This window comes from Natronosalvus sp. KLKA75 (assembly GCF_059736265.1).
This window is the reverse complement of sequence record NZ_CM185522.1, coordinates 1,647,991-1,760,801: the sequence shown is the minus strand read 5'-3', so window position 1 is coordinate 1,760,801 and position 112,811 is coordinate 1,647,991. Positions and strand designations below refer to the sequence as shown.

Annotated in this window: 108 protein-coding genes, 1 tRNA gene and 4 pseudogenes (1 of these 113 running past the window's edge); 61 read left to right on the top strand and 52 right to left on the bottom strand. The window is 60.6% G+C overall.

Features of this window, described 5'->3' with window-relative positions; genetic code table 11:
- The 5 genes from AC6I65_RS08455 to AC6I65_RS08435 all read right to left on the bottom strand — a co-directional run.
- Positions 1-1,310 carry the 5' portion of a disk-shape morphogenesis protein volactin gene (locus AC6I65_RS08455; RefSeq protein WP_497901481.1) on the bottom strand. Its footprint begins 1,279 nt before the window's first position, so only the first 1,310 of its 2,589 coding nucleotides appear in the window; its start codon is at positions 1,308-1,310; the stop codon falls past the left edge of the window.
- A 105-nt stretch (positions 1,311-1,415) separates the two neighbouring features.
- Complete coding sequence (locus tag AC6I65_RS08450) at positions 1,416-2,384, bottom strand: NAD-dependent epimerase/dehydratase family protein (protein ID WP_497901480.1); 969 nt, start codon at positions 2,382-2,384, stop codon at positions 1,416-1,418.
- Between the two features lie 132 nt (positions 2,385-2,516).
- Positions 2,517-3,317 carry an MOSC domain-containing protein gene (locus AC6I65_RS08445; RefSeq protein WP_497901479.1) on the bottom strand — a complete coding sequence of 267 codons (801 nt, stop codon included), beginning with the start codon at positions 3,315-3,317 and terminating at the stop codon, positions 2,517-2,519.
- 57 nt (positions 3,318-3,374) lie between these two features.
- Positions 3,375-5,120, bottom strand: coding sequence for a thiamine pyrophosphate-binding protein (locus AC6I65_RS08440; protein WP_497901478.1), 1,746 nt, complete (start codon positions 5,118-5,120; stop codon positions 3,375-3,377).
- Between the two features lie 10 nt (positions 5,121-5,130).
- Positions 5,131-5,472, bottom strand: coding sequence for an EthD family reductase (locus AC6I65_RS08435; RefSeq protein WP_497901477.1), 342 nt, complete (start codon positions 5,470-5,472; stop codon positions 5,131-5,133).
- 259 nt (positions 5,473-5,731) lie between these two features.
- Here AC6I65_RS08435 and AC6I65_RS08430 point away from each other — a divergent pair, with 259 nt between their 5' ends.
- Positions 5,732-7,393, top strand: coding sequence for a phosphoenolpyruvate carboxykinase (ATP) (locus AC6I65_RS08430; RefSeq protein WP_497901476.1), 1,662 nt, complete (start codon positions 5,732-5,734; stop codon positions 7,391-7,393).
- 144 nt (positions 7,394-7,537) lie between these two features.
- Positions 7,538-7,708, top strand: a complete 171-nt coding sequence (locus AC6I65_RS08425; protein WP_497901475.1) for an HEWD family protein — start codon at positions 7,538-7,540, stop codon at positions 7,706-7,708.
- A 68-nt stretch (positions 7,709-7,776) separates the two neighbouring features.
- On the opposite strand, the gene AC6I65_RS08420 is transcribed toward AC6I65_RS08425, so the two are convergent.
- Both AC6I65_RS08420 and AC6I65_RS08415 read right to left on the bottom strand, forming a co-directional pair.
- On the bottom strand, positions 7,777-8,973 hold the full coding sequence (locus tag AC6I65_RS08420) for a TIGR04347 family pseudo-SAM/SPASM protein (protein ID WP_497901474.1): 1,197 nt from the start codon (positions 8,971-8,973) through the stop codon (positions 7,777-7,779).
- Positions 8,970-9,311 (bottom strand): Htur_1727 family rSAM-partnered candidate RiPP, encoded by a 342-nt coding sequence (locus AC6I65_RS08415; RefSeq protein ID WP_497901473.1) that lies wholly within the window; start codon positions 9,309-9,311, stop codon positions 8,970-8,972. The genes AC6I65_RS08420 and AC6I65_RS08415 overlap by 4 nt, the downstream gene beginning before the upstream one ends.
- Before the next feature lie 129 nt (positions 9,312-9,440).
- Here AC6I65_RS08415 and AC6I65_RS08410 point away from each other — a divergent pair, with 129 nt between their 5' ends.
- A complete protein-coding gene (locus tag AC6I65_RS08410; protein WP_497901472.1) occupies positions 9,441-10,583 on the top strand; it encodes a TIGR04053 family radical SAM/SPASM domain-containing protein in 1,143 nt (380 codons plus the stop codon).
- Between the two features lie 134 nt (positions 10,584-10,717).
- Complete coding sequence (locus tag AC6I65_RS08405; protein WP_497901471.1) at positions 10,718-11,383, top strand: helix-turn-helix domain-containing protein; 666 nt, start codon at positions 10,718-10,720, stop codon at positions 11,381-11,383.
- Here the strand turns inward: AC6I65_RS08405 and gcvPB are convergent.
- From gcvPB to AC6I65_RS08370, 7 genes are all read right to left on the bottom strand, one after another.
- Entirely contained in the window at positions 11,375-12,892 is a 1,518-nt protein-coding gene (gene gcvPB, locus AC6I65_RS08400; RefSeq protein WP_497901470.1) for an aminomethyl-transferring glycine dehydrogenase subunit GcvPB, read from the bottom strand. The genes AC6I65_RS08405 and gcvPB overlap by 9 nt on opposite strands.
- On the bottom strand, positions 12,889-14,226 hold the full coding sequence (gcvPA, locus tag AC6I65_RS08395; RefSeq protein WP_497901469.1) for an aminomethyl-transferring glycine dehydrogenase subunit GcvPA: 1,338 nt from the start codon (positions 14,224-14,226) through the stop codon (positions 12,889-12,891). Before gcvPA ends, gcvPB begins: the two co-directional genes overlap by 4 nt.
- A gap of 153 nt (positions 14,227-14,379) precedes the next feature.
- On the bottom strand, positions 14,380-15,717 hold the full coding sequence (gene hmgB, locus AC6I65_RS08390) for a hydroxymethylglutaryl-CoA synthase (protein WP_497901468.1): 1,338 nt from the start codon (positions 15,715-15,717) through the stop codon (positions 14,380-14,382).
- 167 nt (positions 15,718-15,884) lie between these two features.
- Entirely contained in the window at positions 15,885-17,954 is a 2,070-nt protein-coding gene (locus tag AC6I65_RS08385; protein WP_497901467.1) for a CARDB domain-containing protein, read from the bottom strand.
- Positions 17,955-18,050: 96 nt separating this feature from the next.
- Positions 18,051-18,629: a DUF2150 family protein gene (locus AC6I65_RS08380; protein WP_312907704.1), complete on the bottom strand. Its 579-nt coding sequence runs from the start codon at positions 18,627-18,629 to the stop codon at positions 18,051-18,053.
- A 78-nt stretch (positions 18,630-18,707) separates the two neighbouring features.
- A complete protein-coding gene (locus tag AC6I65_RS08375; RefSeq protein WP_497901466.1) occupies positions 18,708-19,577 on the bottom strand; it encodes a TatD family hydrolase in 870 nt (289 codons plus the stop codon).
- A gap of 121 nt (positions 19,578-19,698) precedes the next feature.
- Positions 19,699-20,157, bottom strand: a complete 459-nt coding sequence (locus AC6I65_RS08370) for an NYN domain-containing protein (protein ID WP_497901465.1) — start codon at positions 20,155-20,157, stop codon at positions 19,699-19,701.
- Between the two features lie 336 nt (positions 20,158-20,493).
- On the opposite strand from AC6I65_RS08370, the gene AC6I65_RS08365 reads away from it, so the two are divergent.
- From AC6I65_RS08365 to gcvH, 3 genes are all read left to right on the top strand, one after another.
- A complete protein-coding gene (locus tag AC6I65_RS08365) occupies positions 20,494-22,086 on the top strand; it encodes a S8 family serine peptidase (protein ID WP_497901464.1) in 1,593 nt (530 codons plus the stop codon).
- 126 nt (positions 22,087-22,212) lie between these two features.
- Positions 22,213-23,328, top strand: a complete 1,116-nt coding sequence (gene gcvT, locus AC6I65_RS08360) for a glycine cleavage system aminomethyltransferase GcvT (protein ID WP_497901463.1) — start codon at positions 22,213-22,215, stop codon at positions 23,326-23,328.
- Positions 23,328-23,711 (top strand): glycine cleavage system protein GcvH, encoded by a 384-nt coding sequence (gcvH, locus tag AC6I65_RS08355; RefSeq protein WP_497901462.1) that lies wholly within the window; start codon positions 23,328-23,330, stop codon positions 23,709-23,711. Before gcvT ends, gcvH begins: the two co-directional genes overlap by 1 nt.
- A gap of 126 nt (positions 23,712-23,837) precedes the next feature.
- Here the strand turns inward: gcvH and AC6I65_RS08350 are convergent, their stop codons facing one another.
- Positions 23,838-24,566: a helix-turn-helix domain-containing protein gene (locus AC6I65_RS08350; protein WP_497901461.1), complete on the bottom strand. Its 729-nt coding sequence runs from the start codon at positions 24,564-24,566 to the stop codon at positions 23,838-23,840.
- 88 nt (positions 24,567-24,654) lie between these two features.
- Between AC6I65_RS08350 and AC6I65_RS08345 the strand changes: the two genes are divergently transcribed.
- Positions 24,655-25,317 carry a metal-dependent hydrolase gene (locus AC6I65_RS08345; protein WP_497901460.1) on the top strand — a complete coding sequence of 221 codons (663 nt, stop codon included), beginning with the start codon at positions 24,655-24,657 and terminating at the stop codon, positions 25,315-25,317.
- 4 nt (positions 25,318-25,321) lie between these two features.
- Here the strand turns inward: AC6I65_RS08345 and AC6I65_RS08340 are convergent, their stop codons facing one another.
- Entirely contained in the window at positions 25,322-26,086 is a 765-nt protein-coding gene (locus AC6I65_RS08340; protein WP_497901459.1) for a mechanosensitive ion channel family protein, read from the bottom strand.
- Between the two features lies 1 nt (position 26,087).
- Positions 26,088-26,900, bottom strand: a complete 813-nt coding sequence (dacZ, locus tag AC6I65_RS08335; RefSeq protein WP_497901458.1) for a diadenylate cyclase DacZ — start codon at positions 26,898-26,900, stop codon at positions 26,088-26,090.
- Positions 26,901-27,085: 185 nt separating this feature from the next.
- On the opposite strand from dacZ, the gene AC6I65_RS08330 reads away from it, so the two are divergent.
- Positions 27,086-27,712 carry an RAD55 family ATPase gene (locus tag AC6I65_RS08330; RefSeq protein WP_497901457.1) on the top strand — a complete coding sequence of 209 codons (627 nt, stop codon included), beginning with the start codon at positions 27,086-27,088 and terminating at the stop codon, positions 27,710-27,712.
- Positions 27,713-27,718: 6 nt separating this feature from the next.
- The gene (locus AC6I65_RS08325) at positions 27,719-27,859 is read left to right on the top strand and encodes a hypothetical protein (RefSeq protein ID WP_497901456.1); all 141 of its coding nucleotides are present in this window, start codon (positions 27,719-27,721) and stop codon (positions 27,857-27,859) included.
- A 49-nt stretch (positions 27,860-27,908) separates the two neighbouring features.
- Here the strand turns inward: AC6I65_RS08325 and AC6I65_RS08320 are convergent, their stop codons facing one another.
- The gene (locus AC6I65_RS08320; RefSeq protein WP_497901455.1) at positions 27,909-28,868 is read right to left on the bottom strand and encodes a sensor histidine kinase; all 960 of its coding nucleotides are present in this window, start codon (positions 28,866-28,868) and stop codon (positions 27,909-27,911) included.
- A gap of 190 nt (positions 28,869-29,058) precedes the next feature.
- Positions 29,059-30,060: an FKBP-type peptidyl-prolyl cis-trans isomerase gene (locus AC6I65_RS08315; RefSeq protein WP_497901454.1), complete on the bottom strand. Its 1,002-nt coding sequence runs from the start codon at positions 30,058-30,060 to the stop codon at positions 29,059-29,061.
- Between the two features lie 165 nt (positions 30,061-30,225).
- Here AC6I65_RS08315 and cyaB point away from each other — a divergent pair, with 165 nt between their 5' ends.
- Positions 30,226-30,819, top strand: coding sequence for a class IV adenylate cyclase (gene cyaB, locus AC6I65_RS08310; RefSeq protein WP_497901453.1), 594 nt, complete (start codon positions 30,226-30,228; stop codon positions 30,817-30,819).
- Positions 30,820-30,897: 78 nt separating this feature from the next.
- On the opposite strand, the gene AC6I65_RS08305 is transcribed toward cyaB, so the two are convergent.
- Both AC6I65_RS08305 and AC6I65_RS08300 read right to left on the bottom strand, forming a co-directional pair.
- A complete protein-coding gene (locus AC6I65_RS08305; RefSeq protein ID WP_497901452.1) occupies positions 30,898-31,485 on the bottom strand; it encodes a DJ-1/PfpI family protein in 588 nt (195 codons plus the stop codon).
- A 132-nt stretch (positions 31,486-31,617) separates the two neighbouring features.
- The gene (locus AC6I65_RS08300) at positions 31,618-32,163 is read right to left on the bottom strand and encodes a GNAT family N-acetyltransferase (protein WP_497901451.1); all 546 of its coding nucleotides are present in this window, start codon (positions 32,161-32,163) and stop codon (positions 31,618-31,620) included.
- 337 nt (positions 32,164-32,500) lie between these two features.
- On the opposite strand from AC6I65_RS08300, the gene AC6I65_RS08295 reads away from it, so the two are divergent.
- From AC6I65_RS08295 to gvpA, 3 genes and pseudogenes are all read left to right on the top strand, one after another.
- The gene (locus AC6I65_RS08295; protein ID WP_497901450.1) at positions 32,501-32,809 is read left to right on the top strand and encodes a hypothetical protein; all 309 of its coding nucleotides are present in this window, start codon (positions 32,501-32,503) and stop codon (positions 32,807-32,809) included.
- A 264-nt stretch (positions 32,810-33,073) separates the two neighbouring features.
- Complete coding sequence (locus tag AC6I65_RS08290; RefSeq protein WP_497901449.1) at positions 33,074-33,400, top strand: HalOD1 output domain-containing protein; 327 nt, start codon at positions 33,074-33,076, stop codon at positions 33,398-33,400.
- 451 nt (positions 33,401-33,851) lie between these two features.
- Positions 33,852-34,138: pseudogene (gene gvpA, locus AC6I65_RS08285) on the top strand (gas vesicle protein GvpA).
- A 312-nt stretch (positions 34,139-34,450) separates the two neighbouring features.
- Here gvpA and AC6I65_RS08280 read toward each other — a convergent pair.
- A complete protein-coding gene (locus tag AC6I65_RS08280; RefSeq protein WP_497901448.1) occupies positions 34,451-35,212 on the bottom strand; it encodes a proteasome assembly chaperone family protein in 762 nt (253 codons plus the stop codon).
- A gap of 397 nt (positions 35,213-35,609) precedes the next feature.
- On the opposite strand from AC6I65_RS08280, the gene AC6I65_RS08275 reads away from it, so the two are divergent.
- Both AC6I65_RS08275 and AC6I65_RS08270 read left to right on the top strand, forming a co-directional pair.
- Complete coding sequence (locus AC6I65_RS08275) at positions 35,610-35,972, top strand: iron chaperone (protein WP_497901447.1); 363 nt, start codon at positions 35,610-35,612, stop codon at positions 35,970-35,972.
- Between the two features lie 63 nt (positions 35,973-36,035).
- On the top strand, positions 36,036-36,599 hold the full coding sequence (locus AC6I65_RS08270) for a hypothetical protein (protein WP_497901446.1): 564 nt from the start codon (positions 36,036-36,038) through the stop codon (positions 36,597-36,599).
- Here AC6I65_RS08270 and AC6I65_RS08265 read toward each other — a convergent pair.
- Positions 36,590-36,967, bottom strand: a complete 378-nt coding sequence (locus tag AC6I65_RS08265; RefSeq protein WP_497901445.1) for a DUF1428 domain-containing protein — start codon at positions 36,965-36,967, stop codon at positions 36,590-36,592. The genes AC6I65_RS08270 and AC6I65_RS08265 overlap by 10 nt on opposite strands.
- A 317-nt stretch (positions 36,968-37,284) precedes the next feature.
- Between AC6I65_RS08265 and AC6I65_RS08260 the strand changes: the two genes are divergently transcribed.
- The gene (locus AC6I65_RS08260; RefSeq protein WP_497901444.1) at positions 37,285-37,854 is read left to right on the top strand and encodes a GNAT family N-acetyltransferase; all 570 of its coding nucleotides are present in this window, start codon (positions 37,285-37,287) and stop codon (positions 37,852-37,854) included.
- A 72-nt stretch (positions 37,855-37,926) separates the two neighbouring features.
- On the opposite strand, the gene AC6I65_RS08255 is transcribed toward AC6I65_RS08260, so the two are convergent.
- Positions 37,927-38,145, bottom strand: coding sequence for a DUF8066 domain-containing protein (locus AC6I65_RS08255; RefSeq protein WP_497901443.1), 219 nt, complete (start codon positions 38,143-38,145; stop codon positions 37,927-37,929).
- A 275-nt stretch (positions 38,146-38,420) separates the two neighbouring features.
- Between AC6I65_RS08255 and AC6I65_RS08250 the strand changes: the two genes are divergently transcribed.
- Together AC6I65_RS08250 and AC6I65_RS08245 are read left to right on the top strand one after the other, a co-directional pair.
- Positions 38,421-39,626 (top strand): methionine adenosyltransferase, encoded by a 1,206-nt coding sequence (locus tag AC6I65_RS08250; RefSeq protein WP_497901442.1) that lies wholly within the window; start codon positions 38,421-38,423, stop codon positions 39,624-39,626.
- A 144-nt stretch (positions 39,627-39,770) separates the two neighbouring features.
- Positions 39,771-41,078, top strand: a complete 1,308-nt coding sequence (locus tag AC6I65_RS08245; RefSeq protein WP_497901441.1) for an MFS transporter — start codon at positions 39,771-39,773, stop codon at positions 41,076-41,078.
- On the opposite strand, the gene AC6I65_RS08240 is transcribed toward AC6I65_RS08245, so the two are convergent.
- A complete protein-coding gene (locus AC6I65_RS08240) occupies positions 41,071-41,934 on the bottom strand; it encodes a UbiA family prenyltransferase (protein ID WP_497901440.1) in 864 nt (287 codons plus the stop codon). The two genes, AC6I65_RS08245 and AC6I65_RS08240, sit on opposite strands and share 8 nt — an antisense overlap.
- 271 nt (positions 41,935-42,205) lie before the next feature.
- Here AC6I65_RS08240 and AC6I65_RS08235 point away from each other — a divergent pair, with 271 nt between their 5' ends.
- Entirely contained in the window at positions 42,206-43,480 is a 1,275-nt protein-coding gene (locus AC6I65_RS08235) for a S8 family peptidase (RefSeq protein ID WP_497901439.1), read from the top strand.
- A 106-nt stretch (positions 43,481-43,586) separates the two neighbouring features.
- Positions 43,587-43,886, top strand: a complete 300-nt coding sequence (locus AC6I65_RS08230; protein ID WP_497901438.1) for a DUF8152 family protein — start codon at positions 43,587-43,589, stop codon at positions 43,884-43,886.
- A gap of 226 nt (positions 43,887-44,112) precedes the next feature.
- Here AC6I65_RS08230 and AC6I65_RS08225 read toward each other — a convergent pair whose 3' ends face one another.
- Positions 44,113-45,234 carry a pyridoxal phosphate-dependent aminotransferase gene (locus tag AC6I65_RS08225; protein WP_497901437.1) on the bottom strand — a complete coding sequence of 374 codons (1,122 nt, stop codon included), beginning with the start codon at positions 45,232-45,234 and terminating at the stop codon, positions 44,113-44,115.
- 135 nt (positions 45,235-45,369) lie between these two features.
- Here AC6I65_RS08225 and AC6I65_RS08220 point away from each other — a divergent pair, with 135 nt between their 5' ends.
- The gene (locus tag AC6I65_RS08220) at positions 45,370-46,047 is read left to right on the top strand and encodes a DUF6517 family protein (protein ID WP_497901436.1); all 678 of its coding nucleotides are present in this window, start codon (positions 45,370-45,372) and stop codon (positions 46,045-46,047) included.
- Positions 46,048-46,112: 65 nt separating this feature from the next.
- Here AC6I65_RS08220 and AC6I65_RS08215 read toward each other — a convergent pair whose 3' ends face one another.
- The 3 genes from AC6I65_RS08215 to AC6I65_RS08205 all read right to left on the bottom strand — a co-directional run bounded on the left by AC6I65_RS08215 (position 46,113) and on the right by AC6I65_RS08205 (position 50,234).
- Positions 46,113-46,976, bottom strand: coding sequence for a 2-oxoacid:ferredoxin oxidoreductase subunit beta (locus tag AC6I65_RS08215; RefSeq protein ID WP_497901435.1), 864 nt, complete (start codon positions 46,974-46,976; stop codon positions 46,113-46,115).
- The gene (locus AC6I65_RS08210; protein WP_497901434.1) at positions 46,973-48,727 is read right to left on the bottom strand and encodes a 2-oxoacid:acceptor oxidoreductase subunit alpha; all 1,755 of its coding nucleotides are present in this window, start codon (positions 48,725-48,727) and stop codon (positions 46,973-46,975) included. The genes AC6I65_RS08215 and AC6I65_RS08210 overlap by 4 nt, the downstream gene beginning before the upstream one ends.
- Positions 48,728-48,875: 148 nt before the next feature.
- Entirely contained in the window at positions 48,876-50,234 is a 1,359-nt protein-coding gene (locus AC6I65_RS08205) for a nucleotide exchange factor GrpE (RefSeq protein ID WP_497901433.1), read from the bottom strand.
- A gap of 150 nt (positions 50,235-50,384) precedes the next feature.
- Between AC6I65_RS08205 and AC6I65_RS08200 the strand changes: the two genes are divergently transcribed.
- Both AC6I65_RS08200 and AC6I65_RS08195 read left to right on the top strand, forming a co-directional pair.
- Complete coding sequence (locus tag AC6I65_RS08200; protein ID WP_497901432.1) at positions 50,385-51,830, top strand: DEAD/DEAH box helicase; 1,446 nt, start codon at positions 50,385-50,387, stop codon at positions 51,828-51,830.
- Positions 51,831-51,924: 94 nt separating this feature from the next.
- Positions 51,925-52,524 (top strand): VOC family protein, encoded by a 600-nt coding sequence (locus tag AC6I65_RS08195; RefSeq protein WP_497901431.1) that lies wholly within the window; start codon positions 51,925-51,927, stop codon positions 52,522-52,524.
- 59 nt (positions 52,525-52,583) lie between these two features.
- On the opposite strand, the gene tmcA is transcribed toward AC6I65_RS08195, so the two are convergent.
- The gene (gene tmcA, locus AC6I65_RS08190; RefSeq protein ID WP_497901430.1) at positions 52,584-54,914 is read right to left on the bottom strand and encodes a tRNA(Met) cytidine acetyltransferase TmcA; all 2,331 of its coding nucleotides are present in this window, start codon (positions 54,912-54,914) and stop codon (positions 52,584-52,586) included.
- Between the two features lie 337 nt (positions 54,915-55,251).
- Between tmcA and rpl7ae the strand changes: the two genes are divergently transcribed.
- The 7 genes from rpl7ae to AC6I65_RS08155 all read left to right on the top strand — a co-directional run bounded on the left by rpl7ae (position 55,252) and on the right by AC6I65_RS08155 (position 58,510).
- Positions 55,252-55,614, top strand: coding sequence for a 50S ribosomal protein L7Ae (gene rpl7ae / locus AC6I65_RS08185; RefSeq protein WP_497901429.1), 363 nt, complete (start codon positions 55,252-55,254; stop codon positions 55,612-55,614).
- 11 nt (positions 55,615-55,625) lie between these two features.
- Positions 55,626-55,850: a 30S ribosomal protein S28e gene (locus AC6I65_RS08180; RefSeq protein WP_253435051.1), complete on the top strand. Its 225-nt coding sequence runs from the start codon at positions 55,626-55,628 to the stop codon at positions 55,848-55,850.
- Complete coding sequence (locus tag AC6I65_RS08175) at positions 55,850-56,320, top strand: 50S ribosomal protein L24e (RefSeq protein WP_497901428.1); 471 nt, start codon at positions 55,850-55,852, stop codon at positions 56,318-56,320. The genes AC6I65_RS08180 and AC6I65_RS08175 overlap by 1 nt, the downstream gene beginning before the upstream one ends.
- Positions 56,317-56,781 (top strand): nucleoside-diphosphate kinase, encoded by a 465-nt coding sequence (gene ndk / locus AC6I65_RS08170; protein ID WP_497901427.1) that lies wholly within the window; start codon positions 56,317-56,319, stop codon positions 56,779-56,781. Before AC6I65_RS08175 ends, ndk begins: the two co-directional genes overlap by 4 nt.
- A gap of 217 nt (positions 56,782-56,998) precedes the next feature.
- Positions 56,999-57,364 (top strand): winged helix-turn-helix domain-containing protein, encoded by a 366-nt coding sequence (locus AC6I65_RS08165; protein ID WP_497901426.1) that lies wholly within the window; start codon positions 56,999-57,001, stop codon positions 57,362-57,364.
- 129 nt (positions 57,365-57,493) lie between these two features.
- Positions 57,494-58,096: a superoxide dismutase [Mn] gene (gene sod / locus AC6I65_RS08160; RefSeq protein WP_497901425.1), complete on the top strand. Its 603-nt coding sequence runs from the start codon at positions 57,494-57,496 to the stop codon at positions 58,094-58,096.
- Between the two features lie 147 nt (positions 58,097-58,243).
- Positions 58,244-58,510 carry a DUF5827 family protein gene (locus tag AC6I65_RS08155; protein ID WP_497901424.1) on the top strand — a complete coding sequence of 89 codons (267 nt, stop codon included), beginning with the start codon at positions 58,244-58,246 and terminating at the stop codon, positions 58,508-58,510.
- Between the two features lie 43 nt (positions 58,511-58,553).
- Here AC6I65_RS08155 and AC6I65_RS08150 read toward each other — a convergent pair whose 3' ends face one another.
- Positions 58,554-59,132 (bottom strand): MBL fold metallo-hydrolase, encoded by a 579-nt coding sequence (locus tag AC6I65_RS08150; protein WP_497903179.1) that lies wholly within the window; start codon positions 59,130-59,132, stop codon positions 58,554-58,556.
- 126 nt (positions 59,133-59,258) lie between these two features.
- Between AC6I65_RS08150 and AC6I65_RS08145 the strand changes: the two genes are divergently transcribed.
- From AC6I65_RS08145 to AC6I65_RS08135, 3 genes are all read left to right on the top strand, one after another.
- Complete coding sequence (locus AC6I65_RS08145) at positions 59,259-60,455, top strand: DUF4897 domain-containing protein (protein ID WP_497901423.1); 1,197 nt, start codon at positions 59,259-59,261, stop codon at positions 60,453-60,455.
- A gap of 82 nt (positions 60,456-60,537) precedes the next feature.
- Positions 60,538-60,612: transfer RNA gene (locus AC6I65_RS08140), tRNA-Glu, on the top strand.
- Between the two features lie 167 nt (positions 60,613-60,779).
- Positions 60,780-61,856 carry a tyrosine-type recombinase/integrase gene (locus AC6I65_RS08135; protein WP_497901422.1) on the top strand — a complete coding sequence of 359 codons (1,077 nt, stop codon included), beginning with the start codon at positions 60,780-60,782 and terminating at the stop codon, positions 61,854-61,856.
- Positions 61,857-62,058: 202 nt separating this feature from the next.
- Here AC6I65_RS08135 and AC6I65_RS08130 read toward each other — a convergent pair whose 3' ends face one another.
- Complete coding sequence (locus AC6I65_RS08130; protein WP_497901421.1) at positions 62,059-63,138, bottom strand: M42 family metallopeptidase; 1,080 nt, start codon at positions 63,136-63,138, stop codon at positions 62,059-62,061.
- A 274-nt stretch (positions 63,139-63,412) separates the two neighbouring features.
- Here AC6I65_RS08130 and AC6I65_RS08125 point away from each other — a divergent pair, with 274 nt between their 5' ends.
- The 6 genes from AC6I65_RS08125 to dacB are packed head-to-tail and all read left to right on the top strand — an operon-like array spanning position 63,413 to position 70,844.
- Complete coding sequence (locus AC6I65_RS08125; protein ID WP_497901420.1) at positions 63,413-65,026, top strand: ABC transporter substrate-binding protein; 1,614 nt, start codon at positions 63,413-63,415, stop codon at positions 65,024-65,026.
- Between the two features lie 34 nt (positions 65,027-65,060).
- Complete coding sequence (locus tag AC6I65_RS08120) at positions 65,061-66,011, top strand: ABC transporter permease (RefSeq protein ID WP_497901419.1); 951 nt, start codon at positions 65,061-65,063, stop codon at positions 66,009-66,011.
- Positions 66,012-66,071: 60 nt separating this feature from the next.
- Positions 66,072-67,136, top strand: a complete 1,065-nt coding sequence (locus AC6I65_RS08115; protein WP_497901418.1) for an ABC transporter permease — start codon at positions 66,072-66,074, stop codon at positions 67,134-67,136.
- Positions 67,133-68,176 carry an ABC transporter ATP-binding protein gene (locus tag AC6I65_RS08110; protein WP_497901417.1) on the top strand — a complete coding sequence of 348 codons (1,044 nt, stop codon included), beginning with the start codon at positions 67,133-67,135 and terminating at the stop codon, positions 68,174-68,176. The genes AC6I65_RS08115 and AC6I65_RS08110 overlap by 4 nt, the downstream gene beginning before the upstream one ends.
- Positions 68,177-68,194: 18 nt before the next feature.
- Positions 68,195-69,508 (top strand): ABC transporter ATP-binding protein, encoded by a 1,314-nt coding sequence (locus AC6I65_RS08105; RefSeq protein WP_497901416.1) that lies wholly within the window; start codon positions 68,195-68,197, stop codon positions 69,506-69,508.
- Positions 69,498-70,844, top strand: coding sequence for a D-alanyl-D-alanine carboxypeptidase/D-alanyl-D-alanine endopeptidase (gene dacB / locus AC6I65_RS08100; RefSeq protein ID WP_497901415.1), 1,347 nt, complete (start codon positions 69,498-69,500; stop codon positions 70,842-70,844). Before AC6I65_RS08105 ends, dacB begins: the two co-directional genes overlap by 11 nt.
- Positions 70,845-71,018: 174 nt before the next feature.
- Here dacB and AC6I65_RS08095 read toward each other — a convergent pair whose 3' ends face one another.
- Complete coding sequence (locus AC6I65_RS08095) at positions 71,019-71,720, bottom strand: helix-turn-helix domain-containing protein (protein WP_497901414.1); 702 nt, start codon at positions 71,718-71,720, stop codon at positions 71,019-71,021.
- A 193-nt stretch (positions 71,721-71,913) separates the two neighbouring features.
- Between AC6I65_RS08095 and AC6I65_RS08090 the strand changes: the two genes are divergently transcribed.
- The 5 genes from AC6I65_RS08090 to AC6I65_RS08070 all read left to right on the top strand — a co-directional run bounded on the left by AC6I65_RS08090 (position 71,914) and on the right by AC6I65_RS08070 (position 77,834).
- Positions 71,914-73,428, top strand: coding sequence for an amidase family protein (locus tag AC6I65_RS08090; RefSeq protein ID WP_497901413.1), 1,515 nt, complete (start codon positions 71,914-71,916; stop codon positions 73,426-73,428).
- Positions 73,429-73,538: 110 nt separating this feature from the next.
- Positions 73,539-74,804 (top strand): diaminopimelate decarboxylase, encoded by a 1,266-nt coding sequence (lysA, locus tag AC6I65_RS08085; protein ID WP_497901412.1) that lies wholly within the window; start codon positions 73,539-73,541, stop codon positions 74,802-74,804.
- Positions 74,791-75,798: a C40 family peptidase gene (locus tag AC6I65_RS08080; protein ID WP_497901411.1), complete on the top strand. Its 1,008-nt coding sequence runs from the start codon at positions 74,791-74,793 to the stop codon at positions 75,796-75,798. The genes lysA and AC6I65_RS08080 overlap by 14 nt, the downstream gene beginning before the upstream one ends.
- Entirely contained in the window at positions 75,795-76,883 is a 1,089-nt protein-coding gene (locus tag AC6I65_RS08075; RefSeq protein ID WP_497901410.1) for a dipeptide epimerase, read from the top strand. The genes AC6I65_RS08080 and AC6I65_RS08075 overlap by 4 nt, the downstream gene beginning before the upstream one ends.
- Positions 76,884-77,210: 327 nt before the next feature.
- On the top strand, positions 77,211-77,834 hold the full coding sequence (locus AC6I65_RS08070; RefSeq protein ID WP_497901409.1) for an amidohydrolase family protein: 624 nt from the start codon (positions 77,211-77,213) through the stop codon (positions 77,832-77,834).
- A 116-nt stretch (positions 77,835-77,950) separates the two neighbouring features.
- On the opposite strand, the gene AC6I65_RS08065 is transcribed toward AC6I65_RS08070, so the two are convergent.
- Together AC6I65_RS08065 and AC6I65_RS08060 are read right to left on the bottom strand one after the other, a co-directional pair.
- A complete protein-coding gene (locus AC6I65_RS08065) occupies positions 77,951-79,117 on the bottom strand; it encodes a hypothetical protein (protein ID WP_497901408.1) in 1,167 nt (388 codons plus the stop codon).
- A 68-nt stretch (positions 79,118-79,185) separates the two neighbouring features.
- Positions 79,186-79,291, bottom strand: a pseudogene (locus tag AC6I65_RS08060) (integrase core domain-containing protein); the annotation flags it as partial.
- Positions 79,292-79,533: 242 nt separating this feature from the next.
- Between AC6I65_RS08060 and AC6I65_RS08055 the strand changes: the two are divergent.
- The gene (locus tag AC6I65_RS08055) at positions 79,534-80,262 is read left to right on the top strand and encodes an SCP2 sterol-binding domain-containing protein (RefSeq protein ID WP_497901407.1); all 729 of its coding nucleotides are present in this window, start codon (positions 79,534-79,536) and stop codon (positions 80,260-80,262) included.
- 88 nt (positions 80,263-80,350) lie between these two features.
- On the opposite strand, the gene AC6I65_RS08050 is transcribed toward AC6I65_RS08055, so the two are convergent.
- From AC6I65_RS08050 to AC6I65_RS08030, 5 genes are all read right to left on the bottom strand, one after another.
- On the bottom strand, positions 80,351-80,974 hold the full coding sequence (locus tag AC6I65_RS08050) for a hypothetical protein (protein ID WP_497901406.1): 624 nt from the start codon (positions 80,972-80,974) through the stop codon (positions 80,351-80,353).
- A gap of 198 nt (positions 80,975-81,172) precedes the next feature.
- Entirely contained in the window at positions 81,173-82,378 is a 1,206-nt protein-coding gene (locus AC6I65_RS08045; RefSeq protein ID WP_497901405.1) for an acyl-CoA dehydrogenase family protein, read from the bottom strand.
- 4 nt (positions 82,379-82,382) lie between these two features.
- On the bottom strand, positions 82,383-82,952 hold the full coding sequence (locus AC6I65_RS08040) for an SCP2 sterol-binding domain-containing protein (protein WP_497901404.1): 570 nt from the start codon (positions 82,950-82,952) through the stop codon (positions 82,383-82,385).
- 1,231 nt (positions 82,953-84,183) lie between these two features.
- Positions 84,184-84,564: a hypothetical protein gene (locus tag AC6I65_RS08035; RefSeq protein ID WP_497901403.1), complete on the bottom strand. Its 381-nt coding sequence runs from the start codon at positions 84,562-84,564 to the stop codon at positions 84,184-84,186.
- A gap of 338 nt (positions 84,565-84,902) precedes the next feature.
- On the bottom strand, positions 84,903-86,591 hold the full coding sequence (locus tag AC6I65_RS08030) for an AMP-binding protein (protein ID WP_497901402.1): 1,689 nt from the start codon (positions 86,589-86,591) through the stop codon (positions 84,903-84,905).
- Between the two features lie 173 nt (positions 86,592-86,764).
- Between AC6I65_RS08030 and AC6I65_RS08025 the strand changes: the two genes are divergently transcribed.
- Positions 86,765-87,541, top strand: coding sequence for an SDR family NAD(P)-dependent oxidoreductase (locus AC6I65_RS08025; RefSeq protein ID WP_497901401.1), 777 nt, complete (start codon positions 86,765-86,767; stop codon positions 87,539-87,541).
- A gap of 277 nt (positions 87,542-87,818) precedes the next feature.
- Here AC6I65_RS08025 and AC6I65_RS08020 read toward each other — a convergent pair whose 3' ends face one another.
- The gene (locus AC6I65_RS08020; RefSeq protein ID WP_497901400.1) at positions 87,819-88,133 is read right to left on the bottom strand and encodes a DUF7344 domain-containing protein; all 315 of its coding nucleotides are present in this window, start codon (positions 88,131-88,133) and stop codon (positions 87,819-87,821) included.
- A 266-nt stretch (positions 88,134-88,399) separates the two neighbouring features.
- Here AC6I65_RS08020 and AC6I65_RS08015 point away from each other — a divergent pair, with 266 nt between their 5' ends.
- From AC6I65_RS08015 to AC6I65_RS08005, 3 genes and pseudogenes are all read left to right on the top strand, one after another.
- Entirely contained in the window at positions 88,400-88,831 is a 432-nt protein-coding gene (locus tag AC6I65_RS08015; RefSeq protein ID WP_497901399.1) for a response regulator, read from the top strand.
- A gap of 501 nt (positions 88,832-89,332) precedes the next feature.
- Entirely contained in the window at positions 89,333-91,612 is a 2,280-nt protein-coding gene (locus tag AC6I65_RS08010; RefSeq protein ID WP_497901398.1) for a PAS domain-containing sensor histidine kinase, read from the top strand.
- 255 nt (positions 91,613-91,867) lie between these two features.
- Positions 91,868-91,993: pseudogene (locus AC6I65_RS08005) on the top strand (bacterio-opsin activator); the annotation flags it as partial.
- 65 nt (positions 91,994-92,058) lie between these two features.
- Here the strand turns inward: AC6I65_RS08005 and AC6I65_RS08000 are convergent.
- A complete protein-coding gene (locus AC6I65_RS08000; protein ID WP_497901397.1) occupies positions 92,059-92,199 on the bottom strand; it encodes a hypothetical protein in 141 nt (46 codons plus the stop codon).
- A gap of 228 nt (positions 92,200-92,427) precedes the next feature.
- On the opposite strand from AC6I65_RS08000, the gene AC6I65_RS07995 reads away from it, so the two are divergent.
- The 3 genes from AC6I65_RS07995 (at position 92,428) to AC6I65_RS07985 (ending at position 95,652) form a co-directional block, all read left to right on the top strand.
- A complete protein-coding gene (locus AC6I65_RS07995) occupies positions 92,428-92,856 on the top strand; it encodes a HalOD1 output domain-containing protein (protein ID WP_497901396.1) in 429 nt (142 codons plus the stop codon).
- Positions 92,857-93,600: 744 nt separating this feature from the next.
- The gene (locus AC6I65_RS07990) at positions 93,601-94,680 is read left to right on the top strand and encodes a phosphotransferase family protein (protein WP_497901395.1); all 1,080 of its coding nucleotides are present in this window, start codon (positions 93,601-93,603) and stop codon (positions 94,678-94,680) included.
- A 243-nt stretch (positions 94,681-94,923) separates the two neighbouring features.
- A complete protein-coding gene (locus tag AC6I65_RS07985) occupies positions 94,924-95,652 on the top strand; it encodes a hypothetical protein (RefSeq protein ID WP_497901394.1) in 729 nt (242 codons plus the stop codon).
- A gap of 262 nt (positions 95,653-95,914) precedes the next feature.
- Here the strand turns inward: AC6I65_RS07985 and AC6I65_RS07980 are convergent, their stop codons facing one another.
- The 3 genes from AC6I65_RS07980 to AC6I65_RS07970 form a co-directional block, all read right to left on the bottom strand.
- On the bottom strand, positions 95,915-96,850 hold the full coding sequence (locus AC6I65_RS07980) for a diacylglycerol/lipid kinase family protein (protein WP_497901393.1): 936 nt from the start codon (positions 96,848-96,850) through the stop codon (positions 95,915-95,917).
- 93 nt (positions 96,851-96,943) lie between these two features.
- Positions 96,944-97,114 carry a hypothetical protein gene (locus AC6I65_RS07975; protein ID WP_497901392.1) on the bottom strand — a complete coding sequence of 57 codons (171 nt, stop codon included), beginning with the start codon at positions 97,112-97,114 and terminating at the stop codon, positions 96,944-96,946.
- A 54-nt stretch (positions 97,115-97,168) separates the two neighbouring features.
- On the bottom strand, positions 97,169-97,540 hold the full coding sequence (locus tag AC6I65_RS07970) for a formate/nitrite transporter family protein (protein WP_497901391.1): 372 nt from the start codon (positions 97,538-97,540) through the stop codon (positions 97,169-97,171).
- 182 nt (positions 97,541-97,722) lie between these two features.
- On the opposite strand from AC6I65_RS07970, the gene AC6I65_RS07965 reads away from it, so the two are divergent.
- Positions 97,723-99,006 (top strand): cation:proton antiporter domain-containing protein, encoded by a 1,284-nt coding sequence (locus tag AC6I65_RS07965; protein WP_497901390.1) that lies wholly within the window; start codon positions 97,723-97,725, stop codon positions 99,004-99,006.
- A 140-nt stretch (positions 99,007-99,146) separates the two neighbouring features.
- On the opposite strand, the gene AC6I65_RS07960 is transcribed toward AC6I65_RS07965, so the two are convergent.
- Both AC6I65_RS07960 and AC6I65_RS07955 read right to left on the bottom strand, forming a co-directional pair.
- Positions 99,147-99,407 (bottom strand): hypothetical protein, encoded by a 261-nt coding sequence (locus AC6I65_RS07960; protein ID WP_497901389.1) that lies wholly within the window; start codon positions 99,405-99,407, stop codon positions 99,147-99,149.
- Between the two features lie 146 nt (positions 99,408-99,553).
- A complete protein-coding gene (locus AC6I65_RS07955; protein ID WP_497901388.1) occupies positions 99,554-100,198 on the bottom strand; it encodes a DUF2238 domain-containing protein in 645 nt (214 codons plus the stop codon).
- Positions 100,199-100,345: 147 nt separating this feature from the next.
- Between AC6I65_RS07955 and AC6I65_RS07950 the strand changes: the two are divergent.
- A pseudogene (locus AC6I65_RS07950) lies at positions 100,346-101,377 on the top strand (DUF7972 family membrane protein).
- 74 nt (positions 101,378-101,451) lie between these two features.
- Here the strand turns inward: AC6I65_RS07950 and AC6I65_RS07945 are convergent.
- Positions 101,452-101,877 (bottom strand): universal stress protein, encoded by a 426-nt coding sequence (locus AC6I65_RS07945; RefSeq protein WP_497901387.1) that lies wholly within the window; start codon positions 101,875-101,877, stop codon positions 101,452-101,454.
- A 73-nt stretch (positions 101,878-101,950) separates the two neighbouring features.
- Positions 101,951-103,021 carry a hemolysin family protein gene (locus AC6I65_RS07940; RefSeq protein ID WP_497901386.1) on the bottom strand — a complete coding sequence of 357 codons (1,071 nt, stop codon included), beginning with the start codon at positions 103,019-103,021 and terminating at the stop codon, positions 101,951-101,953.
- 892 nt (positions 103,022-103,913) lie between these two features.
- On the opposite strand from AC6I65_RS07940, the gene AC6I65_RS07935 reads away from it, so the two are divergent.
- Together AC6I65_RS07935 and AC6I65_RS07930 are read left to right on the top strand one after the other, a co-directional pair.
- Positions 103,914-104,186, top strand: a complete 273-nt coding sequence (locus AC6I65_RS07935) for a HalOD1 output domain-containing protein (RefSeq protein ID WP_497901385.1) — start codon at positions 103,914-103,916, stop codon at positions 104,184-104,186.
- Between the two features lie 278 nt (positions 104,187-104,464).
- Entirely contained in the window at positions 104,465-105,163 is a 699-nt protein-coding gene (locus AC6I65_RS07930; protein WP_497901384.1) for a hypothetical protein, read from the top strand.
- A 132-nt stretch (positions 105,164-105,295) separates the two neighbouring features.
- Here the strand turns inward: AC6I65_RS07930 and AC6I65_RS07925 are convergent, their stop codons facing one another.
- The 3 genes from AC6I65_RS07925 to AC6I65_RS07915 all read right to left on the bottom strand — a co-directional run bounded on the left by AC6I65_RS07925 (position 105,296) and on the right by AC6I65_RS07915 (position 108,498).
- On the bottom strand, positions 105,296-105,946 hold the full coding sequence (locus AC6I65_RS07925; RefSeq protein ID WP_497901383.1) for a helix-turn-helix domain-containing protein: 651 nt from the start codon (positions 105,944-105,946) through the stop codon (positions 105,296-105,298).
- A gap of 66 nt (positions 105,947-106,012) precedes the next feature.
- A complete protein-coding gene (locus AC6I65_RS07920; RefSeq protein WP_497901382.1) occupies positions 106,013-107,392 on the bottom strand; it encodes an RNA-guided endonuclease InsQ/TnpB family protein in 1,380 nt (459 codons plus the stop codon).
- 257 nt (positions 107,393-107,649) lie between these two features.
- On the bottom strand, positions 107,650-108,498 hold the full coding sequence (locus AC6I65_RS07915) for an SAM-dependent methyltransferase (RefSeq protein ID WP_497901381.1): 849 nt from the start codon (positions 108,496-108,498) through the stop codon (positions 107,650-107,652).
- Positions 108,499-109,193: 695 nt separating this feature from the next.
- Between AC6I65_RS07915 and AC6I65_RS07910 the strand changes: the two genes are divergently transcribed.
- From AC6I65_RS07910 to AC6I65_RS07895, 4 genes are read left to right on the top strand one after another with little or no spacing between them, the layout of a single operon-like run.
- Positions 109,194-109,802 carry a DUF6230 family protein gene (locus tag AC6I65_RS07910; RefSeq protein WP_497901380.1) on the top strand — a complete coding sequence of 203 codons (609 nt, stop codon included), beginning with the start codon at positions 109,194-109,196 and terminating at the stop codon, positions 109,800-109,802.
- A 6-nt stretch (positions 109,803-109,808) separates the two neighbouring features.
- Positions 109,809-110,327, top strand: a complete 519-nt coding sequence (locus AC6I65_RS07905; RefSeq protein WP_497901379.1) for a DUF6114 domain-containing protein — start codon at positions 109,809-109,811, stop codon at positions 110,325-110,327.
- A 40-nt stretch (positions 110,328-110,367) separates the two neighbouring features.
- On the top strand, positions 110,368-111,702 hold the full coding sequence (locus AC6I65_RS07900) for a hypothetical protein (RefSeq protein ID WP_497901378.1): 1,335 nt from the start codon (positions 110,368-110,370) through the stop codon (positions 111,700-111,702).
- A gap of 50 nt (positions 111,703-111,752) precedes the next feature.
- Positions 111,753-112,214: a hypothetical protein gene (locus tag AC6I65_RS07895; RefSeq protein WP_497901377.1), complete on the top strand. Its 462-nt coding sequence runs from the start codon at positions 111,753-111,755 to the stop codon at positions 112,212-112,214.
- Positions 112,215-112,811 lie beyond the last annotated feature (597 nt).

Below are 112,811 nucleotides of genomic sequence, written 5' to 3'. Positions count from 1 at the left end.
ACTGCCTCGACGGTCTCGTCGATCTCGGCGATCGACGAGTCCACCGACGAGACCGTCGACTCGAGGGCCTCGAGATCTCCAATCACTGCATCGATCTCGTTGTCTCTCGAGCCCAGGCGCTCGAACAGTTGTGTGATGGCGTCGTCACTTCGAGCGCGCTCGGTCTGGCTGGCCGCGTCGTCGAACGAGAGCGTAGTATCGGTATCGGCACCGGCACCGGCTCCACCGGACGACGCGCTCGCACCTCCTCCCGCCTCCGCATCAGGCGAGGGCGACGAGGCGGCGTCGACTGCCGCGTTCGACTGTTCGGAGTGGTGACCGTGACCCCAGAGGACTCCTTCGTAAGCGACGACGCCGTCTCTGGCGGCCTCGAGCGCGCCTCGAACCGGGCTCTCGGCGGGATTCTCGGCGAGGCGAACGCCGCGAATCGAGAACGGGAGCGACGCGGCGTCGAACCGGCCGCCGAGGAGGAACTCGATTCCAACGACCGCCTCGTCCCCGGCGACGGCGACGGGGACGCTGAGTCCTCGCTGGAAGTCGGCGTCGCCAGCTCGAGCGCGTATCAGGTCGATCAGGTCGGCCACCAGTTCGTCGTGGGCCCGTGCGAGGGCGTTCTCGACGTCGCCGGTCGCCGCACTCGGATCGAGCGTGAAGCCCTCGAGGATCGAAGCGATCTGGTCGGGGGCGTGATCGGTCTGGGCGACGGCGCGCTCGACGAGCCAGTCGCTCCCCCGTGCGAGCGAGCAGGTGAGCACTGGGACGCCGTAGTACGACAGGCCGACACTCGTCGTCTGGGACTCGATGCAGACGCCCAGCCCCGTGTAGTTGTCCTCGCCGAGTTGATCGTAGACGACGGCGAAGCCCTTGCCGATCGGCGTCGCTTCGTCGACGCACTCGGCGACGGCGGTCGCGACCGTCTCTCGCACCTCGGCCGCGGTTCCGTCGGTCTCGACGAGCGTTCCCGGCGTCGTGTACCAGCACTCCTCCGCGTCCGATCCGTCCAGAACGGCAGCCACGAGCGTCTCGAGGGCGCGGCCACACCACTCGTACTCGAGCGTTCCGTTTGTGAACAACGGGACCGGTTCGGTGCCGTTTGCTCGGGCAACCGAACGGGCCGCCGTCCCAACGAGGTACGTCGTACCGTCGTGTTCGAACGACAGTTCTGATTGTTCTTCATCCAGTGCGTCCGTGCCGTCCACGCCATCCTCGAGCGGGAACACCGCGGCCGGTTGACTCGTGACGACCGTCTCCGAGCCGTCGTTTCTCGCCGACCGGAGGGCCCCCGTTCCGATATCGAGACCGATAGCCATGCGACCGGATGACGGGGTGGCCTCTTTGCCTTTTGGCTCAAAATACCAGAATTGAAAATCAGCGCGTCGCGAAACGCGGATCGGCCGTCGCTCGCTGTCGTCCGATCAGAGGGGTTCGAGCCCGTTTTCGGCCCGCAACACGTCGATGTACTCCCGGAACCCGGTCTCGAGGTCGTACTCGGGGTCGTATCCCAGGTCATCCTTCGCGGCGGTCATGTCGAGCTTCTGGGTCCACGGGAGTTCGCCCTCGTCGGACACCTCGAGGTCGGCACCGGGGACGATGGATTCGACCGTCTCGGCGGCCTCGCGGATGGTCGCAACGGTCCCGCGAACGTTGTAGACGCGACGGGAGAGCCGCTCGTCAGGGGCGAACGTCGCCTTGCGGAACGCCTGGGCGATGTCCCGGACGTACTGCCAGTCGATCACCTGGTCGCCGTACTCGACGGCGAACGGCTCGCCGAGGGCGGGCTTTTCGATGATGTTCGCCAGGAACGCGGAGCCCCCGGTCTCGCGGTAGGGGCCGTAGGCGACCGTCGGGCGGAGCGCGACGTGGGAGACGCCGTGGTCCTCGTAGTAGACCCGCGCCTGGTGTTCGTTGTACTCCTTGGTCGCCCCGTAGAGCGTGTCGGGGTAGACGAGGTCGTCCTCGGTGACCCAGCCGTCGTTTTCCGTGTAGTTCGTCGGCGGCGCGAACACCGCGGCCGAAGATGCCCAGGCGACGCGCTCGACCTGGTCGTCGAGGATTCGAGCGGCTTCGAAGACGTTGTTCGTCCCCTCGATGTTGACGTTCATCGCCGCGCGCGGGTTCTCACGCGCCGTGGTCGTCAGCAGCGCGGCGAGGTGGACGATGTGCGTCGCACCGGTTTCGCGAACGGCGCCGATGACGTCGGTCACCTCGGAGACGTCCCCGCGGCGGATCTCGACGTCGTCAGCGACGTCGAGTTTCTCGAGGATCCGCGGATCGGTCGAGAGGTCGAACGCGACGACGTCGTGACCCGCTTCGACCAGGTCCTCGACGACGTACGAACCGATGAATCCCGTGCCACCCGTGACGAGTACTGTGTCCGCAGACATTATCACGAATCTCCATCGTGGACGGCAAAAGCGTTCTGACATGGCGCCGTGGCTCGAGGCCGTGTTGCGAACACCCGAGAGCTGACGTACCGCCCTGTATTGGACGAAAGAACCCCGAGATCTGGGGGGCGGTTACGAACTGGCGACTCGAGTCGACTCGCCGAGGCGTACGTCGTCGCCGACCGAGAGAGTGGTCTCCCACTGGTCGTCGGGAACCCTCGTGTTGACCATGAGTCGGAAGTAGTGGTCGAACCAGTCCGACCCGGCCCACGTCGGGAGCGTCGCCTCCCGGCGTTCGACGAACGTCTCCCGGAAGCCGGGGGTGTCCTCGCCCGTGTCCGGATCACGCGTCGGCACGACGCAGCGCTGGCAGGGGTTGACTCCCAGAAGCGTCGCGTCGCCGAGTTCGAACGCGACCGCTCGACCCGGCCGGTCGTACAGTCGATCTTCCCAGAACGCCTCGTCGGCGTTGACCTCGAGGTTCGCCCGCAGACGCCGGCGCATCTCGTCGACGTCGATGCCCTCGTACCAGTCGGCGACGGCTTCGAGCGTCCCCGTGCTAATAACCGTCGGCCCGGAGGCGTCGGTGTCGTCCGGGAACCCGCCTTCGTCGTCACAGACGACCTGGACGCGGTAGCCGAAGAAGTCCGTGAGCCACGACTCGAGGGAATCCCGGTCGACGTCGAGGTGGTAGGTTCGCGTCTTTCCACCTCGTTCGCCGATCGTGACCGTCTTCCGCTCGAGGTCGTACTCGGTGTGCAACCGGTGGACTGCCCGCTCGCGTTTTCCGTTGACGTACGCATCGGACTCGTCGACGATCGCGTACCGCCGATCCCACTCGAACGCTCCGCTTTCGCCAACCTGGGCCGCATCCACGGAAACGGGATCGAGTGACTTGATCGGGTAGACAAAGAGCCGCTCGAGGTGTGCCATCACCGAGGAGTAGTGATCATCGGATAAATACATTCGTACAGCTGTCGTTCCGACGAACTATTCGTGGAGGCCGCCGACCTCGTCGTAAAACGACGAGGAGAGCTGGTCGGCCATCTCCTCGTCGGGGTCGATCCGGACGTCGACGACCGTCGGCACCGACGCAGCCTTCGCGTCTGCAATGGCATCCTCGAGGTTCGCAGGGTCGGTAACCCGGACGCCGTCGCCGCCCAGGGCCTTCGCCACGCCGACGAAGTCCGTGTCGTGGAAGTGCGCGCCGGGAATGGCGTCGTCCATCTGGCGAACCATGCCGAGCGAGGTGTCGTTGAGGACGACGAACGTCGGCGCGACGTCGCAGTCCACGGCGGTCTCGAGGGCCGTCATTGTCATGGCGAAGCCGCCGTCCCCGGCGACGCAGATGGCGTCCTTCCCGAGGAGGGAGCCGGTGACGGCAGCGGGCGCCGCCCAGCCCATCGCGCCGACGCCGCCGCTCCCGTAGTAGCTTCCCGTCGTCTCGGTCTGGAGGTAGTTGAGGAGCCAGAAGCGGTTGTTCCCGGAGTCCGCCGTGACGACGGTGTTCTCGTCGACGACCGCCTCGATGGCCTTGCACACTCGCTGGGGTTTGATGGGGGTGCTCTCGGCCTCGCAGGCGGCCACGTGGAAGTCCTCACGCGCCTCGGCCGCTCGCTCGAGCGCCCAGTCGTTTTCGGCGTCGCGGCCCTCGCTCGCCTCGAGCAGCGCGCCGAGCGTTTCGCCGGCGTCGCCGATCAGGCCGACGTCGGCCGGGTAGACCCAACCGGCGTTTCGCGAGTCGACGTCGGCGTGGATGATCGTCTGTTCGTCCGGCCGGATGAACGACTCGGCCTGCCAGTTTGTGTCCATCGGGTTCATCCGACAGCCGACGACGACCAGGACGTCCGCCTCGCTGACGACACGGTTCGCCCCCTCGTGACCGAAGGAACCGATGACGCCCGCCGCGCGCTCGTGGGTTTCGGGGATCGTCGACTTACCTAAATAGGAGGTAGCGACTATAGCGTCGTAGGCGTCGGCCACGGCCTCGAGTCGGTCGTAGGCGTCGGATTCGTCGGCTTTGTCGCCTCCAGCGCTCGCGTGAACGCCGTTACCGGCCAGAATGACGGGACGGTCGGCGTTCTCGAGCGCGTCCGCCGCGGCCGCGACGTCGCGGTCCGTCGGTCTCGAGTCCCAGTTTCTGACCTGCATCTCGTCGTCCCAGAGGCCGGGCGTCACGTCCCCCGGTAGGTCGTCCGTAATCGCCGAGCCGTCGAAGATGACGGCACAGGGACCGTTCCGACCGGCGGTCGCGTGCTTGAACGCGAGCTGGACCGTGCGGACGGTTTCCGGCGGCGTGCGCGGGAACCACCACTCCTTGGTCACGCCGTCGAGAATCTTCGGCAGCGAGAGGCCGCCGTAGTCGCCCCTGGACTGCTGGTAGGGCGCGAGCGTGGAGTAGTCGCCGCGCTCGGAGGCCTCGGTGAGCACGACCATCGGCGAAGAGCCGAGACGGGACTCCATCTGGCCGATAGCACCGAGGCTGCCGATCCAGGGTCCCTGTCCAGCCAGGACGGCAGGAGAGCCAGTCATTCGGCCGTAGGCCTCGGCCATGACGCTCGCCTCGCGCTCGTCACGCGGGCGGACGACCGTCACGTCGGTGTCACGGTGGCCGATCGTCTCGAACACCTCGATGAGGCGCCCGCCGGGGTAGCCGAAGACGTACTCGACGTCGAGCGCCTCGAGCGTGTCGACGACGCGGTCGGCGGTCGTCTGCGTGGAGTGCGTGTCGTCCATGGTGGTCGACTCAGTCGTCCTCCGAGGGGAGCGCCGTCTCGGCGACGTGGACAGTCTCCTCGACGACCATCGTCTCGCTCGCCTCCATGTCGGCGAACGTCGCCGCGTCGGCCTGCACCTCCTGGCCCACCTCGGACTCGAACGCGGCGGCCATCGCCGCGCCGTCGGCGAACGTCAGCCGAACGATACCGTCGTAGGCCGACTTCGAGGGATCGGTCGGCGTCGACGTGACGTACCGCTCGAGGCCGGGGAGGTCAGACGCGAGGTCGGTGTGGTCGCCCAGCCAGCGCTCACAGAACTCCTCGTGACTGAGGTCGTCGTCGCGTACCAGCAAGTTGACGAACGTGATCATGTTCCATGCGTGGCGTCTTCGGGTTCGACCTTTGCTCTGTCGGTCCGGGCCGCTCAGCCGTGGATGATACATTGTTTCGACCTCGAGTAAATTTAGAGAATATATCACATATCGAACAGTGGATTCCGGTAGATTATGGGCCAGATAATCGGGACCAGCGAGCGAAAAATCGGGGTACTGAAACGGGTCGTGGAAATGAGAGGCATACCGGCTGGCAAATCCTCCGGATTTATGTATCAGAGTGATGGTTCTTCCTAGTATGTCCGAAACCGGGACGCAGCCGCGTCACGTCCGCGAGTCCCTGGCCGATCCGAAGCGTGCCCTGAACGTCCAGTACTACGGCCCGGTGGGCTCGACGACGGTCGAGGAGCCGCCCACCCACCGCACCGACGACGACCTGATCGCCGGGCTCCGCGAACTCGCTGCCGCCGACGAGACGACGACCGAGTTCGGCTCCGCGTCCTACGTGAGCGAGTTCCGGTCCAGGAGCGCCGACCGGACGAAAAACGCCGTCGACGACGACTTCGGCGAGGCGGATTACGCCGTCATCGACCGGGCGACCGAGCCCGTCGAGAACCGCGCGATGCTCTGTGTCGACCGACTCGTCGGCACGCACCCGGAAACGACGTTTTGCTGCCGCCTGTACGTCCCGGCCGAGTACGCGCGAATCGCTCACGGATGGGCGATGCTGTTCGACCCGACCGACGGACGGGACCCAGACTTCGTCACGGTACAGGTTCCGGACGCATCGGAGACGGCGATCCGAATCCTCCCTGACGACGGGTTTACCGCCGTCGTCGGCAGCGACTACACCGGCGAAGCGAAGAAATCGTTCCTCCGGCTGTTCATGCATCGAGCGAAACGACTCGGCGGCCTCGGCCTGCACGCCGGCAGCAAGCGCGTTCGCGTGGCTCGAGCGGCTGACGCTCGCGACGAAGCCCAGGCCCGTGACGAACCCGATGCCCACAGCGAACGCGATGACGAAACCGCGGACGGAACCGTCCCTGACCTCGAGACCGTCGGTCAGCTCTTCATGGGGCTCTCCGCGACCGGAAAATCGACGCTCACGGCCCACGGCTGCTGGCTCGAGGCCCCCGAGGAGGCGGTCATGGTCCAGGACGACGTGTGTGCGCTCCTGCCGGACGGCTCGGTCGCCGGCAGCGAGGGCGGCGGCCTCTACGTGAAAACGTACGGCCTGGACGCCGACGAACAACCAGGAATACACGCCGCGGTCACCGACGAATCGGCCTCGTTCGAGAACGTCGTCGTCGACGAAGACGGGACGGTCGACTTCGACGACGACCGATACACGAAGAACGGTCGTGCCGTCATCCGGCGCTCGAAACTGCCCAGCGCCAGCGAGGACATCGACCTCGAGGACGTCGACCAGCTCTTTTTCATCACCCGGAACCCGCTCATGCCGCCGGTCGCCAGACTCGACGACGAGCAGGCGGCGGTCGCGTTCATGCTGGGCGAATCGATCGAGACGAGCGCCGGTGACCCCGACCGGGCTGGCGAGCGCATCCGGGTCGTGGGGACGAATCCGTTCATTATCGGTCCGGAAGGCGAGGAGGGGAACCGGCTGCGAGAGCTGGTCGCCTCGCTCGGCCTCGAGTGCTACGTCGTGAACACGGGCACAGTCGGCTACCCCGATTCGGACGCGAACTCGAAGGACGTCGGCGTCACCGAGTCCGTGACGATCCTGACCGAACTCGCGCGGGGAACCGTCGAGTGGACCCGGGACGAGCAACTCGGCCTCAAAGTTCCCGCGAACGTACCCGGGATGGACATCGAGGCGTTCCGCGTCGCCGAGTATGTCGACGATTACGATGGCGAACTCGAGACCCTGCGCGAGGAACGACGCGAGTACCTCGAGTCGTTCGAGCGACTCGATCAGGAGATCGTCGACGCGGTGTACTGACCGCTCAGTGCCTTCTCAAAGTGGTCTCGAGCGAGAAGGACTGACCTCGACTGCCTGGTGTGAGGACGGAACTCGAGCGAAGGGGGTGGGCAGCACTTGCCGGTCACAGCTACTGTTATATGTACAGCGTTCTCACCGTTGACAATGAGCGTCCAGATGCAGAAACCAACGATGCGGGTATGCGAACGCTGTGGCCGGACGGAACGCTGGGACGACGCCCAGTCCGCCTGGCAACACGCACTCGATAGCGACCGCGGTCACCCCCACTGTATTCACGAGTGGGACATCAACGGGTCGTTCACCCCCTACGAGTAACGCGACTGGTCTGTGCCCGAGGCTCGCCTCGAGGCCCACATGCTCCTGGCGAGCATCTAATATGGCTATCAACGAGCGACCGGCAACTCGCCGTGACGCTCGGTTTCTGTGAGATAACACTGCGGATCGGGTCCGAAGAGGGACTCACTCGAGAGCGCCCGCAACCGAGACCCACCGCGACAGATCGACCGATACTGGCACGTCGAACATCGGCCGGTGAGGTGGTCCTCGCGCACTCGAAGATCGGCGAGCAACGGATTCGTCTCGTCGTCCCAGATGTCGCCGAACGGTCGGTCGCGAACGTTACCCAGGCTGTAGCCCTGCCAGAACTGGGTCAGGTGAACGTTGCCCTCGTAGTCGACGTCCGCGATGCGCTCACCCGTCGGATCGCCTCCGTTTCGATCGAGATGGCGGTAGACGGTTTCGGCTTTTTCGGGGCCAAAGCGGTCGGCGGCGTACTCGACGAGGAAGGGCGCGTCGACGTAGTTGCCGACCAGCAGGGTCTCGATCTCCTCGCCGCGGTCGTGGTACTCGAGCGTCAGATCGCAGAGTCGCCTCACCGCGTCACGGGTCGCTTCGGGGCTGAGGTCGATGTCGGTGATATCGGCGCCGCGCCCACCGTAATCGAGGTGATAGAAGCAGAATCGATCGACCCCCACGTCGGTCAGCAGGTCGACGACTCCCTCGAGGTCGGCGGCGTTTGCCTCGGTGATCGTGTACCGCAGTCCGGTCTTGAGCCCGGCCGACTGGCAGGCCTCGATTCCTCGGACGGCAGCGTCGAAGGCCCCCTCCTTTCCCCGGAACGCGTCGTTGCGCTCTGGGAGTCCGTCGACGGAGATGCCGGCGTACTGTAGCCCGGCCGACTCGAGTCGAGCCGCTTTCTCCGGCGTGATGAGCGTCCCGTTCGTCGAGAGAACGGGCCGGAGTCCGAGGTCTGCGGCGTGCTCGACGAGTTCGGGGAGATCCTGCCTGACGAGTGGTTCCCCGCCGGAGAAGAGGACCACGGGGACACCGTAATCTGCCAGCTGCTCGAGGAAACGTCGGGCTTCAGTTGTGCTAAACTCGCCCGCTGCAGGCTCGGTTTCGGCCGCCGCGTAACAGTGCGCGCAGTGGAGGTTACACCGACGGGTCGTATTCCAGACGACGACCGGGCGGCGCTGCTTTCCGGTCGTGATCTGAGGCTTACTTGAGCTCTCAGCAGCGTCGTAGCGTAGTCCGTCGCCCTCGGCGTCGAGGTCACAGAGGAGCTTGCTGATCGAGATCACGAGTCGTTCACCCGCGGGACTCCGTCACTTTCCTCGGAAACGCGAGGTTCGGGCGAAACCTCCTGGCCCGGCGCCTCGTCCGGCGAGTCGGAGGCAGTGGACAGCGGGCGCGTCGAGTACCGCTCGACCGCCTCGGCCGGGCACACCCAGAGGTCCGCGGCGTACCGACCGAAGAGCCGGGAGGCGTTGTCGACGGCCTCCTCGACGCTCGTCGCCGAAACGCTGCCGACGTGATGAAGGCGCTTGTCTCGGTCCTCCCGAAGGAAGACCTCCCACTGTGGGAGCGGCGTTCCGCGGCGATCCCCCGCCACTCGCTCGCGACGTACAGATTCGACCATCGTGTTCGTTCGCGGTTGGGTTCTCGGAGGTATATCCCTCGTTGCGAACGTCTTCGGGCGGCGTTCCCGGATCCCGAGAACGAGAACCGACCCTTTGTAGGCGGCGTCGCCAACGGCGGGTGAGTATCCATGCCAGCGCCACCCGGTCGCCGATCGATCGACACGTCGAAACGCCCGTTCGTGCTGATCTGGGAGGTAACCCAGGCCTGCGCACTCGCGTGCACCCACTGCCGGGCCGACGCCCAACCGGAGCGCCACCCCGACGAGTTATCGACCGCCGACGGGAAGCGACTGCTCGAGGACGCGAGCGACTTCGGAGACGGTCAGCTCGTGGTGCTATCTGGTGGCGACCCGCTGGTCCGTGACGACGTCCCGGAACTGATCGAGTACGGCACCGACCTCGGCCTGCGGATGACGATCACGCCGAGCGGAACCCGGTCGGTCACGAGAGACCGCATCGACGCGCTCTCCGAGGCGGGGCTCCGACGGATGGCGCTCAGTCTCGACGGCGCGGCCCCCGAGAGCCACGACGCTTTCCGGGGCGAAGCCGGAAGCTTCGAAGAAACGATTCGGGCGATGAAGGACGCCCGCGCGGCCGGCGTTCCCGTCCAGATCAACACCACCGTCTGCCGGCAGACGGTCGACGAACTCCCAGCGATCAGGGACCTGCTCGCCAACCTCGGCGTCGTCATGTGGAGCGTCTTCTTCCTCGTCCCCGTCGGACGCGGGCGAATCCTCGAGCCAATCTCCCCCGAAGAGGCCGACGCAGTCATGTCGTGGCTTGGCGAGGTCAGCGACAGCGAACCGTTCGGGGTCAAGACCACCGAGGCGCCACAGTACCGACGCATCCGTCTGCAAGAGCGACGGGAATCGGACGACAGAACGGTCGACGCTGACGGCCTCCGACGCCGAAGCGGAATCGTCGCCGGCGACGGCTTCGCGTTCGTCAGCCACGTCGGCGAGGTCTTCCCGTCCGGCTTCCTCCCGGCCTCTGCGGGCAACGTCCGCGAGGAACCGATTACTGCCATCTATCGCGACTCGGCGCTGTTTCGATCCCTCCGTGATCGCGGCCGAATTCGCGGAAAGTGCGGGACCTGTGAGTTCCGAACGGTCTGCGGCGGGAGTCGCTCTCGAGCCTACGCCTACACCGGCGATCCACTCGAGAGCGACCCGCTGTGTCCGTACGTTCCCGCGGATTACGACGGCCCGCTGCCGTGGAACGACCCGACGAGTGCACCCTCGCCACCCTCGAGGCCGACTGACGCCGATTGAGCGGGTCCGGCGATCGAACGGGGAGGGAGGAATAAGGAGGGTCCAAGAGACGGGGAGGTAGAGGGACTCGAGGAACGGGAATCACCGAACGTGTTCGTACTGAAGTCCTTCGACCCGCAGTACGACGGGTACCTATGAACACTTTGAACGAGACGATTCGCGTCGAGATCGACGTCCGGACGCCGTCGACCTGTCCGGTCGCTGCGGCCTCCGAGACGACTGGTTCCCCCGTCGAGACCGTGACGCGGGCATCCGGACGAAACATGGGACCGCACGTCGACGAGGAGTTCACCATCGCGAGCGACGCTGCGGTCGACCTCGAGACGTACGATGCAGTCGAAGACGCCGACCGAATATTCGACCTCGATTCGCACGCAGTTTATCGATTCACTCGCTCGGCAGCGTCGCCGTGCGTCTGTGACCGTATCGAGGAACTCGGCTGGCCGGTTTCGGATATCAGTGCGGAGAACGGGTCGCTGCTGGTCACCTGCTACGTCGACGATCAGACTGGGTTCTCGGAACTCATGTCGGACCTCCAGGACCGATTCGGGGACGTCCGCGTTCGACGACTGCTCCGTTCGGGGGGCGACGGTGACGGCGACGGACCGCTCGTCCTGGAAGTCGACTCCCTGACCGCCCGACAACGGGAAGTGCTCGAGACGGCTCACGAGATGGGGTACTTCGAGTATCCGCGGACGTCGAACGCGGGGGACGTCGCCAATGCGCTTGGAATCACGCGCTCGACGTTCGGCGAACACCTCGCGGCGGCCCAGCGAAAAGTTCTGCAGACGTTAGGCTGAGTCCTCGCCCGAATCTGCATTCTCGAGCGCCTGCCAGGAGAGCCGCGGGTTTCTCGCCGCGCTCGTCTGATCGATCCGGCCCACGGCGGTTCGGTTGGGCGCAGCCTCGAGTTCGTCGTCGCTCGAGGCCGACGCCTGCTGGAACGCCTCGGCGAGGGTGTCGAGCGTTTCTTTGCTCTCGACTTCGGTCGGTTCGGTCATCAGCGCCTGCGGGACGATCTCGGGCCACTTCGTCGTCGGCGGGTGGACGCCGAAGTCGAGCATTCGTCTGGCGACGTCGGCCGCGTCCTGGTCGCCCGCGCTGGCGACGAACTCGTGGTGGAACGGGCCGTAGGGAACGTCGTAGTCGATCTGACTGGCGAGGTAGTTCGCGTTGAGGACGGCCTTCGCGCTCGCATCGAGCAGTCCCTCGTCGCCGAGTCGGGCGATGTAGGCGAACGCCTTGACCAGGACGAGCCAGTTGCCCTGAAAGCCGTGGACGTGGCCGATCGAGTGGTCGGGGGCGAACAGTTCGTACTCGGTCTCGCCCTCTTCCTCACCCTCGACGTTACGCTCGCGAACCCGAGGCTCGGGCAGGAACGGCGCCAGCTCGTCGACGACGCCGACCGGCCCGGCACCTGGGCCGCCGCCACCGTGGGGCGTCGCGAACGTCTTGTGGACGTTGTAGTGCATCACGTCGAATCCCATGTCTCCCGGACGGGCTCGACCGAGGAGGGCGTTGAGGTTCGCGCCGTCGTAATACAGCAGACCGCCGACGTCGTGGACCATCTCGGCGATTTCGGTTATGTTGCGCTCGAATAACCCGAGGGTGTTCGGGTTCGTCAGCATGAGCGCCGCCGTCCGCTCGGAGAGGGCGGCCTCGAGGGCCTCGAGGTCGACGCGGCCGCCGTCGTCGCTCGGGAGGGTGACGACGTCGTACCCGCCCAGTGCCGCCGTCGCGAAGTTCGTCCCGTGGGCGCTCTCAGGGACGATCACCTCGTCTCGCTGGTCGTCCCCGTTGTGCTCGTGGTAGGCGCTGGCGACTCGAATGCCGACGAACTCGCCCGCGGCGCCGGCCGGCGGCTGGAGCGTCACGGCGTCCATCCCGCCGATTCGCGCGAGGTAGTCCTGAAGTCGGTAGCACAACTCGAGCGTGCCCTGGATCGACCCCGCAGAACGGTCGGGGTGGACCGCTGCAGTGTCGAGGGCGGCGACGTCCTCCGTGAACTTCGGGTTGTACTTCATCGTACACGACCCCAGCGGGTACGGCCCGCTGTCGATCCCGTAGATCATCTGGGAGAGACGCGTGTAGTGACGCGCGAGTTCCGGTTCGGAGAGTTCGGGCAACTCGAGGGAATCGCGGGTCAGACCGTCTGGCAGCGGCGAGTCGTCGCTGACGTCGACGCGAGTGCTGTCTTTCTCCGAGAGGAGCGGTTCGTAGTGGCCGTTGCTGACGTATCGGGCCTGGTCGTACCGTCGGCTCCGTCTCTCCCCCTGCTCGAGCTCTCGTTTCCGTCCCTGACCGCTCATCGAAGCACCTCCGCGAACGCCTCGACGAACGCCTCGATCTGTTCGTCCGAGACGCCCGCGACGCAGACCTGCAGTTCGTGTTCGTCGACGACGTGAACCGCGAACCCGCGCTCCTCGAGGTCGTCCGCGATCGCTCGAGCAGGCTGGTCCACGTGGACGACGAATTCGCGGAGGTGGTGGCGGTCATGAACGGGCGCTCTGGCCCCGACGAGGTCGTCGATTCGTTCGGCGAGCTCCTCGGCTCGCGTTACGTCGCGTTTTGCGAGGTCGACCAGTCCAGAGGGACCGAGCGAGGCGGCGTGCATCGCGGTCCGGAGCGCGACCCAAGCCTGGTTCGTACAGATGTTGCTCGTCGCTCGCTCACGACGGATGTGCTGCTCGCGGGTCTGGAGGGTGAGCGTGAACGCTCGCCGGTCGGTCGCGTCCTCGCTCACGCCGACCAGGCGACCGGGCACCTGCCGGAGGTAGCTCTCCCGGGTCGCGAACAGTCCCAGGCCCATGCCATAACTCGTCGGCAGCCCGAGGACGCTCGCGTCGCCGACGACGACGTCAGCGCCCACGTCCGCTGGCCGCTGGAGCAGTGAGAGCGCGACGGGATCCGAACCCAGCACGTACAGCGCGTCGTGCTCGTGGGCGAGGTCGCCGATCTCCGCGAGGTGTTCCTCGATCGTGCCGCGAACAGTGGGGTTCTCGACGTAGCACAGGACGACGTCGTCGTCGATGGTATCCGTGAGAGCCTCGACGTCCACGGTGCTGTCGTCGGTCGGGTACGTCTCGACCTCGAGGTCCGTGCCGGCGACGTAGTTCTCGAGGGTGCTCCGGCGTCCCTCGAGCAGGAGGTCCGGAACGAGCACGCGACGGCCCGAGGTGTCTCGAACGCGGTCGGCGAGCGTCGCCGCCTCCCCCAGAGCCGTCGCCGCGTCGTACATCGAACAGTTCGCAATCGTGAGTCCGGTGAGTTCGACCAGCAGGGACTGATACTCGAACAGCGCCTGCAGGAAGCCCTGGGAGACCTCGGGTTGATACTGGGTGTAGGACGTCAGAAACTCCGATCGGTCCGCGAGGTGATCGACTAGCGACGGCACGTAGTAGCCGTAGTGGCCCCGTCCCAGCAACTCGACCAGGTCGTCATTTCGCTCGAGCGTCTGGCGGACCAGCTGGCGCGCCTCGCGTTCGGTTCGCGCGTCAATCTCGAACTCGTCGTCAAACCATACCGCCGACGGAATGTCGAACAGGTCGTCGACGGAGTCGGCGCCTACCGCCTCGAGCATCGCCGCCGTGTCGTCGTCCGTGTGAGGAGCGTACGGACTCCCCGTGGTGCGTGTTCCGTTCATGGTAGCGCAGGTGTGTCTCCGGTGATTGAAAAGTCGGTCGTCCCCACTGCTTGCCGGCCGCAGGGTTCGGTCCCAGACACGTTACGTGCGGGTTCGGAGCACGGGGTTATCAACGCATCTCTTTCCCGCCGTCCGCTCGAGTTTCGCGCCGAGTCACTCGACGTACCGATACTTCCGCTCGCCCATCCGGCCCCAGCCGTCGAACGCGAACTCGCCTTCCGGGGTCGTCAGCGGTTCGATGTCGACGTCCATCTCGTGGTTGTGCGCGTCGTGGATCTCCTCGTAATCGTCCCAGTCGATGTCGTAGCGCGACTCGAGTTGCTCGTCGACGTTCAGCGCTTCGATCTCCTCGAGCCAGTTTTCCTTGACGGTCTCGGTGTGGATTTCGGCCTGGGCGCCGCTGCCGTAGGAACCGACCAGGAGCTGCTCGCCGACCATGTCGCGGTCGTTCTCCGCGGCGTGTTTCAGCGCGCTCGCGCGGGCGACGTGGACCGAGCCGGTGTACCAGTTGCCGACGTCTCGAGCGATCGTCAGAGTGGGGTCGATCGTCTCGGCGTACCACTCCTGGTAGCGCTCGGTGCGCTTCAGCCCGTCCATGTACTCCCGGATCGCGTCGGTGAACGCCTCCTCGTCCTCGAAGGCCTCCTCGCGGGGCTGGCGACCGATCTCCTCGGCCAGTTCCTCCTCGATTTCGGTGTCGCGGGTGATGTGGCGGTACGCCAGCAGGGCGGCCTTCCGGACCATGCCCGGGAACGGCGTGTGGAACGGCGCGTACTGGAAGTCGCCGACCGTAATCTCGCCGGCCTCGCGCTGGTAGTCGATCAGTGCCTCGCGCATGCGGGCGAGGTAGACCTGGACCGAACGCTTGCCGTCGACGCTCGGGAACTGCTGGTTGGGTTTGAGGAAGTCGGTCTCATCGGCCGACCCGAATCCCTGTTCGGCCGAGAGCTCGACCAGGTTGGGGTCCTCGCTGATGAGCATGGCGACCGCGCCCGCACCCTGGGTCGCCTCGCCAGCGTCGCCGCGGGCGTACAGGGCGGTGTCGGTGGCGATGACGATGGCCGAGCGGCCGCGGTGTCGATCCGCACGGATCCAGTTGTACGCGTCGTCGAGGCTCTGGGTGCCGGCGATGCAGGCGAACTTCCGCTCGCCCTTGTTCGCGTGATGGAAGTCGCCCTCGAACACCTGCTCGAGGCAGCCTGCGACGTACGTCGAAACCGGCTTGGAGTTGTCGAATGCGCTCTCGGTAGCGACGTCGATCCGGCCGATGTCGTCGGGCTCGAGGCCTTTGCGGTCCATGAGGCGGTAGGCGGCGTTGGCGCCCATAGTGACGATGTCCTCGTAGCTGTCGGGGAACGAGGAGGCGTTGAGTCCCAGCCCTTTGGTGTACTTTTCGGGGTCCTCGCCCTTCTGTGGGGCGAAGGTGCCGGGCAAGTCGAGTTTGAGGTTGCCCGTCCAAATTTCGACGGCGTCGATACCGACGGATGTCATAGGAGAACGCTACAGGTGAGGATACATGATATTGTCGTTCGTGGTTTCGACGATTGACGTTGTTGACTCGTTCCACTTGGATGTCTTATAGTTCCTCTATAGAACCCCCATAGATGTTGAGTTTCCAACGCCAATTCGAGGTACTAACCACGATAACGGTGAGGAGTTTACTCACACAGCGAGAACGGTCCATCACCAGCGCCTTCTTCGATTCTATATGTGCAGGCCTCACTGGTCTGAAGTATTTTCGATTCAACCGTAACCGGTCGTGGCTCCCGTTTCCCACCAGAAGACGAACCATCCATAACATCTACGGAAATGGATCCAGACGTGGTGACGGACTCATACTCGCTCCCGACGGGGTTCCCATCTTCATCGAGAATCTCGAACTCAACCCGAGTCTCTCCCGTGAGTTGATAATCGAAACGAATTTGTTTAACACCGTTCTGATCGTTCTCCCTTGTTACCTCTGCATCAACGGATTCGAAACGTGGCGGTTCAATTGTAACAGGTCTACTTACACTTTTATCTTCGCTCGAGACCGTGGCCGTATACTCACCGGCATCGCCCGTTTGTGTGTCCCATTCGAAACTGACTGTCTGCGGTTCTCCACCCTCGAGTTCCACGTCCGAGACGGCTTGCGTATACGTTTCGCCACCAATACCCAGCACAATATCCTGGGTATCTGTATTTTCGCCCGTGTTCTCAACTGTCGCATTGAGGCTCAGGGTATCGCCCTCGGTGACCGGGTCGTTTGTGTTCGTAATCTCGACCGAGAAGAACGGCTCATCTGCGCCGATTACCTTGGTCGTGTCGCTGTCGAGTTCGTTCGATCTGGTATCGGTTTCGTAGAGCGTCGCCGTCAGTACGTCACCTCGAGAAAACTCGAGCCCAGTGACGGTGACGATATCCTCGCCCACCGTGTCGAAAGTGACTTCGTGCGATTCGTTCTCAACGACGAGGTAACCGCCCGTCGTGGAATCGAGATTGTCGAAGTCGGAGGTGGTGACCTCGAACTCGTCGTCGTCTTCTCGGATCTCGTCCTGGATATCGACGGTTCCGCGTACCCCACCAGCGTTCGACGAATCAGAGACGAACACCTCTTGAGTCACGTTTTCAGGTTGCTCTCCGTCCAGTTCTGGTGGGGCTTCGTCGACCGTGAAGCTAGCGCCTAGCGTAATCGTCTCTCCTCCGTCGTCCTCGTTAGCCTTGTACGAAACCGTCACCTGGCCGTCCGGTCCGGTCGATTTGTTCTCCGGAGAAATAGCGTTCGAACCGTCGTCGGTGGCGTTCACCCGCACGTTTGAAACCGGGTTGTTGTACCGATCCCGGACTTCGACGGTCATCCGCGTCGTTTCACCAGTGCGAACGTCCCGGGGCTCGTTGACGACCGTAAGATAGGCGGGACCGTCCGCCTTCGATTCGGCGCCACTCCCGAGACCGACTTTCGCGACCTGCAATTGGTAATCGTCATCCTTGAGCGTGATCGTCACAGTTCCGGGGCCTCCGTCGACGGAGACGACTCGAGGTTCGTCCTCGAGTAACCGTTCCCACTTCTCGACGCTCAGCGTTGTCGGTATCTCGAGGGTTACGTTCCCGTCTGACTCGATCGCAACCGAGTTCTCGGAGGCACTCACCGTCTCGAAGTCGACCGCGACTGTCCCGGACCGACTCGAAGAATAGTTCCCGGCAAGCGTCACCAGTCGAATCGTGTTCCCGTCGATCAGTCGCTGCCCCGTCAGCGTAGCTTGATTCCCGTCCTGAACGTTGTACAGAACCGAATTACCGTAGACGACCGTTGGCGCATTTTGGTGTTCGTTATAATTCGGTTGAAAAACGAGACCCCCCGTCTCGAACGCCAGTTCCGTCGTATTCCAGTAATCTCGTGCGTCCTCGTCCCCGACCGTCACGTTCTCGAGCCGTATCGACTCGTTCGCCTCCACCAGTTTCAACGACCCCGACGAGGGGGGCGGATTCACCGTAAAACTCCGCGGCGGATACGTCGTCCCGAGCGAAACCGAGTACGAACCGACGCGACGGTCGGGCGCGTTGACGAGGCCGTTTCGTACGTCCAGTAACTGTCCCTGCACGGCCTGCTGATGCTCGTACTCCACTGCCCGATTCTCGTCGGGAACTACGTTCACCTGGTACAGCGCGAGCGCCGACACCAGAATGCCGAGCATGAGGACCGCTCCGATCACCGTGGACACGGCACGCTCCTCACCTCGGCCTATCATACGCAGTGATAGTCCCGATGACGTATACGCTTATTGGCCCCACTAAACCGCAGCGTGAGCCCCGAAAAGCAGTCTATTCGCCGCTCGTCTCGTCGATTACTCGTCTTCCTCGACAACTTCCGGATCGCTCATCGCACTCTGGAGGCTGTCCAGGCCGTTGACCCACTCCGTCACGAGGCCGTACTCGAGTTGCTCCGCAATCGTCATGTCGAGTTCCTCGCCGTCGATGATGAGCGTCCCCGCCTGGGCCGCGTACCCGAGCGCGGCGTCCAGATCCTCCTCGGCTTCGGCGTCCGCGGCCGCGCCGATGTAGTCGTTGACGCTCGCCTCCTCGGCCGGGCCGCTGGCGACGTACTCCTCGGCGGCGATGAAGACGCAGACCAGGCTCGTCTGGACGCCGTCGACCAGCATCCGGGTCTCCTCGTCGTCGATGTCGACCTCCGAGAGGACGATCTCGCGGACGTCGGCGATCTCCTCGAGGGCCTGCTCCTGCTCGAGTTCGCCGTCGTCGTACGCCGCAACGATTTTGGCGATGGCGATGGCCGTGTCGTCCTGGAGGTTCAGGAGGAGGCGGGCGGAGGATTCGTCCTCCGGATCGATCTCTTCGTCGTCGATGCGGTCGATCCAGTTCTGCCAGCGTTCGGCCGAATAGAACTCGGTCGGGGAATTGCTCATACTCTCACCTACACCGGCCGCTTGAAATGCCTTTCTCTACTCTTCGCTTTCTCGACCAGCGGCGAAATCCGTCGGCGATCAGTCCTCGAGCGTCGCTTCGGACTCCCCGAGCGTCGCTTCCGTGTCGATTCCGTACACCAGTTGCGGCGTCTCGACGTGGGCGTTCCTGACCGCGTCCTCGTGGCCTTCCTCGAGGAGCCAGCTGACCCGTCGCGGGACCGTCTTCGGACCGAGGACGGCTCCTGGTCGATCGGGGTCGTCGACGAAGTCGGTCTCCATGAGGAACGGATCGCCGGCCTCCGCAGCGGTCTCGAGGCGATCCTTCTCGCTCATCACGCTGGGGGTGACGCCCACGAGGCGGCCACTGGCGTAATGTTTGACGACCCGGTGTGCCGGCAAGCCGGCGTCCTCGGCCCACTCGGCGACCGTCGTCAGGTCCTCAGTGGCTTCGGTGTGGAGCTGGACGGCACACTCGAGGTCGGCGCCGAGTTCGAACGCGTGGCGCATAACGTTGTTCGACGCAGCCCAGACCTCGTCGTCCACGTCGTAGTGTGGGCGTCCCGATTTCAGCCCCCGCGCGTCGCCCGCGTCGACGTACTCGGCGGCGACCTCGAGGCCGGCCCGCATGATGGATTCGGCATCGTCGGGGGTCTTTCCGCGTTCGTCGACCAATCGCGAGACCAGCCCCGGATGGACGCCCAGGATGGGCCAGGCGCGGCCCTCGAGTCGGCTACTCGCTTCGGAAACGATCTCGAGGGTTCGCTCGAAGACCGGTCGGAAGTCCTCGCCTGCGTTGGCTTCGACGCCGAGGTGCCAGGAGGGTTTGTTGACGACTAAAAGGTGTGTCCCGCCCATGCGTGCGAAGTCGTCGACTGCCTCGAGACCGCGGCCGTGATCCGGGTCGAGGTGGAGGTGATCGTCGAGGATTGGCGTCTCGTGATCGTTCATGAATCGACCTTGGGTGAGCGGTGGCGGAAAAGGCATCGGCTTCGAGGCGACCCACTCGACGATCGAAACAATGGCTCGTGAACGTCTCGCCGCTCGAACCGATGGGTCTTGTCGCCTCGAGTCAGTCCTCGAGCGTCAGCGCCGTGTCGGCGGCGTTCTGGAGGGCGTCCGACCGTCCGTACGAACCGGGTGCGATGGCGACTGTCTCCACGCCTCTCGCGCCGGCGTACTCGAGAACGGGTTTGAAGTCCGTGTCGCGCGAGGCGATGGCGAGGACGTCGATTCGGTCCTCGACGACGCTGGCCGTGGCGTCGACGGCGAGTTTGACGTCTACGTCGCCGCTGGTGATGACCACCTCGAAGCCTCGAGCTTCGGCCGCCTGAATCAGCCCTGGCGTGGCGTGTTCGTCTAGATAGAGCCGACGAATCGCGGTTCGCCCCTGGTCGGAGACGGCGGTTCGAAGGTCGTCGAGGTCGACGTCGAACTCCTCGCGGAAAACGTTCGGTCCGTCGACGAAGAGGCCGACTCCCGATGGTTTCGATTGGTCGGCTGACACCCACTCGCGCACGGACTCGAACATACTCACGGTCACGGTAGCCAGTGCGGTACAATAGGTGTAGCGAAGAAACTCGAGATGCGGAGCTATTCCTCGTTACAGTACTAGCGTCACCGCCACCCGCCAGTCGAAAATTGGTGTGTCCAGCCAACTATCGTACCCTGGTAATAGATTATTTTAATAAACTTATACTTCGTTGTTTTCCCCTCTCGAGGTATATTTCAAGCACGATTTGATCAATATTCGTGCCATTATTTACTTTCCCAACCCCGAACTCTCAAATCAATTGATCTACTGACAGTAAATTCCGCTGGGTTTCACAACTATTTAATTATAGATTGCGGTACGCATAGCCACACCATGCCAGAACATGGCAGTCCAGGTTACGATCGCCGTTCCGTACTGAAAGCAGCCGGCGCCCTCGGTGCATTCATGGGTCTTGGTGGGATCACCGCCGCTACCCCCGGACGTACCCCCGGCCCGAAGGAGAACGAAATTCTCGTCGGAAAATCGAACACGGTGGGACTGGCCACTGCGCGAGCCAAAGTCGAAGCGAACACACCCGACCACGCCGCCGTCGTTCACGAGAACGAGACGCTCGGCTACATGGCGCTCGAGGTCGACGAGGATCGAGTCGGCACGATGGACTCGATCATCGACCAGCTCGAGCGACGACCGGAAGTGGAGTACGCGGAGCGAAACGCGACGTACTACACCCAGCTCGAGCCGAACGACCCGAACTACGGCCAGCAGTACGCTCCCCAGCAGGTTCGCGCCGACCAGGCGTGGGATACGACGCTGGGCTCGATGGACGTGACGGTCGCGGTCGTCGACCAGGGCGTCGATTACAGCCACCCCGATCTCGCCGACCGGTTCGAGGGCAACGAAGGGTACGACTTCGTCGACGATGACGAGGATCCCGCTCCAGTAAACAACGACGAAAACCATGGAACCCACGTCGCCGGAATCGCTGCGGCGACGACGGATAACGGAACGGGGATCGCCGGCATGTCGAACTCCCGAATCCTCTCCGGTCGCGCACTCGGCGCGGATGGCGGTGGGTCGCTTTCAGACATCGCGGATGCTATCCAGTGGGCTGCCGACCAGGGCGCGGATATCATCAACCTGTCCCTCGGTGGCGGCGGCTCGAACAGCACGATGCGCAACGCCATCGACTACGCCTACGACAACGGCTCACTCCCCATCGCCGCTGCGGGTAACGACTACGGGAGTTCGGTTTCCTACCCCGCCGCGTATGAAAACTGCATGGCGGTGTCGGCGGTCGACGAGAACGAAGACCTCGCGGACTTCTCGAACGTGGGACCAGAGATCAACGTCGCCGCCCCCGGCGCCAACGTCCTCTCGACCGTTCCCGGGGATTCCTACGAGGAACTCTCCGGGACGTCGATGGCCTGTCCAGCCGCGGCAGGCGTCGCCGCCCTCGGAAAGGCCGCGTATCCCGACGATACGGTGGCCGACCTCTGGGGGCGCCTCGAGGACTCGGCCGTCGACATCGGTCTCTCGTCGGACGAGCAGGGCGCCGGTCGCGTCGACGCCCTGAACATCGTCGAGGGCGGGACCGATGATCCGGACGACCCCGACGACCCCGATGATCCAGGCGATGGCGAGTGCGGTGACGTCGTCGAGACGGCCTCGGCCGAGGACTACCTCTACAGCGGATCCAGTCACTCCTACACGTACTCGCTCCAGACGGCGAACCCGTGTAGCGCGACAGTGACCCTCTCCGGCCCGTCCGACGCCGACTTCGACCTCTACCTGACCCTCGACGGACGCACACCGTCGACCTGGGACTACGACGAGCGCTCGATCAGCGCCGACAGCAACGAGAAGATCACCGTATCGCTCTCCGGTGACGAGGAACTCGGCCTCCTCGTCGACTCCTACAGCGGCAGCGGGTACTACACCCTCTCCATCGAAGAACTCGGCAAGTAACGCCAGCCAATCACCCTCGCCATCACGGCAGGCACCCACCCGTACACCCACTTTTTTGAGAGGACTGGGCCCTCGAGCACTGGCTGAATGTAAAAACATTACTTACCCGCGGGTGACGTGACGAGTATGTCGCTGCAGATGCCGCCGTTGCGTGGGGTCCACGACGAGCGGGGAGCGAAAGTCACCGAATTTGGCGGCTGGGAGATGCCAGTCGAGTTCGACTCGATCCAGGAGGAACACCGGGTGGTCCGCGAATCCGTCGGCAAGTTCGACGTCTCTCACATGGGCGAGATCGAGGTCAGCGGCCCAGACGCCCGGGCGTTGATGCAACGACTCACGTCGAACGACGTGACCGCCCTCGACGTCGGTGACTCCCAGTACGCGACGATCACCGACGAGGACGGCGTGATCATCGACGACACAGTGGTCTACCGACTCCCGGACGAGGGTGACGACCACGTCTTCCTGTTCATTCCGAACGCCGGCAACGACGAGGCCATGACCGAGCGCTGGCGAACCCACCGCGACGAGTGGGGACTCGAGGCGTCCATCGAGAACCAGACGCACGAGTACGCGATGTTCGCGATCCAGGGGCCGGACGCCCGCGAACTGGTGTTCGACGTCGTCGCCGACCCCGACCGGGTGAGCGACCTCAGTCGGTTCGAGGCGACGTACACGACGGTCGAGGGGACGGAGTCCGAGTCCAAGTGCTGGGTCGCCCGCACCGGTTACACCGGCGAGGACGGCCTCGAGGTCATCGCCCCATGGGACGACGCGGAATCCGTCTGGTCGGCCTTCGACTGTCAGCCCTGCGGTCTGGGCGCGAGGGATACCCTCCGCCTCGAGGCCGGGTTCGTCCTGGCCGGGCAGGACTTCGACCGCGAGACGAACCCGCGCACTCCCTACGAGTGTAGCATCGGTTTCACGGTCAAACTCGACACCGAATTCGTCGGCCGGGACGCCCTCGAGCGCGCGAAAGAAGAGGGCGTCGAGGAGAAACTCGTCGGCTTCCGACTCGTCGACCGCGGGATCGCTCGCCACGGCTACGACATCACGACCACCGACGGCGAAGTCATCGGGACGGTTACGAGCGGGACGATGAGTCCGACGCTCGAGGCGGCCATCGGCCTGGGCTACGTGCCCGTCGAGTACGCCGATGCCGGGACGAAGATCCGCGTCGACGTCCGCGGCCGGCCCAAAAAGGCAAAGATTGAAACGCCTCCCTTCGTCGATACAGTATAATGAGCTTCGATATCCCAGACGACCGACGGTACCAGGAATCACACGAGTGGGCACTCGAGACAGATGACGGCGTCAGAATCGGTATCACCGACTTCGCGCAGGACGAACTCGGCGACGTGGTATTCGTGGAACTGCCCGACGAGGGTGAGGACGTCACGGCGGGAGAGAGCTTCGGCGTCGTCGAGTCGATCAAGGCAGTCTCCGATCTGTACGCGCCGGTCAGCGGCACGGTCACGGCCGTCAACGAGGATTTGTTCGACGCTCCTGAACTCGTCAACGAAGACCCCTTCGACGAGGGCTGGATGCTCGCGGTCGACCCCGATGACGAGAGCGAACTCGAGGACCTGCTCACTGCCGAGGAGTACGAAGAACAGGTCGCCTGAGCGCTCGACGTTCACCCTGCAGCAGTTGCGCTCAACAGAAGCGCTCAGCGTTAACCCTTCAGCGGAAGCGTTCAACAGAAACGCTCAACGTTCATCCTTCGGCAGTAGCATTCAGCAGGCCACACCTCACTCGAGTCCGGCCAGCCGCTCCAGCAACTCCTCGAGCGGCAGCGTCGACGTCGACAGCGCGTAACCATCGATTCGCGCCAGGTCGGCGGCGTGCTCCCAGAGGTCGTCGGGCTCGAGTCCGTGGAGGACCACGGCATTGGGGGTCGGGTTGACGACGCGAAGGGCGACCAGCGGCGACTCGCCGCGCGTGACGCCGGTGAACACCAGCGCCCGGTTGGTGCTCTGCCCGTAGAGGCGAAAGAACTCCTCACTCGAGAGGCGGGTGATCGCCTCGATGCTGTTGATGACTGTGTGACCGCTGATCCGGTCGGAGTGACCCGGGGCGATTTCGGTCGCCTCGATCGTCTCGTAGAGGTGTGCGAGCGGATACGTCGTCGCGTACTCGCGCAGGTCGTAGATGACGTCGCTGTCGAAGCCCGCCGAGAGCACGCGGCCGTACTGTCGAATTCGATCGCCGCCGCGGCGTTCGTCGATCTCGAGGAGTCCCTCGACGAGTCGGCGGACGACCCCAATTCCGGGACTCTCTCGACGGCCGCTCTCGTAGTCCGAGATCACCGACGAGGAGACGTCGAGTTCGCTCGCGAGATCGGTCTGGGAGACGTCGAAGTCCGTTCGCCACTTTCGAAGCGTTGCGCCCGGGTCGTTGCTCAGCGTGATCTCTCCTGCGATCTTCTCCGCCAGTTCCCGCTTTGGCCCGCGTCCACGTCCACGTCCACGTCCGCCCATACCTCTGGCTCTCACGGGCGTGGCAAGTAGCTACCGGCATTCGACCGACGAGGCGAACACTCAAGGTCCGAGGCTCTGAGATGGGGGCATGCCGTCGACCGTCGTACACGTCGGGCTGGCGGGCCTGGTCGGGGTCGCCCTCCTCGCCGATCGCTTCGACACGCGAGCGATCCTGTTCGTCATGGCCGTGACCGCCCTCCTCGACCTCGATACGCTGCTCGGCATCGTCGTTCCCGGAACCCACCGCGCTGCCTTCCACAACCTCTGGATCGTCCTCCTTCCCGCACTCGTCCTGTACTGGGACTGGCGACGCGAGAAATCGGTCGTCCGCTCGCGGTGGGGCGCCTACGGCTACCGGATCGGCTGGGTAACCCTGATTGCGGTCCTGTTCGCGCACGTCCTGCTCGACGCGTTCTACAACGGCGTCAACCTCTTCTGGCCCGTCCACGACCGGTTCTTCGACCTCTCGGGCAAACTCCTGGTCACCGACCAGCGCGGGTTCGTCCAGACGTTCGTCGAACTCGAGTCCAGTGAAACCGGAACCACGGTCTCGGAGTCGACCGCCCGCGGCACGACGGCTGACACGCACTACTCGACGGGCTTCGACCCGACGCGCGGATCGGACCCAGAACCCGAAGACGTCGAGCGGATCTTCCCGATCGCGAGTTCCGGCGAACTGTTCGTCGTGACGCTCGTCGGGTACCTGACCGTCGGGTATCGAGTGCTCGAGTCGCGCCGAAAGCGCAATTGAGCCGTCAGTCCCGGATCCGGACGAACCCATCCTCGAAGACCACGCGATTCGGGATGACGTGTTCTCTCGAGTCGGACTCGATCTTCGTCACGAAGAGGTCGACCTCCTGGACAATCCCCGTGTGGTCGCCGATCTCGACGCGATCGCCGATCCCGTAGGGCTGGTTGAGCAGCAGGTAGATGCCGACCGCACTCGAGACGAGGAAGTCCTTGAACGCGAACGCGCCGATCAGGACGAGGCCGGTGGTGTAGACGGTCAGGAGGATCAACAGTGGCAGGACCGCCACGTTGACCTGGGCGAGCGCGATGAGAAAGGCGACGAAGAGGACGGAGTACTTGACGACTCTGGGGATGATCGAGACCTCGGGGAGTTTGACCCCCCGAAGGTACTCGCTGACGGCCAGTTCGGCCTTGTCTGCCACGACGAACCCGACGAGGACGACGAGGACCGCGACGAACACCTGCGGAACGAACGTCCATATGGTCTGCCAGAACGCCTCCGTCGGCAGGAGCTGGGCGATGTGAATCGCCGTCAACAGCGCGATGCCGTAGATGAACCAGGAACTGAGTCGAGCGACGATCTTGACCGTCGAGGTACCGAGCGACTGGGCGGTTCGCTCGAACGGCGTTCCCTCGACCGCCTCCGGAACCTCTGCCGCCCGCAGAAGTTCTTCGTTTAGTCGACCGACGACGTATCCGACGACGAGACCGAGGACCAGCACGGCCATCGCTATCACGACGGGTTCGTCGACGAGCGTCTGTATCTCCATGTCAGTACTCCTCCGGGTCGACCTCCAGAATAATCTCGCCGGCTTTGAACGCGCGCACCATCCCGTCGCTCTCGGAGAGGACCATCGCGATCGCGTTCGTATCTCGCGTGATCGCCCCGCCGGCCATGTGCCGGGCGCCTAGCCCCTTCGGGATGTCCACGCCCTCCGCCGAGGGCTCGAGGTAGCGGTAGGCCGAGACGAGTTTCCCCGAGTCCGAGATGACGAACGCGCCGTCGAGTCGCGAGAACTCCTTGAGCATGACGTTCACGATCGGATCGCCGACGTGGACGTGAGACTTCTCGAAGGGGTTGTACGAGAGTGGCCGGGACTTGTTCATCACTTTGCCGGCGTCGCCGACGATGAACAGCGCGCCGACGGGTTTGCCCTTCTGGCCCTTCTTCCCGAGTTCGACCGCCAGTTCGAGGACGGCCTTGATGACGTCGGGGTCGGCCCGCGATTTCGCGAAGAGGTTGTAGATACCCGACTGGTTGTCGATGTTCGCCCGGACTCGCGAGACGGTGTCGATGCCGTCGCCGAAGACGCTCGTCGCGCAGGCCAGTTCGTCGCCGTCCTCGATGATACCCTGTTCCAGGCCGCCTTCGAGTCCGAACCGGATCCGCTCGGAGACGTCCTGGAACTCGAGGGGCAGTTCGACGAATGTCTCGGCGCTGACGGTGTTTTCGGTCCCGACGACGATCACCTCCAGGTCGTCGACGGCCGCCAGGCGGTCGTAGTACGACCCGCTGGGGGCAAAGAGTGCGACTGCATCGACGTCCGAAAAGAGATCCCCGAATACGTCGCCTAGTTCGACCATTGTCTCTTACAAGCAGTTCGCGGCCGAATAAACGTTTTGGGCCGTCTGACGTGCGTCCGCCGATTATTCGGCTTCGGGTGGCAGCTAATACAACGCCGTAACGAAGAATCGCCCGGAACCGCCCGAGTGGACGGCGATTCGGGCCAAAGAGTTATGCGGGCGCTGGGTCAAGTGGTCACAATCGCATGGTTGGTCGGCTGGAAACGGGTATCGACGTGCTGGATCGGAAGTTAGACGGCGGACTGCCCCCGGGTTGTGTCGTCGCCTACACCGCGAGTCCCGCCAGCCAGTCGGAACTGCTCCTGTACGAACTGACGGCCGCTCGCGGCACCCTGTACCTGACGACCGAGCGAACCGACGACACCGTCCGCCACGCCATCGAATCCTCGATGAGCCGCGTCGGCAGCCCCACCGTTCGCCGAGTCACCGATTCCGACCCCCTCGAGGAAGCGACCCGCCTCATCAGCGCCCTGCCCGACGGTGCCAACCTCATCATCGACACGATGGACGTCCTGGAGCGCGCCGACGGCGAGGACTACCTCGAGTTTCTCAACGAGCTCAAGTCACACATGCTTGAGACGGGCTCGATCGCCGTCCTCCACTGTCTCAAGCGACCCAACCCGCCCGACAATCGGCCGACCACCGAACACGTCGCCGACGCGGTCTTCGACCTGCGGACCTCCCTCGAGGGGACGGAAATCGAGAACCACCTGGCGATTCCGAAGTTCCGGGGTGGCGGTGCCTCTCCCGAAATCATCAAGCTCCAGCTCTCCGAACGGGTCGAGATTGACACGAGTCGGGACATCGCGTGACGATGGATGCTGTTACGGACGGTTCAGGTCTCGAAAGCGGGCCGCTCGAGTCTCTGTAGTCGGCTGCTCGAGCCTCGACAGCGTGCGATTCAGCTCTCGGTAACGGGCTACTCGAGTCTCGGTAACGGGCTACTCGAGTCTCGGTAACGGGCTACTCGAGACCGACCTCGGTGAACTCGAATCGCGCGCCGCCGTCTCAACTCTCGGCGAGCGCCCAGTCCCAGTCGTAGATCGCGGCTAACTGGGTGACGAGCGTCAGGCCAAGCCCGGTCCCGCGCGAGCTCGTCGTAAACCCTGGCTCGACGACCTGGCTGTGCGTCTCCGGCGGGATGCCGGGGCCGTCGTCCTCGACGAAGAAACCGTCCTCGAGGTCGCCGACGCGAACGGTCACGTCCTCGCGAGCGTGCTCCAGACTGTTCTGAAAGAGGTTCGCCAGCAGGTGATGCAGGTGCATCGCGTCACCGTGGATCGATCGATCGGTGTCGAGGACGAGCGTGGCCGTCGCCGTTTTCTCGGTGGCTTCCCACGCCTGCTCGGCCACGGCCGCGAGGTCGACCCGCTCCTCGTCGACGTGGATGGGCGATTCACCGACGATAACGAGGAGGATGTCGATCATCTCCTCGATGCGCTCGTGGGCGAGTGACGCCTGTCTGGCGGCGTCCTCGTCCTGCGGGCGCGACTGCTCGTGGTAGCCTTTGGCAATCGTCAGCGGGTTCCGCAGTTCGTGGGCAAGCATGCCCGCGAAGCTCTCCAGTCGATTGTTCTGGTAGGCGAGTTCCTGGCTCCGTTGCTCGGCCTCCCGTGCCCGCGTCCGCGCCTGAGCGTCGTAGACGCCCATTCCGAAACCGGCGAGGGCGCTCAACGCAGTGAGGATCAACACATTCGGGACGACGCTCGCCAGGTCACTGACGAGACTCGAGAGGGCGAAGATGGTTGCCATGACCCCGACCGCGCCGAGACACCAGCCGGCGATCCGGCCGTAGAGCGCCGCGTGAACCGCCGAACGTGGCAGTCGATAGCCGCCGTAGAGCAGAACCAGCCCTGGTCCGGCCGTCAGGACGACGACGATCAGGAGGGCGCCCCGTGGTAACTCCTCGCTCCCGGGAAAAATGGCGGGCAGGACGGACGACGCAACGTATGCGGCGCCGATTGTCATCACGACGTGGCGCCCGTCGGCTACCGAACGTGTTCGGGGGACGTGCCACATTGTCGTCTACAAAAAAGTGGACGACTATCATAGTATCGGCCGACCAGTACGTCTCCTCGGGCCGATACATGCGTCTCCTCGAGAAATCGCGAGCCACAGCCATCGCTGCTGTGGACGCGAAAGAATCGAAAAACTGGGTTTACTCGTCGTCGGCTTCGGCTTCGAGTTCCTCGACGATCTCGTCGGCGTCGACGTCAGCGTCCTCGAGCGCGGCCTCAAGGTCGGCTTCGCCACCGCCGCCCATGCCACCCATCATGCCACCCATACCGCCCATCATGCCGCCCATGCCCTCGATGACTTCCTGGACGATGACGCGGTCGACGCCGACCTTGTCCATGACGTCCTGGGCGATCTGTTGCTTCTGGAACATCCACTGCTGGTTCATCGCCATTTGGGGCGTGGACTCGACGTAGAGGGTCTCCTTCTCGACGACTTCAGTCTCGAACTCGGGTTCGGTGTCTTCGTCTTCCTCGTCGCCTTCGTCAGGCTCGACGGGAACCTCCTCTTCGACCTCGTCGGTTTCGATCCAGAGGTCGGGCTCGGTCTCGAGGTACATTCCGAAGAGGCCGGCGGCCTGCTCCTCGCGGTCGTCGACTTCCTCGACGACCTCGTACTCGTACTCGACGTCCTCGCCGGCGAGGGGGTGGTTGAAGTCGACGCGGGCGCGCCCGCCGACGATGGTGCTGATGTAGCCGTGGCGGCCGTCGACGTGGACGTGCGCGCCGGGGTAGCGGTCGTCCTCGTCGATCTTGTCCGCGCTGATCGTCTCGAGGGCGTCGTTGTCGTACTCGCCGAAGGCTTCCTCGGCGGGGATGGTGACCTCGCCCTCCTCGCCGGCCTCGCTGCCGATGATGGCGTCCTCGACGGCGTCGAAGATGTGGCCCTCTCCGAGGACAATCGTTCGCGGGGCGAACTCTCGGTCCTGGGCGTCGACGCCCTCCTCTTCGGCAACCTCGGCGTCGGTCGTGTCGACGAGCTGGTCGCCCTCGACGGTGCGGGCGGTGTAGGCAATCTTCACGAAGTCGCCGGGCTGGAACCCGCTCTCGGTCTCGGCCTCGGCCTCGCTCTCCTCGGCTTCGGTGTCTTCAGCTTCCGTTTCGACGTCATCGGCCGATGTCTCGGCCTCCTCTTCCTCGGTCATACGTGGTACCATCAGCCGTCCGCATTTAAGACCGACGTTTTCGTTCGAGCGTTCGGTTTCCGCTCGTTTCTCTCTCTTCCCCACTCGAGCACCGAGTTCGTGACCGAGAGCGAGAGTCAGCCGCGGAACGACACGTTCCTATGGCTCCCGTCCCTCGAGCGACGTATGTACGAAGTCGAACTCAAGGTCGAGGTTCCCGCGACCCTCGAGGCGGTCCGGGCACGTCTCGAGTCCCTCGGCGCGACGCGCGAGGCGACGGTCGTCCAGGCGGACACCTACTACGACGCCCCCCACCGGTCGTTCGCCGAGTCCGACGAAGCACTGCGCATTCGGCGAGAAGCGGTGGACGACTCGGACGCCGACGCTGACGCCGGCACCGCCATCGCCCTGAACGACGTCGACCACGAGGCTCGAGTGACCTACAAGGGGCCGCTGCTAGAGGACGACTCGAAGACCCGCGCCGAACACGAGACGGCCGTCGGCGACGGCGAGACCATGGACGCCGCGCTCACGAAACTCGGCTTCGAGCCCGTCGCGACGGTCGAAAAACGCCGTGAGCGCTACTCGCTCGAGGGGTACACCGTCACGCTCGACGCGGTCGAGGGGGCCGGTGAGTTCGTCGAGGTGGAGGCCGACGCCGAGACCGAAGTCGAGATCGAGGAAGTCCGCGAGGGAGCGGCAACCATCCTCGAGCGCCTCGACCTCGATCCCGCGACGCAACTTCGGACGTCGTATCTGGAGCTCGTGCTGGAGGGTTGAGCGGGGTGGAAGAGCGGAGAACGGATTGCGAAAAGGCGGTTCAGCGGGTGGTGCGGGACGGGTTGTGAAACAGGCGATTCAGTCGGCCGTCGCAGCCTCGGCGTGACTGATGTCCGTTCCGAGCAGGTCGAGGAACTCCGCGAGCCACTCGGCGTGGTCGGGCCAGGCCTGGCCAGTGACGAGGTTGCCGTCGCGAACGACGCCGTCGACCCACGAACAGCCAGCGGCCTCACACTCCGCGCGGACTGCCGGGTACGACGTCATCTCGTAGCCCTCGAGGACGTCCGCCGCGGCGAGAATCTGCGGACCGTGACACAGCGTCGCCACGGGTTTGTCTTCCTCGAAGAAGTGCTGGACGGCGTCGATGACCTCGTCGTAGGTCCGGAGGTACTCCGGCGCACGACCGCCGGGGACGCACAGCGCGTCGTAGTCGGCGGGGTCGATCTCGTCCATCGTCGCGTTCAACTCGAAGTCGTGGCCGCGCTCCTCGAGGTACGTCTGATCCCCGCGAAAGTCGTGAATCGCCGTCTTGACCGTCTCGCCCGCTTCCTTGTCCGGACACACGGCGTCGACGTCGTGGCCGACCATCTGCAACGCCTGGAACGGGACCATTATCTCGAGGTCTTCGCCGAAGTCGCCGACGATCATGAGGATGTCTTTGCCCATCGGGATCACCGGGCACAAGTACGCCCTCGAGTGGTATAAGTTCACAGCTCTCAGGGGACACACAAGCGGAGCACACGCGCAAGGACTCGAACGAGGCGAGCGTTCCCACCGTCGCTCACTGACGACGCCGAACTACCGCTCTCGCCACGCCTCGCGGAGAAGGCCGTACTGAATCATGTCGCGGTACGCGCCGTCGATAAACCGATCACGGCGGATCCGCCCTTCCTCCTCGAAGCCGAGGGACTCAAGCAGCCCTCGAGAGGCGTCGTTGAAGTCGAAGACACCGGCGCCGACGGCAGGGTGATCGTAGACCCGAAAGACGTAGTCAACGACGAGCGAGACGGCCTCGGAGCCATACCCCTGGCCGTGGTACGCTGGCGCGAGCCAGTAGCCCAGTTCCGGTCGTCGGTAGTGGGCGTCGCCGACGTAGACGACGCCGAGTCGCTCCACGTCGTCCTCGTCTGGTTGACCCGGCTGCCCGTCGTCGAGGCAGACGAGAAACTGGTCGCTGTCTTCGTCGTCGGTGGGGATTTCGACTTGCTCCTGATTCCAGAGGGGGTTGCCGATCGGATACCGGATCTCGGGGTTGGCGAACGCCCGCTGGAGAAACGGGACGTCCTCGCGTTCCACCGTCCGAAGCGTCACCCGTTCGTCGCTCGTGATGCGTGCACCCGGCATGCGTTGATGGATCGACGCCCCGGCAATAGGTCTTCTGGAGCCCCGAAGACCTGGCAGTGGGAACGAGCGATCAGCGCCCGTTCGTCGTGACCGGGGTCGGCTGCTCGAGAGTAATACTCTCATTAGAGATTTTAGACTCTGTTGAAATCCTCAGAATGTGATAGAAACGGTGTGCTGAATACTCAGCGTGAGTGTAGCACACGGTAACTCTCACCCACGGAGGGACTGACCGGGAGCATCATCGGTAGCCTGTCACTCAAAGGCGGATTGATATCATTTCGACCGGCATTGTGTACGGGAGATCTTCCCTCGCATCAACAACGTGCCCCGGACTCACGTGTACGAAGCAGCGGATCGACTGCACGAACTGGGGTTCGTCGACATTCAGCACACGACGCCGCGATACGGCGTCTGGACGGTCACCGGTCGAGAGGCAGTTTCGTCCCGCATTGACGAGTTCGTTGCCGAGGTCGGCGAGCAGATTGTCTACTTGACCGTCGACGAGTTGCTCACAGATGACCACCTCGAGGCGCTACGGGAGGCCGCCGGCCGAGGAGTCGAGATCTATCTGGCGGGCATCTCGGAGGCGGTCGAGGGGCGCGTTCGGGAGGAGGTGCCGTCGATCGAGCTGTTCGAAACTCTCTGAGAGTGGGATGAAACGCCCGCTGGGAGCCTGTTGATCACCGACGAAGAGACGGCGCTCGTGGGTGTGCTCATGAATGGGCAGCACGGACGACAGTGAGGTTGAGGAAACGGCGATCTGGGGCGCCGGCGAACGAAATAGCCTCGTGGTCATTTTTCGCGCCATCTTTACGTGGCAACCCGACACCGACCGATCGGAGTGAGGATACTCCGACGTTCACTCAGAAAATCATAGCTCTTTATGCTAATCCATAGCATGGGTCTTGTAATGAGCGCGGAAGACCGACCGGGGGACGAGTCATCGTCTGATTCGACCACCATCCACCTGCGAAGAACGTACGACTGGTTGGCCACGGCACCAAGTATAGCCGCGATTGAGGCACTCGCCCACCTCGAGAACGTTGACCCAACTGAACTCACAACGATTTTCGAGGCCACTCTACACGATTATGTCGACCCGGAAGCGCTCGATACACTTGTTCGAGACGGGAAATTGGGGTCTGCCACCGTTACCGTTACTATCGATCGGTATCAACTGCTGTTCGAGGGTAACGAACTGGTTGTCTTCGAAGTGAGCGGACCATCATCGGAGTAGCGCACCGACTGTTGATCAGTCAGTCTATTGAGGCTGTGTGAAATAAACGACGATGCTGTGCTACACTCATCCTCTGCATCTTGTACACCACTTCTGACAGCGTCTCGGTAGTTCACCGAATCTTTCCAAGATAGATAGCGCGAATGTCGCACGAAATATAACTCGACTTGCGAGGGCAGTGGTTGCTCAGTACAGGAGTTCTGTGTAACAGACTGCCGCAGGAATCGATAGTTCGCTACAACTCTGCAAGATACAAAGCACGTACTCGGCAATAGGTGGTCGGTCCAAACTATCCCCTCCTCGAAATTTGGGGATGAGACAGACCTACTACCTTCAAATGGCCGTTTTGCATCCACGAATACCTCCTGACTGCCGTTTTCAGGTGGTGGGTTGCCAACGCAGACAGAATAGTGAAGCGAACCCCTTGCTCCACTTCCAGATAGGGATCACAATGACGTCTCCTCAGCGACGACCAGACTCTTCGAGTCTGGCGGGAGTTCTCGATCGCATCCTCGACAAGGGCGTAGTCATCGACGTCTGGGCGCGGATCTCCATTGTCGGTCTCGAATTAACACCATCGAGGCCAGAGTCGTCATTGCGTCCATCGATACCTTCCTGCACTACACGAGGGAAATCGCGAAGCTCGAGCAGGCTACCGCCGGTGCCGAGCTCGAAGACATCGAGAAACCTAAAGTCGAGACTGGGCCGGAATCGTCACCCGAACCAGCAGCCGGCTAACACTCGAGACCCGAGGTCGTTCTTTCAAAAGCCGGTCATGGATGGTCGTCGAGATGAAACTCGAAACGGCGCTCGAGTACATCCCCAAGGAAGACCTTCACGAGGTCTTCGAACCCTTTCACTAATAGCGACCTTCCGAAACGAGCGTCAACAGAACGCGGAGCGGTCCATTAACAGTCAGTAACCAGCTTCCAACTCTCGACCGACATCGCAATCCATCGCCCAGACCATCCTCGGGTACGCAGACGATGTCCTCGTTCGCACCGGACTGAGGACTGACCTCCGTGGCCCTTGTGGACGATAGTTTCTACTTCACATAAACATGCGATCCTCAGGGAAGTCATAGCCTCCTGAGGGCCGTTCACCGCTTCCAAAGCGTTCCATCTGGTTGGCGAGTTCCTGATAGTACTGTTTGACCTCGTCAGCGCGGTGACGGAGTTCTTCTTCATCGATCGTAAACTCATAGATGCGCTGAAGCGCTTCGAGGAAGAGTAAGGCAGAATCGAAATCGGGCCCTGGCGGATGAGTCGGGGTGATAAGGGCGCCAGTTGGTGGTGCCTTACCGATGAGGTTTGAGGTTATCAACTCGGAGGCAATGCCATCGAGATAGCCTCCTTTGAGTGGTTTGATTTCAGTATCTTCCAGTTGTTTTGTTCGGTAGGGTGTAGACGCAACATAGAATACATCGTGTTCGTCGGGGCCGTGTGGAAATGGAACACCGTGAAGAACAGTGATCTCACTGATCCCAGCCGACGATGTCCATTCCAGGAGGGCTTCAACGAACGAATCTACTGCCCAGGTAGGGATGAACAGTTCGCCAACGAGTACCGACAGATCAAGATCTGGTAGGTCGTAGAGACGTAGTGGTAAGCGGGGTTCTCCTTCTTCAAAGGGAGTTATATCAGGGACATTGCGTGTCAGGATGTGACCTAACTCTGTAGAATTGTTATTCTTGATGAGATGGTCCACAGCGGTGAGTCCTGCTAGTCCAACTGTGGATACGCCTATGACAAGCGTCTCGCTGGGAGAGACATCTGTCGAGCTAGTGACCTTGAATGAAGGTTCAGAAGGCATATCAAACGTACACGGTCCATCATTATAATGCCGCCACCATTCAGATGGGGTAACGTCGAAGCTCGTGGAGAACCCAGCGCCTCGAGGACGGCGACGACGGCCACATGGAGTCCGTCCTGATAGATCCGACGCATACGGACCGCTGACAGTGTCACAAGGACGATCACGAGCAATACTTCTAGGATTCCGAATCTCACCCCTCCCGCTACGTGGTACTTCAGGTCGAACGACCGTCATTCGCTAGAATTGGGGTCGAATTGCTATTTCGGCGCCCCGTGGTTGACATCAGTTCTCACGCCGCTGATCCAGGACAGACGTCGTATCGCCGAACTCATAACTGAATTCACCGATTTAATCATAAAGCAGTAATCCTTATTCAGCCTACGGAGACTGTAGAATGTCAAAACCACAAGACGTTGAATCATACATTGCGAATCAGGACGAAGTAGCCAGTTCAACGCTCAAAGAACTACGTGAGATTATCCATTCGACCGTTCCAGAAGCGGAAGAAGGGATAAAGTACAACGTGCCATTCTATGAATTTCACGGTACTCACGTTGGGTTTACTGCATTCAAGAACCACGCTACCTTTGGCATTGGTGCAGATGCGTTTCGGAGTGAAGATCGCAAAGTGCTTGAAGAAAAAGGGTACAAAACTGGAAAAGAGACCATCCAAATCAGGTACGATCAAGCAGTGCCGACCGCAGAGCTACTGCAGCTTCTTGAACGGAAGGTAAAAGAAGCTACAAAAGCGCAGTAAGCAAAGCGTTGCCATCGAAGTTTCAGCGCCAATGATTTGGCTCTCGATGTCCATCTCTGCTAAATGGGACAAACAGGAATTCCCCTGGCTGAAGTGGCCCGGAATTGGCTCCGTCGTGAAAATAAAAAACTCTATCGAGACTTCAACTTTGAGCGGAAGGAAGCGGAGTGGGAGCTCGTTGGGGAACTACTTTGTCAGTGCCCGTTTCAGGCCGCATTCATTTGGCAACATCATATCACGTGGTATGCAGCGGAGCTGGATAAGACGGAATTTCTACGTCTCAGAGTAATTGACGGACCAGCAGACAGCTCGTGGCGAAAACTCTCGCCGGATAATACGATACGAGGGGCCGCAAAGCGCATCATCGAGTCGGAATTACCGGACACGTTCGAAGATATTGACGTAGCCCATATCAAGCGGCTCGCTGATAGCTTCGAAACGACGACGCACGAGGAACGATTAACACTCTTTCAACCTGATCCCGGTGAAGCGTCGATTGTCGTGGACGGGAACCACTATTCGACGGCGAAGGCGATTCATCAGATCCGAAGTGGCGCGTACGACCCACAACCAGTCTATCTCGGGGTTCGTCAAGACTGTACGATACACGACGATGGTTACTCGTAGCTGACGATTGAACGGAAGCCACCGTACGCCATGCGCTCCGGATCGAAGGGCATCTCCTCTTCGTAGTTGTCGGAGTCCATTGTAGGATCTTCCATCACCTTCGCGTTCACTTCGTCGCGGTGGTCCCGCGACTCGAAGACGATAAATGAAAACACGACCGTCTCGTCGTCCCCTGTGTCTGCGAGTTGTGGGAAGGTCACCATTGGCATGCCGTCCATGTCGGGCTCCATGTCGTCTCCGACCCCTTCGAAATACTCGAGAGCACCGTGTTCGATCCAGAGCTTTCCGGCCTCGCTGGCCATTTCACGGTATGCATCGAGCTGTTCGTTCGGGATCGGGATGACGAATCCATCGACGTATCGTTCCATGGCTTTCGTAAGGAGGACGTAAGAGGAGTTGAACTTTTTTGCACCGATCGAGAGTTATCTCAGGAACAAATCTTGCTCTGCTCCATACATTCTCTCTATTCAGCATAGCTCCACTAAACTATCACTGATTGAGAGTTTCGACGGCGCCAGGTTTTACTGAACCTCGCTAGCAGAGGTGCTCCACGATAGGATACGGTCATCACTGCTATGCAGTTCACGCAAATTTGGTGGGGCAACGATGGTGGTCGTAAGAGATACTCGTGTATGTATCACCTCGCCGGCCGGTACTTTTGGTGCGTGGTTCCGTATTCCCGCAAATGGAACAGACAATTCGGCTGGCAACGGAGGGAGATGCAGATGCTATTACAGCGATTTATACACCGTTCGTCGAGCAGACGCACATTTCATTTGAAACTCATCCCCCGACCGTCGAAGAGATGGCTCAACGCATCCGAAATACTGTGGAACGACTTCCGTGGCTGGTGTGTGAGTACGACGGCCAAATAACGGGTTACGCGTACGCGAGCACGCACAACGAACGCCCAGCGTACCAGTGGGCAGTCGATGTCTCCGTGTACGTGAACGAGGCCTGGCGACGGAAGGGAATTGCGAGCGCGCTCTACGATTCGCTCTTCGCGCTCCTGGATCGACAGGGATTGCGCAATGCGTACGCTGTAATCGCACTACCGAACCCTCGGAGCGTCACGTTTCACGAATCGCGTGGATTCGAAAAATCGGTGTATACCGCAACGTCGGATACAAGAACGGGAAGTGGCGTGATGTTGGCCACTGGGAATTACCACTTCAGTCCCTTGCGACACCCCCATCGCCACCGTCTCCTCTCGAGGACCTCCGAAACACCGACGGATACACCAGTGCACTCCTGACAGGTGAATCGTCGCTTCGGTCGTGATTTCTCCGTTTCAGCACACCTGCGACTCGAGCGAACTGATCCTCGATCACTGTTCATAGGCGATCCGTTCGACAGCACGTACCAGCCGATAGAAGAGGTAGACCACGAACACGGAGAGTCCGAGGGAGAGCAACGCGAAGAGCCCCCATACCCAGAGGAGAATCTTCGCAGTGATCACCGCGTAGGCGAAACTAACCAACACAATCGCTCCGAGGACGATGCCGTATCGGGCAGGAATACGCCGTCGATTGTGAATAGAGGACATGGAACCAAATCAACACTAACTGGTAAATCGGTTTCGGTCAACGAGTCGCACTCACAACCGTTTCTCCTTCCGATATCGGTCGCACTGGGCATCAAAAGGAGCAGACAGCACCGACGTCGACAGGTCTTGCACCAGTACACCGTGGGACGTGAGCGCTCGAGTATTCGACAGTCGAACGATGCACAGACCCGGCCATCGGTGTATAACCTCGCCGCATATTTCCGTCCGTCAACGTTTTCGCAAGTTATAGAACCGTCCCAGCGCAACCTCGTGTAATGAGCGAACGGAACATCAGGGTCGAACGGATCGACCGAAACGCAGTCGAGGACCAAGAAGTCGAAATCGTCGAGCGAAAGGGGATCGGTCACCCCGACTCGATTTGTGACGGAATCGCCGAGAGCGTCGGCAGCGCACTCGCCCGCGAATACCTCGACCGGGTCGGGAAGGTGCTTCACTTCAACACAGACGAGACCCAGCTGGTCGCTGGCGAGGCCGCCCCCGCCTTCGGCGGCGGCGAAGTCGTCGACCCCATCTACATTCTGATCGTCGGTCGCGCGACCAAACACTACGATGGACAGACCATCCCCACCGAGCGCATCGCGCTGACGGCCGCCCGCGAGTACCTCGAGGCCGAGATCCCCAAACTCACCTTCGGCGAGGACGTCGTCGTCGACGTGAAACTCGGTGAGGGGAGCGGCGATTTGCAGGACGTCTTCGGCGAGGACGAGGTGCAGGTACCGATGGCCAACGACACGAGCTTCGGCGTCGGTCACGCGCCGCTGTCGGAGACCGAAGAAATCGTCTACAACGCCGAGCAGCGACTCAACCGCGAGTTCGCCGCCGAGAACCCCTACCTCGGCTCAGACGTGAAGATCATGGGCAAGCGCGAGGGCGACAGCATCGACGTGACCGTCGCCGCGGCGATGATCGACGAGCACGTGCCCGACATGGACGCCTACGTCGACGCCGTCGCGTCGGTTCGCGAGTACGTCGTCGACGTCGCGAGCGAGTACACCGACCGCGACGTCTCGGTCTACGTCAACACCGCCGACGCCGTCGAGGCGGGGTCGATCTACCTGACCGTCACCGGTACCTCCGCCGAACAGGGTGACGACGGCTCCGTCGGTCGCGGCAACCGCGCGAACGGCCTCATCACCCCAAATCGGTCGATGTCGATGGAGGCCACGAGCGGGAAGAACCCGGTCAACCACATTGGCAAGATCTACAACCTCCTCTCAACGGACATCGCCGAGAATGTCGTGAGCGAAGTCGACGGCATCCGTGACCTCCGGGTTCGCCTCCTGAGCCAGATCGGGCGACCGATCGACGAACCTCACGTCGCCGACGTTCACGTCGTCACCGAGGACGACGTCGACCTCGAGACTGTCCGCCCTGAAATTGAGGCCATCGTCGACGACGGCCTCGCGAACGTGACGGACATCACTCAGCGCGTCATCGACGGCGAGCTGGATACGTTCTGAAGGCGCCTGGAAGCGCCTGAACGCATCCGAAAGGGCTACTTTTCATCAGCGTCGTCGAACTCCCGTTCGCCCCTCGAGTGCCGCCTTCGCAAGAACCAAACGGGCATCGACCGTGTCTCGAAACGAAACACCGAGTGTCTCGCCGTGCCGGACTCGAGCCCTGCCGAACCCAGCCCCCGCCGTGTCGTGTTCGCCGTCGTCGCGAGTACCTTCTTCGTCGGCTTCGGCGGCGGGGTCGTCTTCCCGATTTTGCCGAACCTCGGCGAGGTGCTCGGCATTTCGGCGGTCATGGTGGGACTCATTCTCTCGGCGAACCGCTGGACGCGGCTAGTGGCGAACGCGCCCGCAGGCGTGCTCATCGACCGGATCGGCACCCGCACGCCGTTCGTCGTCGGACTGGCGATCGAGGGCGTGGCCACCTTCGGCTACGTGCTCGCGATATACGCCTCGAGGCCCGACACGCTCCTCGGTTCTGCGATAGGCGTCGTCTCCTCGAGCCCAGAGGGCTGGTTCCTGCTCGCCAGGGTTCTCTGGGGGCTCGGAAGCGCGCTCGTGTTCGCGACGGCGTACACCATCACCGCGGACGTGAGCGAGGCCGATTCTCGGGGAACGAGCATGGGCATCGTCCGGGCAGGAATCACGTTCGGGTTTCCGGCGGGACTGGTCCTCGGCGGGGTCGCGAGCGAGGTGTACGGAAACTCGACGGCGTTCGTCCTCGCGGCGGCCTTCGCCGGGTTGGCGAGCATCATTGCCTACGCCGTGGTTCCGGAGACTCACGTCGAGGAACACGATTCGTCGGTGAGTCCACTCGACCTCGAGGTGACGGTGCCGGCGCTGACGGTCGGCTTCGTGAACTTCGGGCTCTACTTCGCCTACGTGGGTGTCCTGTTCTCGACGCTGGTGCTCTATCTCGGCGCCGAGTCGCTCACCATCTCGACGACACTCCTGGGTTTCGATGTCAACTTCGGGGAGCAGGGAACCTCGGGGATGCTCATGGCGATCACCGTGCTCATGGGTGCCATCTTCACCATCTCGGGCGGCGTCGCGAGCGACACCGTCGGTGCGCGAGTACCCGTGCTCGTGTCGTTCCTGGTGTTGAACGCGGTCGGCTTCCTGGTGTTGACCCTCGCAGGCTCGTTCGTCGCCGTGGTCGTCGGCTGTGCCCTCATCGGCGCGGGACAAGGGGGCGTGGGCGGCCCGTTAACGGCACTACTCGCCGATCTCACGCCCGAAGACCGAATGGGGCGGGCGATGGGGACGAACAACGTGCTGGGCGACGTCGGCGGTGGACTCGGTCCCCTGGTGTCCCTCCCGCTGGCGAGGACCGTCGGTTTCGAGGTGATGTACGCCGCCAGCGCAGGAATCGCCCTCCTCGCGGGACTCCTCTTGGTCGTCGGCATCTACGCTCACACGGGGAGCGTCAGTCCGTCTGTCGAGGAATCGATTATCTAAACAACGTCTCGAGCGGTTCGAACCAGACCGCGGCGACCAGGACGGCGAGAAAGACGTACGACCCCCGGATGAGGAGCATCGTCGCCAGTTTCGGCTCCGCGCGTCGGGCGACGACGGCGACCGCGCCGAACGCGAGCACGGCGAGGACACTCGAGGGAGGGAACACGCGGGCAACGGCCAGGCCGGTGACGACGAGCAGTCCTGCGACCATCAGTCCGTAGGCGACGGTGTAGGCCCGCTCCGGGCCGACGACGACGGCGACGGTTCGCTTGCGGATCGAGCGGTCGTAGTCGTAGTCCGTGGTGTCGTCGATCACCTTGATTCCCGACAGTAAGACGAGAAAGACGATCGCGAAGCCGAGCGCGAGGAGGCTGATCGCCGTCGCCTGCGCGTAGTATCCGCCGAGAACGCTCAGGGCGATTCCCAGCGGATAGCCGGTCGTCGCCGTGAGCGGGTTCGTGTCGAGTTGCGGCGCGTGGTGGTAGGCGACGAGCCACGTCGGAACGGTGAGCGCTGCGGCGACCCAGTTTACGACGACGAACAGGTAGAGACAGCACGCGGCGAACAGGATCGACGACGCCAGGAGACCGACACGACAGCCAGCAACGGTGAGCGGGTGGTCGTCGTCCTCGCCCCGAACGTGGAAGTCGACGTAGCCGTCTTTGAGGTGAGCCGTGTAGACCGCCGCGAACATCGCGAGGACGTGTACGCTCGCGACGCCGGGATCGATCCCTCGCGCGAGGATCGCACCGAATAGCGACGCGGCGAGCGGCGGCAGCATGAACACCGGATGCACCTGTGACCAGTACGCCCGAGCGCCCGCTCCGAGTCCGGACCCGCGTCTGGCGAGTGCCATAGTTCCCCAGACGTTCGCCCGAAACATAATACCGGAGGGGTGTTTCGAATCGCGAGAACACGACCGCTGGACACGTCCGTAGCGACATCGGTCCAATCCAGAGTAGCTACCCTCTCTGTCGCGAAGCGGATCGATTCCTGTCGAAGTTACGAGACTGACGACGCCGCCGGAGTATAGCTATCGGTCGCTTTCATCTCGTGTGCAAGCACATAACATATATACTGGTAGTGGCCTGTGTTATACTATCCCTCTCACGGGACATTCACACACAATGACGACACGACGATCACTCTTGCAGGGACTGGGTGCACTGGGCGCAACGATGACGTTTACCGGACTCGCGAGTGCGAGCGACGGACAGGCGCGCTACCTCGCCAGGACAACGGGTGATGCGGCCGATACCGTCTCGGCCGCCGGATTCGACGTTCGGTCTACGCTCGCGAACGGCCGCGTGCTCCTCGCGACTGGGCCGGCAGACGCGACCGACGACCTCGAATCCGTCAGCGGCGTCTCGTTCGCACTGCGCGACCTCGCGTTCGAACTCGAGACGCCCGCCCTCGTCAAAATGGCGGACACGGAAAACAGCACGGCGGTCGATCAGGTCTACGACCAGTACCTCTGGGACAAACAGGTACAACAGGTCAGGGAGGCCCACGAACACGCGACTGGCGCTGGGCGGACCGTCGCGATCATCGACACCGGCGTCGACGATACGCATCCCGATCTCACCGTCGACACCGAACGGAGCGTGTCGATCATCGAGGGGCAGGTCGGCGACCACACGGGCGACGTCGGGTATCACGGCACGCACGTGGCCGGGACGACGGCCGCCAACGGCAGCGTCGGTATGCTCGGTACTGCGCCCGACGCGACTATCGTCTCGATTCGCGTCTTCGGCACCGAGGGTGGGGCCACCTTCGGTGACATCCTGGCTGGCATGGAGTACGCTGCCGGAGTTGGGGCGGACGCAGCAAACATGAGCATCGGAACGTCGCCCATCCCGCCGGCGGCAAACGCCGACCAGTATCGACGAGTCATGGAACCGATCGCCCAGTCGGTCACGAGCGCCGGAACCTTACTCGTCGGCTCTGCGGGCAACTCCGACGCGAACCTCCAGCAGGCCGGCCTCTTCACGCTCCCCAATAGCCTCTCTGGAGTGCTCTCGGTGAGCGCGACGGCGCCGAACGACGAGCGCGCGTTCTACTCGAACTACGGGTCGAACGAGATCGCCGTCGGCGCGCCTGGCGGCGGGTACGAAACCGAGGAGAAGACCGTCAGCGAAGACCCTGACGAGGTCGAGTGGCCGTACCCCACAAACCTCGTGTACTCGACCGTTCCCGGTGGCTACGGCTGGGCCGCCGGCACCTCCATGGCTGCCCCGCAGGTCACCGGCCTCGCCGGACTCGTGCGCGAACTCGCGCCCGGCAGCAACACTCGGCGAGTCTGGGACGCGATCGCCCAGGGCGCCGAGGGAACGGACGGCCGAAGCGATCCCGAGTTCGGGGCCGGTCGGACGAACGCGTTAAAAACGGTCGAACGCCTCTAGGCATATAGAGCCGATCCGCCTCGATCACTTTTCTCCGCGTTCGAGCCAGCAACCAGGGAACCGACGGTCCAGAACAGCCACGTTGCTGGCGTTCGTACGTGAACCGATGACTGACCCGGACTCCCTCGAGGCTCGCTTCCGTCGCCTCCACGACCACCTCGAGGCCACGGCCGAACTCCCGATAGATCGCCGGACGAACCGCTGGCTGGGCGAAGCCGAGGCTGTGGCCCGCGACGCCACGGAGAACGACCTGGACGAGGCGACGGCTCGAAAGCGAGTTCGACAGATCGCACACTTGCTCGCGGAAGCGGACTCGCCCGAACACGAGCGGGCGAAGATGCATCTCGAATCCGCCCGGGAACTTTGTACGGCGATTCTGGGTGGCTCGAGTGATGCTTCAGGGTGAACAGTATCACCGACTGCATCGTACTGGCCTCATTACTTCAAAAAATGCATCAATTCGATACTGATTCTATAGTTACGTATTGACGCTGGTCAGGTCATCTATCAGCCGAAGGGATCTGCCCGCCCTCCCGATCTATTTCGCTTATTTCACCCACCCCACCTATTGTGGCTATTCTACCTATTGTGCCCCGCCAACTACCGGGCTAGTTCCGCTGTACGTACCGAGCTTACCGCACAGCTTCGGTCGCTTCCTGGATGATCTCGAGAGCCTCCTCGAGTTCGTCCATGCTGGTCGCGTAGGACAATCGGGCGTAGCCCGCGCCGTTTTCGCCGAAGGCGTCACCGGGGACGACGACGACGCCGCGGGAGAGCACCTCGTCACACCAGCCCTCGGGAACCCTCGGCATCGCGTAGAACGCTCCGTTCGGGGTCGGGACCTCGAGTCCGGCCGCTTCGAGGCCCTCGACGACGACATCGCGGCGCTCCTCGAAGGCCGCGACCATCTCGTCGACGGGATCCTGGGGACCCGTGAGGGCGGCCTCGGCGGCGTACTGAGCGGGCGCGGAGGCGCAGGCCTGGCAGTACTGGTGGACCCGAAGCATGCGCTCGATCCGGCGGTTCGAACCGACGACCCAGCCCAGCCGCCAGCCGGTCATCGAGTAGGTCTTCGAGCACGCGCTGACGACGACGACGTTGTCGGTGCTCGCGAACTCCATCGGAGAGCGGTGCTCGCCGTCGAAGACGATGTGCTCGTAGACCTCGTCGGAGATGCAGAGCACGTCGTATTCGTCGGCGATGCGGGCGAACTCGCGCATATCGGTTTCGCTCTGGACGGCCCCCGTCGGGTTGCCGGGACTGTTGACGACGAAGGCGGCCGTGTCGTCGGTGATCGCGTCCTCGACGGCGGCGGGGTCGAGCGTGAGGTCCTCGCGCAGGTCGACCGGCTTCGGCGTTCCGCTCGCGAGTCGGGTCAGGGCGTCGTAGGCGACGAATCCAGGGTCCGGGAAGATGACCTCCTGGCCGGGGTCGACGTGAGCCTCGAGCGCGAGGTGGAGCGCCTCGCTGCCGCCCGCAGTGACGATGGCGTCGCCCGGGTCGACGCCGAGGCCGTAGTCGCGGTCGTACTTCGCGGAGATGGCCTCGCGCAACTCGAGGGTTCCCTTGTTGGAGGTGTAGGCGTCGGCCTTCCCGGCTTCGATGGCGTCGACGGCCGCCCGACGAGCGTGCTCGGGGGTCGGGAAGTCCGGCTGTCCGATGCCGAGGTTGATCGCGTCCTCGCCCGCTGCCTCGAACACTTTGCGGATTCCGCTGATCGACACCGCTTCCACCCGGCTGGAAAATGCCGTCATACCAGAACGCGCGTGGCCCACCCCGATAACTGTTGATACGTTCGCTCGACGCTCCCTCGAGTCGATCACGGATATTTATCGCCTTTCCGACTGGTAGCCAGAACGCATATACCTCCGCTGTGACTTTTTCAGGTAATGATCAACCGGAGATCGGTCCTGGCTGGCGCCGGTACCGGGGTGCTCGCGGCGACCGCCGGCTGTCTCGACTTTCTACTGGGGAACGAACCACTCGAGTACACCGCCGAACCGGTGCTCCCCACCGAGGCGACGCTCGAGTCGACGGGCTACGCCGAGTACCAATCGGGCTGGCAACGCGTGACCGAGGAGGCCGCCGGCCGAGAAATCGTCGCGTCGGCCTGGTCGGTCGCGTACACGAACGAGGTGACGATCCAGGAGCAGAGTCGGGACGCCGCCGTCTTCGCCGCCGTTTCCATGCCGAAGATGTCGGTCGGAGGGAAGGCGATGAACCCGCTCGCCGACATGGATACCGACGAACTGCTCGAGGAACTCGGCGGCGAACTCGAGAGCGAGTTCGACGGACTCGCCGACCCGCAACCGACGGGCGAGTCGTTTGCCCTCGGTATTCTGGGCGCGAACCGGACCGTCGACGAGTTCGCCTCCGAAGCTCAGTTCGAAGACGAACACCTCGAGATTACCCTCTGGGTCACGAAATTCACCCACGACGACGACCTGATCGTGCTGATCGGTGGCTTCCCGACGCAACTGCCCGACGAAGGCGTCTACATCGAGGACCTGATGCGGTCCGTCGAACACCCGACGTCTCGAGACGTTCCCGCACCGTCTCTCGAGTAGCGACGGCAGGCCGAAACGCGGTACGAAACGAAAATTGAGCCGTGGCGGTACTCTGTACCCGATACTCAGTAGAACTCGCGAACGAGGTCCATGGCGTTCTCGGGCGCGCCATCCGGAATCTCCGCCATGTTCTCGGTGACCCCGTGTCGCTCGTGGTAGGGAATCGAGTTCTCGTTCTGGTACATCACACCTTGGTACTCCTTATCGGCGTCGAGGATGACCCCCTTGGCCGCCTCGTAATCGTGACGGTCGTGGTCCTCCTCCTTCAGGTCGACGAGCGAGTCCCGGAAGTAGTCGTAGGTGTCGACGTCGTTGAACGTCACGCAGGGGCTGAACACGTTGACGAAGCCGAAGCCGTCGTGTTCGATGGCCTCCTCGATGATCTCGGCGTGGCGAATCGCGTCCGAGGCGAACGACTGGGCGATGAACGTCGCTCCCGAGGCGAGCGCGAGCGCGAGGGGATTGACTGGCGGCTGCTGGGACCCTTCGGGCGTCGTCGACGTCTCGAAGTCCGAGCGTGAGGTCGGCGAGGCCTGTCCCTTCGTCAACCCGTAGATGCGGTTGTCCATGACGACGTAGGTCATGTCGACGTTTCGCCGGGTGGCGTGGACGAAGTGACCGGCACCAATCGAGTAGCCGTCGCCGTCGCCGCCGGCGGCCATGACCTCGATGTCGGGGCGGGCCATCTTCACGCCTGTCGCGACGGGCAGGGCCCGGCCGTGGACGCCGTGGATGGCGTAGCTGTGCATGTAGGTCCCGATCTTTCCCGAACAGCCGATGCCGGCTACCAGGAAGGTGTTGTCGGGATCGTTACCCGTGTTCGCGAGGGCCTTCATCATGCCGTTCATCGTCCCGAAGTCGCCACAGCCGGGACACCAGGTCGGTTGCTTGTCGGATTTGAAGTCGGTGAATCGTACCTCAGAGCTCATTGTGCTGGCACCTCCTCTTTCAGTTTCGCGGTAATTTCCTCGGCGAGTTCATCCGCCTTGAACCGCACGCCGGTGTACTTGTTGATGCGTTTGACCCGCTGGAGCGTGTCGTGCTCGAGCACGTCGGCGAACTGGCCGGTCGCGTTACACTCGACGACGATGACGTCGTCGGCGGCCTCGAACTCCTCGTTGAGGTCAGGTCGCGGGAAGAGGTAGGGAACCGAGATGACCCGGACCGGGACGTCCTCGTCCTCGAGCAGGGCGACGGCTTCCCGGAGCGCGCCTTCGTTGGAGCCCCAGGAGACGACGAGGTCGTCGGCGTCTTCGTCGCCGAACTCGCGGTAATCCCACTCTTCTTCGGCCTTCGCGGTCTCGACCTTGCGATTGCGCTTGTCGACCTGCTCGACGCGGACCTCGGTGTCCTCGGTTCGCCGCCCGAGTTCGTCGTGCTCGAGACCCGTGCTCATGTGCGCGCCGTCGGTCATCCCGGGAATCGCGCGCGGACTGATGCCGTCCTCGGTGGCGGCGTGGGCGCGGAAGTGGCCCTGGTCGTCGAGCCACTCGGCGACCTGGTCGTCCTCGAGCAAGTTTCCGCGGTCGATTTCGACGGCGTCCATGTCGAACGTCTCAGGGGAGAACGTCTGTTCGGTGACCGCCAGCGCGAGGTCGGCGACGACGTAGACGGGCGTCTGGTACTTCTCGGCGTAGTTGAACGCCTCGACGGTCTTCCAGAAGCACTCGTCGATGGTCGTCGGGGCGACGACGAAGCGCGGAATCTCGCCGTGGCCGCCGTAGAGGGTCATGTTGAGGTCGCCCTGTTCCTGCTTGGTCGGCATCCCCGTCGAGGGGCCCGAGCGCATCACGTCGACGATGACCAGCGGCGTCTCGCTGGTCGCCACGAGGCCGAACGTCTCGGCCATCAGGTCGATGCCGGGGCCGGAGGTTGCGGTCATCGACCGGGCGCCGCCGCGGGCCGCGCCGAGGGCCATGTTGATCGCCGAGAGTTCGTCCTCGGCCTGGACGACGTGGCCACCGTACTGTTCGATTCGCCCGATCAGGTACTCCATCACGTTCGTCGCGGGCGTGATCGGGTAGCCGGCGTAGAAGCGACACCCGGCGGCGAGCGCGCCCATTCCGATGGCCTCGTCGCCGTTGAGCAGGACGTAATCCTCGTCGGTCGTCTCGAGGGCGTAGCCCAGATCCAGGTCGTAGTTCTCCTGGACGTAGTCCCGTCCCTTGCGGGCGGCGTCTTTGTTGTTGTCGACGATCTTCGATCCCTTCCCGCCGAAGCGCTTCTCGAGCGCCTCGTCGAGGTAGGCGACGTCGAAGCCCGTGAGTTCGCAGGCGGCCCCGAGGGCGACGACGTTGAGCATGATCGCGCCGCCGGCCTCCTCGGCCAGCGATTTGAGCGGTACGTCGACGGCGGTGATTTCGTCCGGAATCTCGGCGTCCCAGGAGCGTTCGCCGTCGTAGATGACGGCGCTTCCTTCGTGGAGTTCGTCGAGGTTCTCGTCGATGGTTCGCTGGGTGAGCGCGACGAGAATGTCGAGCCGATCGACGACACTCTGGACGCGGTCCGTGGAGGTGCGTATCTTGTAGGCGGTGTAGCCGCCCCGGATTCGCGATGCGAAATCCTTCGACGTAAAGACGTGTCGTCCGGCCCTGGAGAGTGCCTGGGCGAAGATCTTCCCGGTGGAGTCGATGCCGTCCCCGGCCTCGCCTCCGATAGCCCAGTTCAAGTCCTCGGTCATGTCGTAGCGAACCTTGCCTCTAGCCCGTCAAAAGACTTCTGAAACCCCACCCGAAACCGCGCTCGAGAGGAGCCCTTACACCAATCGTAGTGAATGTTTTGTCGGCCGTCCGTTTTCTCGAGTCGGCGCGGTCGAACCAAAGGACGGGTTACTGCTCGGCGTCGTCGAGGTCGTCGTCTGAGGCGACTTCGCCGCCGAGTTCGATCGCATCGTCGGTTTCGTCGGGCGTCTCGTCTGCAGAATCGCCCGTATCGCCATCGTCGTTCTCGTCGCCTGCATCGTCGTCGTTGCCCGCATCGTCTACGTCGCTCCTATCGTTCTCGAGGTCGCCGTCCTCGTCCAACGATGCGTCAGTTTCCCCCGATTCGTCGTCGATTGCTGGCTCTCCCTCCTCACTGGTTTCGTCGGCGTCGCTGCCGTCACTGCCGCCAGTGTCATCACCGCCATCACTGTCGCTGCCGGTGGATTCGTCGTCAGAACTGCCATCGTCGTCGGCGTCCGCATCTGCGTCGTCCGCATCAGCACCTGCGTCCTCGAGGTCCTCACTCTCGAGTTCGCCGTTGCTCACCGTCACCTGGGCATTCTGGATCACTTTCTCGCCCATCTCGTAGCCGGGCGTGAACACCTCGGCGATCGTCCCCTCTGGCTGGTCGCTGTCGATTTGCACCATGACCTCGTGACGCTGGGGGTCGACCTCGGTTCCCGGTTCGGGATCGATCTCCTCGACGTTCTCCTCGGCCAGGACGCGGTCGAACTCTCGAAGCGTCATCTCGACGCCCTCCCGCAGCGTCTCGACGTCGCCGCTCTCCTCCGAAAGTGCTCGCTTGAGGTTGTCGCGGACGCCGACGAGTCGCCCGACGAGGTCCTCGGTCGCGCGCTCTTTGAGCTGTTCCTGGCGCTTTTTCGCCCGTTTCTTGTAGTTCTGGAAGTCCGCCTGGGTCCGTTTGACGTGGCCCTTGAGGTCCTCGATCTGTTGCTCGTGCTCCTCGATCGTTGCCTCGCGGTCGGCGAGTTCCTCCTCGCGCTCCTCGAGTTGGTCCTGGAGGTCGCCGATGGTTTCGGCCTGGGCCTCGACGCGCTCGCTCAGGTCCTCGAGTTCCTCGCGCTGGTCGGTGACGGTCCCGTTCAGGTCGCGGGCCATCTCGACGATGGAGGTGACGTCGCGGGCGATTTCGTCGTCGTAGCCCCGCAGCGTCTCGAGCAGGTCGCGGATCTCGTCGCTAGTCTGTGGAACTGCGTCCCCGTTTTCGGGAGTCATCTCCGCCGATTCTGCGGGTTCCGCAGCCTCTGTGAGTTCTCCAGTATCCCCCGCCGAATCCGACACCCCCTCGTTCTCGTCCTCCCCGGCAGGCGAGTCCTTGACGTTCTCGTCACGGTCCTTCGGACGCTCGTTGTCAGCGTCGGCGTCCGAACCATCACCATCGGTTTCGGTATCGGTCCCCGGTTCGGCGTCGCCTTCCGCAGGCACGCCCTGGGCTGTGGGGGTTGCGCCCTCGTCTTCGCTCATGTCCCAGACAAGGCACAGCGGTAATAAAAGGGTTGAGGTATGCGTTCTCGTTTCCACTCTCTGGACTGGAGGTCGACGACTCGAGTCACCGAAGCCGTCGTGAACGAACACGGGAATTATGTACTCGTCGTCCCGACCTGTCGGTAGTCGATGTCCCCCGCTCGCTCCCCGTCGTCGATCCGTCTCCGGTACGAGGACGGGACGATCCGGATCGAGGCGCCCGAGGCCAGAGCCGAGGCGCTCCTCGAAGACGCCTCACTGGCCACCGTCGAACTCGAGTTCGACCCGCGTTCGGACACTCTTCGTACGGAAGCCGTCAATTACGCCTGGCTCCGTGCGGCGCTCGCCCGACGCGGCGAGTCGGTCGAGGACGCGGTCCTCGCGGCGACTACCAGTATGCCTGAGGGCCTCGCCTCCGAGTACGAACTTCGATCCTACCAGCGGACGGCCCTCGAGCGCTGGCTCGAGACGGACCGCTGGGAGGGCCTGTCCTTCGCCGACGGTGGCCCGTCCCACCCGGCGCCCGCGGGCGTCCTCGAGTTGCCGACCGGCAGCGGGAAGACCGTCATCGCCATCGAGGCCATCGAGCGCCTCGCGGTCCCGACGCTGGTCGTCGTCCCGACGATCGACCTGCTCGAGCAATGGGCGACGGAACTCGAGGCGGAGTTCGACGTCCCCGTCGGCCGGTTCGGCGGCGGCGAGCAGCAATTCGAGGCGCTGACCGTCTCGACGTACGACTCGGCGTACCTGAAAGCCGACGCGGTCGGGGACCGGTTTGGATTCGTCGTCTTCGACGAGGTCCACCACCTCGGCGGCGAGGGCTACCGCCAGATTGCCCGGCTACTGGCCGCACCGGCCAGGCTGGGACTGACCGCGACGTTCGAGCGACCCGACGACGCCCACGAGGTGATCGAAGACCTCGTCGGTCCCGTCGTTCACCGACTCTCGCCCGACGACCTCGCGGGCGAACACCTGGCGCCCTACGACGTCAAGCGCCGGGAGATCGAACTCACGGAGCGCGAGCGCGAGGCCTACGAGCGCCACCAGGGAACCTTCACCGACTACCTCGCGCGCTCGAACATCCGGATGCAGTCGGGTTCGGACTACCAGGAACTCGTCAAGCGCTCGGGGAGCGACCCGGCCGCGCGGGAGGCGCTCCTGGCCCGACAGCGCGCCCGCGAGATTATGCTCGGCGCCGAGGGGAAGATCGAGGCCCTCGCCGAGGTGCTCGAGACGCACCGCGGCGAGCGGACGATCGTCTTCACGGCATACAACGACCTCGCCTACGAGGTCGGCGAGCGATTTTTGATTCCGGTGATCACCCACCAGACGGGAACCGCCGAGCGACGCGAGATCCTCGAGCGCTTTCGCGACGGGATCTACTCCCGCGTGGTGACCTCGAACGTCCTGGACGAGGGGGTCGACGTGCCCGACGCCTCGGTCGCAGTCGTGCTCTCGGGGAGCGGAAGCGAGCGGGAGTTCACCCAGCGCCTGGGTCGAATCCTGCGCCCGAAGGACGACGGCGGGCGGGCGATCCTCTACGAACTCGTGGCCGCCGAGACGAGCGAGGAGTCGATTGCCGATCGGCGGCGGTGAACTCGGGTCAGTTGTCTCCGGGCTGTCGTCCGCGTCGGCCTCGTCACTCGGTGAACCCCACAGCGTTATCACGGTCTCATCCTACCTCTCGCATATGCCGCAATCGACGCTCTTTCACCTCCATTTCAACACTCCGTCCGTCGGCGAAGCCGAAAGCCGCCTCGAGCGGGCCGGTCTCCCACTCAATCAGCGATTCGGGAGCGTCCGGGGCGAGGGCGTTTCCCTCGGGCCGACCGACGAAATTCCCGAAGGGTTTCGATTCAAACTCCAGGTCCACCAGCGAGGCGGCGTGAACGTTACACTCGCCCCCGGCCGTCGTCCGCACTTCGACCACCTCGGTCTGATCGTGCCCGATTTCGAGGCGGCGCTTGAGCGCGCGGAATCTCGGGGTTGGTCGGTCCGTCGAAACGAACGACGAACGTTCGTGATGACGCCGTGGGAGTTTCGCGTCGAAGTCCACCCACCGGACGGTGAGGGAGTAGCGGAACTGGGCGACGTTTCCGAATGTCGGCTCGAGGAGACGGTTCTCCGTCTTCTCGAGGCAGATGCGGCACGAGCGGCCCTTGCCGACGTGTTCGGGGATATCCCAGCGCTTCGAATCGAACCTGGTGAGAGCACGTGGGTGGAGACGTTCGTCCTGGCAACGAGTCGAACGTCCAGGAAAGTGGCCGCTGACGAACTCCTCGGCGCGTAGGATCCCGCATCGACCGAAGCGACTGTGGCCAGTTCTCACTGCTGGATGGGGGCGCCGGGTTACTCGCGTGGTTCGTCCTCGAGAAATCGGTCGCGAACTGTCTGCGCGACGTCCGCGCCGTAGTGATCGACCAGCGGCTGAAGCGCCGACCCGAACGCCCGCATGCACTGACGGGAGGAGTGAAACTCGAGGTCTGCCGCCACGTCGTCCCAGGTGTGAGCCTGGAGGACGCGCCGGACGAGTAACTGTTCCTGACGCGTGGTGAGCGCGTCCTCGAGTTCTGGCGGGTGCTCGATCAGCGCCCTCGCGACCAGTCGCCTGAACGGCCCGGGATCGACGTCGTAGAGGCCAGGGCCGTACGCCGCGCCGGCGACGATCCGCCACTCGTGGGGCGATAGCTCGAGCGGGAGCCCGTACTCGGTCCCGACCGATCTGGTAACGGCCCGAACCACGTCAGGATCGAGGTCGTGCAGGGTGTCGGAGAGCACTCTCGGCAAGCGCCTGGCGAAGCGAGTCGCGTGGCGCTCGAGCAGGGCCTCCCCCGCCCCGGTCATCGGTGAGAGCATGATTGCCGAGTACTCTCCGCTCGTGTCGTTGCGAGTCGTCGAGAGGTGGACCGTCCGGTAGCCGTTCGCCCGCCAGAACGAGACGAGGTTGGGCGTCGCACCGAAGCCGGTGCCGAGCCAGTCGACCGCCCCGTCGAACTCCTCCTGGATGCGCTCCAGGAGGTGTGAGCCGAGCCCCCGCTCGCGCCGCGCGTGGTGGGTCGCGATCCGAACCACGCGAACCCCGGCGTACTCGCCTGCCGACTCGTCGCGCACGTGACTCGTCAGTATGTCCGGGATCATGTTCCCGCGGATGCGCCCGCCCTCGTACATCCGTTCTCGATCCGCTGCCGAGAGATTCCCCTCCCGTGCCAGCAGGGCAACGCTGACGACGTGACCGTCGTGGAGCAAGGCCCGCGTCTCGAGGTTCGGCGCGTCGAGCAGTCGGGCGAGGTCGTTCGGCTCGGTTCGGTAGTGGGCGAGCACGAGCAGGCCGACGACCTCCCGGAGGAGCGACTCGTCTTCGAGGAGGGCATCGGGCTCGAGGCGGCGATACTCGACCGACTCCGGGGTCGCCTCCTCGAGCAACGGGGCGACCGGTGGACTGGCGTCGAGCAACAGCGCTCGAAACGACCAGACCTCGAGCGGGTCGCCGGCGGCGTACCGGATCGGCTCCTGCAGGGCGTACTCGAAGACGTCGTGGTCGCTCGCCTCGAGCCGATCTCGAAAGCGAACGGAGAATCCGCGTCCGGCCCCCTCGTAGCCGTGGATCGTCGTCGCGAACGCGATTCGATCGGCGGCCAGCAGCGACTCGAGTACCGTCACCGAGAGGGCGGCGGCCTCGTCGACCAGTACGACGTCGGTGGTTTCGATGCGGGAGACGGCCTCGAGCGGCGGGGCATACTCGACGGTTCCGCCGTCGACGGTCCACAGTACCTGACTGGTCGCCCCTGGGTCGCTCTCGAGGTCGTCCCGGGCGGCGAGCAACTCGCTCGCCCGGGCGAAGGCTTCGGCCGCGTTTGCCCAGGCGGGCGCGGTAACCAGCACGTGATCGCCCGCGGCGGCGAAACAGCCGGCTGCCAGCCCGACCGCGCTCGACTTGCCGCGGCCGCGGTCGGCCTCGAGGACGACGGCGTTCTCGGGAGAGCGAAGGCGCTCGAGGGTCTCGAGCGCCGTTCGCTGGTCGTCGGTGTAACAGGCGTCGTATGCGTCCCGAGGGAACGCTCGAGTCTCCTTGACGCCGTCTGCAGCATCCGTTTCGAAGGTGAGGACATCGGGAACTTCTCGCGTCTGGAGGGGGTCCCCGCGACGAGCCAGACGGGGAGCCGGGTGCGTCAGCCCGTCATCCTCGAGGCGGTCGTCGTCGACGTCCGCGATAGCGATCCCGCGGTGGACGCGAAGTGTCTCGACGAGCCGCGCTCGAAAGCGTCCGGTCACGTCCTCGAGTTCGAACGGGGGAACGGCCATCGATCGCTCGAACGAACCTCGTCGATCGGGCCACTCATCGAGCGGTGGCGTCAGCAGGATCAAGAGTCCTCCGGCGTCGATCGTTCCCACGAGTTTCCCCAGCGAGTTCGGCTCGAGGGTGTCGTGAGCGTCGAGGATCACGACGTCCCGCGTGGTGCCCAGGAGCGCCCCGGCTTCGGACTGGGTCCGGTGTTCACAGCGCAGCCGATCCTCGGGGCCGACCAGCGTCGTCCGCGAAATCGGGACGTCGAGGGACTCGAGGACCGTCGCCAGAATCTCGTACCCCCGCTCGCGGTCGCCCGCGAGCACCAGGCCGCGACGCTCGTCGACCGAGGCGGCCTCCTCGCGGAGGGCTCGAGCGTGCGCGGCGACGTTCATGTGGGCTCATCGGACAGGTGGTCGTAAGTTACTGTCGGCTGGCACTCGCCCGCGAGTTACTGTCGACTGACTCTCATTCACGTTCCCGCCTGACGAGTGGTCGTCGATCGCGAAGGCGACCGTGAGCCGTCGGCCAGCCTTCCTCCCGTGCAACGGTTTCCCACGCCTCCGTTCGTTTGAACACGCTTTTAAGGGGGGCACCGTTACTGGCAAGTACACCCTACGCGGGGTTGATGATACTCCTAGCCTCACAGGACTTTCGCCGGACGACCCGGCCCGGGCCCAGCCCCGGACGGCAGGGGAGTGCGAGCCCGCGCGTAGGAGAGGTGAACAACCAATGGCAGTCTACGTAACCACAGAAATCCCAGCCGACCTCGCCGACGACGCCCTCGAGGCGCTCGAGGTCGCTCGAGACACAGGCAGTGTAAAGAAAGGAACCAACGAAACGACCAAGGCCATCGAGCGCGGCAACGCCGAGCTCGTCTACGTCGCCGAGGACGTCTCGCCAGAGGAGATCGTGATGCACCTCCCCGAACTTGCCGACGAGAAGGGCATCCCGGTCGTCTTCGTCGAGACCCAGGACGACGTCGGTCACGCCGCCGGCCTCGAGGTCGGCTCGGCGGCCGCGGCGATCGTCGACGCCGGCGAGGCGTCGAGCGACGTCGAAGACATCGCCGGAAAGGTCGAGGACCTCGACTGAGGTGACCACAGATGAGTGCTGAAGAAGCAGAAAACGGGTCAACGCCCGCCGAGGTCATCGAGATCGTCGGCAAGACCGGCATGCACGGCGAAGCCATGCAGGTAAAGTGCCGGATCAAGGAGGGCGAGAACCAGGGACGCATCATCACCCGAAACTGCCTCGGACCGGTCCGCGAGGGGGACATCCTCCAGCTACGTGAGACCGCCCGCGAGGCCGACTCCATCGGAGGACAATAATGGTCGAGAAGCGAACCTGCGACTACACGGGCGAAGAGATCGAGCCCGGCACGGGCATCATGTACGTTCGCACCGACGGTACCGTGCTCCACTTCGTCGACTCGAAGGCGGAGAAAAACTACAAGCTCGGTCGCGAACCGCGCGACCTCGAGTGGACCGAGGAAGGCCGTCGCGGCAAGGGTCCAACTCAGGTCGACACGTCGGTGGACGAGTCTACGGAGCCGGACCAGGAGGCTGAAGCCGAAGAAGACGAGGATTTCGTCGAGGAGGACGAAGACGAAGACGAAGGCGGAGCTGACGAGGACACCGAACCCGCCGACGACGAAGCGGAAGCCGAGGAGGAGGAGACCGTCGAAGGTGAGGCGGAAGCCGAGGACGACTCCGAAACGGACGAGGAGGCCGAAGAGGAATCCGAATCCGAGGCCGAGGCCGAGGGGGAAGCCGAAGCCGAAGAAGGTGAAGAAGCGTGAGTGATCACGAACGCACCTTCGTCATGGTCAAACCCGACGCCTTCGCCCGCGGACTCGTGGGCGAAGTCGTCTCTCGACTCGAGGACCGCGGCCTCAAACTCGTCGGCATCAAAGTGATCAACATGCCCGAAGAGCGGGCCAGAGAGCACTACGCCGAGCACGAGGACAAGCCGTTCTTCGACGGTCTGATCGAGTTCATCACCGGGGGACCCGTCGTCCCGATGGTCTGGGAAGGCCAGGACGCCACGCGTCAGGTCCGACAGATGATCGGCGCGACCGATCCGCTCGAAGCTGCCCCCGGAACCATCCGCGGCGACTACGCACTGGACCTCGGTCGGAACGTCGTTCACGCGGCAGATCACGAGGACGAAGGCGCGAACGAGCGCGAAATCGCGATCCACTTCGACGAGGACGAACTGATCGACTACGACCAGCACGACGCGTCCTGGCTCTACGAATAACTCGAGGCGGGTATCGGACCCCTCTCCGGTATCTGGCCCGAGAGTAGACCAGCGTCGAACGGAACGACCCGCGCGACGACCAGCGAATTTTTGCTATCTCGACCGAATGTAAGAAGAAATACAGGTACGTATTCGGATAGACGTAACATCTAATGTGCACCCACCAGTATAAGTGGGTGGTGGTTTCGAATGTTAAGTTACGGTAGGTGGTTTGTAAATGAGTAACAGGGAGAAGGGATCCACGGCTCGAGCATGTTATACGACGCCCTCACTGGACCTGGTTTTTGAACTGCTCGCGAGCCGTCGTCGTCGCCAGGCGCTCTATTACCTGTCCGAGCAATCGGACGGCGTCGCGTCGGTCGACGAGATCGCCGACTACGTACATACCAACGACGGCCGGAGCGACTGTTCGGCGGACGGACGGTCCGAGATTACCGCGGGACTCAGACACGTTCACCTTCCAAAACTCGAGGATGCTGGCGTGATCGACCACGACCCGCGGAGCCAGACGGTCAGGTACTGGTCCCAGCCGTCACTCGAGGAGTGGCTCGAGCACGCCTACCACAAGGAGTCGATTCAATAGTTCCGCTCTCGACGGCGATACGTCGGAGATGGTGACGGTCAGCGAAGCCGATAGATTGTGGGGTGTGATAGCGTTTCCCTCCTCAATGTTTAACAGGTCAGCGGTCGATTGCCCAACCGGTGTTCACCAATGACTGACCACGAACTGCCACCACTGCCGTACGACTACGACGCACTCGAGCCATCCATCTCCGAACAGGTCGTAACCTGGCACCACGACACCCACCATCAGGGGTACGTCAACGGCCTGAACTCGGCCGAGGAGGAACTGGCACAGAACCGCGAGGACGGCGACTTCGATTCGACGCCGGCAGCGCTGGAGAACGTCACGCACAACGGCTGTGGACACTACCTCCACACGCTGTTCTGGGAGAACATGTCCCCGAACGGCGGCGGCGAACCCGAGGGTGACCTCGCCGACCGCATCGAGGAGGACTTCGGCTCCTACGAGGCCTGGGAGGGCGAGTTCAAGGCCGCTGCGGGCGCCGCCGGCGGCTGGGCGCTTCTGGTCTACGACCCAGTCGCGAAGCAGCTCCGCAACCTCAAAGTCGATCGGCATGACCTCCACGCGCTCTGGGGCGCTCACCCCATCCTCGCGCTGGACGTCTGGGAACACTCGTACTACTACGACTACGGCCCGGACCGTGGAAGCTTCATCGACAGCTTCTTCGACGTCGTCAACTGGGACTCCGTCGCCGAGGAGTACCAGACGTGTCTCGACCACTTCGAGTAAGCGACGACTCCGTACATCATCGCACTTTTTTGGCACCGACAGCGAGCGAGTAGCGACGCGCGTGAAGGGACGCGCTTAGAGCGACTCGCCTCGAGCGACGAACGTCGAAACCCACACCGTTTAGCCGCGAGGCCCGTTAGTCGAGGTATGCCCGTTCCAAAGGACGAATTCGACACCTTGCCGCCGTGTGACTTCTACACGCCCGAGGAACTCCTCGAGGACGACCAGATGTACAGCGTCTACGAAATTGCCCGGCTCTTGCAGGGGCTGGATCCGAACGCGGAAATCGACCGCGAGACGGAGGACATCCTCCTCGACTGGGCGATTCCGTGGATCATGACCAACGCAGAGGACCTGGTGGTGGGCGAACCGCGAACCGACGACGAACCGGGCTACTACGGCCTCAAATCCTGAACATCGAGGAGACCAGCGAGACCAGTGAGGCCAGCGAGCGCTGTCAGGCCTGCCTGGCCATCCGACTCGCCAGTTCGACGTGTTCGTACGGCCCGTCGGTGACGCTCGGCCCGTGACCGACGTGAAGCGCCTCGAGTCCGGGGTCGATTCGTTCGAGTAGCCGACCGATGCTGTCGATGAGCGTCGATCGATCACCCTCCGGGAGGTCGGTTCGCCCGAACGCGCCGTTCTGGAAGACAAGGTCGCCAGCGAACAGCACGCCTGTCTCGCGTGCGTACAGACAGAGGTGATCGTCCTTGTGGCCAGGCGTGTGCAACGCGACGTACTCGTCGTCGCCGAGGACGACCGTCGCCTCGTCCGCGAGTTCGTGGTCGACGCCGTCGGCCGACACGTCGAACCCCCAGACGTCGACGTCAAAGGCCGTCGCGACGGCCTCGAGATTACCGACGTGATCGGGGTGGGTGTGAGTGAGCACCACGGCATCGAGCGCGTCGACGTGTTCGCGGATCGCCTCGACGACGTCGAAGTTCGCTCCCGTATCCACGAGGACGGTCCGATCGCCAGTGACCAGGAAGGCGTTGCTCGTGAACACCTGCTTGCCTGCAGCGAGATTTGCGATCATCGCCAGCAAGTACGTCTCGGGCCACTTTGTGCGTATCGACACGTGATTTCAGGCGGTTGGGGTGCGTACCGTAGTGGAATCGACATTCACAAGGTCTTTTACTGAGAGCACGTACAAGAGAGACGAATGAACGGGTCGGCTCTTCGAACAGGGATCCTCGTGATCGCTCTCCTCGTCGCCACAATCGGTGGCGGAACGCTGGTGGCCGCCGACGATTCGACCACCGCGGTCGAACGAGAGCGGCAACCGGGTATGGACACCGGACAGCCAGCGTTCGGCGCTGGCGAGGATCGATTCGCGAACACCGCCGCCTCGTTCCAGGAGCAGGGCTTCGAAACGACGACGTTCATCGTCACAGTCAACGACGACGGATCGGCCATCTGGACGTTCCGATACGAACGCATTCTCGAGGACGACGAGGCTGAGGCGGAATTCGAGACGTTCGCCGAAGAGTTCGAGTCCGAAGAGACGGAACGATACACGGACTTCAAGGACCAGGCAAACGCCCTCCTCACCATCGGTCGAGAGGAGACCGATCGCGAAATGAAGGCGACCGACTTCAACCGAACAGCCAGAATCGAACAGCGGTTCAATACGAGAGGCGTCGTCGAGATGTCGTTCACGTGGAACGGATTCGCGCAGGTAAACGACGGCGAAGTCGTCGCTGGCGACGTGTTCGAAGGGAACTTCGTCATCTCCTCCGACCAGACACTCGTCATCGAAACAGGTGACGACCTGCGGTTCGCCGACGTCCAACCGGCCGGCGAGCTCAGTGCATCGTCCCTCGAAGCCAGTGATTCGGTCACCTGGACCGGCCGAAAACAGTTCCTGGCCGGTCAGCCACGCGTCATTTTCGAGACCGAATCGGCGGGTGGATCGGTCGAACCAGACGGGGACACAGAAAACGAGTCGGCGCTCCCGATATCCACCATCGCACTGGCACTCGCTGGCGGTGCGATCTTGTTCGGTCTCCTCGCTGCCGGTATCTCCCGGTACGGCCTCCTGTCGAGGACAGACCAATCGGATCCGGATACACGCCCCGAGCCGACTCGAGAACCCGACCAATCGTCCGCCCAGCCGATACCGGACGACGAACTCCTCAGCGATGAGGATCGGGTTATCTCACTCATTCGAGAGCGAGGTGGCCGAATGAAACAGGTCAACATCGTCGACGAAACCGGCTGGTCGAAGTCGAAGGTGAGCATGTTGCTCTCGGAGATGGAATCCGACGGTACCATCAGCAAACTTCGCGTCGGTCGGGAGAACATCATCAGCCTCGAGGGATTCGAACCGGAGGCGGCCAGATCGCCGTTCGAGGAGTGATCCGCGCATGCGACGGCTGGTCACAGTACCGATGAAACGCAACCCTTAAACAGTCTTCTCGGCAAGCATAGATTGCAAACCCGCTCCGTTGGTGTAGTCCGGCCAATCATATTGCCCTCTCACGGCAATGACCAGGGTTCGAATCCCTGACGGAGCATCCTTTTCCCGACGCCGTCTCCCGATTTCGAGTCCGTGCTAACCTCACGTAAGCATGAAACTCGAAGGCAATGCGATTGAGATGGTCGGGTTACCCCGACGCCGTATAGCGATTCCGACTATTTGCCCTGCAATCCGATTCGCAGGATTCGTTCGGGAGGGAGAGCGATGGATCTAAGCGAGTTCACGCTCGTTCCGGGCCCGACCGAAGACCGACTCGGCGAACGGCAACTGATCGATTACCGAACCGAGCGAGAGGAGATGGTCAAGTGGCTGCTCACGTTCGGCATCGAGCCGGAGAAAGCGAACGGCTACGCAGAGAGTACGGTCAAAAACCGGATCTACCGGATGGACCAGTTCTGCCGATTCGTCTGGGACTGCGATGGCCAGTACACGACGGCAGTCACGCACGACCACGCGGATGCATGGATGCAGGAACTGGCCTACGCCGAGTGTAGCGACACCCACCGCGACCTGTGTCAGAAGGCCGTGCGGATGCTGTTCAAGTGGCGTGCCTACGAGCGCGGTGGCGAGGAATGGGAGCCCACGATCACGTTCAGTTCGAACGACGGGACGACAACGCCGCGCGATTATCTCACGCTACAGGAGCGAAAACTCATCCGCGAAGCGGCGTTGGAGTACGGGAGCATCCCGTCCTACAACAACGTCAGCCCACGGGAACGCAGCGAGACTAACGCCTATCTCGCCCAGCGGTTCGAGAAACCCGTTGAGGAGATCACGAAACGCGACTGGAAGCGTGCGAATAGCTGGAAGATCCCCAGCCTTGTCAGCGTCAGCCTCGACGCCGCGTTACGGCCCATTGAAGTCGAGCGGTCCGTGGCCGGATGGGTCGATCTGGAAAACGGGATTTTGCGCATTCCGATCGAGGATAGCTCCAAGAACGAAGACAACTGGCGCGTCAGCCTCAGCAAGCGCTCTGTCAGTATGCTCGAGCGATGGCTCGACCAACGAGCAACATACGATCTGTACAACGGACGCGATGAGCTGTGGTTGACACGCGAGGGGAACCCGTACGGATCCGCGTCGCTTCGACGCATCCTCCACCAACTGTGTGAGATCGCTGGCATTGACTACGAAAACCGGAAGATGAGCTGGTACACCATCCGCCACTCGACGGGGACGTATATGACGCGTGAAGAGGATCTGGCAGCCGCACAGACACAGCTCCGACACAAGAGCCCGGAGACGACGATGAAGTACGATCAGGCTCCAGTCGAAGATTGACAGAACGCATTAGATCGAATAGGATAACTCCCGCACTGTCACTATTCGCTTTTGCATAGGCGTATCATGATCGTATAATATTCGAATTCTCAATCAATATGAACGTCTAACCCAGGGTTTGCGGAAGATTCGTTGCCGAAGCTAGAATGCTCTTTCCGCTCCGACGTCTCGCTATTCGCTATCGTCTTCCAGGGTGGACGAGTTAACGGTTCAGTCGACCACGGACGTCAGTTCGCTCCGGAAACGGGGACTCGAGTGCGGCTACGAGCATGGCGGCCGTTTTCTCGGCGTCAGCGAGGTCGATCAGTTCGACTGGTGAGTGGGTGTACCGACAGGGAACGGCAATTGCCCCGGCGTGACGTCCGCGACCGGCGCTTTGAAACTCGGTTGCGTCGGTAGTTCCACCGATCATGAGGTCGTGTTGGAGAGACACATCGGCGGTTTCGCCGGCCCGTTTCAGCCACTCGAGGCTCTGTCTATCGACGAGGACGCCGCCGAAGAGGTACTCCGAGGTCCCGTCGCCAAATTCGACGACGGGACCCGCTCCGAGTTCGACGTCGACCGATCGGTCGCCGTCGATCGGGTAGTCGTCAGTCGGAAAGATCTCGAGGGCGACGGCGACGTCGGGATCGACGTCGTGAACCGCGGCACGGGCGCCCCGCAGGCCGACTTCCTCCTGGACGGTCGCGACGTAATGGACCGTTCTATCGGGTTCGGCGGTTCGCGCGACAGCGACTAAAATTGCGAGGGCGATTCGGTCGTCGAGCGCTCGACCCGTGACTCGCCCGTTGGCGAGAGTCGTCAGTTCGCGGTCCCAGGTCGCCTGATCGCCGGGTTCGACGTTCAATTCAGCGACTTCCGCTCGACTCCGTGCGCCGAGATCGATGTGAAGGGTCTCTGGAAGAGCGTTTTTCTCCTCGGCGTCCATGAAGTGTCGCGGCTTGGCCCCGATGACGCCCGGGACTTCGTCTGGTCCGACGCGCACTTGTTGACCGAGCAAATACCCTCGATAGTGACCGCCGAGCATCGAGAACGAACAGAACCCATCGTCGGAAATCGCGTCGATCAGGAACGCGAGTTCGTCGGTGTGAGCGGCGAGCATGACCTCTTCGTCGTCTCCGTCGCCGTAACTCGTCGCGACCACGTTCCCCATCGCGTCCCACGAAACCTCGTCGACGTACGGTTCGATCAGTTCCTCGAACGTTCGAGCGACGTGATATTCTCGTCCAGGCCCGCCACGAGCAGCGACGAGACGGTCTAGTTCGGCTCGATCGATATCCATGGATAGCGTGTTAGGTCAGCCGTGGTAGCTCTTGGGGCATCGGCACGCCGCTCGAACGAGCAGCGAGAACGCTTGTTGTTTCGTCGACGATTAGCAAATTCGAGGATGCTACGTGGAAATACGGCTGAGATCGAACCGGTCGAGTAGTGGTCTAGCATGATAGGGTGTGTCTATTTTCCTGTAATGAAGAGAGAAGGTAACACACTGAGGACTGTTCGCAATGAACAAGAAACGCGTTACTTCAGACCTGAATCGGCGTAGGTTCGTTAAATCGATGGCGGCCGCCGGGACCGCCGGGCTTTTCGCGGGATGTCTCGGAGCGAATCCAGACGACAGCGGAGACGGGGGGACCTTCCGAATCGCCACGTCCGACGAAGTAGAGACCTTCGATCCGCGGATGAATCAGATGGCGTGGTACAGTTCCGCTGCCCACTACATGTTCGATTCGCTCCTCATGATGAAGCCGGACGGAAACGGTACGGTCCCACACCTTGCAGACGGCGAACTCGAGGAGGTCGACGAAACGACGTTCGTCGCCAACATCCGCGACGACGTTTACTTCCACAACGACACGCAGCTGACCGCCGAAGACGTCGCGTACTCGCTCAATTGGGTCCGAAACCCGGACAACGACTCGCCAAACCTCTCGAACGTCGAGTTCATCGACGAAGTCGAAGCGACCGGTGAGTTCGAGGCAACACTCCACCTCGAGTATCCGTCGGGACTCCTGGAGCGAACCCTTACGGAAATGAACGCGGCGATCGTGTCGAAAGAAGCCGCCGAAGAGATGGGCCAGGAGGAGTTCGCACAGAATCCGGTCGGGAGCGGTCCGTTCAAACTCGAGAATCACGAACCGTCTGCCAGCGTCGAACTCGTGAGCCACGACGAGTACTTCCTCGGCGAACCCGAACTCGACGGGCTCGAGTACCGAATCATCCCGGAGACGGAAGTCGGCTACGTCGAACTGGCGGACGGCAGTATCCACCGGTCCGGCGTGACGGAAACATTGCTCGACGAAGCGCAAAATGACGAGGATATCGACGTCTATCAGCTCGACAACTTCGACTTTCAGGGGTTCACCGTCAACTGTCTCGAGGGACCGTTCGAGGACGTCAGGGCACGCGAAGGGCTCCACTATCTCATCGATTACGACGACCTGATGACGGGAGCCGTGGGCGATCTCGGTAGTCGAAACTGGGGGCACATGCCCCAGGGCGTCATCGACGCGTGGGACTTCCCGGCCGACGAGTGGGAAGAGAAGTACTATCCCGAACAGGATTACGATCGTGCCCTCGAATTGTTCGAGGAAGCGGGGATCGGGACCGATTTCGACGTCGAAATCACCGCAATGTCCGGTGAGGCAACGACCGGACGGGCGACGGTCCTCCAGAACGAGTTCGAAGAGGCCGGTATTAGCGCGACGGTCAGCGAGGTTTCCGACGGCGAGTGGCTCGAATCTCTCGATACCGGCGACTTCGATATCACCACGTACGGCTGGGGTGGCGACGACGATCCTGACGGGTACTACTACTACATGTTTCGTGATCTCGTGAACGACGACGGCGGGATGAGCGACGACGTCGTCGGCCACTCGTCGATCGGCTACCTCTACGAGGGCGCGAGAAAACGCGGAGAAGACGAGCACCTCGAGGATCTCGAACGCCTGGACGAAATCGTCCGTGCCGCTCGAGAGACCACTGACAGGGACGAACGCTACGACTACTACGTCGAGGCCGTCGATCTCCTGATGCCACTGTACCCCATTATCGGCGTGTACTCCGCCGAGAGCGCGACCGGCGTGCACTCGTCCGTCGAGGGGTACGAACCGACGCCGTTCGGAGAACAAGAAGCGTTCAACGAGTGGCAGCAAGCCACGGTCGACAACTGAACCGAGCCGAGACGAGGATGCCAACCAGGTAATAATGGGATTATCTCGATATACCCTCCGGCGGCTCGTCCAACTCGTTCCCGTCCTGTTCGGAATTGTAACGCTGACATTCGTCATGATTCACGCGTTGCCGGGCGATCCCGTTCGCCTGTACCTCGGAACCGAGCCGGGACAGGAGTTGGCCGACGAACTGATCGAGAGCCACGGCTTCGACAGACCGCTCTACGAACAGTACTTCGAGCACATCTGGCGACTCGCACAGGGTGATCTCGGTCAATCGTTCGTCTACAACCGGCCGGTATCCGATCTCATCTGGGAGCGCATGGAGCCGACGCTCGTCGTCATGGGACTGTCGTACATCGTGGCGCTACCGGTCGCCATCGGACTCGGGATATACGGCGCCGCCCGCCACAACGAAGCCGGCGACCACGTGTCGAGATTCGCCGGATTAGCCGGGATTTCGACGCCAAACTTCTGGCTGGCGTTGATGCTTATATACGTGTTGACGTACCACCTCGGACTTCTTCCCGCATCCGGATACACCTCGCCGTTCATCGACCCGGTCGAGTCTGCGACGTTACTTATCATGCCCGTCATGACGCTCGCGACGGCGCAGACCGCGTTGCTCATGCGAATGACTCGCTCGAGCATGATCGAGGAACTCCGCACGGACTACGTCGAAACGGCTCGTGCCTACGGAATTCGGGAGCGAAAGATCTTGGTCCGTCACTCGTTTCGAAACGCGCTGTTGCCGCTCATCACGATCGTCGGTCTCCAACTGTCGACGTTGCTCGGCGGAAGCGTCATCGTCGAAGAAATCTTTGCCATTCCCGGTCTCGGACGGCTATTCTTCGACTCGCTCATCGATCACGATTACTCCGTCGCCGTCGGTGTGACGCTGTTCTTCTCGACGATATTCCTGATCGGCGTCGTGATTACCGACATCGCGTACGCGTACATCGATCCACGGATCAAATATGATTGACACAACACCGATTACGATTTCGAGCGGTCACCACTCGACTCCGTTACGGGGTGAGGACGGATGAGTCACGAGAGAACGCGTGAGGAGAGAGCAGAGCTCGACACGAAAAGCGGTTACGCCACGACGATCCTGAAACTCAGGCACAGTCCGACGTCGATCGTCGGACTCAGCATCATCGGGGTGCTCGTCCTGATGGCGGTATTCTCCGCCATCGATGGCTTCCTGTTCGACCGGGCTATCATCACGTGGATCCACGCGGACCCGTACGCGATGGATCAGAGCATGCGGTACGCGGAACCCTCGTCAGCGCACCCGCTCGGAACAGATCAGTACGGACGCGACGTCTTGTCGCGTCTCATCTACGGAAGTAGAACGGCGCTTACGATAGGTATCGTTTCCGTCGGAATCAGCTTCGTCGGCGGAGTCGTTATCGGCTCGGTCTCCGCGTACTTCGGTGGCTACGTCGACGACGGCCTGATGCGATCAGTCGAGGTCCTGTACGCGATTCCCGGCCTCGTCCTCGCGATGATCTTCATGGCGATTTTCGGGCCGAGCATCTACAACCTCTTCATCGCGTACGGTATCGTCGGTATCCCGGCGTACGCACGGGTAATGCGTTCGGAGGTACTCTCCTTGCGCGATCGACAGTACGTCGAAGCGGCGAAGCTCGCGGGGCTTCCACGGCGAACGATCCTCTTTCGAGAGATCGTTCCGAACGGGCTCGCCCCGGTTGTGGTTCAGGCGACGCTCTCGATGGGTACCATCATTATCGGGGCGGCCGCACTGTCATTCCTCGGATTCGGCGTTCAGCCACCAACGGCCGACTGGGGTCGAATGCTCGCCGACGGTCGAACGGCGCTGCTCGTCGCCTGGTGGGTCGCCTTGTTCCCCGGTCTAATGATCTTCCTCACAGTCATGGGATTCAACATGCTCGGCGATGGATTGCGAGACGTAATGGACCCGAAGATGACCGTCGAAGACGTCGGGATCGACGACTTCGATCTCGACGAGTTCCCGTCGGAGCCGAACAGTGAGTATGGATTCGGCGAGTTCGAGGGCGACGGTCGGTCACCGACCAGTACGGACGGTGGGTCGGGCGTGTACGACGGCGGTGATCGCCAGTGAGTCTTCTCGAAGTCGAGGACCTGCGGACGTACTTCTTCACGTCCGGCGGGATCGTTCAGGCCGTCGACGGTGTCACCTTCGAGGTCGACGCCGGCGAATCGTTCGGAATCGTCGGCGAGAGCGGGGCCGGTAAAAGTGTCGCAGTCAAGAGCCTCATGGGATTGATTCGCGATCCGGGCCGGATCGTCGACGGCAGCATCCGATTCGACGGTCGTGAATTGACCGATCTTTCCGAACGCGAACTCAGACGGGAGATCCGAGGAAACGAGATCTCGATAATCTTTCAGGATGCCATGTCGGCGCTCAACCCCGTCTTTCCCGTTGGAGACCAGATCGAGGAAGTCATCGTCGAGAACACGGACCGATCGCCAGCAGAGGCCAGGGAGCGAACGATCGAACTACTCGACGACGTCGGTATTCCGGATCCCGAACAGCGGGTCGACGAATATCCGCACCAGTATTCCGGCGGGATGCAACAGCGAGCGATGATCGCGATGGCGCTCGCGTGCGACCCACGGCTGATCATCGCCGACGAGCCGACCACGGCACTCGATGTCACGATTCAGGCGAGTATCCTCGAGCTGTTCGACGAGATTCAGGAGAAGTACGAGACGAGCATGGTCTACGTTACGCACGACCTGGGCGTCGTTCGAGAGGTGTGCGACCGCGTCGGCGTGATGTACCTCGGCAAGCTGATCGAGCGTGCACCGTACGAGGAACTGTACCGGAACCCGAAACACCCCTACACGCAGTCCTTGCTCAACTCGGTGGTGACGCCGGACGAGACGCTCGACGAAATCAATCCGATCGCCGGAACGATGCCGAGCGCAATGGCGCCACCATCGGGCTGTCGGTTCCACACTCGCTGTCCGGTCGCATTCGACGACTGTCCGAAAGCGATCCCGCCGTCCTACGACGTTGGCGACGACAGCCACCACGAGGTCGCGTGCCTTCTCTACGACGAGACTGTTACACGAAAGAAGCCCGCATTGCACGAACAGGGTACCGAGACGATGGATGGAGAAACTGCCGATGACTGAACCACTCCGGAGGTACGTATGAGCACCAGTAAACAGCGTGAGAGTACGGACGAGCGAATCGATCGCGTCGATGGCCGAGAACCGTTGCTCGAGGTCCGAGACCTGAAAAAACACTTTCCGGTTCACTCCGGTCTCTTCGCGTCGATTCGTTTCGACCGCGACTCGAACGGATTCCCCGTTCGGTTCGACGAGTCGAGCGTGAAAGCCGTCGACGGAGTGAACTTCACGGTCGAACCTGGTGAGACCCTCGGTGTGGTCGGCGAGTCCGGATGTGGAAAGTCCACCCTGGCACGGACGATAGTCGGCCTCGAGGAACCGACCGAGGGGAAGATTCGGTTCGATGGCGAGCGGACCGACGAAATCGACGAATCCGAGTTCCGAAAACGGACGCAGATGGTGTTTCAGGACCCACAATCCAGCCTAAACGGTCGACGGAAAGTCGGACGCATCATCGAAGATCCGCTCGAGGGCGCCGGGTGGGAGAAATCGAAACGCCAGGAGCGCTCGCTCGAGTTACTCAACCAGGTCGGTCTCAAGCGAGAGTACTACGACCGGTATCCACACGAGTTTTCCGGCGGGCAACGCCAGCGAATCAACCTCGCGAGAGCACTGGCGGTCAACCCCGACCTCGTGATCGCTGACGAACCGGTCAGCGGTCTGGACGTCAGCGTCCAGGCACAGATTCTCAATCTGATGGACAATCTCCAAGAAGAGTACGGACTCACGTACCTCCTCATCTCGCACGACCTGAGCGTCGTCAGGTACATCGCAGACCGGGTCGCCGTGATGTACCTCGGCGAGTTCGTCGAACTGTCCCCGACGGAAGCGCTATTCACAGAGCAGCACCATCCGTACACCAGATCGCTCTTGCGCTCAGTCCCAAACCCAGACCCGGATCAGCCGGGCGTTCAGTCGACGCTCGGTGGAACCGTCCCGAGTGCTTCGGACCCCCCGCGAGGCTGTCGATTCCACACTCGCTGTCCATCGTTCATCCTCCCGGACGGCTTTACCGCAGACGGATACGAAGCGTACGAGAATCTCCTGTCCGACGTTCGTAACAGGGGGATTGACACCGCTGCTGACGGTGCGGTCGATGTCGTCGACGCGTACCTCGGCGATTCGGACGGAGTTCCGGCCACGGCACGCGAAGACGCCAAGCAGGCTAGTGAACGCGCGTTAGAGGGTGAGTGGGAATCCGCCAGGGAGGTCCTCGAAGGCCACGAATCGATCTGCCAGTCGAATCCGCCGCCACTCGAGCCCACGACGCATTCCGACCGCGCCGCTGCGTGCCACATCAACTTCGACGACCGAGGTGAGGATCGTGAGTCTTGATGGGCAGACCGACACGCGATCCCATGTCGAATCGGTGCTGCCAGACCTGGACCGAATAAGTGCGAGCGTGTATGCCGCCGATCTGCGTACGAACGAACCGATAGTCGCGATCAATCCGACGGTTCCGCAGTTGCCGGCGTCGAACGCGAAACTCGTCACGGCGGCGAGAGCGTTCGCCGAATTGGGGCCCACCTACCGATTCGAGACGACGGTCCATGCGGACGGCGAGATCAGGGACGGACACCTCTTCGGCGATCTCGTCCTCACCGCACGAGGCGCACCGGACGTCTCACAGGCGGACCTCATGACGATCGCCGACGGAGTCGCTGCAGCGGGAATCGAGACCATCGCCGGTGAGATCGTCGTCGACGCTTCGGCGTTCGATCGAGAGTCACTCGGTCCAGGTTGGACGTGGGACGACGGACAGTTCGCTTACGGTGCCAAGAGCACGCCGCTTGCGATCGAGCGAAACACGGTCGACATCACAGTCAGCCATCGTACCGATTCGGTGACGGTCGACGCGTCGCCGACGTCCGAAATCGTGCGAATCGAGTCCGACGTCGAGTCGGGACCAACCGAACGACTCGAGGTGTACAAGAAACGTGCCTCCGAAGTCATTCGAGTCGAAGGTGAGATCCCGCCGGGCGAGACGGCTGTCGAAGCCAGTCCCGTCGACGATCCGATGATGCACGCGAGCTCGCTTCTGCGAGACGCGCTCGAGGCGAAGTCGATCGATATCGATGGCTGGATACGAATCGAACAGGACTCGGTCGAGACGGACGGGGCCCCGTGTGTGACCGTCGAGTCGGCACCGCTCTCGACGCTCGTACGTGACATGCTCGTCACCTCGGACAACTTCGTAGCCGAACAGCTCGCGCGGACGATCGCGCTGGAACTGGAGGGGCAGGGCTCGTGGGACGCCTGGCGAGAACACGCGGAGGCGTTTCTCACGAATCATGGTAGCGATGCCGCTCGACTCTGCGACGGCTCGGGCCTGTCACGGTACAACCTGCTGTCGGCCTCGAGTGTGAGCGCGGTCCTCGAGTGGTGTCTCGAACAGCCCTGGGGCGAACAGTACCGTCAATCCCTCCCGCTTGCCGGCACCGAAGGGACGGTCGAAAATCGACTCACGGACGTGTCGCTTCCGGTCAGAGCCAAAACAGGTACGTTGACCGGCGTTCGGACGCTCTCGGGATATGTCGAAGACCACGACGGCAAGCCCGCGGTAGTCTTCTCCTGTCTCCTCTCGAATCTCACCGGTGAGTGCGAGGCGACGGCCACGGAACGAATCGACGAACTGGTCGGAGAGATTATCGAAGCGGCCGACCTCGATTGACGTACTTCTCACTCTGAAGCGTGTGGATTTTCTCTTCGAAGCTGCGGAACGGATCGCAATCTCAGATACGAGCGGGGTTCTCTGGGGTCGACAAAACCGCTGCAATCGCTTGTTCATCGACACTCACCAATACAAAACGGTCCGAACGGCTCGGTCCGGCGAGTAACCACACTCCTAGCGGAGCGAGAGTTCGTTCCGCTCCTCTTCTTTGACAGTGGTGAGTACTCGTTTGAGGATCATCGCTTCACCTTTTCGAAGGTGCTCAAGTGCTGTCGGACCGGAGACGTCGTGTTTTTCGGCGAGATCCTTCGCAGCGACGTCGCGTGGCCAGCCGTAATACCCTTCCTCGACCGCCGAGAGGAGGTACGTCATCTGCCGATCGGAGAGGTCGTCTCTGAGTGCGTCGATGAGGGTATAATTCGTTGATGCGTCGGGTTCGTAGTCGACGACGCGGCGAACGTCGACGTCAGCGACCGCTTCCAGGTCGGCGATAGCGGAACTGATCGCCTCGCCGTCGGCGAGCAACGTCCAGTGCTCTGTGTCGTCGGTGATCCGAATTTCACCGATGGGCGTCAGTGACGATTCCACGATCGTGTCGTAGACCGAACTCGTCGCATCGAAACGCGCGTGAAAGCGGAGGTGGCAAGAGCCCGTCTCGAGGAGGTCCGTCGCTCGAACGGCCGGGTACGTCGCAACCGTTTCTGCGACTGCTTGCAGGTCGAGGTCGCCCTCACCGGTGACGACCAGCGTCGCCAGAATGTCGGTCCCGTCCGAACAGATATCGGTGATAACGAGCGTGGCCGACGGATACTCGCGAGTTATCGACAGCATCCAGCACGGCTTGTGCCACAGCGTCAAATCGATCCGTTTTTTCATAGGAGGGAGATTGTGCCTATTGTTGCCACGCTACGTATAAAAATTTACGGTCGAACGTATCGTTTAACATATTGGTATACTGGGTTGGATTACGTCAGTAGTCGGCAGCAGACGCCATCAGAACACGAGGTTGTAGACGATATATACGTGCAGTGGACTATTTAGTAATCGCGACGGTACCAGTTTACAGTACATGTCTTCGACACCCGTTGACGGGGATATTGACGTCGTCGAGGCGACGATCGAGGAACTCCACGAAGGTATCGAGATGGAGTTGCTCACTGCCGAATCGATCGTCGAACGATACCTCGACCGAATAGAGCAGTACGACGACGAACTGAACGCGATTCTCACGGTCAATTCGAATGCCGCCGAACGAGCGAGACAGCTCGACGCTCGATTCGAATCCGACGGTTTCGTCGGCCCGCTCCACGGCATCCCGACCATTCTGAAGGACAATCACGACACGGACGACATGCCGACGACGGCCGGATCGGTTGCCCTCGCTGAATCGGTCCCGCTGCGGGACGCGTTCATCGTCGAACGGCTTCGAGAAGCGGGCGCGATCGTCCTCGCCAAAGCGAACTTACAGGAGTTTTCCTTCGGCGTCGATACGATCAGTTCGCTTGGCGGTGAAACGCGAAACGCCTACGCGCTGGATCGGCGTCCGTCGGGCTCGAGCGGCGGAACGGCGGCGGCGATCGCCGCAAACCTCGGCACGGTCGGAACGGGAACTGACACGTGTTCGTCCGTTCGGTCGCCACCCGCGTTCAACAACCTCGTGGGACTCCGACCGACCAGCGGACTGGTTAGCAAAACCGGGATCGTGCCGCTGAGCGAGACGCAGGACACGGCGGGGCCCATCACCCGAACCGTTGCCGACGCTGCGCGGATGCTCGACGTGATGGCCGGCTATGATCCGGACGATCCGGACACGGCAGTGAGCGTGGGCAATGTCCCCGATACGGGATACGGTTCCCACCTCGACGAACGTGGTCTCGAGGGTGCCCGTATCGGCGTCGTAAGGGAGTTGTTCGGGTTGCAGAACGAAGAGAGCGCCTCTCGGGACGCCGCGACTGCGGTGACCTCCGTGATCAAGCGCGCGCTCGAGGACCTGGAGGCGGCCGGAGCGACGGTCGTCGACCCGGTCGAAATCATCGACTTGGACTATCTCGCCTCCGCCCGGGTCATCGGCTACGAGTTTAAACGAGACATCAATCGCTACCTGGCAGGGTTAGGGGACGACGCACCCTACGAAACTATTGGGGAGATTCTCGAAGCGGAGGTGATCGCGCCGCCAGTTCAATCCCGACTGGAGGAAGGAATCATGCTGGCTATCGATACCGAGGCGCTGGAGCAGGATACCGGGTACCTCCGTCGGCTCGAGCGACGGCGAGAACTCAGGACCGATACACTCGATCGGATGGCCGAACACGACCTCGACGCGCTGTTGTATCCGCCGTCGACGATCCCGCCAGTACGGATCCCGGACCATCAGCCGTTCGAGGAACTGTCGTGTGAACTCGCCGCTAACACGGGTCTCCCCTCGATCGTCGTTCCGGCCGGATTCACCGACGACGGACTCCCTGTGGGCGTGGAATTTCTGGGTCGCCGATTCGCCGAACCCCGGTTACTCGAGCTCGCCTACGCCTACGAACAGAACACGAACCATCGACGGTCACCGGACGGATTCGGACCGCTGACGTAGCCACACGCAATTTCTGGTTCGTGATTTCGCGGTCCGTTAACGCCAACGAACGCGAGCGTCTAGCATGCGAGGGTGTAAACTTTCCCCGGTACTCTGTGACATAGCGAGTAATGGAATTAGGAGCCCGGAAGGAACGGCTCACCGAAATCGCATCCGAGCTACTCTCTCCATACGGGACGCCGGTATACGTCTTCTTCGAGGACGATATCAGAGAGAACTATCGAACGCTGCGGAACGCACTCGACGAACAGTATTCAGACTCAGTCATCCATTTTGCCGTCAAATCGAACTACAATCCGGGGGTTCTCAGAGTGCTTCGGAACGAGGGCTGTCACGCGGAGGCGTATGCTTACGGCGAACTATCGGCAGCCCTCGAAGCCGGCTACGAACCCGGCGAGTTACTGCTGACGGGAATGAATCGACGTCCCGAGGACGTCGAGCGAGCGCTTTCGCTCGGCGTCGAGTACCTCCTCGTCGACAACGCGACTGAACTAGAGCGGTTACTCGACGTGGCGGAGAAAACGGAAACGCGACCGAAGGTGTTGATCCGCGGGAATCCCGCGATGGAGGTGCCGACGCACCCCGAGGTAGCGACGGCGACGCGGGAAACCAAGTTCGGTCTCGATATCGACTCCGGGCGGGCGATGGAGGTCGCAGAACGTGCCGCATCGTCCCCTGCAGTCGAGCTTGCCGGCGTCCAGCTCCACATCGGTAGTCAAATCCGTGGCATCGAACCGTACAACGTTGCCGCCCGCGAAATGCTCGCGTTCGCGGCGGAGATACGGGACGAGCTCGACGTCCTGATCGACGTCCTCGATCTCGGCGGCGGCTTCCCCATCCAGTACGATGACCCGGTTCCGGATACCGAGGAGATCGTCGCGGAGATCGCGACGACGGTTCGCGAGACCGCCGCCGAGTTCGAGTTGTCGCTTCCCACGCTGTTTTTCGAGCCGGGTCGGCGACTCGTCGGCAATGCCGGTACCCTGGTGTCGACCGTCGGCGTCGTCAAGGAGACGCCACACACGGACTTCGCCGTTCTCGACGCCGGAACGAACGCGTTGTCGTCGTACTGGCCGTATCCGATCTATGCTCTCAAAGACGGCGAGCGAAGCGAGCAGTACGACGTCGCCGGACCGCTCTGTTACTCCGGCGACGTCATTGCAGAAGGCATTTCGTTACCGCCGCTCGAGCGCGGCGACTACCTCGCGATCGACCGAATTGGTGCGTACTCGCTCGGCAGCGCCTCACATACGAACGCACAACCGAAGCCCCCGGTGGTGCTCGTCCGGTCAGACGGGGATGTAGACGTAATCCGCCGACCAGAGCGTGCGAAAGACGTCATCGCAAAATCGGTGGTGCCAGATGACCTCCAGTGAACGCCTCGGCGTTCAGCGAGCGAAGACCGTGTACGCCCCGGACGAGCGCGTCGCCTGTTTCGAGGTTGACGTCACAACGAGGGATCGTGGAACGGTCGTCCTCTCAGGAACTGTACAGACCGATAGGGTCCGTCGTTGCCTCCTCGAGACGGTCGACCGGACGAGTGCGCGCGACATTCACGATAATCTCTCCGTACTCGAAGACCACGCCGAGCCGCGAACGACCGATCGCCGCGTGCTTCCCGTCTTCGGCGCGCCGGACGACGATGCTGAACAGGTCACGCAGCTACTGTACGGGGCTGCCGTGACTGCGTACGACGAGCGTGATAGGTGGCATCGGGTACGGACGCCCGGCAACTACCTCGGCTGGGTCGACGCGACTGCGCTGACGGACGTCGGAGGGACCGCACAGGACGAGTGGGTCGCAGACGCGGTGATCACCGCTGTCCCGGCCACGCCGGTCGAGACGTCTGATACCTCGATGAGGACCGTTCCCGCCGGCACTGACTGCCGACTCGAGTCTCGAGACGATGATCGCGTTACCGTCTCGTTCCGGACTGGCGCTCGGATGACGCTTCCGGCCTCCGCTGTTGGTGAAATGACGCCGGTAGGAACGGGCGACGACGTCGTCGCCGTCGCACGGCAGTTCCTCGAAACGCCCTACGAGTGGGGCGGATTGACGATTGAGGGAATCGACTGTTCCGGGCTGGTCTGGGTATCCTACGCCACCATCGGCCTCTCGCTTCCACGAGATGCGGACCAACAGGAGACGATGGGCGTGGACGTCGATCGAGCCGACCTCGCACCCGGCGACCTCCTCTTTTTCCCGGGACACGTCGCGATCAGCCTCGGCGGGACCGAGTACATCCATGCGTACGGCGGCGACGACGAGGTAACCATCAACAGCCTCGATCCGGACTCCGATCGGTATCTCAAATCGCTCGACGACTCGATGACGGGGGCGAGGCGATTGCTCTCGGAGGGCCACCCGTGATCGTCGACCGCGTCGACGTCTACGCTGTCGAGTTTCCGCTGACGGATAGCTTCGAGATCTCACTCGGATCGAAACATCGGGCGACGAACGTGCTCGTCGAACTCGAGACCGAATCGGGAGCCGTCGGCTGGGGAGAAGGCGCTCCGCTCGAATCGATCACGGGCGAAACCGCCGATAGCGCGGTCGCGTGCGCCACCGCTGGAACGTCGGTCCTCGAGGGACGAGACCTGCGGGATCGTCGGAAACTCGTCGCCGAACTCGATGCGGCGCTTCCGGAGGCCGTCTCCTCGCGGCTGGCACTCGAGACGGCACTATACGACGCCTACTGTCGGGAGCGGGGTATCGCCCTCGCGGAGTGTTTCGGCGGCCGTCCGCGTCCCGTCAGAACCGATCTGACGGTCTCGATCGTCGATCCGGAGACCGCAGCCGAAGAAGCGAGGGCTGCGCTCGAGGCGGGCTTCGACGAAATCAAGGTCAAGGTCGGCGGGAGCGTCGAGTCGGACATCGAGCGCGTCGCTGCCGTCCGCGACGTCGCACCCGACGCGGAGATCAAGGTCGACGCGAATCAGGGGTGGTCGCCGAAGGAGGCGATTCAGTTCGCCGAGAGAGCGGCGACGAGAGGTCTGGATCTCGAACTCCTCGAGCAACCCGTCCACCGAGAGGACATCAGCGGGCTGAAACGGGTTACCGAAACTGTCCCTATACCAGTCGCTGCCGACGAAGCAGTCTTCACACCCGCAGACGCGCATCGTATCGCGGCAGAAGACGCCGCTGACGTCATCAACATCAAGGCTGCGAAATCGGGGCTGACCGGCGGCGCTGCCATCGCCGAAATCGCCCGCGGCGCGAACCTCGAAGTGATGATCGGCTGCATGCTCGAGAGCGCTCTCGGACTCCACGCCAGCGCGCACCTGGTCGCCGGCCTCGGAGACTTTTCGTACGTCGACCTCGACGGCAACCACTCGTTCGAACGGGGAATCACCGACGTTCCGACGGGGCCGACGCACGAACTCTCCGGCCCCGGACACGGCGTCGTCCCGGATCCCGAGGTCGTTCCCGACACGCCTATCCGCGACGGCGACTGACGATACCCGTCGCTTTGAAACGAAGGGTGGCGACGACAATTCAGTCGTGACGCGCGTACTGTCCTTACTCGAGGAAGGTACTCGAGCACGAGCGTACACGGTCGCCATCGCCGTCACTGGAACCACAGCGGACCGTCTACTCGAGGTCGCAGTCAGTCACCGGTCGCCACGAGCGAGCGGACCGTCGGGCGCAGCCGTCTGCTGTCCGCACCGACCGTTGTCCGTCTCCCGATTCGACGGAGAGAGACGGACACCGATGAACAGGCGGAGATCGTCATCGACCTCCTCGTAGCGGACCGGTGCCGGACCAAACACATCCACTTCTGTATGGACGATGCGGACGTCGAGGCGGTCATGGCTCACGACCTCACGATGATTGGAAGCGACGGCAACTCGATGAAACCGACCGGGCCCCTCGGCGACGGCGTGCCACACCCGCGAAGTTACGGAACGTTCCCTCGGGTACTCGGCCACTACGTCCGCGAACGCGGCATCATTTCGCTCGAGACGGCGGTCCACAAGATGACCGGGCAACCGGCAGCGCGGCTGGATCTCGAAGACCGCGGCGTGCTGAAAGAAGGGGTCTGGGCGGATCTCACCGTCTTCGATCCGGATACCGTCGCACAGGGCGGCTCGTTCGTCGATCCGGACGTCTACCCGGTTGGAATTCAATACGTGATGGTCAACGGAGAGTTCGTCGTCAAAGGACACCCTGCATGTGATCAACTTCTAGAAGCCGAGCGGCCTCCGAGTATTGTTACCGACCGGTGCGTCGAACTCTATTGGAGCATCATGATCGATCTGCTGGACAGCATTCCACGAATTATTAACTGCGACGTAATTCAATTCTGCTGTTCACATTTATCCTTTAGATGGGAGGATCACAAGGTGAACCGTACTCACTTCTTCCGCACTTGGAGGAACACAATGTCGAAACCCGATTCCCACTAGATGGGTTGATGATCGGGGAGCGGCTCAGATGGTACAATCAATGGCTTTGAGCGTCTGTCGTGATCTGTTGTAGAACTCCTGACCACCATATCCGCCGTTGAAATGCAATCAACCGCTTACTCTACAGCTAGAATCCACGGCTTCTCGTCAGAATCGTACGCACTCATCGCACCACTGTGACTCCGCGTCTCTGGCGCCAGAATACCGATGTGCTTGAGCTGCTGGACGAAGTTGAACAACACGTTCGACCGGACAATGTCTTTCCACACGCTTTCATCAGTATAGATCCGCTCAGTACGCCCAGCCTCAATGAGTTCCCGAGCCCGAGTCCGACCACTCCGGGTACAGAACGTGCTGAGGAAGACGTTCGGATACTCGTGGACCAATCGCTCAAGCAGATCTGGGAAGTAAACTCGAGGCCCTTCCTTCCGCAGCGCATCGAGGAGAAGCCGAAACTCGGGATGGCGCTCGAAGCAGTTGCGCAATAGGATTGCGAGTGGTCGCTGGCTATCGACGACAGTCGAGCCACGTACTGAGTGTTTCACGCTTTCGAGATCCGTCAGATCAGCGATTCGATCCCCCTGAAGTACCGCGACAGCGAGGTTGCCCTGATCAGTCAATCGGTAGCGATCATCGCTTTTGCGTTCGACTAACCCAAGAGATGAGGCTCCAGAGAGTGCTGACTTACCGGCTCTGAATCCGTATTTCTCCTCAAGCAAATCGACGAGTTCGTCATCTGCGAGCGGTCCGTTGGTGGCGATTGCAACGGCAGGAGCAAGGTAGTTCAGTGGCTGGGCAAGTGACAACATTGCGATGTCGCCCGAAATGTCGCTCCGGCGAAGGCGAACGGAGAGTTGGCCTTCGATGTCGACGACCTGTTCGTGCGCTTCGCTGGCCGGTGGGTTTGCCCAGTGTGTGGTACCGTCATTTGTGGTGCTGATCACGCCCACACCTTTCGAGCGCAGCATATCTGTGTGTGGATCGACGGCATCCGAAGCGGCGGCCAGATACGAGATGTGAGAGCCCTGCTGGTAGGTTAGCGCCTGGCCAATCCCTCGCAGTATGTTGGTCGAGCCCTTGACCTCGATTGCGAAGACCCGATCAGCGTTAGTGAACCCGATAACGTCCGGATAGCGACCACCGATCGTGATCGTGTGCGGTTCACATTTCTCGAGGACCCCTGCGTAGGTCTCCTGGTGAGACCCAGGAATGTGGACGAGTGGCTGATAATCGCGCTCGTACAGGTCGGCAACGACATGTTCGAAGACAGTCGGTTCGTCCATTAGTAGCTCGTTCTAACCTGTCATGCTTGAAGCTATGGTTCATCGGTAGAACCAAGAAAGGATACTGTCTAGTTTAGCACCTCCGCTGGCGTCTGTCCGCTGAGTGACTGATGGTCGCTGTGTGTTGTAGTAGTGTACGAGATGTTCAAGACACTCTCTGACGTTCTCCCGACTGGTCTAGGACTCGCTAAGCAAGTCTGCGAGCATTTTCCGAACTACCTCAACGACCTTCTCGTTCCTCGAACTGGCCTAACTAGACACTGCCACTTAATGGATTGTGTCGGATTTATTTTGGGATCAAGCTCGAGATTTTCTCCTGTACTGCTGATAAACTCCCTCGGATAATCGGGGGAATCACAACAATCGTTCACAATGAGCATGGCTGTACATCGGGTCGCTGTGACCCGAGAACCACCATGAGCACGCAACAACACCGACCGATCGAACAGTACTTCCCGACCGAACCGTGGCTCGAGCAGTACCGCGCGGCCATCAACGACAGCGACGCGTACGCTGACCACTCGGCCGGATGGGGCGTCGACTTCGACGGAACGTTCGTCTTCCAGATCGAAAACGTGCCGATCGAGTCCACCACAGTCGCGGAGTTGCCGTCGAAACTCGTTGAGGCGACCGAGGCGGAGTTCGCGACGCTTTCGGAGGATCAACTCGAGGCAATCCTCGACGATGCACCGGCGGAGGTACGTGAGAGCGTCGAGTCCAGGAACGGATCGCTCGACGAGCGTCTCACTGCCGAGGTCAAAGAAATGACGATGGGACAGTTCCCCGAACGAATGTGGCCGGAGCTTCGGGGCGCACTACCGGACATCGTCAGCGATCTGATCACCCAGCTTGAGGAGAACATGGCCGACGACGGGATTATCTACGCGTACCTCGACCTCTACGACGGCAAGTGCAACGGGGTGGATACGCTTCTGGACATCGACGACCGCGAGTACGGATTTCGGCTCATCGGCGAGTACGGCACGTGGGCGAAACTGGTTCGCGGCGAGGGCGACGTCATCAACATGCTGATGGCGGGCGAGTTCGAGATCGACGGCAGCATGCAGAAGGTCCTGCAGTACTCCGAGGCGGCGGTCGATCTCGCGGAGATCTCCGCCGACGTCGAGTCGCGGTTCATCTTTTGAACTCGCATTCGGAGCGCATCTCTGTTCGAACCGCCGGCGACCCGGTTTCGCGTTTTCCGTTTCCGATCGCTCGAGAGGACGGCAGAACTCAGTGTTCGATGATCAGTCCGTACACGAGTCCGAGGGTCCCGCCGTACAGCGTCCACGCGATCACGCCGAACAGTCCGTCACCCGTGAGATTGGGAATCGCCATTGGGACGCCCATCACGACCGTCTGCCACGCCGGCATCAGGAACAGCGAGAAGAGCACGCCCACGGCGAGCCCGTAGCCGTTGCCGAGTCCGAGCGTCGTCGTCGTGAGCGCGGATCGCTTGAGTAGCGGCACGAGGAGCTTCCGGAGGTAGTCGTTGCGACTCGAGAGCATCATCACCTTCGAGACGAACGAATCGATCGAGCTCGCGACGAACAGGCTAAACGGCAGCGCGAAGAGGGCCCCAAGGGCGAACATCGCGAGCCACCCCCCGTTCAGCGTCGGCACGCCGAAGATCGACCCGATCTCCCGGATCGCGTCGGTGTCGTGCAACTGCAGGACCAGGGCCGCCTGGAATCCGCCGGCGATCCCGCCCGCGATCGCGGCTTCGATCTCTCTGGCGTCGACCTCGAGCGATCGGACCCGCTCGAGGACTGGCGCGAACGCGCTTCGAGACGCCACCTCGTCGGGATCGGCGCCCGAGTTGGCGTCGGTTCCGGGAGTTGCGTTGGTGTCGGCCATCGTGGTGTCTGTCGGTACCGTTCTCTGGTAACGTGCCTCAATGTTGTTCCGTGGATGCGCGGCGGTTTATACGTAACAGGGTCAGCGTTCGCAACGACGACCGCCGAAACCACCGTCTCGAGACGAGTGGTCGACGATGAGAGCCCGAAGATGAGTGGCCGACGGTGGGAGTGCAAAACGAGTCCCAAGCGTACCGCGTCAGTACGCGCTCGTGCCGGTCAGTTCCTTGCCGACGATGAGCTTCTGGATCTCGGTGGTTCCGTCGGGGATCGTCATCACGCGGGCGTCGCGGTAGTACCGCTCCAGGCGGTTCTCGAGGTCGAGCCCCGCGGCGCCGAGCACCTGAAGCGCGTCGCTGGTCGCCTCGATCGACCGCTCGCAGGCGTACCCCTTCGCGAGCGACGAGAGCAGTCGCGCGTCGGGATCGCCGTCGACGAGCGCTTCAGCCGCGCTTCGAGAGAGGCCCCGCGAGGCCTCGATGGCCGCCCGGACGTCGTAGAGCTTCTCCTGGACCAGCTGGTGGCCGGCGATCGGCTCCCCGAAGGTTTCCCGCTCCTGGGCGTAGGCAAGCGCGTCGTCGAACGCCGCCTGCATTATTCCGACGGCCATGAACGCCATCCCCGTTCGCATGAACGAGAACATGACGTTGAGCGGCTTGTGCTCGAAGAAGAGCTGGCTGACGCTCTCGGGAAACGGCACGATCTCGGAGATGTCGTGTCCGTCGGCGATGGCGTCTCCGAAGATGGTCGAGAATCGGTTCTCGACCGGAACGCGGACGTCCTCGAAGACCATGCGCCCGTTCGGAACGCCCTTCCAGCCCAATTTGTTCATCTCCTCGGTCTCGAAGTCGGCGTTCGCTCGGTCGACTAGAAACATATCCTGGACGTCCTCGGAGGCGTCGTGGGCGACGACGAGCGCGACGTCGGCAATCTGTGCGTTGCCGACCCAGACCTTCTCGCCGTTGAGGACGAATTCCTCGCCGTCCCTACGGGCGACGGTGTTCGGGTGGGCCGTATCGGAGCCGCCTTCGGGCTCGGTCACCGCGAGACAGCCGATACACCGGTTGTCCTCGAATTTCGGGAGCATCGCCTGCTGGGTCTCGTCGGCGGCGAAGCGGACGAACAGCGCCGGGAACGACATCTGCAGGGCGACGTTCAGGCTCGGCCAGACGCGACTGATCTCCTCGCTCGCGATGACGAACCGCCAGACGTCGCCGAAGTACTGGTGGACGGTGTCAGGCGTAAAGCCGATACCGAGCTCCTGGAGGTCGTCCAGGTAGCCGACGAGATCGTCGCGCCCCATCGGTCCATTGCGGTCCTTCTCGTCGACGATTGGCTCGATCTCGCCTTCGAGGTACTCCCGGAGGTCGTCGCGAAACGCCAACTGGTCGTCGGTCAGGCGCATTCGCTTACTCCGCAGGGACCTGCTCGGACAGTGAGTTCATGATCGGTGCCAGGCGGGTTCCCTTGTGGACGGGGCCGTCCATCTCGTACTTCTGCTGCATGAAGCCCTGGATCGGGTCGACGCTGCCGACGATGAGTCCGACCAGCGTGTCCGCGGGACCGGTGATTTCGAGCATTGGGTCGTCGAGTTTCCCGGAACCACCCCGCATCGTTTGTTCCTCGCTGTCGACCTCGAGGTGGCCCGCCATCGGACAGTCGTCGGCCTCGAAGTTGACGGTAATGTCCTCGTTGATGTTCTCTTGCACCTCGGAGGAGGTCTCGACGAGGACGTTCATCCCGGCCCAGAGCAGTTCCTGGAACTGGTCTGCGGTCTCGGGATTGTCCGAGACGAACGACGCGATGTCCATCGTCTCCATGCGCTTGACCACGCGACCGAACGTCTCCGGGTACTCCCGGACGAGCTCGTCGGTCTGGCCCTCCATCCGACCGAGCAGGTCCGGCAGGTCGTCCTCGAGTTCGTCGTCGGATTTGTCGAGCGATGCTTCGATGTCTTTGATGAGTTCGTCGTCCGTCATAGCTATCGATCCGGGTTCACCGTGCGGGGGTGAATCCCGATGGTAGTGAGTAGTGGACACGCCTCGAACAGTCTGATCCATGGGATACGCGGATCTTTATGCTCAATCTCAATAGTGACGAGATATTGATTGGCGGCTCTGTTGAAACCCTCAACTGTTGATAGGAATCGGGTGCTGAATTTAGAGAATGGATGCAGAACATCGACCTCGTTTATTTCAACCACATTGAATGGAACTAACCGGTACAGATGGGTGCGAACTGAACATGCTCCCTAACGAATAGAGGAGTTCACAGAGGGATGAGCGCTTCTATGATCGTATTGCCCAGACTAGCTTGGTGATCATAACCGCGGTAGTGGTCCGGAAGAAGTGTGTAGAAGTGGTCTATGAACGAATCTAGGAAGAGATTTCTGAGTGGGGTTATCGCTCGAGATGGCTTCCAGGGCAGTGACAGACGTGAATAGGAGAAAGAGAGTGACCCGAAAAGTGGGGCAAATCACGCTCTCAAAAAATTCATAATCGGTTTCCCTCTTGCGTTTTCCGGGTTGGCGGTTACCAGGAAGAGAAACACTATGAAGAGAGCCTCAAGTCAATCTGACGAAATCGGATTCGGCGGTTTAGAGGCTTCTCCGGAGGGATCTCACTCACCCGCTCGAGTCGATCGTAGGCCCGGTCAGTACACGACTCGAAAGTTCAAAATCGGTTCCCTGCTATCGGTTTTGGGTTCTAGACAGCACCAGAATTTCCGAAGAGACTGAGACACTTTTCAAGAAGGTAAACACACCATAGAACGCGTCTCGAACCGGTTATGCACGTTTGACGCTTCGTGCCCTGCATCTACGTAGCGAGTACCGATCACGAAACGGACCTCACTCGACCATCAGTCTCAGAAATCACTGAAACATACGTGAATGGCCCCTAATCGCCTCGAGAATCCTCATACTCGACGATTGGGACACAAGCCTTGCTCTCGAGGGAGACCGGTATCGTGAAACCTTTCCTAGACTATCTTCATAATCGGCCCTCGAACAGAGACCAAACCTACTCTTCCGGATGTAGAACCCGATTATGAGGTATCTGAAACGCGATTAGGACGTTTTGTTGTAATCCTCAGTAGATTATAAGAGTTGTCTGCTGAATATAGAGGATGAGTTCAGCACGAGAACGTTGTTTGTATCACAGCGAAATCGGTGAACCATCCGCTCACTACACGTGCGTACTGACCGTTGACTTAGAAGTTGCAGGTGGCTGCCTCCTGTTCTTCGACATCCTTCGCTGTCACAGTACTATTCTCAACCCCGTCTACAATCCATATATCTGCAAAGAGGCAGTCTCCTTCTGTCTCTTCCTCGTGGAGTTCAGTGAGATTGGCGACTTGCAACTCGTCTACACCACTGATAACATAATAGAAGTCGTACTCTGCTGGCTTAGACGACCACGTTGGCTCGATCCACACCTCGTTATTCGCCTCGATTTCATTGCTGTCGTGGTACACAAACTCGTTGTCTCTCTCAATCCACAAATCGACTTTCTGTGTTTCATCTGTTGTATTGGCTATCCGAATACTGCCAAGCCGAATACCAGTCTCAGAGTCAGCAGAGATACGTTCCATACAACCCGCTGTCGCCGAAATCCCACAAATAGCAAGGAGGTGACGACGAGTTATCATTGCCATTATCATTTGTGATGAGTGTGTTACCACTATATGTTTTTTGGAGGTAATTATGCGTATACTTCCTGAACTGATCGGTCACCACCTTTCGTAGATCGGGTCAGATGATGTGCAGCATTCGCGCCCTGTATTCAGCACGGCTTCGACAACCTATCACCAATTGAAGGTTTCAATAAAGCCTGATTGGTCTATCATCCTGCAACGAGAGTGGTCCATACTCGGCCGGAGAACTTCGATCCGCAGGCGTGCGATCGCTCGGTTTCTGACGGTCCTGTCGTTCAGTGTACGCTTACGTCGAGCGTCGCTTCATCCTGGAGCGCCTTCTTGTCGGTCTTTCCGATATCGGTCAGCGGAACCCGCTCGACGAACACGACCTCCGAGGGAATCGCCTGTTTCGGCACCTTTCCCTCGAGGTACTCGACCACGTCCCGTTCGGTGAGGTCGACGGCCGCGTTCGGATCCTCCTCGATGTAGATTCGGACCCGCTCGCTGCCAGGTCGCTCGGGATCGGGAACGCCAATCGTCGCGGGCCGTTTGACACCGTCGAGTCCGTACAGGAACTCGTCGACTTCCTCGGAGTACACCTTCAGCCCGGAGACGTTGATCATGTTCTTGACGCGATCGACGACGTAGAATCGACCCCTGGAGTCGACTTTCGCGACGTCACCGGTCGCGACGTATCCCTCGTCGTCGAAGGGATCGTTCTCCTCGTCGAGGTAGCCTTTCATTCGCTGCGGGCCGTCGACCAGCATCTCGCCCTCCAGCCCCTCCTCGGCGGCGCGTTCGAGCGGAATGGTCTCGCCGGTGTCGACGTCGCGAAGTTTGACGTTCGTGTCGGGAACCGGGAGCCCGATGGTCGGATGGTCCAGTCCGTCGTCGCTTCCGCCGCCGCCCAGCAGGTCGTGGAGACCGTGAATGTCGAAGTGGGTGATCGGCGACATCTCCGAGAGACCGTAGCCCTGCGAGACGCCGCCGGCCTCGCGCGCGAACGCCGATTTCGTCTCGTTTGCAAGCGGAGCGGAACCCGAGATCCCGATCACGTCCGACTCGAACGTCTCGTTGACCAACTCCATGAACTGCGTCGGCACCCCGAGCATGATGAGCGGTTCGTGGCGCTTGACCAGTTCGCTCATGTACGCGGTGTCGCGCGCGTCGGGCACGATCAGTACGTCGAGTGCGAGTTCGAGCAGGCTGTTCGTGATCGAGTAACCGTAGGCGTGGTACATCGGCAGCGCCATCACCGCGGCCTCGCTCCCGCGCATCATCTGGGCCATCCGCGACTGCGCGGCAACGCCCTGGAGCGCGTTCGCGGTGAGGTTCCGGTGGGTGAGTCGACAGCCCTTCGGCAGTCCCGTCGTGCCGCCGGTGAACAACAACGTGTGGACGTCCGACTCGACGTCGAACGCGACGTCCGGCGGATCGGCGTTCGCCGATTCGACGACGTCCGGGAGCCACTCGACGCCGGCGATCTCCTCGTGATCGGCCGGCGGATCGTCCGAGTAGTCCTCGAGCGAGGTCAGGATCACGTTCTCGAGGCCCAGCTCGTCCTGAAGCGAGCGGATCAGTTCCCGGTGTTCGTCGTGACCGATCAGTACCTCCGGATCGCCCTGCTCGAGTCGGTAGACCAGGTCGTCCTCGGCGTCCAGGAAGTCGTTCGGGATGTGTACGCCGCCGGCACGCGAGATGGCGTTCGTGGCGACGACGAACTGTGCGGAGGTCGGCAGGATCGTCGCGACCCGGCTGCCCTTCGTCACGCCGCGCTCGCGCAGTGCGGTTGCCAGCCGGTCGACGTCCGTTTTGAGGTCGGGGTAGGTGAATCGCTGCCCGAATTGCACGATCCCCTGATCGGGGTGTTCGTCCGCGGCGTCGTACAGAAGCTGGTGGACCGGATCGTCCGGGTACGGCTCGAGGGTCTCGGGGATTCCAAACCGTTCGTACTCGCTCGACCAGAGCGTGTCGTCTGGCATTTGTTCACAATACCACCACTGAATCGCTAAAGCGTACTCACTGGTATCCGAGGGCGTTGAAGAGCGCGTTCGCCGACGATGCTAGCGGATCGTCGACGGTGCCAGCGAGGGAGTATAAACCCCCTGCGATCCGGCGAGCAATCTCCTTTTCCGTCGCCGTTCACGACTGACGCATGGATTTCGGACTGGACGACAAGACTGCGCTCGTCACGGGTGCGGGTGGTCGTATCGGGAGCGTCGACTGCGAGGTCCTCGCCGAAGAGGGCGCAGAAATCGTCGCCCTGGACGTCGACGTCGACGCCGCGGAGACGGTCGTCAGCGACGTCGAAGACGCGGGCGGGACGGCACACGCCGTCGCGTGCGATCTGACGGATCGGGATGCGGTCGCGGAGACTGTTTCGGCCATCGACGAAGAAGTCGACGGTATCGACGTTCTGGTCAACAATGCCGGCCTGGTCGACGCCCGCGACAAAATGGAGAACTTCGACGACGAGCTCTGGGACCGCGACGTGGCCGTCAACCTGACGGGCACCTACAACGTCACTCGGGCGGTGTACCCGAAGATGAAAGAACGCGAGTGGGGCCGGATCGTCACCATGTCGTCGATGGCCGGCTGGCAGGGCGGCTTCGGTCAGATGTCCTACAGCGCGACGAAGGCGGCGCTGATCGGGTTCGGAAAAACGCTCGCACTCGAGGGCGCTCAGCTCGGCATCACGAGCAACGTCGTCGCGCCGAGTATCGTCGTCGGCGCGCTCGCGGATCTACCGATCGACCAGCTCGAACAGGTCGACGAACACTTCGGCCGAATCGCCAAGGCGACGCCGATGCGGCGGCTCGGCCGGGAGGAAGACGTCGCAAATCTGGTCGCGTACCTCTGTTCGGAGCAGGCGAACTACGTCACTGGTCAGGTCGTCGGCGTCACCGGCGGTATCGACCTCTTCAGTTTCTGATCGACCGGCGTCGCGTTCTGTGCCCTGGATTACGCTCCGACGCCGACATGCTCGTCTCGAGACAGCGGGTCTTTTTCGCAAGACACACGACCGCAGGCTTTGATGAACCCCTCGAGCAGTGATAGGTTTTAGCGACTTTGCTGAATACAGAGCGCGAATGTGTCACGGCTTCAAAGCCAATTTACAGGGGGAACGGTTGCTGATCGACGACGTCACCCCTGGAGCCAGTGATCCGTTACTAAGACGCCCTTCGGAGATCGTGACTCCAGGTGTACGCCTACGACTGGCCCTTTCTGGGGCAAGGAATGAATACCTCGTCGGCCTGGTCGTCGAGCGATTCAAGAAATGGTTGGAGGTCGTCAAATCTACGCCCCTTCATTACTCTGCTCGTCTCTGGGTCCCAGTCGATGAAGCCGTAATCATCCAGCAGGGGGAGGTGCTTGTGGTGCAACGCGATTTCGAGATCTCTCCGTTCCTCCCCGTCATTGAGAATGGCCTCGGGGACCTGTACGCCATCTGCTGGCTGGTCGTACAATTCGGCCAGGATTCGGCGACGCGGGCCAGCGGACAATGCCGTGAAGATCAGGTCCATGGCCTTTCTTCTGACGGGACTACAAAAAAGAAACTGCCAAATTATTTTGGGTAAAGCCTCTTAGAACTCAAGAAAAGCGGAGGGTATAAAGTCGGCGTCAGTCCGTCGAGCTAATGAGTAGCGATTACTCAGTAGAAGAGAAGTCGTTGCTGTGTCGAGGGCCAATCTCTCCGATCAGCTACCGAAGTAATTGGCGGGTAGATTTAACAATGATGGATTCAAATATTCGGCCAACTTCGAGTACAGATGGGAACCCATTGATATACGTGACTGAAAACGATTCAACTCCCTTTATTTTGCTTGTAGAGGATAACCCCGGTGACGTTCAGTTAACTCAGATAGCCTTTCAAGATGCTGGATTTGACGTAAGCATCCAGGTCGCCATGGACGGGGTTGAGGCAATTGAGTTCTTGGAAGACGAAGAAGCACCATGCCCTGATTTGATATTGCTGGATCTGAATTTGCCCCGCAAAAACGGATTTGACGTGTTAGAGGAGATTAAAAGCGATTCTGAACTGAGGCAACTTCCAGTGATTGTGCTGACCAGTTCGGCAAGTAGTGATGATGTTATTTTGAGTTATGAACAACACGCGAACGCTTACTTGACGAAGCCTACCAATCCTGGGTCGTTTGTCGATCTAATTCAGTCTACGGGGGAGTTTTGGATTGAGAAGGCTCGGATGCCGTCCTATTCGTAAGGAGTCAGAGTCAAACAGCGAGTACCACCAGAAACGATAGAGACCTCAGTGGGTACGTTTGAAAATCTGCTAATCAGTACATTCAACGAAGTTCGACTGGAACAAATGAAGCTGGATTGCTGAACTCATCCTCTGTATCTCGCACACCGATCCTGACAGCGTCTTGATATTTCGTCGAGTCTTTGCAATGACACAGGGCGCGAATGAATCAGAAGTTGTTGACCAATCAGATGGGAGGGCGATCGGTGGAACAGACTGACCAGAGATTCCTCCAGTATCTGCCAATACGGGTGCGTTGAATACAGAGGATGGTTCATCAAAACCACTTCGTCTATCTCGTCGTCTGCACAGGACTATCGAGGACTTCTGCCCCTCATCCGAAAACAAGAAGAGGACCTGCGATAGTGAGCGGGAGAAGCAAATGGACCCACTCATCCATCCTGTGTACCCTCCCCCATAACCAACACGGGATTTATTTGTGTAAGAGGTTACCATCAAACCATGAGTAAACGAGCGGACGCCACAGATTCTGCGTTCTGGGCCGATGCTGACGACAATTCTGTGACGATTCAACGCTACCGGACGCTCGTCAATACTGTCGACGACGGAATCTACCAGCTTGATGCTGCTGGTCGGTTTGTTGCAGTCAACGATATCATCGTCGAGATTAGCGGCTACGCACGAGACGACCTCCTCGGCGAACACGCCTCGATTCTGCTCTCTGATGACGATGTTGGGCGAATCGAACGAGAAATATCCGAGTGCGTCGCCAACGGTCGCTCCATACACGAAACCTTCGAGATCACGGCTGAAACGGCTGCCGGTGAGGCGCGCTACTGCGAATTGCGGATGAGCCTGCTCATCGAAGACGGCACGTTTCAGGGATCAGTTGGCGTCGTCCGTGATGTTACCGACAGAAGACGAACAGAGCAGACGCTCGACGAACGTGAACAGCAACTCCAGCGCGAACGTGACCTGATCGATCAAATTCTCGAAACCAGTCCCGTCGGGATCATGGTGATCAATGCAGACGGCGAAGTCACGCGGATGAACGACCGCGTTCAGGACTTACTCGATATCCCTGAGAACGAGGCCGAGACGTATGATCCGTCGAAGCGATCGGTCTACGACGAATCCGGTGACCCAATCTCGACGGATGAACATCCCTTTGCGCGAACCTTGCGGACGGGTGAACCAGTCCACGACGAGGTACTCCAAGTCGAACTGCCAAATGGCAACCGTCGCTGGCTTTCGGTCAGCGCATCGCCGTTCTTCGAGGATTCGGGTGAAATCGAACGAGTCGTTACGACCGGCGAAGACGTCACCTCCCTCAAAGAGCGCGAACGAGAACTCGAGACCGAACTGGGCGAAATTTTCGGACGGGTTTCTGATGCGTTCTACGCAGTCGACGAAGAGTTCCGATTCACCCACGTCAACGAGCGGGCCGAGGAGCTATTACAACACTCCGAAGACGAACTCATTGGGAAGACATTCGGGGAGGTCTTTCCTTCCGCTGCCGAAATCGACGAGGTCTGGGAGGCATTCCATACGGCTCTGGAAACACAGGAGGGGACCAGCTACGAACTCTATTACGAAACGTTCGACTTCTGGATCGAAGCAAATCTGTATCCGTCCGAGACTGGCATCTCAGTCTACTTTCGCGACGTCACCGAGCGCAAGGAGCGCGAGCGCGATCTCGAGGAATCTGAACGCCGGTACCGCACCCTCGCCGAGTACTTCCCGAACGGTCTCGTTACGCTATTCGATCACGACCTTGAGTACACGCTGGCAGCCGGACAAGGGTTCAATCGGATCCCCGTCAAACCCGATGATCTCGAAGGCCGCCCGTTTCACGACGTCTGGCCCGACGAAACCGTAGCAGACCTCGAGCCCGCGTTCCAGGCTGCACTCGACGGCGAGGAAGAATCGGTTGAAGTCGAATACGAGGGTAGAGAGTGGGTCCTTCACGCGGTGCCAATTACCGACGAGCGCGGCGACGTCTTCGCTGGGATGACGATGGCCCAGGACATCACTGAACGCCTGGAGTACCAGCAGAAACTCGAGGAAGCGATCGAGCAACTCGAGGTCTCGAATGAACGGCTTGAGCAGTTCGCCTACGCGGCCAGCCACGACCTCCAGGAGCCCCTGCGAATGGTCTCGAGCTATCTCCAGTTGATCGAACGGCGCTACGGCGACGACCTTGACGAGGATGGTGAGGAATATCTGGCGTTCGCCATCAACGGCGCGGATCGAATGCGCAATATGATCGACGGTCTACTCGAGTACTCTCGTGTTGAAACGCAGGGCGACTCGTTCGAGGCGATCGAACTCGAGGCCGTCTTCGACAATGTTCTCCATGACTTGCAGTTTCACCTTGAGGAGAGTGATGCCGAAGTACACCTCGACGACCTCCCCCGTGTCGAGGGCGACGTCAACCAATTACGGCAATTGTTCCAGAACCTCCTGAGTAACGCGATCGAATACAGCGGCGACGAGCCACCTCGGATTTACGTCGAAGCCGACTGTCGTGGAAACGAGCGGATAATTTCGGTGCGCGACGAGGGAATTGGCATCGAGGCCGACAATCAGGAGCGCATATTTGAGGTATTTCAGCGTCTGCATAGTCGCGATGAATACGTGGGGACGGGTATCGGCCTCGCGCTCTGTCAGCGTATCGTCGAACGTCACGGGGGACGGATCTGGGTTGACTCCGAACCCGGTGAGGGCGCGACGTTCTCGCTTGCACTTCCCGCCGTTTCGGAATCGTATCAAGCCGAATAGCCTGTTGAGGGAATCGGAGTCTGACACTATATCGACAATTCATCGAGTCTCTGCAAGATTCAGGTCCAACAAATATCGTCAGGGGAGATATATGTAAATAGATGATAATTACTTCTCGTATGGATACACTCTCAGTTTCTCGCCGTCACGTGCTTGCCACAGTTGGTGTGATTTCTACTACGGGGTGTTTAGATTCGATCCCCTTCGCTTCAGAGACGGGAACTCGCATTGGAAGTATCCACGTTGATAACATAACCGAAGAGTCACAAGATGGAAGAACTCGGCGACGAACTCGGCATCTCTCAACAAGCCGTTGGATCTCGGCTCCGGCGGGGGATAAAACACATCCTCGGGAGGACTCTTCCCGAAACGGTGGAGTCAAGAAGTTGCCTAAATACGCCTCCCTCTCTTACGAAGAGGAGTGATCAGTATAAGAAAGACTTTGATCAATCAGGTATCTTATCCGGTCCAGTTTCATCGGCTTCAAGCTCCAAAGCTATTTTTTTGAACGCGGCATTCTCACACGAACATCCGTTCCTACCGATTGGGAGGACCGTTCCATCGGGTTTCTCGCGTGCGGCGTACATTGAGCCGCACGTCGTACAGAGCGCTATCGTCCGAGTATCTCCCTTACCAGTGTTACTCATATCGTTACACTTCCAGGCCGTAGTAGAGACCGTTTCGTGTGAGGGCATAAAACGTGAACCCGGCAATTTCAGGGCATCATTACAGTTGATTGGCTGATCGGTATTCACTCACCATTGTGTACCATGCCGTGTCACTCTGTTTATTGCACCGATATTGTGAAACAGATAATGGCAATTGATTCACCTACCTCCAAGGCAGAGTTAGCACAAGCGCTCAACACCCCCCCCTACAAAGCGCATACCGGAACGGTGCAGAAGTTGCTACAGGAAGCTACGCGCAAATCCATCACGCCAAAAATATCCGAGTCCAGTCCTACTCTGGAACGTGGAACTATGACAGCGACTGAGTCGGTTCAGAGGCGATATGATTGGTCGGATGTGGACCCGAGCATGGCCGTCATCAATGCGCTTGCTTCACTGGAAGACGCACGGCCAGTTAATCTCTCAGACGAAGTGGACGGTACCCTCTGTGATTTTGTTGACCCAGAAGCGCTTGATGCACTTGTTACCGACAAGAGCACGATCTCGATTTCGTTCATGATCACTGAGTACGAGGTACACATCGACGGAGACAAGTTGCAAGTCTATTACGAGTAAGAGGGCTATTGGAGACCTCAGCGGTCAGTTCGTATCTGTGTGTATCAGTTGGTTCCGGCCTGAGATTGTGAAACAAACGACTCTGCTGTGCTGCATCTATGCTCTATATCCAGCAGGCAGTTCATGATAAAAATTCGCCAGGTCTGATCTCGTCTGTTGAATAGAGAGCGCGAATGGGTCACGAGATCTCGCCGGATTTGAAAGTTGGTGACCGCTCACTACAGTTTGCTCGTGGAGGTGACCATAAGGTGTGGTCAACGGTTACTTTTTCACCGGTATCGCTTCCGTTGTACCTGCTCAAGGCGATAATAAACGCCCCACACGACCCATACAAGGAGGATTACCGTTCCAATGACCGTTTCTAATCGTACAATTTGCTCGTCGAAGATGAAAGTAGACGCGAACACGATGATAGCCCATAAAAGAATAACGTAGACAATTTGATTGAGGGAGTCCGGTCCCAAAACCTCCTGAAGAGACATTGTGTTTAGTATTCGAACAGAGTCCATAAACCCCCCGCCTATCTTCTAATAGCGTTCCTTGCGCAGGTCACCTGATCCGATGGTTCAGAACTAACTGGATGGAAGAAACAGAGCGGATTCACTGCATCTATTCTCTGTATTCAACACGTCACTTTTGACAGCGCTTCGGTAGTTTGCTCACGATCTGCTGAATACAGGGCGCGAATGGGGCATACAAGTTGGTATCGGAACATTTCTACCTATCTGGTTGAGAGTACCCCATATGACCATAGAGACCCCCAAACCCCGCTCCGAGCAAATTACCGATTCGGAGGTACGTGGAATGGTTGAAGCACTCAAACCGCGCTGGCGTGTCGCCGCCATCAAACGGAGCACTCACGGCACTGACCTCGTCGCAATTCTTGACGTTCGGACACCGAAAAGACGTTCTGTTGTACTTAAAGCGACGACAGCTGGTTTTGTCGATCCCATTATCGCACGATCAGAACCTCGGTTGCTCATGCTCGTGAACCGAGAAACCAACATTCCTGTACCAGCAGTATTTGGCTACTGTGACGATCACGAGAGGTATCCGGCTCCGTTCTATCTAATGGAATATATCGAAGGTGAGAACTATGAAGGGCAGGCCGAAGAGCTATCAATAGATGTTCGTGAGACACTTCTGCGAGAGGCAGGCCAAAATCTCGCGGAACTCCATGAGCTCGGACCGCTCCCTGCCGCAGGCAAGGTCGGGGCTCAAAACGGTGAGTTGACCGTACTGGATACAGAGAAGTACCCTCGCTCCGACGACTTTCGTGATAAAGTCTTAGCCGACTGTGAGGAGACGCTCGACAGTCTCGCCAATGGTGGGTTCTATCCCGAACTTGCGGACGACCCGACACGCTTTGACGACCTTGTGCCAGAGGTCCGGGAGTATCTCCGAGCAAGGGTACCAGCACTGCCGACCCCCGGTGAACCGACCTATTGCCACTGGGATTACCGATTTGGAAATCTACTGATCAATCCGGAAGCGGGGGAAACACAGGCTGTTCTCGACTGGGCGAACCTTTCGGCAGCTGAGCCAGCGAATAATCTCGCACAGACAGAGTTCTATCTACTGAGCCCAGAAGCGGATGGTCCTCAGCAGACCAGCCACTTACGCGAAACGTTCCGAGCCGCCTATACTGAGACACGAACTGAGTGGTCGTTCGATGAACCAATCCTTGAACGGATGGACGTGTACCGACTCGCGTGCCGGTTAGGGGCAATGGCCTGCCTTCCGCTCTGGTATCAGGATGCTTCGGAAGAAAAGCGTGATGAGCGTGCAAACGAGCATCGAGCGTTCGTCGAGCAGTATCTCTGATTATTGGACTCTGCTGAATACCTCTTCAGTATCTTGCATTGCTTCTCTTGACAACGATTCGGCAACTCGTCCAGTGTCTGCTGAATAGACTGCGCGAATGTGCCACGAGACGAGAGACAATCAGCGAGAGTTGATGATCGGTCAGTATAGGTGAGATAGGTATCGAATAGTTGTAGCTCAAATCACTCTTTGAGGTTGGAGTACCTATTTAAGACACCTTATTGTACTGACAGACAATACAGTATGAATCGTCGGGAACTTCTCGTTGCGGGTGCTGTGAGTGTTCTCCTCGAGACGGGTGGCTGCATCGCCAACCTCAATCCACAGGGTGAAAATTCAGCCAATTTGGACGATAAAAACTCCACCGATGAGAACGTTGTCCCGGGCTGTACGTCGAAAGCGGAGTGGGTAGATGACCATACCAACGGCCCGTTTCCCGGTCCAGACTCGATCGCCGGTCGTCGCAACTGTGCGAACGCGGATCGCCCCGAACCCACCGGGGATGTTTGTGAGACGTTCGAGTTAGAGAAGCCGAACGGTGAAATCGACGAGTTACACAGCGTGGGTATCAAGCCGTATCCGGAGCCACCGAGTACGTTCGACGAAGAATCGCTGATAGAGTACGTGTACGAGTACGAAGACGCCTACCAGCAAAACAAGGCCGTGTCGGAGTACGGGAAACGAGCAATTAGCGCTGGAGCAGAGACCCTTGACAACTGGGGAGATCCGACACGAGTTCTTGAGCTCTACGACGAGATCACGGTCATTGGAATCAGTTTTGCTCCACCCGTAGAGTACAGAACGCACGACGGGCATTTCGTCGGTGATGATAATTTCAGCGACGAGGCAGTCTACGGGGTCGATGAGACCGGAGTCGTCCGCCTCCATGAACGGTATTTCGGCGATGAGAGAAAGGTCATAAAAGAGACGCCCGATCCAGTCGAAGACGGCGACCTCCTCGAATGCTTTTGATCAACACGTGTAGTGAGCGGATAGTTCACTGATTTCATCGTGAAACAACCGAAGTCGCTGTACTGAACTCATTCTCTGAGTTGGTCACGTCGTTTCTGACAGTACTCGAGTAGTTGGTTGAGTGAGTGCTGCATACAGAGCGCAAATGTGGCACAGACTGAGAGCCGATTGTGAAAGGTAGCGATCGGTATGTCCAAGAACTTCACTGAGAGGTTGCCTATTTCAATCCCTGTTTTCCACCGTCTATTGTTAGAGCCCTCGCTCACGTTTGCGAACCATATTCTGCTCCCACGCAAACGCGAAGTGCCCGTGGCAGAACGCCGATCTCGACCTTCTCGTACTCTCTGCGTTCCCCGTCAAGACTGAACCGAACCGGCTCGTCCTCGAGGGCGACAACTTCGAGTTCGGACGCTTCGATCGTCGTAACGTGGGGCGTATCGCGACTGAAGAGCCGTCGTTCGACGGCCTCGGTAATCGCATCCGTCGGCGGTACTCGATCGACGATCGTCACCTCGAAGTGGCCACCTTCGGCGTTCGATGGCTCGTTTTCCCCGGTGAAGTGTCGGAGAGTGCCGATCAGCAGACACAGCGCTTCTCCGTGCCACGCGTACTTCTCATCGCCGGCGACGGCACCGACCGCCACCTTCAGCCCATCGAACTCCCGAGCGGTCCGCAGCCCCTCGACGATGAACGCGAGCGTGCCGATCCGCTGTTTGAGGTCTCCAGAGGCGGATGTGCTCGCTGCAGCGGGGAGGCCTGCGATGGCCGACATCACGAACGGCTCGCCGTCGGCCGTCCCCAGGTCGAGTCGCTCTGTGTTGCCCCGCTCTACGGCCGCGAATCCGTCGCGTATGCTATCGACCCCCAGCGCCGACGCGGTGATATTCGCGGTTCCTGCAGGGATGATACAAAGCGTCACGTCCTCGAGTGCGTCGGCCGCGACGAGTCCCTGAACGGCTTCGTGGACGGTTCCATCACCGCCGCAGACTGCGAGGAGGTCGACACTGTCGGCCGCGGCCTGCATCGTGAGGTCGACTGCATGGCTGGCGCGTTCTGTCTCGGCGGTCTGAAATCCGTGATCAGCGGCGAGTCGAGTGGCCTGTTCAACGTGATCACCCTCCCCGCTCGTCGGATTGAGAACGAGACGCCGCCTGTTCTCGGTCGTCTCCTCCGTCGAATCCACATCTCTATTGGTCATTGTAGAATCGGATGGAGTGAGTGCCCAAGTACTCTGGGCTGGATGCGGCCGGGTTCTTGTTCCCCAATGCGTTCATTTCTCCGTACCCACCGCCTAGGCGACGTGGGTAAACGTAACGAGGCCAATTTCACCGACAAAGTTCCCTGCAGTCGCGATGACAATCGTTTCGGCCAGCTTCCCGTAACCGATTGGGGCGTCGAAGAGGAGCCCGAAAAAGGCGTGGATTGCAGTGACGATGACAGGGTCGAACGGCCTGAGGGCCAACAGAAACCCGACCAGGTAGACCAGTGCGATGCGGCTCCGAACGCTGTTAACGGCCTATATGAGGAACGAGAGTAAGCTCACGAGCACACCACCGATAATGGCTCTCGCGAACATTCCTCCCATCAGCCGATGGACGAACTCTTCGGCCGTCCGTGACAGTGCGTGTGCCGAGCCGGATGGAGGGTCACCATCGACGGCAAAGGCGAATGCGAAGAGGAACCCGCCAATGAGATTGACGACGAGGGTGACGATCCACAGCCGAAGGAGAGACCCGAGCAGCCACGAACCGTTTTGGGCGGCCGCCTTCGCCGCTGTATCGCGGTTGTTCGTAACGTTGAACACACGATGGTGCTCCGGCAGCTTGCTAATCGACGAGATAGCCTTGGTCTGCTCAAGATTGTGGTTGAGCCAGAAGGCATTGCCCATCGGCTGAGGCTACGTGGTACGCGGAATGAGTGCATGCATCAGCTTTTATCCGGACTGAAATGGTGTTGCAGCGTTTGCAGGCCAAATCACTATTTCGTCTCTCAAGGTCCATCTAGTCGACACATACGTTTCCAAGCTGCCAGCTCGCGATAACGATCTCACCACTTGAAGAAGCGACACGTATGGAAGAGTTAAACATCGCATTCGTTACGATCGGTAGCCTGGCGCTGTTGTTGAGCCTCGCCGCTGGACTGATGCGAAGTAAAGTGTATTTCATCTCCGAGCCGATAGTAGCAGTGCTTCTCGGCCTCGTGATTGGACCTCTAGGACTGGAGTTGATTCACCTTTCCAGTTGGGGCGATCCGTTCACGATCATAGAACAGTTCGCACGTCTCACGGTAGGGCTCGCCGTTATGGCCGCCGCACTCCGACTCCCGCAACGGTACATCCGGGATCACGTGCGTTCAATGGCGTTGATTCTCGTTCCGGGAATGATCGGAATGTGGGTTGTGAGCGGCGTACTGGTATATGCATTCCTGGATGTGCCGCTCTGGATCGCGTTGCTCATCGGAGCAATCGTTACGCCTACAGATCCAGTTCTCGCCGGGACAATTGTCACCGGTACTACCGCAGAACAGTATATTCCGGAGTCGATCCGGAACCTTCTCACGGCCGAATCAGGAGCCAACGACGGTCTCGCGTATCCGCTCGTCTTCCTTCCAATTTTGGTACTCCAGCATCCGCCGCAGCGGGCGATCACGGACTGGTTGGTCTCGACGCTCCTGTGGGAAGTCGGCGTTGCCGTGCTCGTCGGCGCGGCGGTCGGCGCAGCCGCCGGCTGGATTGAACGCAAATCCCACGAACACGAGTTTCTCGAGGAGACGTCGCTGTTGAGCGTCACGATCGCGCTCACCTTTGCTGTCCTGGGCGGGGTTAAGTTGCTCGGCAGCGACGGAATTCTCGCGGCGTTCGTGGCCGGGCTCCTCTTCAACCAGTTCGCTGACGCCGCGGACGAAGCCGACGAGCAGAAAGTTCAGGAGACGGTACTTCGTCTATTCACGTTCCCGATCTTCGTGTTTTTCGGTATCGTTCTCCCAGTCGAGCAGTGGGTTTCGCTCGGCTGGGCCAGCGTAGCTCTCACGGCCGGTATCTTGCTTCTACGGCGCCTGCCGATGATGGTGATCTTCTGGCAGGCAGTGCGGTCAATCGACAGTGGTCGCGACTCGCTATTCGCGGGCTGGTTTGGCCCGATCGGGATCGCAGCGCTGTTCTACGCGACGGTTGCTCACCGAATACTGGGCAACGCGATCATCTGGAAGGTAGCCAGTCTCGTCATCGCGAGTTCAATACTCGTTCACGGAATTACGGCTACGCCGTTCACGAAACTGTACGGTCAGGCGATCGATCGGCTCCAGCCAGAGTCGTCGAACGGAAACGACGAATCGTCAGCGTTCTCGGAGGGGTGAACGTCCAGAGTATGGCCGTCTCGAGTAATCTGATAAACTGATACAATCTGACCGGTTGAAACCTTGAGTGACCAGGACACGTTCGCTGCTGTAGTCGCGAGTCTCGCGGTCCTCCCGATGTGGCGATGGCAAGGGAATCTTTACGACTCGATCTTTTCGACGATATCTTGTGCCTGGTCTTTGGCCTTATCTTCTCCTACACTTTTTTTGATGAGAACGGACTCTACCTTCCAGTCGTCACTATCTTCTTTCTGTCCCATTCGTACTTCACTCCCCTCAGAGACCGATTGAGCGGGCTCTTCGGCCCAATCGGGTGTCCGAATTTCGTCGAATTGATCCGGATCTCTAAACCGGACGTGAATATAGTCGTCCTCCGTTTCTACCTTGTTTACTTCAACCATGCTTTTGGCTAGCATTCAGATGATTATAAGAGAGGTGGCAGTATTAGCAAGGTGTAGAGTTCCTCGCGGTGATTTTCACGATATTGACGAGCCCTCTGTTATCCATTTGACCCGAGTCACCGTTTCTCTCTTGTGGTCACATTTACTCATCGTTGGTCGCCCTCGTCCGAAATTGATGCAATGATATTGGAAAGCCTCTGTCGACCAAATACGACCACGAGACCCGCCCCTAATAGGTCGAAGATGATGTCTCCAATCGCGTCTAACCGTCCGTAGTGGACGAGTAGTGGTTCGAACCCTCGCTGATCGGCGATTGCATGGATGACGTATTCGAGTGCCTCCCAGAAAACTCCGAACCCGAGTGTCACCCCCGTAATTACCGCAGGTCTTGATTTCGGCGAGAATTTCCCTTGAGTATCCTCTTTGGCCTCCGCTCGAATCGCGACATCTGTGGCCCCTGCGACAACGACACCGGATAACGTATGAGCGAGGTGATCCCACCACCAAATCCGATCGTACGGCCCCAGCATCCCCAGCGTGTGGACCAACGCAGCTGCCGAGACCCACAGTCGTTGCCACGGGTGGAAACGGGCACCGTATCTGTTCTCTAGATATCTTGGCATCGCTGCAAACAGAAGCGAGACGATGCTGTTGACGATTACGCTCGGATCGCGCCGACGAACGCCTTCGACGAGCGAAGCGACGATAGCGAATTGAAGAGTGAGGTTCGCGGTCCGTTCAGTATCGTTCCCTCTCTGCGAGCGGAACCAGGCTGCGAAAGCAGTAATCATGCGGGGACCGATGTCTCCGTTTATTGCCGACTGGCTATAGATGCTTCGCGTTTTCATTCATTGAAACCAGGCATATGTTACGAAGAACGGTATCCAGGGTAGTGAACTAATCAGGTAGATCAGCATTCTAATTGTTTAATAGTCGTGATGACAACCCCCCACTCTGTTGGACTCGTCGGGTACTGTAACTGTGCCGGACACAATAGCTTACGCCATCCGGGTTCACCATGGTCTTTTTGCACTACTAGTGGTTCATGGGTTGGGGAAATGAGAGCACAATTCAAAAGATGGGTTCTCCTCTCCGGTCATCGCCATCTTGTCGCCATCGGGATGCTTTTTCTCATGCTAGGGGTAGTACTCGTTCCAAACCTTACTCGATTCAGTGTTCGAAATGTCACTCCATTGACGTATATGGCGAGTGCATTCGTAACGGGAAATATCACGCTCATTACTGTCGTAGTGGCAATCAACCAGGTAATTCTCTCGCAAGAACTGGAATCACCCGATTCGTTGAAAGAAGAAATCGAACGAACAGCGGAGTATCGGCAGGCAGCGCTCGACCAGCAGCCGATTCCAACCGACCCATCGGACTTTCTTCACCAACTCCTCCAACAGACCCGTCAGCACGCCCTCTCACTCGAAGCGGTCCTTCCCGGAACGCCCGACGAAGGGAGGGACGAGCTTGTAACAGATCTTCCAAAGCAGTGCGAACAGATTAGCGATCAGTTGGAACCGGCTTCTGATACCTTGTCAAACGTGATCGCTCCAATTCTCGGCGTCGACTTTGGAGACTTCATCCACCAGTGCCACCGGCTACAGGCGAGATACGGCGAAGAGAGCCGCGAACAGCTCCACACGATGCTTGACCAGGTCGCGTCGGACCTGGAGAACCTCAACGTTGCTCGTCAATACTTCACGACAATCTTTATGAAAGAAGAGCTTGCTAAACTATCGTGATCGCTCCTCTATATCAGCCTATTATCTGTCTCGGTCCCTCTCACGCTTCTCTTCCAACTTACCACCTATACAGGGTCTTCGCCCTCTATGCCGAGGGTGGTCATTCTGAGTGTCCTCACCGTCTTAATTGGACTTCTACCGCTTGCGATCTTGATAGCGTTCGTCCTTCGTATCGCAACGGTCGCTCAACAGATCGCAGCGATTACGCCGTTCACTTCTTAACAACACCCTGCTGGTCAAAGGCGGAGCCACGCTGAGGAAAATAGGAGCGTATCGATCGTTGAGAATATCGGTTATTAGGGACGTGCGATGAGGACAGACGTATCAACCGACCGGATGACACGATCCGTCGAACTTCCCAGCAGGTGGTCTTTGATTCCAGATCGGCCACTCGCTCCCATGACGATGAGATCGATCCCATTGTCGGTACTGTACTCGGCGATCACTTCGTGAGGGACGCCTTCGCGCACGACTTGTTCGGATGTCACATCACTATTGTCAGCCTTCGTTGATGCCGTCTCGAGGATTTCGTCTGCCTCTTGTTCAAGCGTCTCTGTGAGCTCTGGTGCAATACTCCCGGAGGCGGCCATTTCCGTCCCGGCGTCTATCACGTGTAGAAAGTGGACCGTCGCTGCATGGGGTTTAGCGACACTGACACCGTGATCTTCGGCAGCAGCACTCGACTCACTCCCGTCCGTCGGAACTAGAATCGTATCGTACATTGGTTCCAATCACAGTATCTATGGCCATAAAACTCGACCACAACAGAAGGCAATCTTCCCCCACGGCTCACTCTCACTCGTCGGTGGCTTCGAAGTGTTCTTGATCGAGCGGATCTTCGATGTCGCCCATAATCGCCTCTAACAGATCGGTCACGGTGACCAGCCCGACGACGTCCCCGTCTTCAATCACGAGGGCGAGTTCTTGACGTTCCGTTTGGAACTGATCGATCGCATCACTGACGTCCGCGTCGGGCGAGAGCGTCATTGGCGGCGCTGCTAATTCGGCGAAGTCAATGTCACCGTCGGCCACTTCCTCGCGATGTCTGAGAAGGACTGGAGTGTAGACGATGCCACGGAAATCGGTCAGGTCATCTCCGACGAGCGGATACCGGGTTTGCGGTCGGTCTTCCATCTTCTGCAGGTTCACTTCGGAATCGTCTTCGGTCGATACAGCGACGATCTCCTCGGACGGCACCATCACTTCACTGATGGATTGCTCGCCGATGTTGAATGCGTTCATCACTTCCTCGCGACGTTCGTCCGATAGATCGCCTTCTTCGAGGACTGACCCGAGTCGATTCCGAAGGTCGGCGCGAGACTCGATGACTTCCTGTTCAGTTTCACGCCACGCTCCAGTCATTTCGATACCGAACAGTCCGAGGGTCCGCTTCGCAATCCAGTCACCGAACCAGATCGCCGGCGCAAGCACCTTGGCGAACCAGTACAGCGGTCGCGCCCCGTAACGACAGACCTGCTTCGAACGTTCGACGCCGAGATACGTGGGCGTCTGTTCCCCGTGAGTGAGGTGGATGAGGTTAATTAGAAAAAATCCGAGTAACGAGCCAGCTCCGATCGAGGCGAGCACCGTATTGTCGAAGAGCGGCTCGAATAGCGCTGCCAACCCGGGCTCGGCAACGATCCCTAACGCGATACTGGTTCCGGAAATCCAGATCTGACACGTCGTCAGGTAGAATTCGAGATCGTCGGTCATTTCCCACGCGAGTCGGAGTGACGGGGTATCGAACTCTGCCTTGGGATACTGCCGGGCGCGGGTCAGACCGAACTCAATCGCGACGAAAAACGCGTTCAGCCCGATGAGGAGGATCCCCGCCACGATCCGTAGACTGATCTCGAATGGCTCCATCACCGAACAATAGCATGAGACGGTACAAATTAGTGTGGAAAGACGGGTCGTTTTTGCGACAGACACTTCCTAGCAGAAGAACTGGCGACGGGGAAGAGGGGTACCCGTCACCGATCCCACGGCAGGCGTGGCAGATGGGTATTGAGGGCCTCTGTCTGTCGCGCGAACGGATTGCGCGACGAATGATCATCTCGGCGCACCGGTTGTCAATCCTGCTCCGATTCCCAGTCACTCGTAATCATGCAACGATGTCAAAACATGGAGCCTGATGGATCCGACGGTATTTATAATATATTAGTTAAGGGAATTAAGAACCCGCACTATTATTGAAATCCTCTCGGGGCACATTTGGAACACTCAATGGTAACCATAGATGCGGGCCAATGATGTTCATCTGACTGTGGGGACGCAGATTGGTGGACCGTCTAAATACAGGGCGCTGGCCGTGTTTAGACGCTGAAATTCGAGGGTAAGAGGATCTACAGTTCGGATGTAGTCGCGTGGTAGTTAAAAATGGACCTATCAAACGGACGCTTTTCATCACGCGTTCGTCGGTACAGCCGTTCTATCGTGGCTATCGGACTATCATCGCCTCGATCAGTAGTCGAAATTCTGGACGATAATCGCATATGAAGGCAGATGATCCTATTCTGGTAGAACGCCTAGACGATGCTGAATATAAGGCGCGAATGGCATGAGATGAAGGGCGATCTACGAGAGCCGATATCCGCTCAGTACAGGCTGGGAATTTCCCAGTGGATTATAAAGACATTGTTGAACTCACATTTCAAATTGAAGTGCTACCTTTTGTAGATAGCCTGTTATGATTGTGTAGAAAGAGTAGATTGAGGATATTACCAACCGATACAGAAGTAATTTAAATTAAACAAACATGCTTATAGAATATCAAAATAACGTTGAAAATGAGGGAATTGTGGTCAATTATACAGAATATAAATCCGTTTCTTGTGCAGTTATAGATTCACTAGGAACAATAAAGGGAACAGAAGTAATGGAGCGAAAACCTCTGTTTAATTGGGTTGATCTTGAAGCAGTAGACCGACTCTTTGAGAAAAATACTAACGACGACCTAATTGTTGAACAAATGATTGATGGACACGCCGTAACTATTCAAGGAACTGGAGAATTAATTATTAAAAAATAGATTTAGCAAAGAGAATAAAGGAGCATTTCTTGAGAAGTCTGCAGGTCTACTGAACGGATGGTTTACTAATTCGACGTGAAACAAATAATATAGCTGTGCTGCATCCATCCTCTGTATGCAGCACGCAGTTCCTGACAGAATTTGAGCGGAAATCTCAGTCGCTGCTGATACAGGCGCAAATGTGGCTCGAGCGAAAGGCCGACTCTTGGTAGCACAAATCGTGCTTTGACTCTGGAGTAGCTATTTACGCTGTCGCTCATATTTGTAGATGAAACTGGATGAATCGTCGCGAGCTCCTTGTCGTGGGTAGTGCGGGTGTCATCGGGACGAGTGGCTGTATCGGTAATCTCGAGTTGCGGGATGAGAATAGTACCGAGGACGACGTTCCGGGATGTACGCAAAAAGCGGCGTGGACTACCGACATCACCACCGGGGCGGAGAATCCTCCTTCGAACTCGATTGCCGGCCGCCGCAACTGTGGGAACGCCGACCGTCCGGAACCTACCGGAGATGTATGTGAGACGTTCGAGGTAGAAGGTGAAGACGGCGAAACTAACGAATTTTACAGTGCCGGCGTCGAGTCGTACCTGGACCCACCATCGGACTTCGATTCAAGAACGCTCCAATCGTATGTGTCCGAGTACGAACTGGCCTACACGCAAAACTGGGCCGTATTGGAGCGCGGGAGAGAAAATGTCGTGGAGTTTTCGTTCACTTCCCACGACACTGCGACCATCGACGGAGACGACGAGATTACTATCATCTATATTGCGTTCGGATTTGCCTTCAGGAGAGAGTCCGGGTCTGGGACTGGCGGCTACTACGATGCTTTCGGTGAAGGTGCAATCTATGGGATAGACGAAACCGGAGTTGTACGTGCAGAGGCAGAATACTACCACGACCTCGAAAACCTTCCCGACGATTCAGAGGCACTCCCCGACCCGGTTGAAGACGGCGACCTCCTCCAGTGTTTTTGAGCAATACATCTCTCAATTTTGACCAAATCACAGCATGCAGTTCTATCAACTGTTGAGGGGTTCAACAGAACCCGATTGCACACCGCCGTTCGATACACCACTGTCTCCACGCACTCGGTCGAGTCGCCGACCTCAAGGAATGATCTGCGTGAGAATTTTCGCCTCGATCTTTCGGAGGTGGCCGCCGACCGTTCCGCCGGCACAGTCCAGTTCCTCCCCGATCGCCTCGTGAGTCGCGTTCCGCGGAACGTCGTAGTACCCCATGTCGACTGCAGTCTGAAGGATCTCCTGTTGTCGCTCCGTGAGCTGTGAGAATAGGCGATCGGTGTTCGGTTCGTAGGTGCCCGTCTTGAGGAGTTTGAGCCGGATCCCGTCGGGAATGTCCGGAAGGGCCTTCTGGAAGCTCCCCACGTCGCCGATCACCGTCACGCGAAGGCCTCCCCGCCGCGTGTACTCGAGCGGCGTATCGAAGATGAACTCGAACGTTCGAATCACGCTCAACAGTTGCACGAGTCGCTCGTCGGCGTCGACATGGATGTACGCGTGGATCTCGTCGCCGGCGCCCGAGAGCTGGTAGTTCAGGACCTTCGACGATTCGTCCAGAATCGACTCGAGGGCGTCCCGATCACCCGAGAGTTCGTAGAGGGTCACGATGGTATCGTCTGCGAGCAGGTTGACGTTGTGCAGGAGTTCTCGCGTGACGTCGGGGTGGTCGGCAATCCGTTGATCGACCGGATGTAACCCCTCGTCATCGGAGATAATGATGCATTTTGCGTATCTCATCTCACGATGGTCCCCTCACTGTGAGGGTACTTCTTGATAACGCTTCTCACCGTGAACTACCCCACCCTACTTAGCCGCCACAAGGGCGGCTTCGTTGAGGGTGGGGCTTCCCGTCTCTCGAACGGGACTTCCTGACTCGACGACGCGACTTGCACTTACTACAAGTGGTTCAAAGGAACCACTGTTCGCAAGCGCAGCGGTCGCAGTCTTCGCAGGCGTATCTTCGGCCAGTCCATTGCCTAGATTCTCCGCTTCGAAACACCCAAACGACTCGGTATCCGCCTCGGCCTCACCAGCGTTCACCAACTCCACACCCTCCTGTAGGATGTTCCAACTGGCGTTCTGGTCGCGGTCAACCTCCAACCCACACGTCGGGCACGAGTGTTCACGCACCCAGATGGGCTTCCACACGCTCGTATCACAGCCCGAACACTGAATCGTCGTACCCCGAGCGTCGACTGCGACGACGTGGGAACCGTGTTTGTTCGCCGCGTGAGTGAGCACGCGACGGAACTGCGCCCACGCCACGTCCTGTTTGTTCTTCGCGCTCTGGTCGCCTTCCAGCATCTCTTTCACGCTCAAATCCTCGACGAAAATCAGGTCGTACTCGGAGACGAGGATGAGAGCGAGTTTGCGCTGGTAGTCAAGCACTCGGCGTCGGATACGTCGCTTCACTCGGGCGACTTTGATGCGTTGCTGTTTGTAGTTGTTCGAACCTTCTTCCTTGCGGGCGAGCTTCCGTTGCTCGCGGGCTAATCGCTCGTAGTCCTTGTCGAGGTCGACGCGACCGTACGCGACTCCATCGCTCGTATAGGCGAACGACAAGACGCCGAGGTCGATACCCACCATGTCTTCGGAGTCGATGTCTTCGACGGCGGGTTTCTGGGGCATCTCCTCCCACGGTGTGGCGGTGCTGAGAGAGATGAACCAGTCGCCAGTGGGTTCTTGTTTGAGGCAGACTTCCTTGATGGCTACGTCTTCTGAGATTTCGCGGTGGTAGTTGATGGGGATTTCGCCGATTTTGCTTAACCAGACGCACGTTCGGCCACTCTTTTTTCTTCGGAGTTCGAAGCCGGATTGACTGTACGTCACGCTGTTAACTTCGTCGGGCGATTTCCAGTTCAACGTTCCAGTGTTGTAGCCCTTCGCGGTCAACTCGTCGATACTGGTTTGGTCTCGGTGGAGTTGAGTGATGGTGCGTTGGGCGGCTTTCGAGTGGACTTCCGTGTAGATTGGCCACTCCTGTTTCCACTGGGTGAGTCGCTTGTGTTGGGTGTACGCCGAGGGTTCGTTCCACGGGTCGGCTTGCCGCTTGTCATACAAGGCGTGGTTGCGGATTTGCCGGTGGATGTCGAAGTGTCGCCGAGCCTCTTGAGCCGTCGCCTCGTCAGGGTACGCAGCGTACCGGTATGACGTGGAGAACGGGTCGTTTGGCTCTTCGAACATGTTGTGAGTGAACCCTCGTGTTCCGTTTTTGACTATGGTATGTCTAGTCTTAAACGTTTGGAACGTGGGCGGCGATTCATCCCCGCCCTACTCGCTCACACCGTTCGCTCCTTGAGGACGGGGCATTCTCGCCTATTTACAGGTAATCGTCCGGTACCACGGTTGACGAACCGATCGCGGTAGAGGGGGAAAGGGGAACGATCACTGTGACCGTCGTCCGATCACTGCTGGTACTCCGTGCCACACGAATTACTGCGTCATACGGAGAGTTCGGCGGTGAAGTCGCCGTGAACGGCGATTCCGCTCTCGATAATCTCGCGCTGGTGGTAGAGCGTTATTCCCTGGTCGACCGAGGAGTCGTTTTTGATCCCGAGGGCCGAGGCAACCTTGAGAAGGGGCGTGACGCCGAGCGAGAGCCACCACTGGCGACGGGACGAGGGGATGATCCGGTCGTAGTGATCGTCGAACGTGACGTCCGTGAACCCCAGTTCCTCGAGTCGCTCTCGAAACTCGCTGATGTGAGCGAGTTCCGGAACGGCCCACCCGTCGAGAACCGTTCGTAATGTCTCCGCTTCGGGAGGTGTCAGTTCGGTTCGGCTCATGTATCCGTCGGCGATCATGAGCCGGCCGCCCGGTTTGAGGACGCGACGGATCTCCTCGAGAACGCGGTGTTTCCGCTCGGAGTGACACACCGTTTCGATCCCGGAGACGGCATCGAAGGTGTCGTCGGGGTACGGGATCTCGTGGTAGTCGCCGACGCTGAACGTAGCGCGCTCCGAGACGCCGCGTTCGCGCGCGTTTGCTCTGGCCTCCGAGACGTGGAGCGGGCTGAGGTCGATCCCGTGGACCTCGGCGCCATACTCGTCGGCGACGTGTACCGGGAACCCGCCGCGCCCGGTGCCGACGTCCAGAACCGTGTCTGTCTCGTCGACCTCGAGTTTGTCGGCGTAGACGTTGTTCGAGTTGGCCATGGCTTCCGAGTGGGTCGTGTGCTCGTCGTCGTAGAAGCCGTAGTGGAGGTTGACGTCGCTCCAGAAAAACCGGTACTCCCACGCGGTATCGTTGTAAAAGTCGACGATTTCGCCGTCGAACGAGTTCAGGTGCATGCTCTCACACGCACGGTTCGATCCGATAGTCGTTCTCCCGCGTTTGCGAGCGTATTTATATAGGATTAGTGTGGATTCTCATACTATTAAACATGGATGATTACTGGTGTGTTGAAATCAACGTTTGTCGGTGATTCTCGAGTTCCAGAGAGTCGATCTCTGGTTCAGGCTCGGATTCGTCTGCAGCGAGACAGCCCGCAGTCGTTCCACAGATCGTACAACAAACAGCCGCAACGAACCGACGACGTCCCATACGGACGACACGTGAAGAGCCGAGCAAAATTCTTCTGTACAATGTGTACGCTCGAACAACGATCACCTTCCAATCGTCCCGGATATTCTGCTATATTGGTGCTCAATGTCCAGCAGAATACATTCCCCAAACGACATTTGCGAATAAAATAGCCATCTGAGAGGCGTTGCCAATCCCTCTCTGCAAGGTGATCAGTTGGGTTCCGTATCTCGTATCAAACGGTGTCTGGTCGGCATCTATCGCATAAGAAAAAGTGAATGTTTTCGATCCGTATATAAAGATCCCGGGATACAAGGAGGAAAGGTCATATGTGATAGTGTGAAGCGTGCTCTTGTGTCATGATTGATGACGCAGTCCACCAACCGAGTCAGAACCGAGGTCGTACAGCCACACCTGCGGCAGTCGACGGGGGCAGGGAACGCGTTCAGTAACGAGGAAGACGATGTACAATAAAAAACGACTACTGACGGGAACCGGAGCATCGTTTTTCGTCGTCGCGCTGGTCGGTCTCATCGTACTTTCGTCGGGGACGGCCTACGCCGCACCGCTCGCCGGTGCCGGCGGATTTACCGTCGAAGCTGACGAGATCAGATCCGAGGAGTTCCTCCTCTATCCAGGCGCGGGCGAGAACGACGAGGGGACGACGCCGGTCGTCGTCGTCGAACAGCGGGGCGTGGAGATTGACGGGCTCGTGCTGACGAGAGAACAGCCGGTCGATGCGCTTCCCGGACTCGACGGTTCGATGATGATTGAGTTCACCACCGACGATACCGTCACGGCGAACGAACAGTATCTCAAGATGTCCGGACAGAGTGCGGAGTCGGCGACCTTCAACGGGCAGGTCATCAACGCCCAACAGAGCGACGATCCGAACCAGCAGTTCCAGCAGACCGCCGGCGACAACTCCAATCCCGAAGAGGGACTGCTAACCAACGTCGAAGGTGAAGGTCCCGGGATGGTCCAGGAAGACGCGGAAATCGACATGGTGTACCTGGCCTCCGATGAGATTACACTCCCCGGACTCGACGTGAACGTCTACTACGAGGGCTAAGCATCCATGACCACCGAAACCGACTCCAGGAGCCGACGCGAACGGTTCAACGAGTGGCGGATGCAGCGTCCGTTCCTGGGCGCGATCCTGCTGTGTCTGGCCGGCATCATCATCACCTGGGTTCCGATGCAGATCCTCCCCGACATCATCTTCATCGGCGGGGAAATGGCAGGCTTTCTCTCTATCGGCGCGATGTTCGGCGTGTTCGTCTTCGTGACGGGCGTGTTCGCGCTGTATCGACCCGGGAGCTCCGACGTCATCGGCGTCGTCGGGGTCGTCCTGTCGATCTTTTCGCTGTTCGGTGCGCTCGGCGGATTGCTCGTCGGAATGTTGCTCGGAATCCTCGGCGGAAACCTCTGTCTCGCGTGGCAACCCAGGGAAGAGGAGGAGGAAGCGTCGGGACCGAGCACCGTCGACAGAGCAGTCGGCCGACTGCGCAAGAGCACCCGCCGAGTCGTCAGCACGACGACCGCGCGACTGCGCAGTCATACCGACCTCCGCACCCAGCGAGGTGTCGACGAGTGAACCGATCTGCTCACGAACGACGGACGGGCTGGACCGACGTATGAGCCGAACGAGCACAGTCGTCATCGCAGCGCTGGTCGTCCTCGGCAGCATCGCTGCCGGAGTGGGGACGATGCCAGCACTCGCTCAAGCGTCCGAGCGCGACGTCGTCACCGTCGAGTTCGGGGCGATCGAGGGCGGCACCGTCTGTGCCCAGCAACTCACGTCAGATACCAACCAGTTGCTCGTCCAGGAGGCGAACTACGACAATATCACCATCTACCTCGACGACGACAGGCGAGTCGAACTCGAGCAGACCCAACCGGACGCCTCGTTGGTGTTGCACACCGACCGTCAGAACGAGGGACTCAACCGCCTTGCAGAGATGGGCGAGTGTTTCGACACCAACCAGACGAACGTCGTCGTCAACGCTGACGGCATCACGATGCACGGACTCTCGGTCAGCGGCTACCAGGTGGAAGTCGGCCCGAATAACGAGGTCCCCGGTGTTGGCGGCTTCGACGTCAATGAGGAAGATGGCAACGAGAGTACGAACGATAACATCACTGATGGAGCCAACGAGACCATCACGGATGTCGGTAACGTGACGGACAACGTCACGGAGCGCGTCACTGAGGAGCCAGCCGACGACGAATTAGTGAACGAAACTACCGATCACACCGAGGACACGGTCGACGACACCGTCGACAATACCGAAGACGTGGTCAACGACACCGTCGATCATACTGGGGACACTGTCAACGACACTATCGACAATACCGAGGACGTGGTCAACGATACCGTCGACCACACCGAAGACACAATCAACGAAACCACCGATCACACCGAAGAAACGGTCAACGACACCGTCGATCATCTCGAGGAAACAACTGAGGAGACCGTAGAGCATACGAAAGACACCGTCGACGAAACGACAAACCACACCGAGGAAACGGTCAATGACACTGTCGACCACACCGAGGACACCACCAGCGATCTGACCGAAACGGTGACCGAGGAACCAGAAAACACCGACGAGCAGGTAATCGAATCCACCGAGGAAACGGTTAATCACACCGAAGAGACGGTAAACGACACCACCAATCAGACCGAAGAGACGCTCGAGGAAACTGCAACCCATACCGAAGAAACTGTTGAAGAGACCACCAACCAGACCGAAGAAACCGTCGAGGAAACCGAAGATCATTTCGCGAAAACGACTGGCGAAACTATCAACCAGACTGAAACGACCCTCAACGAAACCGTCGAAAATACGACCGACGGGCTCGACGGGACTACGGAAACGTTGAACGTAACTGCTGACGACGACGGGACGAACGATACCGACGACAACGAGACGGACGATAGCGACGACATCGGTGACCTGGGCCTGTAGCACAACCTCGCACGATTGATACGAACTTTGTTCGACCAACCAGAGACGACATGCACGAATACGAGTCACACGATTTCACCGAGACCGGGTTCTCGAGCGAGGCGCTCGACAAGTGGATCATCATCGCGGCCGTCGTCGTCGGGGCCCTCGTCAACCTCAACGCGTTGATGGTGCCGCTGCTCGGCCGGATCGGCGGCGGGACTGTCGCCGGATTCGTCGCGGCGTACGCCGTCGGCCGAATTACATCGGGTCTCCTTCACGCGGTGCTCGCAAGCGCGATCGTGGGTGCCATCTCCGGGACGATTACGGGGTTGATGGGGGCGATGATGGGGCTATACAACGAACCACCGTTGCTAGTGCTCAGTTCGCTCGGTCCCATCAGCCCGATACTCACGGGCTTCGGACTGCCCAGTACCATACTGATCATCCTCGCGTTCTCGCTGCTGACTGCCGTCGACGGCGTCGTCGGCGGTATGATGGGAGGCGGGCTGCGGTCGCTGCTTCCCTGGTGACGAGTGAAGACCCCTTCTCGGCGTTCCCTCGACCCTTGTCTCGACGTCTCAGTTCGAACCGGTACCCGCAGAGAGCTCCTCGAACCCCGTCGCACCCACGGTCTCGCGTGCACCGTCGCTGCCGTCCGCGACGTCTGGGCGACCGGGGATCGGGGCCTCATCGACGAAACAGACATTCCAGGGGCGGTGGGTTCCGTTCGTCGACTCTCGGTAAAAGACCTGAACCGCCTATCACCCAACTATACCGTACCTCGAGTGCGTGATCCCGTCGAATGGACTTACCTAGAGGTCAACGTAACGCTGTTTTAAGTATGTCACACCCATCAGTTGGCGGTACACGGCCGATATTCACCCGATCCCGGGTGATCAGGAGGGCATCTGCTGGGGTTCTATCCGTCAGAGAGAATTACGCTCTCACGGCAAGAGTAAGGTTCGAATCCCTGACGGGCACTACAAGCGAACGAGTGTTCCTCGAGGCAGGTCTGGTCGATTCGACGCCGACGACCACCCACGAGTTCGACTCCGACGATCTCGAGGAAGCGTTCCGGCTGATGGAGAGAAGAAGACGGGATCATCGAACCGCTTCTCCACTTCGGC

Bases quoted from the DNA above. Each gene is read 5' to 3' on its own strand.
- AC6I65_RS08450 (WP_497901480.1), bottom strand. From the start codon at position 2,384: ATGTCTGCGGACACAGTACTCGTCACGGGTGGCACGGGATTCATCGGT.
- AC6I65_RS08445 (WP_497901479.1), bottom strand. From the start codon at position 3,317: ATGGCACACCTCGAGCGGCTCTTTGTCTACCCGATCAAGTCACTCGAT.
- AC6I65_RS08440 (WP_497901478.1), bottom strand. From the start codon at position 5,120: ATGGACGACACGCACTCCACGCAGACGACCGCCGACCGCGTCGTCGAC.
- AC6I65_RS08435 (WP_497901477.1), bottom strand. From the start codon at position 5,472: ATGATCACGTTCGTCAACTTGCTGGTACGCGACGACGACCTCAGTCAC.
- AC6I65_RS08430 (WP_497901476.1), top strand. From the start codon at position 5,732: ATGTCCGAAACCGGGACGCAGCCGCGTCACGTCCGCGAGTCCCTGGCC.
- AC6I65_RS08425 (WP_497901475.1), top strand. From the start codon at position 7,538: ATGAGCGTCCAGATGCAGAAACCAACGATGCGGGTATGCGAACGCTGT.
- AC6I65_RS08415 (WP_497901473.1), bottom strand. From the start codon at position 9,311: ATGGTCGAATCTGTACGTCGCGAGCGAGTGGCGGGGGATCGCCGCGGA.
- AC6I65_RS08410 (WP_497901472.1), top strand. From the start codon at position 9,441: ATGCCAGCGCCACCCGGTCGCCGATCGATCGACACGTCGAAACGCCCG.
- AC6I65_RS08405 (WP_497901471.1), top strand. From the start codon at position 10,718: ATGAACACTTTGAACGAGACGATTCGCGTCGAGATCGACGTCCGGACG.
- gcvPB (WP_497901470.1), bottom strand. From the start codon at position 12,892: ATGAGCGGTCAGGGACGGAAACGAGAGCTCGAGCAGGGGGAGAGACGG.
- gcvPA (WP_497901469.1), bottom strand. From the start codon at position 14,226: ATGAACGGAACACGCACCACGGGGAGTCCGTACGCTCCTCACACGGAC.
- hmgB (WP_497901468.1), bottom strand. From the start codon at position 15,717: ATGACATCCGTCGGTATCGACGCCGTCGAAATTTGGACGGGCAACCTC.
- AC6I65_RS08385 (WP_497901467.1), bottom strand. From the start codon at position 17,954: ATGATAGGCCGAGGTGAGGAGCGTGCCGTGTCCACGGTGATCGGAGCG.
- AC6I65_RS08380 (WP_312907704.1), bottom strand. From the start codon at position 18,629: ATGAGCAATTCCCCGACCGAGTTCTATTCGGCCGAACGCTGGCAGAAC.
- AC6I65_RS08375 (WP_497901466.1), bottom strand. From the start codon at position 19,577: ATGAACGATCACGAGACGCCAATCCTCGACGATCACCTCCACCTCGAC.
- AC6I65_RS08370 (WP_497901465.1), bottom strand. From the start codon at position 20,157: ATGTTCGAGTCCGTGCGCGAGTGGGTGTCAGCCGACCAATCGAAACCA.
- AC6I65_RS08365 (WP_497901464.1), top strand. From the start codon at position 20,494: ATGCCAGAACATGGCAGTCCAGGTTACGATCGCCGTTCCGTACTGAAA.
- gcvT (WP_497901463.1), top strand. From the start codon at position 22,213: ATGTCGCTGCAGATGCCGCCGTTGCGTGGGGTCCACGACGAGCGGGGA.
- gcvH (WP_497901462.1), top strand. From the start codon at position 23,328: ATGAGCTTCGATATCCCAGACGACCGACGGTACCAGGAATCACACGAG.
- AC6I65_RS08350 (WP_497901461.1), bottom strand. From the start codon at position 24,566: ATGGGCGGACGTGGACGTGGACGTGGACGCGGGCCAAAGCGGGAACTG.
- AC6I65_RS08345 (WP_497901460.1), top strand. From the start codon at position 24,655: ATGCCGTCGACCGTCGTACACGTCGGGCTGGCGGGCCTGGTCGGGGTC.
- AC6I65_RS08340 (WP_497901459.1), bottom strand. From the start codon at position 26,086: ATGGAGATACAGACGCTCGTCGACGAACCCGTCGTGATAGCGATGGCC.
- dacZ (WP_497901458.1), bottom strand. From the start codon at position 26,900: ATGGTCGAACTAGGCGACGTATTCGGGGATCTCTTTTCGGACGTCGAT.
- AC6I65_RS08330 (WP_497901457.1), top strand. From the start codon at position 27,086: ATGGTTGGTCGGCTGGAAACGGGTATCGACGTGCTGGATCGGAAGTTA.
- AC6I65_RS08325 (WP_497901456.1), top strand. From the start codon at position 27,719: ATGCTGTTACGGACGGTTCAGGTCTCGAAAGCGGGCCGCTCGAGTCTC.
- AC6I65_RS08320 (WP_497901455.1), bottom strand. From the start codon at position 28,868: ATGACAATCGGCGCCGCATACGTTGCGTCGTCCGTCCTGCCCGCCATT.
- AC6I65_RS08315 (WP_497901454.1), bottom strand. From the start codon at position 30,060: ATGACCGAGGAAGAGGAGGCCGAGACATCGGCCGATGACGTCGAAACG.
- cyaB (WP_497901453.1), top strand. From the start codon at position 30,226: ATGTACGAAGTCGAACTCAAGGTCGAGGTTCCCGCGACCCTCGAGGCG.
- AC6I65_RS08305 (WP_497901452.1), bottom strand. From the start codon at position 31,485: ATGGGCAAAGACATCCTCATGATCGTCGGCGACTTCGGCGAAGACCTC.
- AC6I65_RS08300 (WP_497901451.1), bottom strand. From the start codon at position 32,163: ATGCCGGGTGCACGCATCACGAGCGACGAACGGGTGACGCTTCGGACG.
- AC6I65_RS08290 (WP_497901449.1), top strand. From the start codon at position 33,074: ATGAGCGCGGAAGACCGACCGGGGGACGAGTCATCGTCTGATTCGACC.
- AC6I65_RS08280 (WP_497901448.1), bottom strand. From the start codon at position 35,212: ATGCCTTCTGAACCTTCATTCAAGGTCACTAGCTCGACAGATGTCTCT.
- AC6I65_RS08275 (WP_497901447.1), top strand. From the start codon at position 35,610: ATGTCAAAACCACAAGACGTTGAATCATACATTGCGAATCAGGACGAA.
- AC6I65_RS08270 (WP_497901446.1), top strand. From the start codon at position 36,036: ATGGGACAAACAGGAATTCCCCTGGCTGAAGTGGCCCGGAATTGGCTC.
- AC6I65_RS08265 (WP_497901445.1), bottom strand. From the start codon at position 36,967: ATGGAACGATACGTCGATGGATTCGTCATCCCGATCCCGAACGAACAG.
- AC6I65_RS08260 (WP_497901444.1), top strand. From the start codon at position 37,285: ATGGAACAGACAATTCGGCTGGCAACGGAGGGAGATGCAGATGCTATT.
- AC6I65_RS08255 (WP_497901443.1), bottom strand. From the start codon at position 38,145: ATGTCCTCTATTCACAATCGACGGCGTATTCCTGCCCGATACGGCATC.
- AC6I65_RS08250 (WP_497901442.1), top strand. From the start codon at position 38,421: ATGAGCGAACGGAACATCAGGGTCGAACGGATCGACCGAAACGCAGTC.
- AC6I65_RS08240 (WP_497901440.1), bottom strand. From the start codon at position 41,934: ATGGCACTCGCCAGACGCGGGTCCGGACTCGGAGCGGGCGCTCGGGCG.
- AC6I65_RS08235 (WP_497901439.1), top strand. From the start codon at position 42,206: ATGACGACACGACGATCACTCTTGCAGGGACTGGGTGCACTGGGCGCA.
- AC6I65_RS08230 (WP_497901438.1), top strand. From the start codon at position 43,587: ATGACTGACCCGGACTCCCTCGAGGCTCGCTTCCGTCGCCTCCACGAC.
- AC6I65_RS08225 (WP_497901437.1), bottom strand. From the start codon at position 45,234: ATGACGGCATTTTCCAGCCGGGTGGAAGCGGTGTCGATCAGCGGAATC.
- AC6I65_RS08220 (WP_497901436.1), top strand. From the start codon at position 45,370: ATGATCAACCGGAGATCGGTCCTGGCTGGCGCCGGTACCGGGGTGCTC.
- AC6I65_RS08215 (WP_497901435.1), bottom strand. From the start codon at position 46,976: ATGAGCTCTGAGGTACGATTCACCGACTTCAAATCCGACAAGCAACCG.
- AC6I65_RS08210 (WP_497901434.1), bottom strand. From the start codon at position 48,727: ATGACCGAGGACTTGAACTGGGCTATCGGAGGCGAGGCCGGGGACGGC.
- AC6I65_RS08205 (WP_497901433.1), bottom strand. From the start codon at position 50,234: ATGAGCGAAGACGAGGGCGCAACCCCCACAGCCCAGGGCGTGCCTGCG.
- AC6I65_RS08200 (WP_497901432.1), top strand. From the start codon at position 50,385: ATGTCCCCCGCTCGCTCCCCGTCGTCGATCCGTCTCCGGTACGAGGAC.
- AC6I65_RS08195 (WP_497901431.1), top strand. From the start codon at position 51,925: ATGCCGCAATCGACGCTCTTTCACCTCCATTTCAACACTCCGTCCGTC.
- tmcA (WP_497901430.1), bottom strand. From the start codon at position 54,914: ATGAACGTCGCCGCGCACGCTCGAGCCCTCCGCGAGGAGGCCGCCTCG.
- rpl7ae (WP_497901429.1), top strand. From the start codon at position 55,252: ATGGCAGTCTACGTAACCACAGAAATCCCAGCCGACCTCGCCGACGAC.
- AC6I65_RS08180 (WP_253435051.1), top strand. From the start codon at position 55,626: ATGAGTGCTGAAGAAGCAGAAAACGGGTCAACGCCCGCCGAGGTCATC.
- AC6I65_RS08175 (WP_497901428.1), top strand. From the start codon at position 55,850: ATGGTCGAGAAGCGAACCTGCGACTACACGGGCGAAGAGATCGAGCCC.
- AC6I65_RS08165 (WP_497901426.1), top strand. From the start codon at position 56,999: ATGAGTAACAGGGAGAAGGGATCCACGGCTCGAGCATGTTATACGACG.
- sod (WP_497901425.1), top strand. From the start codon at position 57,494: ATGACTGACCACGAACTGCCACCACTGCCGTACGACTACGACGCACTC.
- AC6I65_RS08155 (WP_497901424.1), top strand. From the start codon at position 58,244: ATGCCCGTTCCAAAGGACGAATTCGACACCTTGCCGCCGTGTGACTTC.
- AC6I65_RS08150 (WP_497903179.1), bottom strand. From the start codon at position 59,132: ATGATCGCAAATCTCGCTGCAGGCAAGCAGGTGTTCACGAGCAACGCC.
- AC6I65_RS08145 (WP_497901423.1), top strand. From the start codon at position 59,259: ATGAACGGGTCGGCTCTTCGAACAGGGATCCTCGTGATCGCTCTCCTC.
- AC6I65_RS08135 (WP_497901422.1), top strand. From the start codon at position 60,780: ATGGATCTAAGCGAGTTCACGCTCGTTCCGGGCCCGACCGAAGACCGA.
- AC6I65_RS08130 (WP_497901421.1), bottom strand. From the start codon at position 63,138: ATGGATATCGATCGAGCCGAACTAGACCGTCTCGTCGCTGCTCGTGGC.
- AC6I65_RS08125 (WP_497901420.1), top strand. From the start codon at position 63,413: ATGGCGGCCGCCGGGACCGCCGGGCTTTTCGCGGGATGTCTCGGAGCG.
- AC6I65_RS08120 (WP_497901419.1), top strand. From the start codon at position 65,061: ATGGGATTATCTCGATATACCCTCCGGCGGCTCGTCCAACTCGTTCCC.
- AC6I65_RS08115 (WP_497901418.1), top strand. From the start codon at position 66,072: ATGAGTCACGAGAGAACGCGTGAGGAGAGAGCAGAGCTCGACACGAAA.
- AC6I65_RS08105 (WP_497901416.1), top strand. From the start codon at position 68,195: ATGAGCACCAGTAAACAGCGTGAGAGTACGGACGAGCGAATCGATCGC.
- AC6I65_RS08095 (WP_497901414.1), bottom strand. From the start codon at position 71,720: ATGAAAAAACGGATCGATTTGACGCTGTGGCACAAGCCGTGCTGGATG.
- AC6I65_RS08090 (WP_497901413.1), top strand. From the start codon at position 71,914: ATGTCTTCGACACCCGTTGACGGGGATATTGACGTCGTCGAGGCGACG.
- lysA (WP_497901412.1), top strand. From the start codon at position 73,539: ATGGAATTAGGAGCCCGGAAGGAACGGCTCACCGAAATCGCATCCGAG.
- AC6I65_RS08080 (WP_497901411.1), top strand. From the start codon at position 74,791: ATGACCTCCAGTGAACGCCTCGGCGTTCAGCGAGCGAAGACCGTGTAC.
- AC6I65_RS08070 (WP_497901409.1), top strand. From the start codon at position 77,211: ATGGACGATGCGGACGTCGAGGCGGTCATGGCTCACGACCTCACGATG.
- AC6I65_RS08065 (WP_497901408.1), bottom strand. From the start codon at position 79,117: ATGGACGAACCGACTGTCTTCGAACATGTCGTTGCCGACCTGTACGAG.
- AC6I65_RS08055 (WP_497901407.1), top strand. From the start codon at position 79,534: ATGAGCACGCAACAACACCGACCGATCGAACAGTACTTCCCGACCGAA.
- AC6I65_RS08050 (WP_497901406.1), bottom strand. From the start codon at position 80,974: ATGGCCGACACCAACGCAACTCCCGGAACCGACGCCAACTCGGGCGCC.
- AC6I65_RS08045 (WP_497901405.1), bottom strand. From the start codon at position 82,378: ATGCGCCTGACCGACGACCAGTTGGCGTTTCGCGACGACCTCCGGGAG.
- AC6I65_RS08040 (WP_497901404.1), bottom strand. From the start codon at position 82,952: ATGACGGACGACGAACTCATCAAAGACATCGAAGCATCGCTCGACAAA.
- AC6I65_RS08035 (WP_497901403.1), bottom strand. From the start codon at position 84,564: ATGGAACGTATCTCTGCTGACTCTGAGACTGGTATTCGGCTTGGCAGT.
- AC6I65_RS08030 (WP_497901402.1), bottom strand. From the start codon at position 86,591: ATGCCAGACGACACGCTCTGGTCGAGCGAGTACGAACGGTTTGGAATC.
- AC6I65_RS08025 (WP_497901401.1), top strand. From the start codon at position 86,765: ATGGATTTCGGACTGGACGACAAGACTGCGCTCGTCACGGGTGCGGGT.
- AC6I65_RS08020 (WP_497901400.1), bottom strand. From the start codon at position 88,133: ATGGACCTGATCTTCACGGCATTGTCCGCTGGCCCGCGTCGCCGAATC.
- AC6I65_RS08010 (WP_497901398.1), top strand. From the start codon at position 89,333: ATGAGTAAACGAGCGGACGCCACAGATTCTGCGTTCTGGGCCGATGCT.
- AC6I65_RS08000 (WP_497901397.1), bottom strand. From the start codon at position 92,199: ATGTACGCCGCACGCGAGAAACCCGATGGAACGGTCCTCCCAATCGGT.
- AC6I65_RS07995 (WP_497901396.1), top strand. From the start codon at position 92,428: ATGGCAATTGATTCACCTACCTCCAAGGCAGAGTTAGCACAAGCGCTC.
- AC6I65_RS07990 (WP_497901395.1), top strand. From the start codon at position 93,601: ATGACCATAGAGACCCCCAAACCCCGCTCCGAGCAAATTACCGATTCG.
- AC6I65_RS07985 (WP_497901394.1), top strand. From the start codon at position 94,924: ATGAATCGTCGGGAACTTCTCGTTGCGGGTGCTGTGAGTGTTCTCCTC.
- AC6I65_RS07980 (WP_497901393.1), bottom strand. From the start codon at position 96,850: ATGACCAATAGAGATGTGGATTCGACGGAGGAGACGACCGAGAACAGG.
- AC6I65_RS07970 (WP_497901391.1), bottom strand. From the start codon at position 97,540: ATGGGCAATGCCTTCTGGCTCAACCACAATCTTGAGCAGACCAAGGCT.
- AC6I65_RS07965 (WP_497901390.1), top strand. From the start codon at position 97,723: ATGGAAGAGTTAAACATCGCATTCGTTACGATCGGTAGCCTGGCGCTG.
- AC6I65_RS07960 (WP_497901389.1), bottom strand. From the start codon at position 99,407: ATGGTTGAAGTAAACAAGGTAGAAACGGAGGACGACTATATTCACGTC.
- AC6I65_RS07955 (WP_497901388.1), bottom strand. From the start codon at position 100,198: ATGATTACTGCTTTCGCAGCCTGGTTCCGCTCGCAGAGAGGGAACGAT.
- AC6I65_RS07945 (WP_497901387.1), bottom strand. From the start codon at position 101,877: ATGTACGATACGATTCTAGTTCCGACGGACGGGAGTGAGTCGAGTGCT.
- AC6I65_RS07940 (WP_497901386.1), bottom strand. From the start codon at position 103,021: ATGGAGCCATTCGAGATCAGTCTACGGATCGTGGCGGGGATCCTCCTC.
- AC6I65_RS07935 (WP_497901385.1), top strand. From the start codon at position 103,914: ATGCTTATAGAATATCAAAATAACGTTGAAAATGAGGGAATTGTGGTC.
- AC6I65_RS07930 (WP_497901384.1), top strand. From the start codon at position 104,465: ATGAATCGTCGCGAGCTCCTTGTCGTGGGTAGTGCGGGTGTCATCGGG.
- AC6I65_RS07925 (WP_497901383.1), bottom strand. From the start codon at position 105,946: ATGAGATACGCAAAATGCATCATTATCTCCGATGACGAGGGGTTACAT.
- AC6I65_RS07920 (WP_497901382.1), bottom strand. From the start codon at position 107,392: ATGTTCGAAGAGCCAAACGACCCGTTCTCCACGTCATACCGGTACGCT.
- AC6I65_RS07915 (WP_497901381.1), bottom strand. From the start codon at position 108,498: ATGCACCTGAACTCGTTCGACGGCGAAATCGTCGACTTTTACAACGAT.
- AC6I65_RS07910 (WP_497901380.1), top strand. From the start codon at position 109,194: ATGTACAATAAAAAACGACTACTGACGGGAACCGGAGCATCGTTTTTC.
- AC6I65_RS07905 (WP_497901379.1), top strand. From the start codon at position 109,809: ATGACCACCGAAACCGACTCCAGGAGCCGACGCGAACGGTTCAACGAG.
- AC6I65_RS07900 (WP_497901378.1), top strand. From the start codon at position 110,368: ATGAGCCGAACGAGCACAGTCGTCATCGCAGCGCTGGTCGTCCTCGGC.
- AC6I65_RS07895 (WP_497901377.1), top strand. From the start codon at position 111,753: ATGCACGAATACGAGTCACACGATTTCACCGAGACCGGGTTCTCGAGC.